This window comes from Enterococcus sp. AAFC-DPL-5146 (assembly GCF_058216635.1).
Map to the genome: position 1 here is coordinate 1 of NZ_CM177103.1, position 115,343 is coordinate 115,343.

A 115,343-nucleotide genomic window follows, 5' to 3' on the forward strand; every position below is an offset into this window, starting at 1 on the left:
ATGCCCGATATGGAAAGTTTCTGGAAAAATCTAGAAGATACTTACCAATCTGTTTTGTCCGCACCAAGTTTTGATGCTTGGATAAAAACGACTCAACCATTAAAGTTGGAAAATAATCAATTATGGTTAGAAGTTCCTTCTGCTGTCCATAAAGACTATTGGGAAAAGAATTTAGCCGCAAAAATCGTCGAAACTGGCTTTAAATTAACTGGCGCTGAAGTGATGCCTCATTTTGTTATTACTGGTGAAAAAGAAGTGCCAACGGTTCAAGAAGAAAAAAAAGCACCTGTGACACAAGAAAAAATTGCAGAACATGGTAAAAAGGCCTTATTGAATCCAAAATATTCTTTTGACACCTTTGTCATCGGAAAAGGAAACCAAATGGCTCATGCTGCAGCTTTAGTTGTAGCTGAAGATCCTGGTTCAATTTATAATCCATTATTCTTTTATGGTGGAGTAGGCTTAGGAAAAACCCATTTAATGCATGCGATCGGTCATCAAATGTTACAAAATCGACCAGATGCCAAAGTAAAATACGTCAGCAGTGAGACATTTACAAATGAATTTATCAATTCGATTCAAACAAAAAATTCAGAACAATTTAGAAAAGAGTACAGAAATGTCGATCTTCTTTTGGTGGATGATATTCAATTTCTAGCAGAAAAAGAAGCAACATTGGAAGAATTTTTCCATACCTTTAATGATTTGTATAATGAAAACAAACAAATCGTACTGACTAGTGACCGACCGCCAAATGATATTCCGAAATTACCAGAACGTTTAGTTTCTCGTTTTGCTTGGGGTCTGTCTGTTGATATCACGCCTCCAGATTTAGAGACTCGAATTGCTATTTTGCGGAAAAAAGCAGATGCTGAACGTTTGGAAATTCCTGATGATACATTAAGTTATATTGCAGGACAAATTGATTCCAATATTCGTGAATTAGAAGGTGCTTTAGTACGTGTTCAAGCTTATGCTACAATCAATGGTGAAGATATCACAACAAGTCTAGCAGCAGACGCTTTGAAATCCTTAAAATCTGTCGGAGCTCAAAATCATTTATCGATTTTACAAATCCAAGAAGAAGTGGCAAAGTATTATCATATCCAATTAAAAGATTTAAAAGGCAAGAAGCGTGTGAAATCAATCGTCGTTCCTAGACAGATCTCTATGTATCTTTCCAGAGAAATGACGGATAATTCATTACCAAAAATTGGGGCTGAATTTGGCGGAAAAGATCATACAACAGTTATTCATGCTCATGAAAAAATCCAGCAATTAATGGAAAAAGATCCTGCAATTCAAAAAGAAGTTGGAGAAATCAAAAACTTGCTTAATTCTTAGCCTGTGGATAAAAAAGAGAAAAAGCAAAAAGTTTTCCACAAGTTATACACAGGTGGAAAACTTATCTTTTATTCCGTTTCTAGACTTTTCCACAGAATTAACAAGACCTACTACTTTTATTATTTATTTATATATAAATACAAACCTGTCTTAGCAAAATTTTATTCATTTAAAATCAATTACAAAGGAGTTCAATCATTATGAAAGTAACTGTAAAAAGAAATACATTCTTACAAGAATTACAAACCGTTCAAAGAGCCATTTCTTCTAAAACAACTATTCCAATTTTAACTGGTGTAAAAATTGTCTTAACAGACGAAGGCTTATCATTAACAGGTAGTAATGCAGATATTTCTATTGAAAGTTTTCTAAGTCAAGAAGATGAAAAAGCTCAAATGACAATCGAATCAACAGGTAGTATCGTTTTACAAGCTCGCTTCTTTGGAGAAATCATTCGTAAATTGCCTGAAGACATGTTTACATTAGAAGTATTAGATAACAATCAAGTAGCAATCACTTCAGGAAAAGCAGATTTTACAGTAAATGGACTGGATGCAGAAAATTATCCACACCTTCCTGTTATTGACGCTAAAAACCAAATTCAATTACCAGTACACCTGTTGACAAAAATTATCAATGAAACAGGTTTTGCAGTTTCTCTTCATGAAAGCCGTCCGATTTTAACAGGGGTTCATTTTATTTTAGAAAATCAAAAATTATTAGCTGTTGCGACGGATTCACATCGTTTAAGTCAACGAATCATTCCGATTGAACAAGCAGCTGAAGATTTTAACATTGTTATTCCAGGAAAAAGTTTGACTGAACTTTCTCGTTCATTTACAAATGAAGAAGAAATGGTTGAAATCAGCATTATGGAAAACCAAGTATTGTTTAAAACACAAAATATGTATTTCTATTCTCGTTTGTTAGAAGGAAACTATCCTGATACAAACCGTTTGATTCCAACAAGTTTTAATACAGAAATCGATTTTTATGTACCAGAATTATTATCAGCGATTGATCGTGCTTCATTATTGTCACATGAAGGTCGCAATAATATCGTTCGTTTAGCCATTGCTTCTGATTCTGTAGTTCTTTATGGAAATTCACCAGAAATTGGTAAAGTGGAAGAACCGTTGAATTATGAAAAAGTAACTGGTGATCCACTAGAAATTTCTTTTAATCCAGATTACATGAAAGATGCATTACGAGCATTTGGTGATATGAGTATCACAGTTAAATTTATTTCTGCGATTCGTCCATTTACGTTAGAACCGACAGAAACAGATTTGGACTTTATTCAGTTGATTACACCTGTTCGTACGAATTAAAAAAAATACCTATCTCATTATTGAGGTAGGTATTTTTTTGGTTTTCTTATTTAGCAGAAAAATATATATTTATTGGAAAATAACTCATTCAATTACCCAGAATAATTATTTTGGTTACACAGTTAACTAGCAAAATAATCTTTGTAAGTTATTTGTTCTTACCAAAATACTATTATTACGGCTTTTATAAAGGTTTAAGGTGAATGGATGGATTCAAATTGATTTTTAATCTATGAGAACTAATTTTCATTTATAAAATAGGTTGAACTTGTAAATTTCTTCTTAAAATGCATTTTAAGCCTTTTTTTATCGTTAGAATATTTTTTGTCGATTGTATTCAAAATTGCTTAGAAACAAAATTAGACGGATAAATTTGTTTTCTGGTGTAAAAAAGGGTATAATATTAGAGTAAAAGTGAAAATAAAAAAGAGGGATGCATTTTGAAAAAGACAATTGTTTTAGAGACCGAATTTATGACACTAGGTCAAGTCTTAAAAGAAGTCAATGTTATTGGCAGCGGCGGTCAAGCCAAATGGTATTTAGCTGAAAATAGTGTTTTCGTTGATGGGGAATTAGAGAATCGCCGCGGAAGAAAATTATATGCCGGCATGATGATCGAGATACCTGAAGAAGGTACTTTTTTTATGGTGAAAAAAGGCGAGCAAATCGATGAGACTGAATAAAATCGAGGTGCAGCATTATCGTAATTATGATGGGCTGACCTTAGATTTTCCCAAAACATTGAATATTTTTCTAGGAGAAAACGCACAAGGGAAGACGAATCTTCTGGAAAGCATTTATGTTTTAGCAATGACCCGCAGTCACAGAACAAGTAATGAAAAAGAGCTTGTTCATTGGGATTGCGATTCAGCAAGAATCAGCGGTGTTGTTGAAAAAAAGACAGGGACGGTACCGTTAGAAATCATTATTTCTAACAAAGGCCGCAAAACAAAGGTCAATCATATTGAACAAAAGCGTTTGAGTTCATACATTGGTCAATTAAATGTCATTTTGTTTGCACCGGAGGATTTATCCCTAGTCAAAGGTTCACCACAACTGAGACGCAAATTTATTGATATGGAGCTAGGTCAAGTTAATCCGATTTATTTATATGATTTGGTTCAATACCAGTCTGTTTTAAAACAACGCAATCAATATTTAAAGCAACTGGCAGAAAAAAAACAGTCCGATCTTGTCTATTTAGACATTTTGACTGAACAATTGGCTGAATTTGGTGGTAAAGTGTTATTTGCGCGATTAGAATTTATAAAAAAATTGGAACACTGGGCCAACTTACTTCACAAGAAAATCAGTCACGAAAAAGAAGAATTAGCAATTGAATATTTTTCAAGTATCCCATTAGACAAAGAAAATTTTTCACTAGAAGAGATCCAAAAACAGTTGCTGCAGAGTCTTCTTGACAACCGTAAACGTGAGTTGTTTAAAGCGAATACCTTTTTAGGTCCTCATCGTGATGACCTGATTTTTAATGTAAACGGACAAAACGTTCAAACATATGGTTCCCAAGGACAACAAAGAACCACTGCACTAAGTGTAAAGCTTGCAGAAATTGATTTAATGTATTCAGAAACAGGAGAATATCCTGTGTTGTTATTGGATGATGTCATGAGTGAGTTAGATAATGAACGACAATTGCACCTGCTAGAAACGATTGAAGGAAAGGTTCAGACTTTTTTAACAACCACAAGTTTGGATCATTTAAACAATAAATTAACTGTTGAACCAGATATATTTTATGTTCATCAGGGAGAGATAGAGAGGGAAGCATCTATATGACAGAAGAAGAAAAAAATATGAAAGAACGTGCACAAGAATATGATGCCAGTCAGATTCAGGTATTGGAAGGTCTTGAAGCCGTTCGTAAACGTCCGGGTATGTACATAGGCTCCACTAGTTCGGAAGGTTTGCACCACTTAGTTTGGGAGATCGTGGATAATTCTATCGATGAGGCTTTGGCCGGTTTTGCATCAAGTATCCAAGTAGTTATTGAAGAAGACAATAGTATCACAGTTGTCGATGATGGACGTGGAATTCCAGTTGGTATTCAAGCTAAAACGGGACGTCCAGCCGTTGAAACAGTCTTTACCGTTCTCCATGCCGGAGGAAAATTCGGCGGCGGCGGATATAAAGTTTCTGGTGGACTTCATGGAGTAGGTTCCTCTGTTGTTAATGCGCTATCGACGACACTAGATGTAAAAGTCTATAAAGAAGGTAAGATTTACTACCAAGAGTTCCATCAAGGTGCTGTAAAAGATGATTTAAAAATTATCGGTGATACAGATCGTCATGGAACGACTGTCCACTTTGTTCCAGACCCAGAAATCTTTACTGAAACAACTATCTTTAACTTTGATAAATTAGCAACACGTGTTAGAGAGCTAGCATTCTTGAATAAAGGTCTAAAAATCTCTATTGAAGATAAACGTGAAGAAAAACCTGTCTTGAAAGAATATCATTACGAAGGCGGGATCAAGAGTTATGTAGAACATTTGAATGCGAATAAAGATGTGTTATTCCCTGAGCCAGTTTTCATTGAGGGGGAACAACAAGACATTATTGTGGAAGTCTCTATGCAATATACAGATGGCTACCATACAAATCTATTAAGTTTCGCCAATAACATCCATACGTATGAAGGCGGAACCCATGAATCAGGTTTCAAAACAGCATTAACACGTGTAATCAATGATTATGCCCGCAAACAAAAGATCATGAAAGAAAATGATGAAAATCTAACAGGGGAAGATGTTCGTGAAGGATTAACAGCTGTTATTTCTATCAAACATCCAGAACCTCAATTTGAAGGACAAACGAAAACAAAATTAGGAAATTCAGAAGTTCGGACAGTTACTGACCGCTTATTCTCTGAGTATTTCAATAAATTCTTGATGGAAAACCCAACTGTGGGTAAACAAATCGTAGAAAAAGGTTTATTAGCTTCTAAAGCCCGTATGGCTGCTAAAAGAGCACGTGAAGTGACTCGTCGTAAAGGCGCACTTGAAATCAGTAATTTACCAGGTAAATTGGCCGATTGTTCAAGTAAAGATCCTGAAAAATGCGAAATTTTTATCGTCGAAGGAGATTCTGCCGGTGGTTCAGCAAAACAAGGACGTAGCCGTGAATTCCAAGCGATTTTACCAATTCGTGGGAAAATCTTAAATGTTGAAAAAGCCAGTATGGATAAAATTTTAGCTAATGAAGAAATTCGTTCGCTATTTACAGCTATGGGAACAGGATTTGGTGCTGATTTTGATGTAGCAAAAGCCCGTTACCACAAATTAGTAATCATGACCGATGCCGATGTCGATGGTGCTCATATTCGTACGCTGTTATTGACACTCTTCTATCGTTTCATGCGTCCAGTCGTTGAAGCTGGTTATGTGTATATCGCTCAACCACCTTTATATGGGGTTAAACAAGGGAAAAATATCACTTACGTTCAACCAGGGAAAAATGCGGAAGAAGAATTAGCTCAAATTTTGGCATCCTTACCAGCAAGTCCAAAACCAAGTGTTCAGCGTTATAAAGGACTTGGAGAAATGGATGATCATCAATTATGGGAAACAACGATGGATCCGGAAAGACGAATGATGTCACGTGTTAGTGTGGATGACGCAATCGAAGCCGATCAAATTTTTGAAATGTTGATGGGGGATCGTGTAGAACCACGCCGAGCATTTATTGAAGAAAATGCCCATTATGTGAAAAATCTAGATATTTAATTAAGAAGGAGATATATTCATGAGTGAAGAAATGAAAGAGAACATTCAAGACGTCAATCTGACCAGTGAAATGAAAGAATCCTTCATTGATTATGCGATGAGTGTTATTGTGGCTCGCGCACTGCCAGATGTCCGTGATGGGTTAAAACCTGTTCACCGCCGTATTTTATATGGGATGAATGAGTTAGGCGTAACACCAGATAAACCTCATAAGAAATCGGCTCGTGTTGTCGGAGACGTAATGGGTAAGTATCACCCCCATGGTGACTCATCTATTTATGAAGCAATGGTACGTATGGCTCAACCATTTAGCTACCGCAGTATGTTAGTCGATGGTCACGGAAACTTTGGTTCTGTCGATGGAGATGGCGCAGCCGCAATGCGTTATACCGAAGCGAGAATGAGTAAAATTGCTTTGGAGATGCTGCGTGATATTAATAAAGATACAGTTGATTTCCATGGAAACTATGATGACTCTGAACAAGAGCCAGATGTATTGCCAGCACGTTTCCCTAACCTTTTAGTCAATGGAACAACAGGGATTGCCGTAGGGATGGCTACAAATATCCCTCCTCACAACTTAACTGAGGTAATCGAAGCTGTTGGTTTACTGATGGAAAATCCAGAAGTTACAACCAATGAATTGATGGAAGTTTTACCTGGACCAGACTTTCCTACTGGTGGTTTAGTTATGGGTAAATCTGGTATCCGTCGTGCTTATGAAACTGGCCGTGGTTCAATCACTGTCCGTGCTAAAGTAGATATTACCGAAATGCCGAATGGTAAAGAACGAATTTTAGTTTCTGAATTACCATACATGGTTAACAAAGCGAAATTAATCGAACGAATTTCAGAATTACACCGTGAAAAACGAATCGAAGGAATCACCGATTTACGTGATGAATCTTCTCGTGAAGGAATGCGGATCGTGATTGATGTTCGTCGTGATGTTAGTGCGTCAGTTATTTTAAATAATTTATATAAAATGACAGCACTACAAACTTCTTTTGGTTTCAATATGTTAGCAATCGAAAAAGGCGTGCCGAAAATTTTAAGCCTGAAACAAATTCTTGAAAACTACGTAGAGCATCAAAAAGTAGTTATCACACGTCGTACAAAATTTGATAAGAAAAAAGCAGAAGCGCGTGCCCACATCTTAGAAGGTTTACGAATTGCTTTAGATCATATCGATGAAATCATCTCAATTATCCGAAATTCAAGAGCAGATGATGAAGCAAAAGCTTCTTTAATCGAACGTTTTGAATTTTCTGATCGTCAAGCTCAAGCAATCTTAGACATGCGTTTACGTAGTTTAACAGGTTTGCAGCGAGATAAAGTCGAAAATGAATACCAAGAATTATTGAAATTCATTGCTGACTTGAATGATATTTTAGCTCGTCCAGAACGTGTGGTTGAAATCATTAAAACTGAATTAGGTGATATCCGTGATAAATATGGCGATGCCCGACGCACGGAATTATTAGTCGGTGAAGTACTAAGTCTAGAAGATGAAGACTTGATCGAAGAAGCTGAAGTGGTTATCACACTTACAAATAATGGCTATATCAAACGTGTAGCCAATAGCGAATTTAGAGCGCAACGCCGTGGTGGACGTGGTGTTCAAGGAATGGGTGTTCATGATGATGACTTCGTGAAAAACCTTGTCTCTTGTTCAACCCATGATACCTTATTATTCTTTACGAATAACGGAAAAGTATATCGTGCTAAAGGCTATGAAATCCCAGAATACGGTAGAACAGCTAAAGGAATTCCAGTAATTAATATGTTAGGTATTGATTCAAGTGAAAAAATCCAAGCTATCATCGCCGTTGAAGGGCAAGCGGAAGATGGGCACTACCTATTCTTTACAACACGCAAAGGTACAGTGAAACGTACAGCTGTTAAAGCCTTCTCTAATATCAGAAGTAACGGTTTGATTGCAATCGGTCTGAAAGAAGAGGACGAATTAGTCAATGTTATCTTAACGAATGGCGAACAAAACATGATCATCGGAACACACAACGGCTATTCTGTAACATTTGCTGAAACAGCTGTCCGTGATATGGGACGTACAGCATCTGGTGTGCGCGGTATTCGTCTAAGAGAAGATGATTACGTCGTAGGAGCCTCTTTATTGGACGCTGACACGGAAGTTCTAGTCTTGACGGAAAATGGTTACGGCAAGCGGACAAAAGCCTCTGAGTACCCTGTGAAGGGCCGTGGCGGTAAAGGAATCAAAACAGCCAACATCACAGCGAAAAATGGTCCATTAGCTGGACTTACAACCGTTCGTGGTGATGAAGATATTTTAGTAATCACTAATAAAGGTGTCATCATTCGTTTCAACGTAGATTCAGTTTCTCAAACAGGACGTGCTACATTAGGTGTCCGTTTGATGAGAATGGAAGAAGATGCAAAAGTGGTGACGATGGCAGTTGTTGAGCCGGAACCAGAAGAAATAGTTGAAGAAGTTGAAGGTGTAGAAACAACAGTTATTGAAACTGAAACACCGGATGCCGATACAACGACAGAAGAATAAAAGAAGAAAGCCTCTCTCAATTACTATTGAGAGAGGCTTTCTTTACTGAACTTTATAATCAATATGAACTAGCATAGTTACAATAAATAAATATGAAAAAAACTTAATTATCATTTTATTTGTTTTGAAAAAAAGTATGTTTATAATAGATAGTAATAAGAAGTGAGAGGTAACGATATGATAAAAGAAAAATTATTACTATCTAAAAGTTTTTCAAAACAATTAAATATAGGAACAGCATTATCAAATTTCATCGAAAATATCCTTGATATATTTGGGGAAAAAACGACTGTTTCTGAACGTAAACCGATTACCTTTTCAGAGTACTTTTATGTTGAGTTAATTACGTTTTCTAATGGATTTCAAGTTAGAACAAGTCTAGAACGAGATCCAGAAACATTTGAGATAAAAGCAACGGCTTATTCAGAACCAAATCATGGCTATTTATCAAATTTAACGTTAGAAGAATTAAGTATCATGCGCTTACTTGTCAAAAATGAAAGAGAGTTAATCGTTAATCAGAAGTATTCGACAGTGGATCATAAGGAATTAGAACTTATTTCTTCATTGTTGATGAAGTTAAAAATCATAACAGGAGAAATTATATAAAGAGTTGAATGGGCGTAAAAGAGTTCAGATTTTACTTTTGCCTCTATCATCTATTCGGATTCCACGTGATTGAGATATACTCAATCACATGGAATCTTTATTTTTCTATTTTTCGACTTAACAATGTGCAACGTCCAACACATGTCAACTCACCAATATCATTAAATACTTTGCCTTCCCAAACTTGAATCATTTGTCCCACACGATCAGCTGTGGCAATCACGGTCACGGTACCTTTAGCAACACTTTTTAGGTGATTAATTTGAAGGTCGATACCAGCTGCATAAGAATATGCATCAAGCTGTTCATTGGCGCCAAGGCTACAAGCAGTTTCGATTAAAATACCGTTCATTCCTCCATGTAAAATGCCATAAGGTTGCTTATGGAAATCTTGTATTTTCATTGTTAAAATGACTTTTTCTTTAGAGAGTTCGGTTGTTTCTATTTTTAAATAATCTAATAAATGCATTAAAATCAATCCTTTCATTGTTGAGGATGATTAAATTATAGCATAGATAAAGGATTTGTTTATCTTAACGAAGTTTCAATTTTAGTAGTATAATAGTGTTATTAAAAACGAAAGTAGAGGATGTTTGAATGGGTTGTCTAGGAAATATTATTTGGTTTATTTTTGGCGGATTCGCTGGTGGATTGGCTTGGTGCTTGGCAGGAGTTCTTTGGTGTATTACGATTGTCGGAATTCCGATTGGTTTGCAGTGTTTTAAGCTTGCAGGGTTGAGTTTTTGGCCGTTTGGTAAAAAAGTTATTTATAGTACAAGTAGTATGTCATTTTTAGTGAATATTCTTTGGGTGGTTTTCAGTGGATTTTGGTTAGCAGTCGGTCATTGTGTAAGTGGGATTCTTTTATGCGTGACAGTTATTGGTATTCCATTTGGGATGCAATCATTTAAATTAGCTAAGCTAGCATTGATGCCTTTTGGTGCCCAAGTGGTTCCTACGAATAGTGTTTATATGGAATGAGAAAAAAGGAGTTGCGCTGAATTGTCGGTCCAACTTCTTTTTACATTTATATATATTTCTCTGCACCAATACTCTAACTTGTAATTTCTTCTAAAACGAAAGATTAAATTAGTAATGATTTGTTTAATCTTTCACTGCTCTTTAAACCGTCTATCATTCTAAAACTCGTATATTTGTGTATAATAGAAGCATTGAAAACTAATTTTCTGTTAAGGCTAACGAACCTGTTCCGCTTTTAAAATGTTATCTAGCTGTACAAATCAATCCTTAAGAAAATAGATAAATTGTCAGTGAAACAAAGAGCGTTTTAATGTCAATTTCCTAATTTTCTACAGGATTAACTGGTTTGTTCCGCTTTAAAATTATAAGGAGGTTTCCTCATGAGAAACTGGACAACGATCAAAGAATATGAAGAAATTTTATTTGAACAAGAAGGTAAAGTCGCGAAAATCACCATTAATCGTCCTCAAGTACACAATGCCTTTACACCAAAAACGGTTATGGAAATGATCGATGCATTTAATATTAGCCGCGATAGACAAGATATTGGCGTAATCATTTTAACAGGTGCAGGAGACAAAGCATTTTGTTCTGGCGGAGATCAAAAAGTCCGTGGACATGGCGGCTACGTTGGTGAAGATAGTGTTCCTCGTTTGAATGTATTAGACTTACAACGTTTGATTCGTGTGATTCCAAAACCAGTTATTGCAATGGTTAAAGGATATTCAATCGGAGGCGGAAATGTCCTTCAACTTGTTTGTGATTTAACAATCGCAGCAGATAACGCTAAATTTGGTCAAACGGGACCAAATGTCGGTAGTTTTGATGGTGGTTACGGTTCTGGATACTTAGCTCGTGTGATCGGTCATAAAAAAGCCAAAGAAGTTTGGTTCTTATGTAAACAGTATTCAGCTGAAGAAGCATTAGATATGGGTTGGATTAATACGGTTGTACCTCTGGATGAAGTAGAAGATGTAACGATGGAATGGGCAGAAGAAATGTTGAAGAAAAGTCCACTTGCGTTGCGCATGATTAAAGCTTCTCTAAATGCTGATACAGATGGACTTGCCGGAATCCAGCAATTAGCAGGTGACGCAACACTACTTTATTACACAATGGATGAAGCCAAAGAAGGCCGAGATTCATTTAAAGAAAAACGTGATCCTGATTTCGACCAATTCCCTAAATTCCCATAAAAGGATGAAGAACATGAGTAGTTGGCTACAAAAACAAGTAAACGAAAGACCAAACCATCCTGCTTTTTATTGGCAAGATGAAACATGGTCGTTTGCTGAGGTTGCTGAAGAAGTAAAATATTGGGTAACAGAATTTTCTTCAAAAATCCCAAATAAAGAAAAACGAATCGGTTTATTTAGCCGTAATTCAAAAGAAATGTATTTTTCGATTCTAGCTTTGTGGGAATTAGGGAAAGAACTGGTTTTATTAAACACACATTTAAGCTTGCAGGAACTCCACTACCAATTGACCGATGCTTCGGTGAACCAGGTGGTGGTTTCTACTGAAAGTTTGCCGTTTTTTTCAGAGTTGAAACAAGTAACGACCATTGAAATGTCACGTTCAAATCATAGAGATGTTGAAGTTGAAACTGATACTGCATACCAACTTGATGCTACAGCTTCGATTATGTATACATCAGGCACAACAGGCAATCCTAAAGGCGTGGTGCAGTGTTTTAGTAATCATCTAGCAAGTGCTTTGGCAACACAAGAAAATATGAATATCACAACGGATGATTGTTGGCTTTGCCCGGTACCATTATTTCATATTAGTGGTCTATCGATTGTGATTCGTCAATTGGTGTTAGGTTGTAGTCTGCGTTTATATAGTAAATTCGATGCAAAAACGGTAACGGATGATTTGTCTAAAGGTCGTGGAACAGTGATATCTGTTGTAGCAGTTATGTTGCAGGAGTTGCTGGAATTGTATCCTGAGAATGGCTATAGCTCAAAATTTAAAGCAATGTTACTTGGCGGCGGACCAATTTCTTCTAAAGCTTTGGAACAATGTGAAAGTTTTGGAATTCCTGTGATACAATCATATGGAATGACGGAAACCTGTTCTCAAGTCGTTGCTCTGAGCTTTGAAGATGCTGCAACCAAAATTGGCTCTGCTGGTAAACCATTAAAAGGTATGAGGGTTAAAATTGTTGATGATACAGGACGTTTACTTGAACCAAACGAAGTTGGAGAAGTTTTGCTAAAAGGGAATAACGTTGTTCAACAATATTTAAATGGTGAACAATGGCTAACAGTAAAATGGACCGCAGATGGTTGGTTTAAAACGGGGGATATGGGTTATTTGGATAAGGATGGCTATCTGTATTTGGTCAGTCGTTTAAGTGAGTTGATTATTTCAGGTGGTGAAAATATTTATCCCACAGAAATTGAGCATATAATCCAAGAGTTTCCTGGGATAAAAGAAGTTGCGGTGGTTGGCGAACCTGATGAAAAATGGGGCGCTGTTCCTGTTGCTTATATCGTTGGTGAACAGACAATTACAGTGGAAAAAATAAATAGATTTGCACAAACCTATTTAGCAAAATATAAGTTACCTAAACGGATTTATCTGTGCCACTCTTTGCCGAAAACGGCCAGTGGAAAATTAGCAAAACATCGTTTAACAACAATAGAAAGGGAGGCTTTTTTAAACAAATGAGCATTCCTAAAGAATTAGAACAAGCTTACGAAAAAGGCTATCGTCAATTTAGTTGGGTCAAAGAATTAAATGAATATACAGATTCTTTGCGTACTTATTTTGAGAAGGGGCAAAAAACATTTAAAGGTGAACGTTTTTATTGGCAAACACCTGACAAAGACCTTACTTTAGTGGGCTTTGGTAAAGAAAAAGAATTAACGTATAATCAGGCATCTTTTGAACAAGTAGATGCATTTATTTTAGATGAAAAAGAAAAGATTTATCAAAATCATTCTATTACAGGAACAGGTGCTATTTTATTTGGTGCATTTGCCTTTGATACAAAATCGCCCAAACGCAATGATTGGGGTTTTATGGAACAAGGGTTGTTTTATCTTCCTACTTTTTTGATTACTCAAATTGAGGAAAAACAATATCTTACCATTAATTTTAGCGTACAAACACAAGAATTATTACAGAAAAAATGGACAGATCTTACGTCACAATTTGCTGATTTGATGGCTAGTCAAGTTGTAGCAAGTAAAGAGGCTGCTCAAATAGAAGCCAAGGAAGTTGCGGTATCTGAATGGATGACTGTTGTTGATGAAACCGTTGAAAAACTAAGAGAAGCGGGACCTTTAGAGAAGGTTGTTTTAGCTAGACAGATGGAAGTGAAAAGTAACGTTCCATTTCAAGCAGATATCATCTTAGAAAATCTCCAGCAGCAACAAACGAATACGTATTTTTTTGTTTTAGAATCAGATGAACAGCTCTTTATTGGTGCTACGCCTGAACGCTTATTAAAAGCTTCTACAAGGACTTTTTCAACAGCTAGCATTGCCGGTTCTGTTTCACGTGGAACAACAGAAGTGGAAGACATGGAGCTAGGAAATTACCTATTGCATGATATCAAAAATCGCCAAGAACATAAAATTGTTGTTGACCGAATCATCAAAGAATTAGAACAGATGACAGGTACTAAAATTCAGGTGCAACAGCCGCAATTGTTAAAAAATCGCGATATTCAGCATTTATATTTGCCTATTGAAGGGCAGCGACAAAAAGACTATCGTTTCTTAAAAGGAATCAAGCAATTACATCCAACACCAGCATTAGGTGGGGAACCGAAGGACTTAGCTTTGAAATGGCTCAAGGAACATGAACCGTTGGACCGAGGTTTATATGGAGCGCCAATTGGTTGGGTTGCTATCAAAGAAGATGTGGGAGAATTTGCAGTTGGGATTCGTTCCGCAGTATTTTCTGGAAACGTTGGCTACCTATATGCGGGTTGTGGAATTGTTAAAGATTCTCAATCAGAACAAGAAAGAATTGAGACAAAAATTAAGTTTCAACCGATGTTAAGAGGAATAGGCGGGGATGATCGTGACAAATCAAAGTGAGATGACATACTATTTACAAGCTTTTGTTGAAGGGATGGTCAGCAGTGGCGTAGAGCAGGCTGTGATCAGCCCAGGTTCTCGTTCTACCCCTTTAGCGTTGTTATTACATCGTCAAGAAAAGATTGAGACTTTTATTGAAGTGGATGAACGCTCAGCTGCATTTTTTGCTTTAGGTTTAAGTAAAGCTAGCAGAAAGCCAGTTGCTTTATTATGTACATCGGGAACAGCTGCAGCGAACTATTACCCAGCAATTTGTGAAGCGAATGCCAGTCACATTCCATTGATGGTTTTAACGACTGATCGCCCCCATGAACTGCGGCAAGTTGGTGCACCACAAGCGATGGATCAATTTCACTTATTCCAAAGTCATGTGAAATCATTTATAGAAATGGCACTTCCAGAAGGAACAAAAAACATGTTGGATTATGCCTATTGGCAAGGAATGCGGGCAACAGATACAGCCTGTCAAACACCAAAAGGTCCAGTTCATTTGAATTTTCCCTTGAGAGAACCACTATTACCTGATTTGAGTCACTCGTTGGTTGCTGAAAAAACGACTGAAATACTTGCAGGTAAAAAACAACTGTCAGAAGAGCAACTAATGGAATGTGTGAAGGCATGGCAGGGGAAAAAAGGCGTCTTGATTGTTGGTGGAAGCCATTCACCAGAAGAAGCTGAAGTATTTATTGCTTTGGCAGAAGCGTTAAACTGGCCGATTCTTAGTGACCCATTAGCAAATATCACTTCATGCAGCAAAAACAGCTCTTTAATTATGAGTTATGCTGATCTATTTATCCAAGAAGTTACGATGATTCAGATTCCAGAAGTAGTCGTTCGATTTGGGATGCTTCCTATTTCCAAAAATACAATGTTATGGCTGAAATCACTGAATGAGACGACAATAACCTATTTCATTGATGAAACAGGTGAATGGCAGGATCAATTAAAACAAACCCAAGTCGCTATCCAGGCCGAAGAACAAATCTTTGCTAAAGCTATTATAACTAAAGTTGAAACAAAAACGTCGGATTTATGGTGCAGTCAATGGATCAACTGGCAAAGAACAACTGAAGAACAATTAATGGAACTAAGTGAGATGAATACACTAAACGAAACATCCGCAAGTATACTTGTCCATAAAAAAATGGCAACTGATGGTCAGTTGTTTGTTTCAAACAGTAATGCAATTCGCTTTTTAGACCGATTTTCAACGGCTGAAAATAATCACTATCAGTTATTCGGTAATCGCGGTATCAATGGGATTGACGGTATTGTTTCAACAGCTTTAGGAGTATGTGCAACAAATCCAGACCGTCAGAATGTCTTATTGATCGGGGACTTAGCCATGTATCATGATATGAACGGTTTATTACTAGCCAAACGATACAATTTACCATTAACGATTGTTTTATTGAACAACAATGGTGGGGGAATTTTTTCTTTCCTTTCACAACGTCAGTTAACAACAGAGGATTTTGAACCGATTTTCGGAACGCCGATTGATTTAGATTTTTCTTTAGTTGCCCAATTATATGATGCAAAATATGTGAAGGCTGAAAGTTTAGAACATTTAAATCAATTGCTGGAAGCGACGAAAAAACAGTCAGAATTCCAAATAATTGAAGTAGTCGGTGATCGTCAAGAGAACGTATTGTTGTATGAAAAAGTGATTGAAGGCTTAAAAGAAAAGCTAGGGAAAAATTAATGAATACGAACATAAATGGTGTGAATTATTATTATGAGTGGTTTTCAACCTATAAAGAAGATCGACCAACGTTAGTTTGCTTTCATGGGTTTACTGGGACGAGCCAGACATTTAGCCCCGTCTTTCAAAAAGAACAAGATATAAATATATTAACTATAGATTTAATTGGTCATGGTCAAACAGATTGTTATGTTCATCCTTATCGTTATCAGATGGATTGTTTGTGTCAGGATATTGCGTTGTTGACAGAAAAGTTGGGACTATTTCAGTTTGCTTTATTAGGCTATTCAATGGGTGCTAGAGTGGCTTTAGGATTCACCTGCCTATTTCCTCAGAAAGTATTACAACTAATCTTAGAGAGCGGTTCTCCAGGCTTAGAAAGCATGATAGATCGAATGACTCGCAAACGTTCTGATGAGCATTTAGCCAGTTTTATTATGAGCAATCCAATTGAAGCGTTTGTTGATAAGTGGGAGAAGTTATCTCTTTTTGATAGTCAAAAAAGACTACCGCTTCAAACGCAGAAAATGCTTAGACAAGGACGATTATCACAACGGTCTTTTGGTCTTGCTTGTAGTTTGTGGTATATGGGGACGGGAGTTCAGCCTAATTTTTGGCCAGCATTAAGTAATATAGATGTTCCTATTTTGTTGATTGTGGGAGAATTTGATCCTAAGTTTCAACAAATTGCGCAAAAAATGAAAGAAAAACATCCAGTTATAACGATTGAAACCGTGAATGATGTAGGTCACTGTATTCATTTGGAAAAACCACAGATATTTGAGAAAATTGTTTTGGCATTTTTATCTAGTTTTTCAGGCTAGCTTCCAAAGCTTGTTACCTAAATTTAAGGAGGAGATCCCGTTGAGAATTCACCGAATTGATCGTTATCGTGTCAGACTGCCTTTGCGTATTCCTTTTGAAACTAGTTATGGTCGTCTAACAGAAAAAGCATTCGATATTTTATTGGTCACAGATGAATTGGGTAACCAAGGGATGGGGGAGTTAGTTCCTTTTGAACAGCCAGATTACATAGAAGAAACAATAGATACTGCTCGAATTATTATCGAAAAACACCTGATCCCTTTGTTGAAAGATGCAGAGATTCACCACCCTAAAGATGTATCGATTCTCTTTGATGAAGTGAAAGGTAATCAAATGGCAAAATCCAGCCTTGAAACAGCAATATGGGATTTATATGCCAAACGAAATGGAACGAGCCTGAAAACGTATTTTAGTGATACTAGAACACAAATTCCCGTTGGAGTAAGTGTTGGGATTCAAACTGATTTAGCTGTATTGATGGATCAAATTACTGAATATGTAGGACAAGGGTATCAACGGGTCAAATTAAAAATCCGTCCGGGTTATGATTTAAAACCAATCGAAGCGATTCGGAAAAAATTTCCTGAATTAACGTTGATGGTAGATGCCAACTCAGCCTATACCATTAAAGACATACCTTATTTAAAGCAATTAGATGAGTATGATTTAGCTATGATTGAACAACCCTTTGCAGCAAATGATTTTTTAGACCACGCACTTTTACAAAGAGAACTAAAAACGGCTATTTGTTTGGATGAAAATATTCGGACGTTGAAAGATTGTGAATTAGCTTATTCATTAGGGAGCTGCCGAAGTATCAATTTGAAAATTCCTAGAGTAGGTGGAATCACGGAAGCTATGAAAATAGTCGATTTCTGCAAAGAAAAAGAGTTACTTGTTTGGTTAGGGGGAATGTTTGAATCTGGTATTGGCCGGGCATTGAATCTACAGTTCGCTTCTCAAAAAATCTTTACTTTCCCAGGTGATATTTCAGCTTCTGATCGTTATTATTATGAAGATATTATAATGGAACCTTTTGAAATCCATAATGGCGAAATAAATGTACCTGATGGATTGGGAATTGGTGTTTCTTTATCTAGAGAAATAGTAGCAAAATATGGGATTTATGAAACAATATTTAGTAAATAAAAAGCATCTCAGACGAATTTTCCACTTCGTCTGAGATGCTTTTTATTTTTCTTTCAATGCTTTTTCGATCTGTAGTCGTTGTACTTTCATCGTAGCTGTACGAGGAATTTCTTCCCAATCCATAATGATAGGTTTATTTAAATGAGGCAAATCAGCAACTTGCTCCCACCAAGCATCCCAATCCATTCCTAGTTTTGGATCAACTGCTAAAATTGGCTGAGGAGAATTATCTTTAGCTCTGACAACAATGACTTCTTGAAGAAAGTCTAGAGAATCCAACAAATGATCCTCGATTGCTAAACTGCTATCAATTTTTTCAATCAAATCTACTTGACGATCCTTCAGGAATAAATGACCATTTTCATCCATGAAGCCGTAATCACCACTATCCCACCATGGACCAAAAACAGTCGCTTGGAATCGATCATCTTCTTTATAGTATGTTAGCGCGCGTCCTTTAGATAAAAATTGAATATGTCCATCTGTCATAGCTGGCAAGACATTACCCTCTTTATCTGCAATACGAGCCTCAGTTAAACCTTGTAATCCAATACCCATATCACGGGCATCAGATGTTTTCAATGACTCTAAGGTATGTGCTTTTAAGATCATTGGGCCACATTCACTTTGTCCATAGACTTGGAGAAAAATTGGTTCATTTTTCTCTGAAGCTTTTAAGAAACTTGCCATCGTTGCATTGTTGATTGCATCAAATGTAGAGTGGTAATAACGAACACTGGCAAAAACTTCAGGTTGTTGTTTTGCTAAGGTTGTCCACTGAACAAAGTTGTTTGGGTGTGTTTCAAGAGCAATCGGTTGATGTGTTGAGAGCATTTTTGAAACGGAATCACTGTTTGAAATTGACAAAGGCATCATTGGAAAACCCATTGCCATTAAAGAAGAGACACCAATATTAAAACGAGAGTGAACAGGTGAAATATGAAAACCAACAAGTTTTGTTTCAGCAATTTTTGTAAAAATCGTTTTTTGCCATTTTGTTCGCCAACCCATCGAATGAGCAGAGTGGCAAATCAATTTAGGAATCCCAGTTGTTCCAGAGGTATGTGTCATATAAGCAATAGCATCTTTAGATAATTCCTCTTGGGGAACTTTTTTAGTGGGAGCCTGTAAAAGTTTTATTATTGAAATTTGTTTTTCTGGTGAACTATTTTTTACTTTAGCAATTTTATCTTCTGTTTCTTCATCAAACAAGATAAATGGATTTTCCAAACGATCAACAAAAACTTCAATCGTTTCTGCTGGAAAATGATAAGAAATCATTGCGGGAACAGCACCTAAGTAAGAAGCTGCAACGGCTAATAAATACGTATCGAATTTTGAGCTTTTAAAAATAATGATTTTATCTTCAGCCTTTACACCTAAACTAGCTAGTTTATAGGCACGATTTAAAATAGCTTCGTGGCTTAGTTTGTAGGTGTACTTTGTTCCAAGCTCAGGAAAAGCTGGTAAGATTTCATCGTGAATAATGGTAGTTTCAGGGAAATTAAGTGAGGCTTCAAGATAATTCGTATACAAGTTAAGTGGTTGGTATTCTAATAATTGATTCAATAGGTATGCATCCTTTCAAACTACGTTAGTGTAATAAATCTTTGTGTAATAACGAACAAGGATAGTATACCATGAAAAATAAATAACCTAAATTAATAACAAAAAAATGAAAAAAGTAGATTTAAACGTATATTAAAGTAAGGCATAAGAGAGAATGATTGCTTAATAAAAAAAAAGATCAAAAATTGTTAAGAATGCTTGATTTTATCAGCTTTTAGCTGTATAATGAAAAATTGTGAGTAGTCTATATATTTTAGATAACTCTCCTTGCTCTTAGCAATCTAAGAGCCTAAAGTCCATAGGGAGGTGAAATCAATGAGTCAAGCTACGAATTATGAAATTATGTACATTATTCGTCCGAACATTGATGAAGAAGCAAAAACTGCTTTAGTAGAACGTTTCGACACAATTTTGAAAGATAACGGAGCAGAAGTTATCGAATCAAAAGATTGGGAAAAACGCCGCTTAGCATATGAAATGAACGGATTCCGTGAAGGCATCTATCATATCGTTAAAGTATCTTCTCCATCAACTGCAGGAGCAATCAATGAATTTGATCGTCTTGCTAAAATCAATGACGATATTATCCGTCACATGATTATCAAGGAAGAAGCATAAGAAAATGTTTCACGTGAAACATTGGATTGACGAAAGGAGATGTTTAAATGATTAACAACGTTGTATTAGTTGGAAGACTAACAAAAGATCCAGATTTACGATATACATCTAGTGGTTCAGCGGTTGCGACATTTACTTTAGCGGTAAACCGTAACTTTACGAATGCAAATGGAAATCGTGAAGCAGATTTTATTAATTGTGTGATTTGGCGTAAACCTGCTGAAACAATGGCAAACTATGCACGTAAAGGTACATTGTTAGGTGTCGTTGGACGTATTCAAACGAGATCGTATGAAAATCAACAAGGTCAACGTGTGTATGTTACAGAAGTTGTATGTGAGAATTTCCAATTGTTAGAGTCTCGTTCTGCTTCAGAACAAAGACAAACACAAGAAGGATCAGGATCATCATATAACGCTGGTGCTAATAGTGGCGGTGGAAGTTTCCAACCGAAAACACCACAAAATAATGATTTTTCTGGACAAAACAATTTTAATCAATCATCCTCTCAGTCTAACAATAACGGTATGCCTGATTTTGATAGAGATTCTGATCCATTTGGTGGAACAGGAGCAACTATTGACATTTCAGATGATGATTTACCATTCTAAACGAATTTGATAGGAGGGAATAAGAATGGCACAACAAAGAAGAGGCGGACGTAAACGTCGTAAAGTCGATTATATTGCAGCAAACCATATTGAATATATTGACTATAAAGATATCGAATTACTAAAAAAATTCATTTCTGAACGTGGAAAGATTTTACCACGTCGTGTAACTGGTACTGGTGCTAAGAATCAACGCAAATTAACAATTGCAATCAAACGTGCACGTATCATGGGCTTATTACCATTTGTTGGTGAAGAGCAATAATATAGCAATTACTAAGGATCAAAGGTATATGCCTTTGATCCTTTTTTTTTATGGTCAAAGATAATATTACTTGGAATAAAGAACGTAGAGTACGTGTCTTGTTTTATAATTTCTGGAAGGGTCTGTTAATTGTTAATACATACTCTTTTTAGAATGTTTCACGTGAAACATATACGATTCGCAGAAAACTCATTTTTATGCTAAAATAAGCTTATCTGTAGCACAACGGAGGAGTCTTTATAATGGGAAAAAATGGAATGAAACGGATTTTGAGTTCTGTATTCGTTCTCTTTTTATTAGAAGCAGTACTATTTTTCTTTATATCTAATAAATATATTTCGATAGCTGGACTAGTTATACTCAATCTTATATTAATAAATCGAATAGTATACCTAATTAAAAGCATTGAGATATCTAATACAGAAAAAATTAGAGAAGCCAGTACAATTGCAGAGAAATCATTGGATTATGCTTTCAATGAAGTATCTGTTGGGATCATAAATTATGATTCTAATACAAAAGAAGCAAAATGGTTGAATCCCTTTGCAGAAAATATTTTTAGAAAAGATGGTCAATCGCTGATTAGTCCAGAATTAATTGAGACATACGTATTATTAGCAGAAAAAGGTAAAGATATTTTTAAAATTGAGGATCATGTTTATCGTTTCAATATTGACACAAATCAAAGTACGATTACCTTTAGAGATATTACGAAAGAAAGTAATTTATATCAAGAAAAACTAGAAATGCAGACAGCTATAGGCATTGTTTCAGTAGATAATTATGATGATATTACAGATAGTATGGACGAAAAAGAAATTTCTTATTTGAATAGTTTTATCACTACAATGGTTTCTGATTGGATGGATGAATATCAAGTTTTTTATAAAAGGCTGAATGCGGAACGTTACTTTTTTATTGCGCAGCTAGAAGATATCAAAAAAATGATGGATTCGAAATTTCAGATTTTAGATAAAATTCGAAAAGAATCTAGTACAAGGGAGATTGCGATTACACTAAGTATGGGTATTTCTTATGGCGGAGAAACATTAAGCCAAGCAGGGAACACAGCCCAAACTAATTTAGATATGGCATTAGTCAGAGGTGGCGATCAAGTTGTTGTTAAAGAAGCGAAAGATAATGCCAAACCTGTTTTTTATGGAGGTAGAACTGCTTCTGTCGCAAAAAGAACACGTGTTCGCTCTCGTGCGATGAGTACAGCAATCCAAGGAATCTTGTCGGAATCTTCAGATGTGTATATCATGGGACATCGTTTTCCAGATATGGATGCTATAGGTTCAGCATTTGGTATGGCCAGATTAGCAAAATTTCATGATAAAGAAGCATGGGTCGTTTTAGAGAAACATGAGAGTATACCAGATGTTGAACGTGTCATGACGGAACTGCAAAAGTATCCAGATTTAGCTAAACAAATTATTACCCCAAAAGAAGCAATGAAAAGAAAAACGGATAGTAGTTTACTAATCATGGTAGATTACCATAAGCCATCACTTTCAATTTCACAAGAGTTATATGAACAGTTTGATAAAGTTGTAATTATTGACCATCATCGTCGTGGAGATGAGTTTCCAGTAAAACCATTACTTTCATATATTGAATCTTCGGCCTCGTCTGCTTCAGAGCTAGTGACAGAATTAATTGAATATCAAAGCAGTACACAAAATCGATTGGATAAACTGGAAGCAAGCTTATTACTTGCAGGGATTGTTGTCGATACAAAAAGCTTTAGTGTTCGAACTACAGCACGCACATTTGATGTTGCTAGTTATTTAAGAACTTGTGGTGCTGATTCATCTTTAGTACAATACTTATTAAGCTCAGATTTAACTAGTTATTTAGAAATGAACAGTTTGATTGCAAAAAGTGAGTATGTGACACCAGATACAGTCCTTATTGCAGGTAGTGAAGACAAAGAATATGATAGTGTGACTGCGGCTAAAACAGCGGATACTTTGTTATCGATGGTGGGAATCAATGCAGCATTTGTGATAACTAAACGGACTGATAAGCAAATTGGTATTAGCGCACGAAGTAACGGATCTATTAACGTCCAACTGATTATGGAAAATTTGGGCGGAGGTGGTCATTTTACGAATGCTGCGGTACAATTAGCTAATGTAACAGTAGCAGAAGTAAAAGAGCAGCTATTGAAAGTGATTTATCAAAATATAGATGTGATGTATGATTTAGATTCGCAGACTAACCTTACGGAAAAAAGATAAAATTTTTTTGTGATAAGAACTGTCTTAATCATGTCTGTCAGATCTGGATGAGTTGATAATTATTCTACGAGGAGGAGTAAAACATATGAGAGTCATTTTTCTAGAAGATGTTAAAGGTAAAGGAAAAAAAGGTGAAGTGAAAGAAGTGCCAACAGGTTACGCACAAAATTTCCTAATAAAAAATGGGTACGCCCAAGAAGCAAATAAAGGTAGTATCAGTGCTCTTGCAGGACAAAAGAAGGCGCAAGATAAACACGATGCTGAAGTTTTAGCTGAAGCAAAAAAAATGCAAGATTTCTTGGAAAAAGAAGAGACTGTTGTAGAGCTTAAAGCGAAGGCTGGAGAGGATGGACGTCTTTTTGGGTCTATTCCTTCAAAACAAATCGCAGAGGCCTTAAACAAGCAATATAAGGTGAAATTAGACAAACGTAAGCTGGAACTATCACAACCGATTCGTTCACTAGGTTTTACAAAAGTCCCAGTAAAATTACACCATGAAGTAACAGCAATAATTAAAGTTCATGTTGTAGAAGAATAACTAGCAAAAACAGAGGATTTCCTCTGTTTTTTTCATATTTTGACATATAAATGATATAGCATTGTCAGTGTACATTTCTGTCGTTTCTTGTTAAAATAGAAAGACTGAACGGCGTAATTTGAGCTATAGGAGAGAAAAAAATGAATGAAGTATGGCAAGATCGAGTACCGCCCCAAAGTATGGAAGCAGAGCAGGCCGTTTTAGGGTCGGTTTTTTTAGATGCTGAAGTTATCATTGATGCTTTAGAATACATAGAACCAAAAGATTTTTATCGCCGTAATCATCAATTGATTTTTCAAACTATGCTTACTTTGAATGATCGAAATGAAGCAATTGATGTTATCACGATCAAAGATCGTTTGGAGCAAGAGAATTTATTAGAAGATGTGGGTGGTTTAAGCTACCTGTCAGATTTAGCATTAGCTGTACCAACAGCGGCTAATATTGTTTACTATGCTAAAATCGTTGAGCAAAAATCATTACTTCGCAACTTGATCCAAACGGCTACAGAGATTGTTACCAAGGGATTTGAACAAGGTGAAGATGTTGAAACAATCCTAGATGATGCAGAACGCAGTATTTTAGAAGTATCAGAAAAAAGAAATCGAAGTGGCTTTTTATCAATTGCAGATGTTTTGAACACGTCAATCGCAAACATCGATCAATTGTATCAAAATGATGAAGAAATTACAGGCTTGCCTACTGGTTATCCAGCCTTAGATAAAATGACTGCTGGACTACAAGCGGAAGAATTGATTATTCTTGCCGCCCGTCCTGCCGTTGGTAAAACAGCTTTTGCTCTAAATATTGCTCAGAATATTGGAACCAAAACAGATCGTTCTGTTGCTATTTTCAGTTTGGAAATGGGGGCAGAGTCACTTGTTAATCGGATGCTTTGTGCAGAAGGTTCAATTGAAGCGGGACATTTACGTACTGGACAGTTATCAGAAGATGAGTGGCAAAATCTAATTATCGCAATGGGAAGTTTATCTAGAGCGCAAATTTATATTGATGATACGCCTGGTATTAAAATTACAGAAATACGGGCAAAATGCCGTAAACTAGCGCAAGAAAGAGGAAATCTTGGATTGATTTTAATTGATTATCTACAATTGATTGAAGGAACTGGCCGAGAAAGTCGTCAACAAGAAGTATCTGAAATTTCCCGTCAATTAAAAAAATTAGCGAAGGAATTAAAAGTTCCTGTTATTGCTTTATCACAATTATCTCGTGGTGTAGAACAACGTCAAGATAAACGTCCAGTATTAAGTGATATTCGTGAGTCTGGATCTATCGAGCAAGATGCGGATATCGTTGCTTTCCTTTATCGTGATGACTATTACGACCGTGGTGAAGGCGGCGAAGATGGGGATCATGAGCCACCAGAAATAGATAATGTTATTGAAGTAATTATTGAGAAAAACAGAAGTGGTGCCCGAGGGACGGTAGAGTTGTTATTTATTAAAGAGTTTAATAAGTTCGCTTCCTTATCTCAAAGGCCGGATGATTTTTAAAGACTAAAAACTAAAAAGAGTTTTAAACCAATATTCAAACTGGTTTAAAGCTCTTTTTTTAATTACCATAATTCTGCTATTATTAAAAATCCTGGAATCCAAGCGGTAACAATTCCTTCAAAAATTGCTAAATATAAAACAAATTTTCTAATAGGAAGAGATAAAACATTTTCCAAAAATCCGCTAAACCAAAGAATCCCCCAAAGAATCCAAATGATAGCGAAGCGCCAATCACCACTAGCATAAGCAAGATAAGCACAAGGAATGGCATTGACAGCCACAAATAATCCAAAAATACCATATGCTCGCCAGTCTAAGTCAAAAAGAAAGAGGACACCCATTAAAAGATTCGTACAAGCAAATAAAAATCCTGTACCGGCAGAAAAATACTCTCCCCGTAATAAAAAAGCAGTGTTAACTATAAACGTAATACTTCCTGTAAATAAATTTATAAATGCTGCCGATTTGCCATCTACTCCAGCTAATCCGCAATAGCCATTACTAATCAATGTAATGCCAACAAATAATAATACAACACCCAACAAAATAAAAACCCTCCTATTTAAAATGAATTGCGTATTACATTTTACGCTAATTTTCCAAAAAAGTAATCAAAAATTTGTTGTTTTCAGATAAAAAAATTTCACTAAGGATAAGACAACTGATTTTCATTCATTGAATATCCCTTCAATATTCGCCTTTTTATTTAATGTTTTTTTATATTTTAATAAATGTTCGTGTTTTAACCTGTTTTTATTTTTTGGAAATGGTAATATTCGATTTTTTTGTTGAAAGCGTTCTGTTTTATTGGTACAATGAATCAGGACAAAATAATTTAGAACGAGGTGTTCGAATGTCATCAGTTGTAGTAGTCGGAACGCAGTGGGGCGATGAAGGAAAAGGAAAGATCACAGACTTTTTAAGTGAGAATGCTGAAGTCATTGCACGCTATCAAGGCGGAGATAATGCAGGTCATACCATTAAATTTGATGGTGTTACTTATAAACTACACTTGATTCCTTCTGGTATCTTTTATAAAGACAAGATCAGTGTGATTGGAAATGGCGTTGTAGTCAATCCTAAATCTTTAGTAAAAGAGCTAGCTTATTTAAAAGAAAATAATGTAACAACAGATAATTTACGTATTTCTGACCGAGCACATGTGATTTTACCGTACCACATCCAATTGGATCAATTACAAGAAGATGCTAAAGGTGAGAATAAAATCGGTACAACAATCAAAGGGATTGGTCCAGCATACATGGATAAAGCCGCTCGTGTGGGGATTCGTGTTGCTGATTTATTAGACAAAGAAATCTTTGAAGAACGATTGAAAATCAATCTAGAAGAAAAAAATCGTCAATTTGTCAAAATGTTCGACAGCGAACCAATTGCGTTTGAAGATATTTTCGAAGAATATTACGAATATGGGCAACAAATCAAAAAATATGTAACAGACACTTCTGTTATTTTAAATGATGCATTAGATGCTGGTAAACGCGTGTTATTCGAAGGTGCACAAGGTGTTATGTTGGATATCGACCAAGGAACATACCCATTCGTTACGTCATCAAATCCTGTTGCAGGAGGCGTTACGATTGGTAGTGGTGTCGGTCCTTCTAAGATTAATAAAGTTGTAGGTGTTTGTAAAGCATATACATCACGTGTGGGTGATGGTCCATTCCCAACAGAATTGTTCGATGAAACAGGAGAAACGATTCGTAGAGTAGGGAAAGAATATGGAACAACAACAGGTCGTCCTCGCCGTGTGGGTTGGTTTGATACAGTTGTGATGCGTCATTCAAAACGTGTATCAGGAATCACAAACTTATCATTGAACTCAATCGATGTTTTAAGTGGTTTAGACACTGTCAAAATCTGTACAGCGTATGAATTAGATGGTGAATTGATTTATCATTATCCAGCCAGCTTGAAAGAGTTAAGCCGTTGCAAACCTGTTTATGAAGAATTGCCAGGCTGGTCAGAAGACATCACTGGATGTAAAACATTAGCTGATCTTCCAGCTAATGCAAGAAACTATGTACACCGTATCTCAGAATTAGTAGGCGTGCGTATTTCAACATTCTCAGTTGGACCTGACCGTAATCAAACGAATGTGTTAGAGAGCGTTTGGGCACAAATTTAAAACTAAAATCAGACGAGGGACAAAGAAAATGTTGTCTCTCGTTTTTTTGATTCATTTTTTTCTAATAAGGTTCATTTTTTGATGACTTACTTATCTAATAATGTATGAGTATCTATCAATTATATGTTAAAATGGAAAAACAGTTAGGGAGGATTTAAAATGACATTTAAATTAATGACAGATTCATGTTGTGATTTACCATATACATATTTAGAAGCAAACGATGTTGATTTTATCAGTATGACAATACAGTTGAATGGTAAAGAATTGATCGATGATTTAGGTAAAACCTTTGATTATGACTGGTTTTTACAAGAAATAAAAACTGGTGGTATGCCGACGACTTCTCAAGTAAATGTGGGAAGATACATTGAATTTTTTAAACCATTTGTAGAAAAGAAAGTTCCTATACTATATTTGGCTTTTTCTTCAGGCTTAAGTGGCTCTTATCAGAGTGCAATGCAGGCTGTAGACATGCTGAAAGAGGAGTACCAGGATACAGAAATTTATGTTATTGATACAAAAGCTGCTAGTTTAGGTGAAGGATTGCTCGTTAGTGAGGTTATCCAATTAAAAGAAGACGGGCATTCTTTAGAAGATGTTTTATTATGGTTATCTGAAAATAAAATGACTGTTCAATCCTGGGTTACTGTGGATGATTTAAACCATTTAGAACGTGGCGGTAGAATCTCTAAAGCAGCTGCTGCAATTGGCGGATTAATGAATGTTAAACCGATTATTGTAGTGGATGAACAAGGTAAGCTACAAAATATTGGAAAAGTGCGTGGGCGTGGGAAAGCATTGAAAAGACTAGCTGATGAAACTGTTCAGGGAATGATCGAACCATTAAAACAAACGGTGTTTATCGCATATGCTGGGGATGTAGAAAGTGCTGAGAAAGTAAAATCATTAATCGAAGAAAAAATTCAAGTCAAAGAAATCCGCCTACATCCACTAGGACCAACGATTACGAGTCATACAGGAAATGGCTGTATTGCGGTATTTTCAAGAGGAAAGAAAAGATAGATAATTTAGTTTGATTAAATGAAAAAGTTCAATTTATAAAAAAATACAAATATAAGACATATATATGCAAGTGTTAATCTAAAGATTTTTTGAAAGGTAAACTTTTGAAATTCTCTTGATTACGCTTGTTTTTTTGTGCATATTAGAAAAAAGTAAAAGTCTTTTGATAAGATATTGGCAGCAAATAAAAAAAATATGATTTTCAGTAAGATGACTTTGTGATCCTTAAAAAAATTATTTATAGATCAGTAATAAGAAAGAATGTAAATACAAATACTCATTGATTATGAAGAGATTCATCGTTTAAATATGGTCAATCTGGTTGATGGATAACTGTAGGGTTTGGTTTGCAAACAAAAATAAGACTTAAGTCTGATTACAAATATATTACAAATGAATTACAATCTCTTTACAAAGTGTGTTTTGTAAAATCAAAAATGTAAAAGATACTTCTTATAAAATCTGGCACTTAAAAACAATAAAATAACAAAAAATACAAATGGTTTGTCGGAGAAATTATTATATTTTGTCAGATTAAAAAGAGAACAACAAAAGATAGATTGGGGGATAAGCAGGTGTTTAATTATATAAAAGAATATGCTGATTTTTGTATTAAGATAAATGACTTTATTTCAAAAGTTATGATTGATAACGAGATTAGTTGTGAGGAATACAATTACTCTCCTATTTGGGAGTTAGTGAAATCTCAAGGAGTGGCAATTAGAGGATTCAGTTTTAACGAAGGTGCAAATGAACGTATTTCTGGAATGCTCCTTCGAGATCATCTGGAGACGACAATTACTTTCAATCAACAGTTAGATGAAAAAAATAAAAATTTTGTTATCAGTCATGAAATCATTCACTATTTATTCCATGATAATGCAAAAAATGCTGTATTTATAGATACACAAAAAAGTTTACAAATGTTCTATCCTAAGCTGTTAATGGAGTTTCAAGCAAATATAGGTGCATCAATTATTTTAATTCCGGATAAGACTTTAGTCCATTTTTTAAAAAAAGGTTGGAGTATAGTTCAATTATCCGATTTTTTTGGAATATCTGAGGACGCATTAACTGTTCGCTTGATTCAAATGATGCAGGTGGATCTGGGAATCCCTTTTAAAGCTGCTAAAGGCTTTGCTAAGGATATACGTTATGAAGTTAATAACAAAGACCGATTTATTGTTACCACGCTTGCTGAGGAGTTAGAATATCGATTAAAGCAGAAACAAAACGATTTATTTTGAGCTGTTTTTGAAGTAAAAGGCAGTAAATGAAATCACTTATTCATTGGGGTTTTGTATGTTTATATGGCAAAAAAGCCTACAAAATAGACTCAAAATCTATTTTATAGGCTTTAGAATAGTATTAAAAATTAATACTCACCAGAAAACAATTCATCTAATTGTTTTTGAATATCTTTATTTTCCAAGAAATCATCATATGTTGTATCCGCACGATCAACCACACCTTTATCAGAAACTGCGATGATACGATTAGCTAATGTTTGAATAAATTGGTGGTCATGAGAAGCAAATAAAATAGCTCCTGTAAATGCCATTAATCCATCATTCAAAGCTGTGATAGATTCTAAATCCAAGTGATTTGTTGGGTCATCTAAAACAAGAACATTTGATTTAGACAGCATCAATTTAGATAACATGACACGAACTTTTTCGCCCCCTGAAAGTACATTAACTGATTTAAGAACATCTTCTCCAGAGAACAACATTCTTCCTAAGAAACCACGTAAGAACGTATTATCATCTTCCTCTTTGCTGGCAAATTGACGTAACCAATCTAAAATCGTTAAATTAGTATCGAAGTCTTTGCTGTTATCTTTTGGTAAATAAGCTTGAGTTGTCGTAACACCCCAACGGACGCTACCTGTATCAGGTGTAATTTCACCCATGATTACTTTGAATAAAGTTGTTGTAACGATATCGTTATCGGCAATGAAGGCCACTTTATCCACGTTGTTTAAAGAGAAAGAAATATTATCTAATATTTTCTTGCCGTCAATTGTGACAGAAACATTTTCCACATGCAGTAAATCATTTCCAATTTCTCTATCTGGAGTGAAACCAACAAATGGATAACGACGTGAAGATGGTTGAATATCATCTAATGTAATTTTATCCAACATTTTTTTACGAGAAGTTGCTTGTTTTGATTTCGATGCATTCGCACTGAAACGAGCAATAAAATCTTGTAATTCTTTGATTTGTTCTTCTTTTTTCGCATTTGCGTTAGATTGTAATTTTGCTGCTAATTGGCTTGATTCTAACCAAAAGTCGTAGTTACCAACGTATAATTTGATTTTACCAAAGTCAAGATCCGCCATGTGTGTACATACTTTGTTTAAAAAGTGACGGTCATGGGAAACAACGATAACGGTATTTTCAAAGTTAATCAAGAACTCTTCCAGCCAGTTGATTGAACGAGTATCCAAACCATTGGTAGGCTCATCTAAAAGTAAAACATCTGGTTTACCAAATAAAGACTGAGCAAGTAACACTTTGACTTTTTGACCAGCCGTTAGTTCACTCATTTTTTGGTCATGCAGATTTTCAGGAATATTCAATCCTTGCAGTAAAACAGCAGCTTCCGGTTCAGCTTCCCAACCGTTAAGCTCAGCGAATTCACCTTCAAGTTCAGCAGCTTTGATACCATCTTCATCAGTAAAATCTTCTTTCATGTAGACAGCATCTTTTTCTTTCATTACTTCATACAAACGTTTATGACCCATAATAACAGTTTCTAGAACTGTGTTTTCTTCAAAGTCAAAATGATTTTGCTTCAAAATAGCTAAACGCTCATCGGGACCTAATGCAACATTCCCAGTTGTTGGTTGAATGTCACCAGATAAAATCTTTAAGAATGTTGATTTACCAGCACCATTCGCGCCAATCAAGCCATAACAGTTACCAGGTGTGAATTTAATATTTACATCATCAAAAAGTTTGCGGTCTGAAAATAGCAAACTTACATCATTTACAGTAATCAATAGTTTTCCTCACTTCATATATAATAGTTAAACCTCTCTGCATTATAGCGAGGAAACCTTACTTTTTCAAGGAATTTCAGTCTTTTTCAGAAATACCTTATGGTTTTTATTAAAATACGAGATTTTAAAAAAGAGTGTTCCATGTGAAACATTCTAATAAAGTAGTTATCAGTGTACTTTTAAAACAATACACTGTATGATACACATAAAATTAGTGTATCTTTTTAAGGGGAAATGATGATGAAACGCATTGAGCGAATCTATCTTTATGTAAAAGAACAAACTGAAAATTTAACACCAAGTGATGTTTCTTTGGGAGGCGGAGTTACTACTGGTGAGGTCTCAGAAGCTTTAGATATTCAAAGAACGAATGCCAGCAAGGATTTGAATCAACTTGTTAGAGAAGGAGTTTTGGAGAAGACAGAAGGACGCCCAGTTAAATATGTAGATAAAGTAATTTTTAAATACCAACCATTATCCAAGCCAGTAAAAAGTTATCGCGAACACAGCCTTGTTGAAAATCGAGTAACAGATATGGATCATTTACATAAACAAGCAAAGAAATTTGCAGGAGAGGATATTTTCAAAGGGATGATTGGTTCCACAGGAAGTATGAGAACGCCTGTTGAGCAAGCGAAAGCAGCGATATTGTATCCACCTAAAGGGCTGAACTGTTTGATTACAGGGCCAACTGGTTCGGGTAAAACCTATTTTGCTCACGCAATGTTTCAATTTGCGCTGTTAAATCATGTGATTGACTCAGATAAAAAGTTGATTGTATTTAACTGCGCTGATTATGCTCATAATCCTGAATTATTGATGTCTCATCTTTTTGGTTATGCAGAAGGTGCTTTTACAGGTGCTACGAAAGCTAAAGAAGGGATCATTCATGAAGCAGATGGTAGTATTTTATTTCTGGATGAAGTGCATCGCTTACCACCAGAAGGTCAGGAAATGGTATTTTATTTTATGGATCATGGTACTTACTCAAGGTTGGGTGAAAGTGTTAAAAATCGCCGAGCAGATGTACGAATCATTTGTGCAACGACAGAAAACCCAACTTCGTCTTTATTGAACACCTTTGTTAGAAGAATCCCAATCATTATTCAGCTGCCTAATTTTATTGATCGTCCTGCAAAAGAAAAAATCGATTTACTTAGAGTAATGATCTCTATGGAAGCATCACGTATTCAGCGGAAAATTTCATTGTCGGAAGATGTTGTGAAAGCGTTGATTGGCAGTGTTTCCTATGGCAATGTGGGGCAATTGAAATCAAATGTCCAATTAGTGACAGCTAGAGGATTTTTAAATCATATTGATCAAGATGAGCTGACCATCACTATTGATGAGCTAACGGACAGTATTAAAGAAGGTATGATGCAACTGGCAAGTAATCGGGAGACATTGGCAGAGCTATCCAAATATTTAGAACCTCAGATGCTTGTGACACCAAATGAACCTCTTGTAACGATCCAGTCAGATTCGTATGAGCTACCATATAATTTATATGAAATTATTGGAGATAAAGCAGCGTTATTAAAAGAAGATGGGTTAGAACAAGAAGTGATCAATAATTTTATTACAACAGACATTAATGTTCACTTAAAATCTTTTTATAAAGACCATGGATTTACTTTTGATACTGAAAATAAATTAGCTGAAATAGTAGATCAGCGGATTATTGATGTCACGAAAGAAATCTATAATTTTGCCAAGCAAAAGCTAAATTACAATTTTCAATCTAATTTTATTTATGCAATGAGTTTGCACATTAGTTCTTTTTTGAAACGAATCCAAAATGGTGAAGAACGGCAGCACCAATTGAATGAAAACATCAGAAATATGGTGTTGGATTACCCTAAGGAATTTGAAACAGCGCAAGAAATCAAACGGATTATTGAAGTGAATTATCAAATGAAAATTCCAGAGTTTGAAACCTATTATTTGGCTGTCCTATTGATTTCCTTGCGGGAGAATAAAGACGCTGGACGAATCGGAATCGTTGTAGCCGCACACGGAAAAAGCACCGCCACAAGCATGGTGCAAGTGGTGTCACAACTTCTAAATGTCGATAACTTAAGAGCGGTCGATATGCCTTTGGAGATGCAACCTAAAGAAGCATTGAGGCAAATTATCAATGTAGTGAAAGAAGTCAATGAAGACAGTGGTGTTATTCTTTTAGTTGATATGGGTTCTTTAGCAACTTTCTCAGATGAAATAACACGTCAAACAGGTATCGAAGTTCGAACGGTTGATATGGTTACAACACCTATCGTTTTAGAAACAGCTAGAAAAACAACTTTGATTGATACGCAATTGGATACGCTATACGATTCTTTGAAAAATTTTCAAGGTTATGCTGACATTCATCAAGAACGAGAGATCGATCCTTTAGAACCTTGGAAAAAGAGAGTAATCATTGCTATTTGTGCATCAGGAGAAGGAACAGCCAAACGAATGAAAGAAATGATTGAAGCATCTGTTCCCCCTCAATTAGGACTAGAACTAGAAGTTTTACCATTGTCTATTATTGATATGAAAGAGCAGTTGACAAGTATTCAAGAAGAATACCGAGTGATTGCCGTTACTGGTATTACTGATCCAAAAATTTCGGCACCATTTATTCCCATGGAAACCTTTTTCTCAGGTGAAGCGGAAGTCGTTATCGGTCAGTTGTTGACGGAAAGTGACATGTCTATGAAAACCCAAGAGATTGATGAACAGGCTGCTAAAAAACTTTGTATTGATTATATGGAGCAAAGCTTTACTTTTATTAATCCTAAAAAAATAATCGATCCACTTTGGGAATTTACAGATATCATTAGAACAGACTTGGCTTTACAAATAGACTATTCTTTTTATGTTAATTTGGTAATGCATTTAGCAGGAGCATTGGAAAGAATAGTGCAAGGTGGTTCACTAACGGTTACAGAAGGAGAGTTAACACAACTTGCAGCTGAACCTAATTATGAAGTAGTGATGAAAGCAAATCAATATTTAAAACAAACGTTTAAATTAGAGTTGCCAATAGAAGAAGTCTATTATATTATTCTATTGATTAAAAACACGCAATTGAATCAAGAACAAAATACAGAAGATACACTAGAAGGGATACACAAAGAAGATACACTGTTTTAGTGTATCTTCTTTGTGTATTTTATTAAATAAACCCTTAATTTTTCCTTTTTCTTTACAATACACTAATTCTGGCACGGAACTTGCTTTAAATAAACTGGTAGGTAAAATTCTCACGTTGTTTAGTTCATCTATGCTTTAACGATCTGGCTGACTAGAGTAGTCGTTATTTTGGCAATATACGACTGAACATAGTATTTTATTACTAACTGGAGCGTTTTCTATCAGCTAATCGTAGGAATATAAAGGAGAACATTTCATGATGGATATTCGTCTGGTGCGCATCGACGATCGCTTGATACATGGACAAGTTGCGACGGTTTGGACTAAAAGTACCAATGTAAACCGAATTTTAGTTGTTAGCGATGCTGTTGCACATGACACATTAAGAAAAGCATTACTCGTACAAGCATCCCCGCCTGGTGTAAAAGTAAATGTTATCACGGTTGATAAAATGATCGAGATATTTCAAGATGAACGTTTTGCCAGCTTAAAAGTGATGTTGTTGTTCACTTGTCCAGAAGATGTAAAACGTGTGGTTGGAGGTAATGTTCTTTTTAACTCTGTTAATATTGGCGGTATGAGTTTTACAGGTGGAAAACGAATGATTACAAATGCTGTTGCTGTGAATGAGCAGGATATCGCAGCGTTTAAGTATTTAAGCGATCAAGGAATTAAATTGGAAATTCGTAAAGTGGTTGCTGATAACGAAGTGGACTTGATGGAATTACTGAAAAAAGATCAGTTAGTATAACGTTCTCTTTTTCAGGTTCTATATAAATGAAGTTTTAGAATCGATCTCAATGGTTGAAGCTATTGCCCATAACATTGAAAGAGGTGATCAAACAAGCAAAAGTTGCTATGAGCAATCATAATAGTAGGTTATCAAACATTATTCTGTTGACAGTAGAAAATGAAAACGAAGCTGTGTAACGCATTTTTTCTTTTTATATATTTCATGTGGATGTTTTCATATCGAAGAATCAACAGATGATGGTAGTGATAAGGTAGTTGAAAAAAATATAGGAGGTATCAAATTATGGTAGGAATTATTCTTGCTAGCCATGGGGAATTTGCTCAAGGCATTTTACAGTCCGGTTCCATGATTTTTGGTGAACAGGAAAAAGTACAAGCAGTTGTATTGATGCCTAGCGAAGGCCCAGATGATTTAAAAGCAAAATTAAAAGCAGCAATCGCGACATTTGATGAAGAAGACGAAGTACTATTTTTAGTTGATTTATGGGGAGGCACACCATTTAACCAAGCAAACAGTCTTTTTGAAGAACATAAAGACAAGTGGGCAATTGTTAGTGGCTTAAACTTACCAATGTTGATTGAAGCTTATGCGTCACGCTTCTCAATGAATTCAGCACAAGAGATTGCAGCACATGTTCTTGAAACAGCTAAAGAAGGTGTGAGAATCAAACCAGAGGAATTAGAACCAGCAGAAGCACCTAAAGCTGCTGTTGAAGATGCGCAACCTAAAGGGTCATTACCTGAAGGGACTGTTGTGGGTGATGGCAAAATCAAGTTCGTTTTAGCTCGTGTCGATTCTCGTTTATTACACGGTCAAGTAGCTACTGCATGGACGAAATCGGTTTTACCGAACCGTATTATCGTTGTTTCAGATGCGGTATCAAAAGATGATCTTCGTAAAAAATTGATCGAACAAGCAGCTCCTCCAGGTGTTAAGGCTAACGTTATTCCAATCAATAAAATGATTGAAATTTCAAAAGATCCACGTTTTGGAAATACAAAGGCGTTATTATTATTTGAAAATCCAGAAGATGTGGTAAAAGTAGTCGAAGGCGGCGTAGATATCAAAGAAGTAAACGTTGGCTCAATGGCTCATTCAGTTGGTAAAGTCGTTGTAAGTAAGGTATTGTCTATGGGATCAGAAGACGTTGACGCTTTTGAAAAATTAGAAGAGTTAGGCGTTAAATTTGATGTCCGCAAAGTACCAAATGATTCTAATGCTAATATGGATGAAATTCTTAAAAAAGCGAAGCATGAGTTAGCACAAGCACACTCAAAATAATCCAAAAATTCAAATGAAAATAGGAGGCTTATCATGTCTATTATAACAATTATTTTAGTAATCTTAGTTGCCTTTCTAGCAGGTATGGAAGGAATTCTAGATGAATTTCAATTTCATCAACCGTTAGTGGCATGTACCTTAATTGGTTTAGTAACAGGTAACTTGGAAGCAGGTATTGTTCTTGGCGGAACTTTACAAATGATCGCGCTTGGTTGGGCGAATATCGGAGCCGCAGTAGCACCGGATGCAGCATTAGCATCTGTTGCATCAGCAATTATTTTAGTATTAGGTGGACAAGGCGTTAAAGGTGTTCCATCAGCAATCGCGATTGCTGTACCACTTGCAGTAGCAGGTCTTTTCTTAACAATGATCGTTCGTACACTTGCTGTACCGATCGTTCATATGATGGATGCGGCAGCAGAAAAAGGCGATATCAGAAAAATCGAAATGTTACACATTTTAGCAGTATGTATGCAAGGAATCCGTATTGCGATTCCAGCAGCAGCACTTTTATTTATTCCAGCAGAAACTGTTCAATCAGCATTGGAATCAATGCCAGCATGGTTAACTGAAGGTATGGCTATCGGTGGTGGTATGGTCGTGGCTGTAGGGTACGCATTAGTAATCAACATGATGGCAACAAAAGAAGTATGGCCGTTCTTTATCATTGGTTTTGTCGTAGCGGCAATTTCTCAATTAACATTGATTGCACTAGGTGCATTAGGTGTTGCTTTAGCATTGATCTACTTGAACCTTTCTAAAATGGGTGGTTCTTCAAATGGTAGCGGTGGCGGAAGTAATACTGGTGACCCACTTGGCGACATCTTAAATGATTATTAATCCTGAAGGAGGAGAGAAGAGACATGGCAGAAAAAATTGAATTAACTAAAAAAGATCGTTTAGCCGTTGCATGGCGCTCTACATTCATTCAGGGTTCTTGGAACTATGAACGTATGCAAAATGGTGGTTGGGCTTTCTCAATGATCCCAGCAATTAAAAAATTATATAAAACAAAAGAAGATCAATCAGCAGCATTAAAACGTCACTTAGAGTTCTTTAACACTCACCCATACATTGCTTCACCAATCCTTGGTGTGACATTAGCACTGGAAGAAGAACGTGCTAATGGCGCTCCGGTTGATGACGTAGCGATTCAAGGGGTCAAAGTTGGTATGATGGGACCTTTGGCGGGTGTTGGTGACCCAGTATTCTGGTTTACGATTCGTCCGATGTTAGGAGCCTTAGGTGCGTCACTTGCGATTGGCGGAAACATTCTTGGTCCAATCATTTTCTTCTTAGCATGGAATATTATTCGTTGGTCATTTATGTGGTATACACAAGAATTTGGCTACAAAGCAGGTTCTAAAATTACAGAAGATCTTTCAGGCGGATTATTGCAAGATGTAACAAAAGGTGCGTCGATTCTAGGTATGTTTGTACTGGCAGCCTTGGTACAACGGTGGGTATCAATTAAATTTATACCAATCGTTTCCACGGTTAAATTGGATAAAGGTGCCTATGTTGAATGGGACAAACTTCCGATAAATGGTGAAGGGCTGCAAAAAGCATTTGAAGAAGTCGGCTCAGGCAAGGCTCTTTCAGCAATGAAAGTAACGACGTTGCAAAATAACTTGGATCAATTGATTCCTGGTTTAGCAGCATTACTTCTTACATTCTTATGTATGTGGTTGCTTAAGAAAAAAGTTTCTCCAATCGTTATCATTCTTGGCTTATTCGTAGTCGGTGTACTTGGTCACGTGATCGGATTACTATAATTTGTCTATGCGTTTTATGCTTGGGATAAAGCCATTCGGTTTTGTCCCAAGTTTCATTTACATAGCTTAATCATTAAAAAGAACGTATAATAAATAAGATAACTCACTGAGGAAATGGAGCAGATAGAATGGTTGAATCACTGAATACAAAAGTAGATTTCATAACGGATGCCACCGCTTTTACGGGACTTACGGATTATGGAAAAATTATGATCGGCGACAAAGGTTTTGAATTTTATAATTCTCGTGATAGCCGAAAATTTGTTCAGATTCCATGGGAAGAAGTGGATTATGTGATTGCTTCTGTTATGTTTAAAGGGAAGTGGATTCCGCGATATGCTATTCAAACGAAAAAAAATGGCACATTTACATTCTCCTCTAAGCAGCCTAAAAAAGTGCTTAGAGAAATGCAGGAATATGTGGCACCGGATCATATGGTGCAATCATTAGGCTTTTTTGATGTAATTAAACGAGCATTTTTATCAATAGGTAGAAAAAAATAAAAAAATGAGTGGAGCAAAACATATAAAGTTTTGCTTCGCTCATTTTTAAGTTAGTAGCTATTTTTCTTCTACTTGCAAATATAGTTTTGATACCTATCTACATTCAAAATTATAACGATTTTAGTATGTAAAAACTTATTTTTGTAAATTTATGAGAGATAAATAACAATCGTTATTTATTGAGTGTTTTGCTTTGACCCTATTGCTTTTTAGGAGTACCATAAAATTATAAAAACAAATAAAAAAGGAAGAAGTGGGCAGTATGAATGAAACAAGAAAAACTGGTATAGATTGGGGATCTTTAGTTCTGGGTATTCTCTTTGTTTTAACATCGTTACTATCTTTTCAAGATCCAGCAGGGAATTTGATTGCAATTGTGATGGTGTTCGCCATATTCGCAATTTTGAAAGGCATCTTTGAAATTTTCGCTCGTAATAGAATGAAGGAATTAACTGGATACAAAGCGTATGGACCAATCGTTTTAGGTGTTATCGATATTATTATTGGGGTGTACTTCTTATTTAACTTAAATATCGGGGTTGCAGCGTTACCATTTGTTTTTGCAATTTGGTTTATCTTAGACTCTGTTTTTGGACTATTTGCTTTAGATTTAGCGAAATCAGTTAGTACCGGTTACTTCTGGTTTACATTAGTCGTAGATGTTTTGGGGATCATTTTAGGAATCATGTTATTGATGAACCCTTTATCTTCAGCACTAACATTAAGTTTTCTAGTTGGATTTTATTTTATGCTTTTTGGTATCACGCATATCGTTTACGCATTTAGATAAGATAACGGGAGGAATAAGTTATGACAAACTATGCAGAAAAAGAAGTAAAATTAGTAGAAAAAATTGGTAAAGAAATGGATAAGTTGGACGTGACTCTTTTAAAAATGGAAGAAACTGACAGCAAAATAAAACACTTCTATGAACAAGAAAAAGCACTGCATGAAGTAAAATCAATTATCCGTAAAGAAAATAAGATCGAAAAAGAAGAACAAAAAGCACATGATAAAGCAGTTAAAAATACTGGAAACTGGCTTGATAATCAAGAATCATTGGTTGGTCAAATCAACAATGAAATCGATAAATTAGATACAACTTTGAGTAAAATCGATAACGATGAAAATAAAGTGAAAAACTACTTGGAACAAAAGAAAGCCATTCATGAAATCAAAAAAATTATTAAAAAAACTGATGAGTTAGGTTAAGTTAAAAGTAGAGGGTGGTCTTTTAAAGACCACCCTCTACTTTTTTATCTGCTTTTCATTTCAAAAATGAGTTATAATGAGAAAAACACGAAGGGATGACACTATGAATTATCATCGTTTTAAGTTGCCTAAAGCGTATTGTCCGAAATGTTCAAGAAAAGTAGAATTGCTTTTTTCAGAAGAGTCTTTGGAAGCACCACAATTTTATATTTGTTTTAAGTGTAAAACTGTTGGGCAATTTGGTGTGGGTGAATTATCGTCAAATGATTATTCCGCGTTCTCAGTTGAAAGAAGAAAAGAAATTCAAGAAGCCGTTGAAGAAATTCCCGATAAATATATCTATAAAGCAAAAGGCAGCCAATTACGTTTAGAAGAAAAAAGCGATACATATACAAGACGTTGGTTAAGTCTCTATGAATATGAAAAAGCGTTTGGAGAAGAAGTAGGATTTGAAACGATTGATTTTAGAGAAGATAAACGACTATGTAAATGGTGCAATCAACTATTGGAAGGTCGGCGCACCTCTTTTTGCTCAGATCGCTGCAGTCGAAACTATGGTAAAGCGACTTTTTTCAAGAGAGGCATTTCAACGTTACCTTATAGAATTGCTAGTAGGGACAGATTTTATTGCAGAGTAACAGGAGCTGATTTAGCAATTACCAATCGTTTTGGCGTTCGAATTCCTGCAAGTAATCATCAAATAGAAATCCATCACTTAGTCTTTGTATCAGAAGGTGGAAGCGATCATGAAGCAAATCTTTTAACCGTATCTAAGCAAGTACACAAAGATTATCATATGGGCGCAGCATATGCTGTTGAAGCAATTGATAGAATCAAAAAGGAACAACTATTACTCCACCAGGATAAGATGCATACAGCAGAAACAGAGTAGCTGGAAATAGATAAAAAAACGTTTCAGCGCTCAACAAACGAACTGAAACGTTTTTTTCTATTGTTTAGTAATATCTACGACGATTTGAAGGTCCTGAAATCATGCGGACTAACCACACAGCAATCGCTACTGGAATCATGATTTTAATCGCAAACCATAATAGGCTGCCCACAATTCCAAGTACAATACTTAAAATAATACTCCCTACAAAAAATAACCCGATGACCATTAAAATAGTCATTAACATTGATCGTTGTCTCATTTTAAAAACCTCCATTTTTTCTCTTGTTCTCTATGAATAAAGTATAGCAAGAATCTTTATTCAAGGAATCCACCTTAAGGCTGATTTTCTCTCCACCTTTGGGCGGGTCAAATTCATTGCATTTGCTTCAAAAGAACGTAAAATAAAAAAGAGGAGATGAAAAGATATGTCAAAATCAAGAATTGAAGCTTTTACAGATGCAGTTATTGCTATTGTGATGACCATTTTAGTTTTAGAACTGCATCAACCGACAACAGATACACTAGCCGGTTTGGCAGGAGTTGAACGGAAATTATTCATTTATATTGTAAGTTTTGTGATGTTGGCTATTTATTGGAACAATCATCATCACATGTTTCAATTGGTTCATAAAATCGATGGGCGAGTCTTGTGGGCGAATAACTTCTTTATTTTTACTTTAACCTTATTCCCGTTTGCTACTGCTTGGGTAGGTGACTTCATTGACAGTTTAGTACCTCAGTTGACGTATGGTCTCATCACCCTTCTAGCCAATGTTGCTTATCTGATTCTAACAAAAGAATTGATACGGGCAAATGGAAAAGAATCAACGTTGAGTGAGTTATTTCAAAGATACAATAAATCCTATGCAACGATTGTTCTAAATATTTTAGGTTTAGTTCTTGGAGGATTGGTTCACCCTTATTTTGTGTTAATTGTAAATATTGGCATTTTAATTATGTGGATCATACCTGATCGACGAATTGAAAAAAAATATAATGAGTGAGATAAGACAATTGTTATGTTTTATCTCACTTTTTATTTATAAAAATGACAAATATGTTAAAAAATATGATAACATAAACTTTTTAATTTAAATATTCTCAATTTTTTTGTACATTTAAGTATTTTGTGAAAACAACTCTTGTTGTTTTTAGGGTAAAATTAAAAATGATTGTATAAAAAAGAACGTAATAAACATAGTATTATAAAAAGAATGTAAAGTGAGCGCAGAGTTGCTAGCCTTGATAGTCAGAGGATAACTTTTAATTCAACCTTTACGATGATATATAGTTTTTTGAGAACAAAGTGAGGTACAAGTAAAAAAGGGGCCGTTATTACATATGGAAAAGTTGAATCATACAAAAGCTACCACAGAAAATAAAAAAGTATTTTTAAGAAAAGAGATTGAGGCTAGTCGTTTAGGCGAAGAGCTCTATTCAGATGAAGTGTTGAGTCAATACTCTGTTTACCTATTAAGAAAATTTGAAGTGTCATCAGATTATGATCAGCCGGAGCAATTTGAAGCACTATTAGAAGACCTTCCAGAGCAATTTAATCATGAATTTGAAGATTGTGTGGCAAAAAATCTTTATGTACGTGTGACACAAAAAGCAGTTTATATCACAATACTTATTGCTTTGGCACATCCATTGAGCAAATTACAAATAAGTGATTTGCGTACATGGATCAGCAGTTTGGAAGTTCCAGAATTACCATTGGAGCACCTATCTAGTTTTTCAGAAGAAATACCGCTTGAAATGGTTAAAGGACTGCAAGAAACGAATAGTGAAGTCTTACTGTTAACAGAAATGATGAACCAGTTTAGTGAGAACTTGAATGATATTTATAAAGAAGTTCAAACGGTTAAAGACAAGAGAACACCACCTGTTGTTAAAGTCGTGCAAAGTAAAGTAGCGGCTAAAGAAGCACTAGAATCTGAAAATGCAAAACAGTTAAAAGCAGTCAACGAAAAAATTGAACAATTAGCGAAAGAATTTTCAACGTTTAAATCCCATGTGGATGATAAACTATCAAATGTACCAAAACCTAAGAAACCACCGAAATTTAAAATTGTTTTCGGTTCAGGAGAAGAAGCAGGCCCAACGGTGGAAGATCGTCTAAACGAAGCGTTAGAGAAAATTGATGTGCTATCTCAAAAAATAAAACATTCTGATCAACAAGTAAGCGAGTTAAATAAATCAATTGAACAAAATAAACAGAAGAAAAGACCAAAACTAAACTTCTCTACAGCCAAAACGGTAAACAATGAACAAAATAAGTTAGCGGATAAATTAGCAACAACTAGTGAAGAAGTTAACTCTATTGCACAACAATTACAGCAAATTAACGATAAATTGAGCACTGTAGAAACAAATGTTTTAGAAGCAAAACCAGATTCTAAAGCAGTGGCAAAAATAGAACAAGATTACGAGCAGCTGCAAGAAACAGCATCAGAAACAGTTAAATTGAACCAAGTAATCAATCAGTTGGCTACAAAACTTCAAACAGTTGAGTCCAAACTGACAACGGTTCAAGTAGCAAAGAAAAATATACCTGTAGTCAAACTAACTAAAAGCGATTCAGTAAAAAAGCTAGCTGAACAGCACCAAAAAGATCAGGATCAGTTAAAATCAAATGCAACCGAAATCAAGAAATTGACACAGACCGTTGGTAAAGTAGATGTTCAATTAATCAAAGCACATCAAAAAATTGCTGAGCTAGAACAAAAGATGCGTCAAGCCGCACCTGTGGCTAGGAAAGAACCAGCAGCAGTTCAGCAACCAGTATCTGTGACAACAAGGTCAAACAATGCAATGGTGGGACCGCCTGCACTGCCAACAGCTGCTGCAGCCCCAAAAACAAATCTAGAGGCACAGCCAACAAATAGAAGCTTTCCGTCAAAAGAAACGTTCTTACAAGCCAACAGACCTGTAAAATCAGTAACAGAAGTTGAAGGAGAAAGACCAACAGTTACTTTGGCGATTGAAGAAATGCTTGATCGAGTGTCAGAAAAACATCCTCAGGAAGAGACTAGAAATGGATGGGCATTAGATGAAGGGTATAATAAAAATAATGGGAATTCCCAAGATTCAGAAGGACCTTCTTTACGTCGATTGAAAAAATTAGAATGGGAGATCCATTCGTTTTTCCAACAAGGAAGAGGTTTGGGACATAAAGGAATGATGCCCAAAGATGATTTTTATGCCAATATCCGAAAAATCGAAGTTCTTCCTTATCTATGGGCATCCGTATATGAGCGAGAAAAGAAAGATATTTTATTAGGCAATGAATTAAGCAGTCAACAATTAATCAACGATTTGCACGACTTTTTAGAAGAGATTAATGTCCTTTCTAAGAAGCGAAAAGTGATGGGGAAATGGATTTATTGTCCAAAAGAAGTTGAGCAAAAAATGGAAGGATATAAGAGATTAAGCGAGTATCTGGAAACTTATCTTGCACGACAAAATGGTGTACAGTAATTGAAAGTATAAAATATGAATGAGGTTAGCTGATTTTTAGCTAATCTTGTTTTTGGGACTTATTCAGAGAACTATATGGGAAAGCAGATGAATGGATACATTATTTGGAATCCGTGGAATAACTATACTGAAATAATTGATTCGTCACCTAAACAGATCAAATATATTGCAAGTCCGACAAGAACATACACTTGGAGAAGAACAATAACTAACTGGTAATAAAAAGAATTAAGTAGACGTTCTACTTAATTCTTTTTACTTTTATTGGAGGAGACTCACCAACGTTTTTCTCCTTAGTTTTTGTTGAAAAATAGAATTCTAAATGGTTGTTATCAATTATGTAGAATGAATAAATTAGATTTTGATCACTAGATTCCAAGATAAGCTCTTCGTTACTTTGTTCTTTAGTAGTCAAGTTAGTGTCATTATTTAAGTCAAATTTTTTGAAAGTTAGTATAAATGAATTCTCATTTTTCGATTCAATAATAATCTTTTTCCCAGAGTGGTCTTCTTTTTCCCAAGTTCCGAGAAATGTAGAATTATTATTTTTGGTTTCTTTTTTCAGATTAGTACTGCAACTAACTAAAGTAATTAATAAAGTTAAACCAATTAAGGAATAAACTATATATTTCATTTTTTTCTCCACTCTTTTATATTTATATACATTTAGACAAGTAAAGCATACAGTAAATGATATCAGACAATAAAATAATTTCAAGTACTTTATACAAGATAACAATCATATTTTGGGAGCATATATTTTAATTTTTAGTTATTGTATATCTAAAAAGTCCTTCCGTATAACGTTATCAAAATACTTTTTATTTAAAATAATTTCACTATAAAATAAAAAACATGATAAACTATTATTGTTATCTTTTTTATAATTTTTAGGATACTGGAAACAAGAGAAAAACAATAAAATAAATTAAAGGAGTTTATTATGGAGATTAAAGTAAGGGATCTAGTTATGCGCTATGGTCGTGCTGAAGTCTTGAACATTCGTTCATTAGACTTTGAAAAAGGGACTTCTTATGGTTTAGTTGGTCACAATGGGGCTGGTAAAACAACGTTGTTTAAGTGTATGACGAACATCATCACCAATTATCAAGGAGACATTTTGATTAATGATATTTCTGTAAAACAACATAATGAAGTATTGTTGAATGTCGGTATCGTTTTAGATGGTATGTCTGTTTACTCGAATCGTACAGGTTGGTTCAATATTCAGTATTTTTCTGGGTTGCGTGGTAATTTTGATGAAGAGAAAGCAAAGGATTTAGCAAGAGACTTGGATCTATTTGCAGTATTGGATCAAAAAGTAAAAAGCTATTCTTATGGGATGCAGAAAAAATTGATTTTGCTAATTGCATTAATGCATACGCCAGAAGTCTTGATTTTAGATGAACCATTTCGCGGTTTAGATATTGATACGGTTAAATGGTTTAAAAATTATTTAAAACAGTTGACCGAGCAAGGATTAACATTGGTGATTTCCAGTCATGTGCAAAATGATTTAGAAGCATTGTGTGATATCGTGTATGTGATCGATCGTGGTCGTATTTCTGAAACAATCGATATCAATGCTGAAAAAGAAAAACAAATTCGTCGTATCGACACTACAAATAATATCCGTCTGAAAGAAATCTTGGATCAGTTGAACTATTACTACCGAGTAGATGATGACGGTGTGAAATTGGACATCTCTGATGAACGTTGGGTACTTGTAAAGCAATGTTTGACAGAGGAAACAATTGAAATTTCAGAGTTATCTAAAGTGAAAATTTTAGATGAGAAATTGAATTAGGAGGGGCGATAATGACTGGAAAATTGATTTTTAAAATGGAGTTATTTAAATTTTTACGGGATAAAAGTTTTTTAATTACGGCTGGAATTATTGGAGTTTTGAATATTATTTTGACTTTATTTGCATTGGGTGTGGCATCAAGTTTCTCAGAGTCCTATTATGAATCTGGGGTATCTGCAACAATTATGGGGACAATGGTTTTTGTTGGAATAATCGTCTTTTTTGGTAATATTATTTTTGCGTATGTCTATCCTTTTCATATGATTTCTATGGATTATAAGAATAATGTTATGGCTATGATGGTCGCTTCTGGTGTGAATAGAAGAAAATTATTTTTTGCAAAAATTGGTGCAATCTTTATTTGTACGATTGCATTAATGTTGATGATTGCACTGATTCCTGTAATCCTATTCTTAATAAAATTAACACAGATAAATGCGTGGGACAGTTTTGTGGAAGGGTTTAATTCAATTTTTTATTATACGGATATGAGTTTTGGAAAAATGATCTTTTCAGGGTTGCTTGGTTATTTAAATATGTTGATGGTTATTGCAACAGCTTGCATCATAACGAAAGGTAGAAATCTTTCTTTTCTTCTTTTTATAGCCTTCAACATCCTTAGCAGTATTGTATTAGGTATATTAAGTACAGTTGCTTTTTCTTTTGACTTTAGTGCAACGGGAAGCTATATTTTTCAACTGTTTCTTACAGTGATTTCCATTGTTGTTTTTGGATATATTTCTTTAAGAACATTGGAGAGACAAAACTTATAAAATTACTTTAAAGATAAAGTTGGGGAATATTCTTCTTCAACTTTATCTTATTTTTATTATAGTACTTTGGTACTATGAGCCAAAGTGGAAAAATATTTCGTTATACGCTAACATATAAAAGAAAACTTGATTACAAGAAGAGTGGTGAGTGAATGAAACATAAAAGCAAGCAACTATTTCATTGGATGAAAACACATAGCTTATTGTTAAAACTGATTTTTTTAGGTTCGGTATTGATATTTGTAGCGAATCAAGTGACGCATATTGTTCAAGGAATGACTTGGCAGGATGTTTTTCATACAATGGAACAACAAAATCGTTTTCGAATCTTGGGAATGGTGTTAGCAGGTTTATTAGGTGTCCTGCCGATGCTTTTATATGATTTAGTCGTTGTGAAAGTTTTGGAAGAGCAAGGAAAGCCGAAAATGAACCGCTGGGAGTGGTTTGTCTGTGCTTGGGTCACAAATACGATCAATAATCTCGCTGGCTTTGGCGGCGTTGTAGGAGCGACATTACGGGCTAATTTTTATGGGAAAGATGCGCCGCGGAAAAAAGTTGTAGCAACGGTTTCTAAAGTAGCGTTATTTATGATTTCGGGTCTTTCTATTTTAGCATTTCTTTCTTTTATTGATGTTTTTTTTATTCGTCCAAATAGTCTATTTAGAGAGTACTGGGTATGGCTGCTTGCAGGAAGTTTGATTGCACCAGCTTTGTTGTTATTTACTCAATTAAAGAAATATACGTTATTTAAAGATTTTTTCCCAAAAGGTATTTTTTTATTGTTTGCAGCGTCATTAGGTCAATGGTTAGGGGCAATGTTTGTTTTTTTAAGTGTGGGTACTTTGATGAAAGTCGATGTGTCGTTGCTTTCTGTTTATCCTATGTTTGTGATTGCAACATTGATCGGGATGCTGACGATGGTACCTGGCGGTATGGGGACATTTGATGTGTTAATGATTCTGGGCTTGTCTCAGTTAAGTGTGAGTCAATCAACAGCAGTTGTCTGGTTGATTTATTACAGACTATTTTATTATGTGTTACCTTTTATGACTGGAATTATGTTATTTATTCATCAAACAGGTGTTAAAATCAATCGCTTTTTAGATGATTTACCACGAATTTTTTCACAAAAAGCGGCTCATTTTGTTTTAGTTGTAGCCCTGTATTTTGCTGGAATTATGATGGTTTTATTATCTACGATCACCAATTTATCGACTGTTAGTCAGTTGTTTAAATTTTTAATGCCGTTTTCTTTTAATTTTTTAGATCAAACATTTAATATGCTGATTGGTTTTTTACTGTTGGGACTAGCTAGAGGAATTTCCATGAAAGTAAAAAAAGCTTATTGGCCAACAATTTGTTTATTGATTTTTGGAATTGTTAATACGATTTTACGAACGGCTTCTTGGCAGCTGATTCTGGTTTATCTAGTGATTCTTTCAGCGGTCTTTTTAGCAAGAAAAGAGTTTTACCGAGAAAAATTTGTTTATTCTTGGGGAGCGCTAACCGTTGACGGTATTTTGTTCAGTTTCTTATTTATTATTTATGCAGTGGCTGGATATTATAGCTCGCATCCAGATAAAAGCGGTCCATTGCCTCATATGTTTTTACTATTTCCTTCAGATGATGTTTGGTTTTCTGGTTTGGTTGGATTAGGCATTTCAATGATCGGTCTAATCACTCTTTATCAATACTTGGCTGATACGGATATTGGGCTGGGTGAATCATTTCAGGAAGCGCGTTTAACAGGGTTAATCAATAAATATGGCGGAACAGAGGGCAGTCATGTATTGTATTTAAAAAATTATGCCTATTATTATTATCAGGAAAATGGAGAAGATGAAGTTTTATTTGGTTACCAGATAAAAGCGAATAAATGTTTTGTTTTAGGGGACCCCATTGGTAACAAGGAACGATGGATGCAAGCGACATTAGCTTTTATGAATGCGGCTGATTTACTTGGTTATCAAGTAGCTTTTTATCGAATCAGTGAAAGTTATACAATGATTTTACATGATTTAGGCTATAATTTTATGAAGGTTGGAGAAGAAGGGATCATTGATTTTTCCCTTGTGGGTTCAACGCCCATTTCTTTAGCAACGAACAGTATGGAATTGCAGCATTTAACTAATTTGGGTTATACATTTACGATGTACCATGAATCTGTTTCTGATGAGTTGTTTCAAGAGTTATCACGTGTATCAGAGGGGTGGTTAGGTAATCAACGAGAACGTAATTTTGTTGGTGGCCAGTTTGATCGAGACTACTTGTCGTTAAGTGATGTCGGTATAGTGCGGAATCAAGGCTATGAAGTGATTGGTTTCATCACAGCGAAGACTATCATTAAAAACGACGAAATCTCCTATGATTTATTGCGTTATTCTGAAAAAGCGCCAGAGTATATGTCAGATTTCTTATTGACACATTTTATTGCTGAGTATCAAAAACGAGGATACCATTCTGTCGATTTAGGTACAGCTCCGTTATCAAATGTCGGTGAAACAAAGTATTCATTTTTAAATGAGCGTTTAATCAATATTTTCTATAAATACGGCGATCAACTATATGGATTTAAGGATACTAGGAAAGAAAAAGAGCATTATGTAACAACGTGGGAACCTAGATATTACGCTTACTCTAAACAGAGCAATGTTTGGTTTGCATTTATTCAGTTAGCATTGTTAATCGAACGGGGCAAGAACAAAGGTATTTCTTTGGTAGAAGAAGTAATGATTGTATCATAGAATAAAAGGTGAGGAGAAACCAGAAAATGGTTAGCTCCTCACCTTTAAAAATGTAAAGTACCTCTAGTAAAAAAATAGGAATAGCGTATAATAATTACAAAAGGATATTGGAGGTTTTTTTGATGGCTATTGAACAGGTGACGGTAAAAACAAAAGCTGAGCTGGCAGTACAGTTGGAAAAGAAGACAGATGAAATTATCGTTGAAGGTGATTTTAGTCAAACTGTTGCAGAAATCAAAAAAGGACAATTGAATGATACTGAAACGATGGGTTTTACTGTCGGAAGTGGTGGTATAGGTATATTAATAGAATATGGAATCGATACATTGATGGATGCTTTTGATCCTACTGCAAAAGAAGATAAAAAAATACGTAAGCAAATTGAACGTTTGTATACAATTAAACGATTGAGTAAAGAATCATTTTTGCTTCATTTAAAACAATTGGAGTATTAAAAATAGAAGAGGACAGGGGGACAGTCACTTTTTCTGTTTCCTGTTTTTTTATATAAAAAAAGGGGAGTCTTTAGTTAAGTAAAATCAGCGCGGAAAAATGCTTTTTTGTTTAACTAAAGTCTAAAGGAAGGATAACACAAAGTGAAAAAAACAAGAAAAATCATCATCGATACAGATCCTGGAATCGATGACGCTGTTGCAATTGCTGCAGCATTATTTGATGAGAGGTTGGATATCAAATTATTCACCACTGTTGCAGGAAATGTCAGTGTAGATAAAGTAACAAAAAATCTACTTAAATTACTGGCTTTTTGGAACAAGAATGTACCTGTAGCAATCGGTTCTGATCGACCATTGCTTCGTGAAGCAATCAATGCAAGTGCTATTCACGGAAGTACAGGGATGGATGGTTATGAATTTCCAGAATCTAGGTATGAATTATTAACAAAAAATCATGCGGTGATTGAGATGTACAAGGTGTTGATGGATTCTAAAGAAAAAACGACGATTGTTGGTATCGGTCCATTGACGAACATTGCACTCTTACTTAGAATATATCCAGAATGTGTGGAAAGAATTGAAGAACTTGTGATTATGGGTGGTTCTTTAGCACGAGGAAATCTAGGTGTATTGTCAGAGTTCAATATTGCTGCTGATCCAGAAGCGGCGAAAATCGTTTTTGAAAGTAGGGTATCTTTAACGATGGTTGGGTTGGATGTTGGAGAGAAAGCGTTAGTTTTACCAAAAGAGCGTGAAGAGATCCAGAAAATGAATAAAACTGGAGATATGATCGATCATTTATTTAAAAAATATCGTGGCGGCAGTTTAGAGACGGGATTGAAGATGTACGATGGATGTGCAATTGCTTACCTGTTGGCACCTGAGATGTTTGAAATGAAAGAATCTTATGTTGCTGTTGAAACGCAAGGTGCGTTGACTGCTGGAGCGACATTGGTTGATTTAGATGGCTATCTAGGGAAACCAGCAAATAGCCGAGTGTGTGTGGATATCGACGGACAGTTATTTAGACAATGGTTTTTAGAAGCTATTGAGAAGTGTAGTTGATTGGTTATTTATATTAGGGGGTGGAGCAAATCTGGTTTTGATTTGTTCCACGCCTATTTTTCTATTTACTCGTTAGTTCTGTCCCATTTCAAAGTAGCGGTGAAATTGTTTTGTTTTATATATTAGGGACTCTTTTTACACGTATTCACAACCACTGAAATCAAACAATAACAGCTTAGCCAAAATAAAAAATGAAGGAGCTAGTTACTAGCTCCTTCAATGTAATCAACGTTTTTTCCGTTTACGAGTCTTCGGTTTAACCAAAGCGAGTTTTGGCTTATTCGTGAATCGTACATAAACCACAAACCCACCAATACAAACAATAAACAAAATCACACCAGGTACAAAGCCTTCCGGCAGATAAACAAACTCAATCGTATGCTCACCTTGTGTTATAGGAATACTGACAAATGCTTTTTTGAATGCTTCGACCGGTACTTTTTTCCCATCCACATAGGCTTTCCATCCTTTATCATAAGGAATTGTTGTTAGAAGGACCTGGTCTTTATCAGCCGTCACTGTTCCAACTGCTTTACGTCCTTTAGCCGTTAAGTCAGCACCTTTATCTTGGATTGCCTGAACAGACTGTTCAAAAGCAGTTGTATCTAAACCAACGACTTTGGGAGCCATAAAGCTGACCGCTGTGGTTCCGTAAAAACTAACAGTAAAGGTTACTGTCGTTGGTTTGTCATAATAGCCGATATTGTAATATTGTCCCGTGATATTGATTTGAGATTTTTGACTAGTACCATTTACTGACATGGTTGCAGTAGAACTTTCCAGTTGACCAAAATCTGTTGGGAACAGGCTAAGATAAGCTTGAGTATTGGCAGGTACGTCAACTGTCCAAGTAATATCTTTTGCCACGTTGTTCTGTAGTTCACGATAGGTCACTGAGTTGGCATTTTGTTCGATTTTTACATTTTTTTTATCAATGATTGTTGGTTGATAGAATGTAAAATAATTTTGTTTTTGATCAGACAGCGCATTGAATAATTCTGTTTGGCTGCTTAGGTTATCATTGGCTGGTTGTTTGACTTTATAGATATCTTTATCTGCTAAAAAGCCTAAAGGTAATGAATTGCTGTTTTCATATAGTGAAAATTTTCCAGCTTTGTCTGTTGGTAAAAAGCCGAATTTCAATGGATCATTTTCAGAAATATTATATTTGATGCCAACAAGAGAATCCATCAACAGAGTGTTATTCGGGTAACGAATATTCAAGCCAGTTCCTCTTGATCGGAATCCTAGATCATTTAAGTAAGAAGATGAATGACGATTTCTGATGGAAGAAAACAAGCTAACACCGCTGTATCCATAATTGATACTATCGTTAGAAGAAACTGGGTTTAAGTTTTCTAGACGATAAAATGTATCATTTTCTTTTTTTGTTTTGTCCACTAGCTTTTTGATGGATGGATAAGGCTCAGAATAAAGGCTACGGGAGGCATAGTTCCAATCCGTTAAAATCCCTTTCAACATTGCATTGGTGTTAATGAAGGCCTCAGCAGAGACCAATAATATCAGCAATGTAATCAGATAGTGCATAGGTATTTTTTTCAATTGATAAAACACAATTCCAGCCAAGTACAAGAATAAAAATACAAGAGTTAAAATAAATGCTGAGATTGGTATATAATCATAGCTTTTTGCGTTTTTTGTTCCTTCAGCTAAAGCAAAAACAGCAATCAGCATGATGGTGGATCCTGTTAATAAACCTAAATCATCTGTCTTGAATTTTTCAAATCCATATCCTGCTAACAGAACAACTAAGAAAGAAAATAAGAAACTATAACGGAACAAAAACATATTTGGTGCATGCATACCATGCCAAAATAGATTTAATGGTGTGATATAAAAACTTGCAATCAAAATGATAAATAGACTGCCGAATAATAGTTTGTTTTTCCGTGGAATTTCTTTTGTAACAAAGTAAAAGACACAGAAAATAAGCGGAAGCAATCCTACATAGATAAATGGAATCGAACCATATTTCGTCGTATCATAGACACCAATCATATTTTTCATGATGATATCCCAAAAAGCTGTCGCTTCTGTTTTAAACCGAGTGACTTCAGACAAGGTTTCTCCATTTGCCCGTAAATCAAGAACCGCGGGTAGTACCAAAATCATTGATGCCCCACCTGCTAAAAGAGAGGTAATCCCATACGGAATAATGCGTTTTTTATATACTTTCCAGTTTGTTAGCATCCGGGCGATAAAATAAAGGAATGAAAAGATTCCGATCATAAAACCCATATAGAAATTGGAGATAAATAATAGTAGGTAACTGACGAACAGCAATGTAGGTTTTCGTTGATCCATCAAACGATGAATACCTAGAATAACTAACGGTAAATAAGTAAAAGCGTCTAACCACATGATGATTTCTGAATGTGCTGTAGCAAATGACATCAGTGCATAAGGCACACTAAGCATCACATGGCCCCATTTTGGCATTTTATAGGTATTTCGAGCAAAGACCCAAAAAGCCAGTCCTGCTGAACCGATTTTCAACAAGGTAATCAAATAAAGCGCATCAGGAATATTTTGATTTTTAAAGAATAGAACAAGGGGTGTAAACAATCCCCCAAGATAATACGAAATTAGTGAAAGATAGTTTAGCCCGAGAGAGGCATTCCAAGTATAGAAAATGCTCTGTTTCCCATGGAGTACATTATTAAAACTAGCATGAAAGTTTGAGAATTGCGAAAAAGAATCGCTGGCCATTACACTACGGCTGCTTCCAGGATAGATTCCAATGCTTAAATAAATAATGACCATCACAAAAAAGGGAATGAAAAAGCTGGCGGTCATATATGGCCAGTTTTCTTTGATAAATGTATGTATTTTTTTCTTCATAATCAACCTCACAACGTAATAAATAGAATATATATAGTTTAGCATATCCATCGGAAAATTGATTGCAAGAAAGAGAAAAAATATAAAATTTAATTCTTCTTTATCAATAGATAAAATATTTTTTTAAAAGTTAGAAATATGTCAAAATAGAAGATAATAAAAAGAAGAACACAGCGAAATGAATCCAAGTATTATCGTAGAACATTTCATTAAAAAAATATTGGAATTTTTCTACAGTTGCTTAGTGCTCTATTTTTGTATCTTTTATGGAAGAACACAAATAATTAGCGTAAACTGAAGATGAAGATATAGTTATACTTTTATAGTTAAGAAAGCGAGGGAATGAGTATGTGTACAGGAATAAGTTTGAAGTCATTAGAAGGGAGTCATTATTTAGGTCGAACACAGGAATACAATATTGATTTTGATTATGTTGGCGTTCAGATTCCTCAAAGATTTGAAGTTACGGAAGGTATTGAAAAATGGCAGACAATCTATTCAGTATTAGGGGTAGGAGTCAAAGAAGATCAACATAAAGCTGGTCAAAGTGTAATTGACGGTGTTAATCAGTTTGGACTTGGAGGCATCACGCAATATTTTGCTGAATTTAATCAATATTCGACTGTGGAAGAAATCAAGCAAGCCGAGAAATTACCGCTGATAGCTGAACAGTTTGTTTTTTGGGTATTAGCTAACTGTAAAGATACAAAAGAAGTGGAAGAAAAAATTTTGGACGTAGCAATTGCGGATATTTCGGTAAATGGAAAAGCACCAGGATTGCCCCAGCACTTCATGTTTACTGATACGGATGGTCGTACAATCGTGGTTGAACCTTCAATGAAATTAGGGTTTGCTGTTTATGAAAATCCCATTGGTGTGATGACCAATAGCCCTAAATTTGATTGGCATATGACTAATTTAGAAAATTATACGGAATTAGCTGATACAAATGCACAAGATGCGGTGTTCCAGAATGCGAATATTCATTCAGCAGGAAAAGGTTCGGGTTTGCATGGTATTCCAGGCGATTATACACCAGCTTCACGTTTTGTTCGAGCTGCTTATTTATTGAAGTTTAGTGATCCTGTGGGGGAAAAAGACATTATAAATAAGGCATTTCATATTTTATCTACATCAGATATTGTCAAAGGTGTAATCAAGTTAGATGAACCCGAGGGTCAAGATCGACAATATACACAATATACATCTATTTATGATTTAAGTACGGGACAGATGTATATTAAGATGTATGACAATTTCACGATTCAAACAATCAGTTTTGATGAAGCTGTAGGGAATGATAATCAGATCAAGATTTATGATTTAGTGAAGACACCACAGTATGAAACGTTGAATGAAATAAAAAATAGTAAATTTTAAGAAAATGAAGGTAGGGGAAATTATGGATATGAAGGAAATAAAAGATGAAAGTCAGTTCTTGGTAGATGAATATAAAGCTAGCCTTGTGAATGGAATTACTGAAACACCTAGTCAATTTATGATGCGTATGAAAGTAGATCCGAAGGTTGAAAGTTATTTACGACCGTTATTAACTGAGGCGGAAAGCTTGTATAAAGCTAGTCAAAAGTGAGTTTTAAAAGCTGGCACAACATACTTGTGTCAGTTTTTTTTATTGTGTTAAATAGAGCTATAAAATACTGAGATCTGCGAGTAAAAATTTCTGTTAAGTGCAGTTTTTTAGTTATGCACAATTGTGGATAACTATGTGGATAACCATGTTTATAACATTCGATAGTGTTTAAATACAAACTTCAATTCTCATCAAGAAAGAGAAGTGAGAAAGCAGTTAGGTTCATATGCTGTTAAGGAGGCTTTTATTCTTATCACTTCAAGTCATTAAAGTAGTTTTCCACAGGTTTAGATCACGAGCTTTTCATTGGAAAGTTTTCTTTTGCTAGAGCAATTTTTTTCTTTTATTTAGTTATAGAATATAGTATGATTATCTTTTAGAAAGGAGAGATAGGTATGGAAGAAACTTCAAAGGTGGTACCTGCAGAGGTAAAAGGTTGGAACTGGGGAGCATTTATGTTTAATGTTATGTGGGGGATCGGTAATAAATCATATTTGCCGTTATTGTGTCTAATTCCCTTATTTAACTTTGTATGGGTATTTGTTTGCGGATTTAAAGGAAATGAATGGGCATGGCAAAAGGGCGAATATAAAGATGTAGAAACATTTAAAGCTGTACAAGCTACATGGAATCGTGCAGGTTTAGTTTGGTTTATTTTAGCCATTGCTCTTTTTCTATTTTATATTTTTATTTTTGCGACAATCATTACTTCTATTTTAAGCACTTATAATAGTTATTAATATCTATTCGCTACTCGTTTATTTTAGATAAAAATGGAGTTTGGAATTATTGTCCATTCTCCTAATAAAAAGCAGGTATACTTTTGATAGTTAGTATCAAAAGTATACCTGCTTTTTTGAAGTACCTTTATTAAAACTTTGCTTATTTCATGTTACTTACGATATTGTCCATCACCATAAACAATATATTTTGTAGAAGTCAGTTCCTCTAATCCCATCGGACCTCTAGCGTGTAATTTTTGCGTACTAATCCCGATTTCTGCACCAAAACCAAAAACAAAACCATCTGTAAATCGTGTGGAAGCATTGGCGTAAACGGCTGCTGCATCAACTTGTTGTAAAAATTGTTGTGTAGCAAAATAATTATCACTGATGATACTTTCAGAATGTTTGGTGTTGTACTGATTGATATGCTGAATTGCTTCATCTAAAGAATCGACAACTTTAACAGCTAGAATATAATCATTAAATTCTGTTGCCCAGTCTTCTTCGGTTGCTGGGATTGATTGTTTAAAAATCGCTAGTGCTCGTTCATCTGCACGTAATTCTACATTGTATTCATTCAGTGCTTTTTCGATGACAGGTAAAAATTCTGCTGCTACATCTTGGTGGATCAATAATGTTTCTGCTGAATTACAGACAGAAGGACGTTGGCATTTTGCGTTAACGATGATATTTGTCGCCATGGATAATTGTGCATCTTTATCGATATATACGTGACAATTACCAGTTCCTGTTTCGATAACTGGTACGGTTGCAGTCGTTAGGACTGTTTTGATCAAGTTGGCACCACCTCGAGGAATCAAAACATCTAGATAGCCGTTTAATTTCATCAACTTTTGAGCGGTTTCTCTAGAAGTATCATCAACGAATTGGATAGCAAAAGGAGAAGCGCCTTTTTGTTCTAATGCTTGTTGTAAAATACTTACTAAAATTTGATTTGAATGAAAAGCTTCTTTTCCACCTCTTAAAATCACGGCGTTTCCTGTTTTAAAGCATAGACTTGCTGCATCTGTCGTTACATTTGGACGAGATTCATAAATAATGCCGATCACACCCAATGGCACACGTTGTTTGCCGATTGTTAGACCGTCTTCATTTTTCCACATTTTATCAACTTCGCCGATTGGGTCAGGTAAAGTCGCTACTTGGCGTATACCATCTGCCATATCTTTGATTCGCTCATCAGTTAATCGTAAACGATCTAGCATTGGTTCCGTGATGCCATTTTCTGCAGCGGTAGCTAAATCTTTTTGATTTTCAGTTAAAATTTTGGCGGTATGTTTTTCTAGTTCATCCGCCATATGTAACAATAGATCATTTTTTGTTTTTGTGTCCATCAAACCTAGTTGGTAGGCTGTTTCTTTGGCCTGTTTGCCTAAATGAATTAAGTCAGTCATTAAACGTTCTCCTTTCAATTGAATAAAGTACCAATCATTTCACCATCTAAAATATCAAAAATAATCTTTGGATTCTGACCATTTGCTAAAATCATGGCACCATTATGTTCCAGAACTCGTTCGGCCGCTTTTAGTTTACTATACATACCACCAGTTCCAAAACGGCTGCCTTTTCCGCCAGCTAATTGTAAAAGTTCATCATTGATCTCGTTGATTTCAGAGAAAAGTGTTGCTTCTTTATTTGTATTTGGATTATCAGAGAAGAAACCGTCGATATCAGATAACATGATTAAAGCATCTGCTTGAATCAGTTGGGAAACGATTGCTGATAATTGGTCATTATCACCAAATTTAGTTAAGTGATCTAATTCGTCAATAGCTACCGTGTCATTTTCATTGACGACAGGAATAATTCCCATTTGCAGTAATTGCTCCATGGTATTCGTCACATTTTTGCGGCTTTCCGGAAATTCAATCACGTCTCTAGTTAATAATAATTGAGCGATTTGCTGACTGTAAGTTAAGAAGCGTTGGTTATAGATATTCATCAGCTCCGCTTGTCCAACTGCTGCAACTGCTTGTTGTTCTGGAATAGTGGGTGGGCGTTTATCTAGGCTTAACTTATTTAAACCAACACCGATCGCACCAGAAGAAACTAAGATGATTTCTTTGCCTTGGTTGCGTAAATCAGTCAAGGTAAATGCCAATTGATCGATGGCGCTTAAGTTGATATTTCCATTTTGATAAATCAATGTACTTGTTCCCACTTTGATGACGATTCTTTTAGCTTCTTTTAATTGCTTTCGCATGGTTCTTGTTGACCTCGTTTCTGTCTAGCAATTTATTTGTACTCTAAATCCAAATAAACGGTGAGAAAAAAGCAGACGGCACATTGCTTCAATCACATCAACTTTTAAGAGCTAAAGTCTTAAGAATTGAAGGCCTTCGGGAAAAAGCTGGAATTCACAAAAATTTGAAGAACAATTTTTATGAATTCCTCTCTTATTTCTCTGAGCTAGGCGCTTTTGTCTCAACCTCTAGAGTTTTATTCCTCTATTCTACAGCTTTCTGCTTAATTTGTCTCTAAATCATGCACGAATAATCCACTTAATAATTTAGGTTCAAACCAAGTTGATTTTGGCGGCATGATTTTACCTGCATCAGCAACGTTTAGAAGATCATCCATCGTTGTAGGATAAACCGAAAAAGCGACTGACCATTGTCCACTATCGACTAATTGTTCCAATTCTTTCATCCCGCGAATGCCGCCGACAAAATCGATGCGTTTATCTGTACGGACATCTTGAATATCAAAAATATCAGCAAACACATGATTTTGAAGCAAAGAAACATCTAATCCATCCACTGGATCAGTAGAAAAAATCGTTTCTTTAGCAGTCAAAGTAAACCACTGCCCGTCTAAATACATCCCAAAGGTTTTTGCTTCAGTTGGTTTACCTGTGGCTGTTTTTTCCACAGTGAAGTTTGTTGCTAAACGTTCAAAGAAATCACTCTCAATCGGTACATTCAAGACGCGATTATAATCTAGAATTTCCAATTCTTCTTTAGGAAAAATCACAGATAAAAAGTAGTTGAACTCTGCTGAATCAGTTGCATTTGTTTGGATTGTTTTTTTCTTTTGCCCAACTTTTACAGCAGATTCTGTCCGGTGATGACCGTCTGCAATATATAAAGCTGGTACATCTTGAGCGAAAGTCGCGACTAGTTGTTCAATGATTTCTGGTTTATCTATGAGCCAAACACGATGTGTAACTTCATGGAAACTAGTGAAATCATAGGCTGGATCGTGTGTGTGTTTCCATTCGTCCATCAATGTTTGGATCTGCTCATTTCTACGATAAGTCAGAAAAATCGGGCTAGTATTGGCATCACAAGCTTCAATATGCCGAATGCGGTCGACTTCTTTTTCTGGGCGGGTAAATTCATGCTTTTTGATTTTACCTTCTGTGTAATCAGTAATTGATGTACAGCTTACAAGACCTGTCTGTGCTCGACCCATCATCGTTAATTCGTAAAGGTATAAGAGTGGTTGAGAGTCTTGGATTAGCCATTGTTTTTGTAAAAATGCTTGTAAATTACTAGCAGCTTTTTCGTAAACTTGATCGTCATAAGGCGAAAGGTTTTCAGGTAAATCGATTTCTGCTTTATCAATATGCAGGTAAGAATAGGGATTATTTTCGCCAAGCTCTCGTGCTTCTTGGGAATTGAGTACATCGTAAGGTAATGTCGCAATTTTTTCACTAAATTCAGCATTTGGTCGAATGCCTTTAAATGGATGGATTGTAACCATTAATAACTCACCGCCTCAGTGTTTTTGATCGTCCGTACACGGATGATATTGTCGGCTGCTTGAATTTTTTGTGCAGCTGCATTGATTTTTGCTTCGTCTGTTTCAGAAATATCAACGATTGTGTAGGCATAATCATCACGGCTGCGGTTAATCATAGTATCAATATTGATATCTAAGTTTGCGATGCCTGTTGAGATTTGTCCTAACATATTGGGAACATTTCTATGGACAATGGTGAAACGGAATGGCGAATTGAAGGCCATTTCCACTGTTGGAAAATTGACAGAACGTTTGATATTACCTGTTTCCAGAAATTTTTTCAGCGTGCGTGCAGCCATTTTTGCACAATTAATTTCAGCTTCCTCTGTTGATGCGCCTAAATGAGGAAGAACTAAGATTTTTTCGTTGTGTAATAGTCGTTCGTCAGCAAAATCAGTGACAAAATTGCTGATTTCACCTTGTGCGATTGCTTCAATGACGGCGGCAGTTTCAACTAATTCACCACGAGCAAAGTTTAATAGGACAGCATTTTTTTTCATTTTAGCTAACTGTTCTTTACCAATCAAATGATGGGTATTTTCAGATAGAGGAACGTGAACGGTGATAAAATCACACGTTTTCAAGACTTCTTCCATACTTTGTGCTCGTTTAACACGACGTGAAATGCTCCAAGCAGTGTCGACAGAAACAAAAGGATCAAACCCAGTGACTTCCATACCTAAACGATAGGCATCATTAGCAACCATGGCACCGATCGCACCTAGGCCGATTACTCCTAATTTTTTTCCTTCTAATTCAGTACCGGCAAATTGTTTTTTCTGTGCTTCAGCTTGTTCTTCTGCGTCTGTTCCTGTTAGTGTCTGAACCCAGTTTGAGCCTTTTAGAATAGGGCGAACAGATAAAAGTAAGCAAGCAATCACAAGTTCTTTTACAGCGTTGGCGTTGGCACCTGGTGTATTAAAAACAACGATTCCATCTTCGGTGCATTGTTTGACAGGAACATTATTTGTTCCGGCTCCTGCACGAGCCACAGCTAAAACAGAAGCAGGAAAATCATAATCATGAAGTTTTTCACTACGTAAGATGATACCGGCAGGTGTTTGTGTTTGATTGATGGTAAAATTTTCTTCATTAAAACGAGCTAAACCAACAGGGGCGATTGCGTTGAATGTTTTAATATCGTACATCTAGTTTATTCCTCCATTTTCAGCTTCAAATTTTTTCATTAAGTTGACTAGAGCGTGAACGCCATCTTTTGGAAAGGCATTGTATAAACTAGCACGCATGCCACCGACAGAGCGATGTCCTTTTAAATTTTCAAATCCTGCTGCTAAAGCTTCTTGATTAAATTTCTTGTCTAGTTCATCGTTTCCAGTAATGAAAGGGATATTGTTGATAGAACGGTCTTTTGGATTGACAGGTGAAGAAAATAGAGCAGATGATTCGATTTCATCATATAAAATCGCTGCTTTTTCTTTATTTTGTTTTTCCATTTGACTGACGCCGCCTTGTTCTTTGATCCATTCAAAGACAAGTTTAGCCATATAAATGCTGTAGGTCGGCGGTGTGTTGTACATGGAGCCGTTTTTCGCATGGATATTGTAATCCAGCATAGAGCTAAGAACGTCTACTTGACCGATTAAATCATCACGAACAATAACAACGGTCAAACCAGCAGGCCCAATATTCTTTTGGGCACCAGCATAAATCAAACCAAAATCAGCGACATTGTAGTTGATGGATAAGATATTGGAAGACATGTCAGCCACGATTGGTACATCGCCTGTATCTGGTAGCTTATAAATTGTTGTCCCTTCGATCGTATTGTTGGTGGTAATATGCACATAGGCTGCATCTTGTGGGATGTCTTCTTTACGAATATCGGGAATATAAGTAAAATTCTTATCTTCGCTGGAAGCAATGACTTGAACATCGACCGTATCGATTTTTTTCGCTTCACTAATCGCTTTTTTTGCCCATGAGCCAGTGTTAACGTACAAGGCTTTTTTATGTTGTGCTAAATTCAAAGGAATCATAGTAAATTGCATGCTAGCGCCTCCTTGTAAAAAGAGGACTTTATAGTTATCAGGAATATTCATTAATTCTCTGAGTAAGGTTTCGGCATTTTCAATAATCGCTTCAAAAAGGGAGGAACGATGACTCAACTCCATCACGGACATACCGCTGTTCTCGTAATTCACCAATTGGGATTGTGCTTTTTCCAATACACTTTTAGGTAAAACGGCGGGACCAGCTGAAAAATTGTAAACAGTTTTCATACATCTATCTCTCCTTTGATATTGTCTTTCATCTACTAGGATTATTGTATAGTAAATGTGAAAACCATTATAACAGAAAGAGAAGATTAAAAAAAGATTAAAAGTAAGTTTCGTAATTTTTTTCACAGTGGTTTTCATTTTTGAGAATATGAAGGCAAGTATCTTTTTAATTAGGTGAAGAGTATAAGGAATAGTTGCTTCTAAACTAAGAGGAAAATCTCATTTTATTGCTTACTTTAAATAAAAAAAGCCGTCTATTGCATATATTTATGTTATAGACGCTTTTTCAATTGGAGAACAATTCCACTTTTCTCATTAACATGATAGACTACCTACATAACAAACCGTTTTAAAGGAGACCAAAAAATGTCTAAACTAAAAGGATTGGCTCGCAATTGTCTGCAAGTTGCGCCATTTATTTTATCCAATACAATTATTTTTATCCCTTATTTTTTATTTTTGAGTTTAAATGATGGAACAACGATGGAGAGGATATTACCATTTGTTCTTTTTTACACCTTTCGTATGACTGGAATTTTTCTATTAAAAAGTTTTAAGCTCGCATTAACGAGTTTTAATATTTTGATTATTTCTATTTTGATTGGTGGGATAGGCTGTCTTGTTGGAATGATGGGGCAAATTTATTTTCCTGCGTACTTATTTTCAGCCGTTTTATTGGGAATAAGTGCTTCTTGGTTGCCTGCTGCTAATACGACAGTTAATTATCATGAAAAACAGCAAGGATATTCCCCTCTAACAGGTAGAAAATATCTATTTATTTTTCTTATATTAGGTGGGGTGATCTTTTCGCTGACAATGACGAAAGAATGGAGAATTCCTTTTGTTTTAGGTGAGTATGTTCTGTTATATGTAGCGGCTTATCACACGGTTACCCACTATCCAGATTATGAGATTGATTTTAATGAAGTGAATCAGCAGGTTGTTTCTGTGAAAGAATTCTTTTTATTCTTGAGTTTCTTTGTGTTGCTACTGTTTATTCGTTCAGCTCGATTGTTGTTTAATCCGCAGCTGTTAGATATCGGCATTGTAGGATTTTCTGCGTTGTTTCTGATAGTTGCTTGGTATTTAACTAGACAAAGAAAAACATGGAAGCTGCCTTTGTGGTTGAATCTGATGCCATTTGCTGTGGGCATGTGTATGAATTTTCTACTGCTTTTTGGTACATTCTATGTTTCACTGCGTTTAGGAACAGATCGATTGACGGTGAACTTGTATCTTCCTTATCTTTTAGGAATTGTTGGTTCGGCTTTGTTTATTAAAAGTTTGTATCGTCTATTTCCAGAAGTTGATCCTAGAATTGTTCAGATTAGTGCGTTTATTGTATCGTTACTCTTTTTGCTGTTTCGACCACTTTTTCCAATAGGGATTTTTTTACTAAGCTTATGTATCAGTGCCACAGGTAATTTTTTGAATCAAAGGTATTATCAAGAGGAACTATTGCCGCAAGATCAGCGAATTATCACTAAATACAGTACACAAACCAAAGGCAGCGTGACCCATCAGCTATTATTAATGAGTGTGTTATGGTTACTTGCAAAACAAGCGGATTTACCAGTAAAAACGGTTTTGCAAATAACTGCTCATCGAACAGTTAATTCAGCAGCAATCCAGTTGGTTGAGCATGTTCATATAATCAGTGTCGTTGGCTTAATTTTATTCTTTTCTTTCATTTTATATGAAGTGATAAAGATCAATAAAAACCAAGTATATAAACAAAATGACCTAAAATGATGTGAAAATACTAAAAAAGTACAAGAGAATATTAAAGATGGTATAAAACTAAACTGGGAACCAATGGAATATGTTAAAATAAAAATAGTTTACAAGTAGAGGAGATTTTTGATGAAACAACGAGGATTTGAAGTCATAACTAATTATTCAGACCAAGGAATCACGATTCCACAACGTGCCACAAAAGGAGCTGCAGGATACGATTTTGAAGCAGCAGAAACAGTAGTTGTTCCAAGCATTTGGCAATTACAAGCACAAGGAATTGCGCCAAAGCCAGTTTTAGTAAAAACAGGGATTAAAGCGTACATGTCTGAAAATGAGTATTTAGAATTAGTGAGCCGTTCATCCAATCCATTGAAACGCTTCTTAATGCTAGCCAATGGCGTGGGTGTGATCGATAGTGATTATTATAATAATGAAGGCAATGAAGGACATATCATGTTTCAGTTTTTAAATTTCGGTTATGAAGATATGGTGATCGAAAAAGGGGAACGGATTGGACAAGGAATTTTTAAACCGTTTCTTTTAGCGGATGTCGACAATGTTGAAAACGAGCGCACAGGCGGTTTTGGTTCTTCAGGTAAAAACTAAGTCAAATGTGCTATAAACCAGCTTTTTAAAAGGCTGGTCTTAGTCTAAGATACCTATAGTATGGTAAAATAAAGAATACATCAAAACAAGGGGATAGCATATGGCAAAAAAAGCTAAAGTTCAATTTGAATGTCAAACTTGCGGGTATATTTCCCCAAAATATCTGGGTCGCTGTCCGAATTGTGGACAATGGAACACCATGACCGAAGAAGTGATTCAAGATACATCTGATCGTCGTGCTAGAGTTAGTTTGACTGGTAAAAAGACACAGCCGCAGCGTTTAGCTGAAGTGGTTCCTAAAAAAGAACCTAGAGTGAAGACTAAGTTGGTGGAGTTGAATCGTGTGTTAGGCGGTGGGGTGGTTCCTGGTTCACTCGTTTTAATTGGTGGAGATCCTGGGATTGGTAAATCAACGCTGCTTTTACAAGTATCACAACAACTTGCAGAAATCGGCGGCAAAGTACTTTATGTTTCTGGAGAAGAAAGTGCGGAACAAATCAAAATGCGGGCAGAGCGATTAAGTTCGATTGATACTGAATTTTATTTGTACGCTGAAACAGATATGAATGAAATTTCCCGAGCAATTGAAAAATTGGAGCCGGATTATGTGATTATCGATTCTATCCAAACGATGACTCAACCAGATGTAACTAGTGTTGCTGGAAGTGTCAGTCAAGTACGGGAAACAACTGCTGAATTATTGAAGATTGCTAAAACAAATGGCATTGCGATTTTTATTGTTGGGCATGTGACAAAAGAAGGATCAATTGCTGGGCCTAGAATGTTAGAGCATATGGTGGATACTGTGTTGTATTTTGAAGGAGATAAACATCATACTTTTAGAATATTAAGAGCGGTAAAAAATCGTTTTGGTTCAACCAATGAGATCGGGATTTTTGAAATGAGAGAGCATGGGCTAGAAGAAGTGGCAAATCCTTCTCAAGTATTTTTAGAAGAACGACTAGCTGACGCTACAGGTTCAGCGATTGTTGTGGCAATGGAAGGCACAAGACCGATTTTAGTTGAAGTCCAAGCTTTAGTAACGCCAACAATGTTTGGAAATGCGAAGCGAACAACAACCGGATTGGATTTTAATCGTGTTTCCTTGATTATGGCGGTTTTAGAAAAGCGTGCCGGATTACTACTGCAAAATCAAGATGCTTATTTGAAAGCTGCTGGTGGTGTAAAAATCAATGAACCAGCAATCGATTTGGCAGTGGCAGTCAGTATCGCTTCCAGTTATAAGGAAAATGGCACAAAGCCAACAGAATGTTTTATTGGTGAAATTGGTTTGACAGGTGAAATTCGCCGTGTGAATAGTATTGAACAACGAGTACGTGAAGCGCAAAAACTAGGTTTTACTAAAATTTATGTACCAAAAAACAATTTAGGTGGTTGGACAGCGCCAGAAGGAATTGAAATTATTGGTGTTGCTACAATTGGAGAGACGTTAAGAAAAGTTTTCAAATGATGAAGGGTAGAGATCAATACAAGGCTTAGGATTGATCTCAACCTTTATTCTTTAAATCAAGTATGAGTCTATAGGAGGATGAATCTATGCAAAAACGTGTCATCACACTGCTGATGATCGTCGTTGGTATAAGTCTAGGTATCTCACTGTTACCGATGGCTTGGGATATGGCGAAGCAAGCAGATAATACATGGCTGAACAATAACTTTACTAACAGTTTGATTGGTGCACTTATTTTCTTTATTTTATCTTTAGGGTTAGCAAAGTATATTGTTTCAGGTGTAAAAAAAATAGAAGCAACATTAAATGAGATGAGCTTGACCTACCTTTTATTTGGGAGTGTAGGCGCGATTATTGGCCTGATCATCGGTGTTATCATCTCTATTCCAATGTATAACTTAAATATTCCTTTTGTGAATAGCGTATTACCAATTTTAGTCATGATTATTTTTGGTTATCTTGGCTTTCGCATGGGAACGACTCGGATCGATGAGTGGCGTAAAATTTTCACACCAAGACAAAAGAAATCTCTAGCTGAAAACGATGGAGAAGTTTTAGAACGTCGAGTGGAAGATCATTTTCATAAATATAAAATTTTAGATACAAGTGTGATTATCGATGGTAGAATCTACGATATTGCTAAATCTGGATTTTTAGAAGGCGTTATTTTGATTCCTAATTTTGTATTGTATGAGTTGCAGTATATTGCTGATTCAGGCGATAGTTTAAAACGTGTACGTGGACGTCGCGGATTGGATATTTTAAATGCATTACAAAAAGAAGATGGTATTTCTGTTGAAATGTATGATGGTGATTTTGAAGATATTTCTGAAGTAGATAGCAAATTAATCAAATTAGCTAAACTATTAGACGGAGTTGTTGTAACGAATGATTATAATTTAAACAAAGTCTCTGAATTCCAAAATGTTCCTGTATTGAATATCAATGCTTTGGCAAATGCCGTGAAACCAGTTGTAATTCCTGGTGAAACCATGAATGTAATGGTTGTGAAAGCTGGGACTGAACGACAACAAGGTGTGGCTTATCTGGATGACGGCACGATGGTTGTAGTTGAAGATGGTCAGCATTATATGAATGAACATATTCAAGTGGTCGTTACTAGTGCCTTGCAGACCGCAGCGGGACGGATGATTTTTGCTAAACCTGCGCACTCTGGACGCGGGATTGATGATAGTAAAGAAGATCATAAAGCCAATGAGAAAAGCTGACAATAGAAATAAAGCACTAGATTATGAAGTTATCTTGTTAGCTGCTGGGCAAGGGAAAAGGATGGGAGCTAGCCGTAATAAAATTTTACTGCATCTGATTGGTAAACCAGTCATTTCCTATTCGTTAAATACATTTTTGAATGATCCTGCTTGCCAGCACATCATCTTGGTCACACAAGAAGATGAACAAGATTTACTAACTACGATGGTCCAGAAAGAAACCAAAAAGAAACAGTGTCCTGTAACGATTGTTTCTGGTGGGTCCGAGCGGCAATATAGTGTATATAACGGATTGAAGGCTTTATTGAATCCGGAAAATATTGTGATGGTACATGATGGAGCAAGGCCGTTTGTCACTTTAGCACAATTGAAATTATTGCATCGTAAAGTACAAGAAACCAGAGCAGCTATTTTAGGTGTTCCAGTCAAAGACACTATCAAACGTGTAGTTGACGGAATCGTTCAAGAAACGGTTCCACGTGAAACATTGTGGCAAATCCAAACGCCTCAAGTTTTTTATGGGGAAGATTTGTTAGCCGTTCATGCATTGGCGCAGCAAGAAGATTATTTAGGAACAGACGATGCTTCCCTCATTGAAAAATTCAGCAATTTACCTGTTTCCATGGTGTTAGGAAGTTATGAAAATATCAAACTAACGACACCAGAAGATATGCTGATTGGCGAAGCAATCGTGAAACGAAAAAGAAGTTAGGTGAAGAAATATGATACGAATTGGACAAGGATTTGATGTTCATCAATTAGTACAAGGGCGAAAACTGATTATCGGCGGTGTGGAACTTCCCTTTGAAAAAGGCTTGTTGGGACATTCTGATGCAGATGTATTGCTTCATGCAATCACTGACGCAATTTTAGGAGCTGCTGGACTAGGAGATATCGGTCATTTGTTTCCAGATACAGATCCAGCATTTAAAGATGCGGATTCAATCAAATTATTACAAGCTGCAAATCAAAAAGTTTTAGCTGACGGCTTTACTATTGGCAATATTGATTGTACAATTCTAGCAGAGCAACCAAAAATGAAACCCTATTTAGAACAAATGAAAGAAAACATCGCTAAAGCGTGCCAAATTGAGATGAACCAAATTAATTTGAAAGCAACGACGATGGAAAAAATGGGCTTCATTGGTCAAGAAGAAGGTATGGGAGCGATTGCGGTCGCTTTACTTGATAAATAGAAAGAGGAATGCACAATGACAAAAGTACGTGTACGTTATGCACCAAGTCCAACTGGACACTTGCATATTGGAAATGCAAGAACAGCCTTATTCAATTACTTATTTGCTCGCCACAACGATGGTGAATTTATTATTCGTATTGAAGATACGGACCAAAAAAGAAATATTGAAGATGGTGAAAAGAGCCAGCTAGAAAACTTAGCATGGTTAGGTATGGACTGGGATGAATCTCCTGAAAAACCAGGAGAATATGGACCTTACCGTCAATCAGAACGCGGCGAAATTTACCAACCATTGATCGATCAATTATTGGTAAGCAACCGTGCTTATAAATGTTATTGTACAGAAGAAGAATTAGAAGCGGAAAGAGAGGCGCAACGTGCCCGTGGTGAAATGCCTCATTATTCTGGAAAATGTGCAGAATTGACGCCTTCTGAACAAGCGGAAAAAGAAGCACAAGGACTTGAGCCCGTGATTCGTTTCCGTGTGCCAAGAAATACGTCTTATACATTTGAAGATATTGTTAAAGGTGAAATTGTTTTTGAATCAGACAATATTGGCGGCGACTTTGTTATTCAAAAACGTGACGGCATGCCGACCTATAATTTTGCGGTAGCAGTAGATGACCACATGATGAAAATCACTCACGTATTACGAGGCGATGATCATATTGCTAATACACCAAAACAATTAATGATTTATGAAGCATTTGGTTGGAAAGCACCAGAATTCGGACATATGACGTTAATCATCAACTCTGAAACAGGTAAAAAATTAAGTAAACGTGATGAATCAATTTTACAATTTATTGAACAATACCGTGAGCTTGGTTATTTACCAGAAGCGATGTTCAATTTCACTGCGTTATTAGGCTGGTCACCAGTGGGAGAAGAAGAAATCTTCTCACAAGAAGAACTAATCAAGATTTTTGATCCAGAACGTTTAAGTAAGTCACCAGCAGCGTTTGATGGCAAAAAACTAGAGTGGGTCAACAACCAATACATGAAACAATTAGACCTAGATGTCTTAACAGATATGTGTCTGCCATATTTAGTAGCAGAAGGTAAAGTTGAAGCTCAACCTAGTGGAGAAAAATTGGAATGGCTGAAAAAAGTTGTCAGCTTATACCAACCTCAAATGAGTTATGCCGCAGAAATCGTTGATGTATCTGAATTGTTCTTCAATGAACATCCTGTCCTAGATGATGCAGCGAAAGAAGTATTAGCTGGCGAAACGGTCCCAACTGTATTAGCTGCCTTTAAAGCGCAATTAGAAGCAATGGATGTTGTTGATGTGCCAAGTATTAAAGCAGGGATCAAAGCAGTGCAACAAGAAACTGGTGTTAAAGGGAAGAACCTATTTATGCCGATTCGTGTGGCTGTTTCAGGACAAATGCATGGACCTGAATTAGGCGATACCATCGAACTTTTAGGAAAAGAAAAAGCGTTAGATCATTTAAATAACGTTTTATAATAAAAATATGTAGAGAAGAAGAAGTAAAAAAGTATTTGTCTAAAGAGAGACTGTGGGTGGTGAAAACAGTTGTCAGAACTTTTTGAAATGCATCTTTGAATAGTTTCGGCGATAGGTAGCTGAAAACGGCCAACAACCGTTATCTGTTTTGAGGCAGGGAGACCTGTAAAAAAAAGTGGAACCACGCAGAAGCGTCTTTTAAACGAAGTTATTTCGTTTAAGAGACGCTTATTTTTTTATTGAATGAAAGGAGAGGTAATATGGGTTGGTTAACAAAAGCAGTTAGAGCAGTCAAAAAAAATGATCCAGCCGCACGTTCAACATTGGAAGCAGTCCTTACATATCCAGGCTTACATGCGTTGTTTTGGCATCGTTTTTCACATTTTCTTTATCGACATCACTTGTTTTTACTAGCAAAAATACATGCGCAATTCTGGCGTTTTTTAACAGGAATCGAAATTCATCCTGGTGCAAAGATCGCAACTGGAGTTTTTATCGATCATGGAATGGGCGTTGTGATTGGTCAAACTGCTGAGATTGAGGAAGATGTAGTTTTATTTCATGGCGTTACTTTAGGCGGAACAGGTAAAGATGAGGGGAAACGCCATCCGACTGTAAAAAAAGGGGCAATGATTCATGCCCATGCACAAATCTTAGGGCCAGTTACGATTGGTGAACGAGCAAAAATCGGTGCTTCGGCGGTAGTATTAACAGATATTCCAGATGATGCGACGGCAGTGGGGATACCAGCGAAAGTTGTAAGGATCAAAGGAGAAAAAATGGAGGGAAATTATGATTCAAATTTATAATACATTAACAAGAGAAAAAGAAACTTTTCAACCAATAGAAGAAGGAAAAGTCCGGATGTATGTCTGTGGACCAACGGTTTATAATTATATCCACATAGGTAATTCACGAAGTACAGTTGCCTTTGACACAATTAGACGTTATTTGGAGTATCGTGGTTATGAAGTGAATTTTGTATCAAATTTTACAGATGTTGATGACAAAATCATTCGTGTAGCCAAAGAATTAGGTATCACAGCACCAGAAGTAGCTGAACGATTCATCCATGCGTTTGAAGAAGATACGAATGCTTTAAATGTGTTACCTGCTACACAACATCCACGTGTAATGGACCATATGCCGGATATTTTAACGTTTATTCAAACCTTGATCGACAAAGGTTACGCGTATGAATCCCAAGGTGATGTGTATTACCGAACACGTAAATTTGAAGGCTACGGGAAACTTAGCCACCAGTCTATTGACGAATTAGAGATTGGAGCTAGTCAACGAACAGGTCTAGAAAAAGAACTAAAAGAAGATCCGTTAGATTTTGCGCTATGGAAAGGGGCAAAAGTAGACGAAATTTCTTGGGATTCACCGTGGGGAGCGGGTCGTCCAGGCTGGCATATTGAGTGTTCTGTTATGGCAACGAAACACTTAGGTGATACAATTGATATCCACGGGGGCGGTCAAGATTTAGAATTTCCTCATCATGAGAATGAAATTGCCCAAAGTGAAGCAAAAACAGGAAAAACATTTGCTAATTACTGGATGCACAACGGTTTTGTAACAATTGGTGAAGACGATGAAAAAATGAGCAAATCTTTGGGGAACTTTGTGACGGTTCATGAATTGATTCAGCAAGTAGACCCTCAACTTCTACGCTTTTTCATGGCAACAACTCAATATCGTCGTCCAATCCGTTACAGTGAAACGCTGTTAAAAGAAGCTGGCGTCAATTTGCAAAAATTAAAGAATGCTTTTGAGAACCTATCATTTAGAAAAAATGATGCAACCGCAACATTAGAAGAAGACGATGCTAAATTACAAGAGTTGCAAGAATTAGAAATACGTTTCACTACTGAAATGGATGATGATTTCAACGCAGCTAATGGAACCACTGTTGTTTACGAATTGGCTAAATGGATGAATCAATACAGTGAGCAGGAAGTGGTTTCGGCAAGTATTACGGAAAAAGCATTAGAAAAATTTACGCAATGGTTGAGCATTTTTGGTATTTTCTTCTTATCAGAAGAATTACTGGATGATGATATTGACCAATTGATTGAAGAACGCAATCAAGCCCGTGCTAACCGTGATTTTGCCCGTAGTGATGAAATTCGTGATTTATTGAAAGATAAAGGAATAACCTTGGAAGACACAGCGCAAGGAACAAGATGGAGAAGAAGTGAATGAGAGATTATACACAATTAAATGGTTTAGCGTTAGCTTATGTAGGAGATGCGATTTATGAAATCTATATTCGTGACTACCTAGTTGAACAAGGGCAAACTAAACCGAATATTTTACACCGCATGGCGACACACTACGTTTCAGCTAAAGCACAAGCCTTTTTGATTCAAGAAATGCTGGAAGAAAAGTTGTTGACAGAAGACGAAGAACTAATGTATAAACGGGGCCGTAATGCCAAAAGTCACACATCAGCAAAAAATGCTGATATCACAACGTATCGCATTGCAACAGGCTTTGAATCGTTGATGGGTTATCTGCATTTAACAAAACAAAATGAACGCTTAGAAGAATTGATTGATTGGTGTATAAAAAAAGTAGGTGAAAAAGATGAAAAATGATAAGAAGCGTCCTTTTAAAGGCAATAAACCTAAGAAAAATCAACCATTTAAAAAAGAACCTATAAGAAAAGAACGGGAAGTCTCTCAAGAAGCAATCGAAGACAACTTTGTTTTTGGAAATCATGCCACTGTTGAAGCGATTCAACAAGGTCGTGGGAATAAACTATTTCTCCAAGAAGATAGTAAAAGTGAAAAGGTAGAACAGCTGAAATTACTGGCAAAAGAAAATGCAGTGCCAGTGAAATGGGTACCAAAACAAAAGTTAGACACAATGACTGACCATGGTGTGCATCAGGGGATCGTATTGGCGATTACAGCTTACGAATATCTAACATTGGATGAATTGTTGGATCGTACGAAAGAGAAGACAGAGACCCCATTTTTCTTGATTTTGGATAGTATCGAAGATCCTCATAACTTTGGGTCGATATTGCGAACAGCTGATGCAACAGGTGTGGACGGTATTATTATTCCGAAACATCGTGCGGTAGGAATCACACCAGTGGTTACAAAAGCATCGACTGGAGCAGTAGAATATATTCCAGTTGCACGTGTAACGAATTTAACTCAAACGATTGCTACATTGAAAGAAAATAGTTTTTGGATTTTCGGAACGGATATGAAAGGTACTGATTATCGTCAATGGAATACACAAGGATCAATTGCTTTGATTATCGGTAATGAAGGTCGAGGTATGAGTCAGGGACTGCACAAAGAAGTGGATGAATTATTGACAATTCCTATGACAGGCCATGTTCAAAGTTTAAATGCGGGTGTTGCTGCTGGTTTATTGATGTATGAGGCATATAGAGGACGGAATCCACTCTAAATCTGAATAAACGGCGAGAAAAAGTAGACTAGAATTCCTTCAATTCTTAAGAGTTGAAGGTCTTGGGTCTCGGGAATGAAAACTATTGTCTCGACCGCCTATAATAAAGAAGGTGACAAAGCAAAATGAAAAAACAATTACTAATCGTTGATGGGTATAATATGATTGGCTCTTGGCCGGAACTAGTTCAGTTAAAAAATAAAAATAAACTTGAAGATGCCAGAGAAGTTTTGCTGCAGCGTTTATCCAATTATGCAAAATATGAGGACTTAGAAGTGATTGTTGTTTTTGATGCACAGCTAGTTCCGGGAATTCAGCAGACCTATAAAAAATATCTTTTGACTGTTATATTTACTAAAGAAGAGGAAACGGCTGATAGTTATATTGAGCGGATTGCTGGTGAAAAAAATGACCGTTTAACTCAAGTGACTGTAGCAACCAGTGATTTGGCGGAACAATGGCTTGTTTTTTCAAAAGGTGCACTACGGGCATCAGCGAATGAACTATATAAAAGTGTTAAAAAATCAGAACGCACGATTGCTGTTCATGCAACAGATATTCATTTTCAGGATTTCCGACGAAATTCTCCTTGGAATTCAGAACAATTGTCGAAATTGTCCAACAAATTGGACGAATTATCCAAAAATGATGATTAAACACCCGTTCGCTTCTGTTTTTTTTTAAAGGAATGTTACGCTTTTTTCAAGCATTTTGCGTAGTAGTGAAATGTTTGAAAGGAGAAGGTTGGGATGAATAAGTATGAAGACATTTTAAAGGGAGATATGTTGGCATTTGATTGTTTATATCGAAAATATTATCCAGTAGTCTATAAGTTTCAGAAAAAGTATTATTTGAAAGATTTTGATCGTGAAGACTGGCTGCAGGAAGGACGAATCATTTTCCATCGGTCACTGGAAAGATATGAGGAAGCTCATAATGTTTCTATTGGAAAATTTTTTAAGTCGAATTTTGAGAATCACATTCGTAGTTTAGTTAGAAAACAATGTGCAGTCAAACGCACGATTGATGTTCAATCGGTTTCTTTAGATCAAAAAGTAGAGATTCAGGGAGAATCCTTTTTTGATTATGTTGGGACGGAAGAGACAGATGTGTTAGAACAAATGATTATTAGAGAGAAGTTGGAACAATTACCCATCGTATTATCTCCATTTGAACGAGTAACATTTCAAGAATACATGAATGGCAAAGAATTGGAAGAAATAGCGAAAGATACAGATAATCGTGAAATCATTGTTAGAAGTGCTTATGATCGAGCAAAAAAGAAGTTAAAAGCGATTATTTATGATTAAATGAGAATTTTAGCGATTTTCACATCAAATAATTATCCAGTATAGATTATAATTAGTTGCAATTCATTTTCTGCTATGGTAAACTTGTTAATTTTGTTGTTACATGATATAATGGAAGTTGAGGTGAATGCAATGCCAACAACTTTAGCGTCAATTAAAAAAGATCTAGAATGTCGTATCGGCAGCCAAATCACATTAGTTGCTCAGACCGGCAGAAAGCGCCAAACTGAACGTAAAGGTATTTTGACAGAAACGTACCCATCTGTCTTCGTTGTAGATTTAGATCCAGATGAAAACTCATTTGAACGAGTTTCTTATAGTTATTCAGATGTGTTAACACGCACAGTAGAGATTGAATTTGTCAGTGAAGCAGTTTAAAGAAATTAGTTTTTTTTAAAGTAGAGTCAAAGCGTTTTTGCTTTGGCTCTATTTTTTTTGAGATATATTAATAAAAAGAATGTGCTGGAATGAAAAGTAAATAGCACCTACTAAAAAGCGAATGGAAAAGGCAGTAAACCTACTATAAACAAACCCATAATGAAAAATATATCAATTTTTCCACAATTATATACTTCTCTAACAACATATGTTAGAATTTAAAAGATTATGAAGTTGGTCAGGTAATGGGATTAGATAGGTGAAAAAGAATGGAAATCATAGAAAAAGCGCCCGCAAAAATTAACTTGGGATTGGATGCTCTCTATAAAAGAAACGATGGTTACCACGAATTAGAGATGATTATGGCTAGTGTAGATTTAGCCGATCGGCTGACTTTTAAGTTGTTGCCTAAAAATGAAATAGTGGTGGAAACAGATAGCTCCTTCTTACCAGTAGATAGAAGAAATCATGTGTATCAGGCTGCAGAATTACTGAAAAACACATTTCATATTACACAAGGAGTCAAAATTTATATAGAAAAAAGAATACCTGTTGCAGCTGGCTTAGCTGGTGGCAGTAGCGATTGTGCTGCTGCATTAAGAGGGTTGAATCGATTATGGAACCTAGGCTTGTCTTTAGAAGAACTTGCAGAACTAGGCAGCAAGATTGGTTCAGATGTACCTTACTGTATTCATGGCGGAACAGCGTTTGTCACAGGACGTGGGGAAAAAATAGAGTTTTTACCGCCAATGCCACAATGCTGGGTTGTTTTAGTGAAACCAAAAATGAGTGTTTCTACGGGTTCGATATTTGGCAGTTTATCATTTAATAGTATCCATCACCCGGATATTCTTGGGTTGAAACAAGCGATTGAAACGGATGATTATCAGTTAATGACTGAAAAAATCGGAAATACATTAGAAGATGTGACGATTAAACGGCATCCAGTGATCCAGCAGATTAAAGATCGCATGTTAAAATATGGAGCAGATGCAGCGTTAATGAGCGGTAGCGGTCCAACCGTATTTGCTTTATGTGAGAAACAAACGCGAGCCCAACGTATTTACAATGGTTTGAAAGGTTTTTGTGACGAAGTCTATATTGTGCGAACATTAAAATAAGTAAGAAATGAAGAGGGGCTTATTTCAGTCAACTCTTCATTTTTTTAGTACAAAATAGGGAAGAATAAAATACTTTTTTCATTTTTTCTGTTTTCTCTTGACGTTCTCTTTTCCTTCTGGTAAATTAGTTCTTGCTAGCAAATCGTAAATGTTACGATTTGTATAAGATAAATCGAAATGAGGAAATTAAGATGAAAAAACATAGCTGGAAATATATGGTAGGATTACTTTTAACAGCCACAATTTTTATGTTGGCGGCCTGCGGAGAAACAAAAGAACAAGAAAAATCTGGGAAAAGTGATACAATAAAAGTCGTAACAACTTTTTATCCAATGTACGATTTTGCTAAAAATGTGGTTGGTGATGCTGGTGATGTTCAATTACTAATCCCTGCCGGAACAGAACCTCATGACTACGAGCCAAGTGCAAAAGATATCGCGAAAATAACAGATGCAGATGCCTTTGTTTACAACAGTCATGAATTAGAAACATGGGTTAACGATATCTTGGAAAATGTGGATAAGAAGAAAACGGCTGTTGTAGAAGCAGCAGGTTCAATTGATTTGATGGCCGGAGAAGAACATGACCATGATCACGAAGAAGAAGCAGACCACGATGGACACGATCATGACCATGAGTTAGATCCGCATGTTTGGTTGGATCCAGTTTTAGCACAAAAAGAAGTCGAAGCCATTCGCGATGCTTTAGTGAAAAAATACCCAGAGAAAAAAGAAACATTTGAAAAAAATGCAGCAGCGTATATTGAAAAATTAAAAGCATTAGATACAGAATATAAAGATGCTCTTTTAAATGCGAAAAACAAAACATTCGTAACTCAACATGCTGCATTTGGCTATTTAGCAAAACAATACGGCTTGACGCAAGAATCAATTGCTGGAATTTCTCCAGATCAAGAACCATCACCAAGTCGTTTAGCAGAGTTAAAAACATATATCAAAGAGCATAATGTATCAGTGATTTATTTTGAATCATCTGCTTCATCAAAAGTTGCTGAAACATTAGCACGTGAAACAGGTGTTGAATTAGCGGTACTAAACCCACTAGAAAGTATTACGAAAAAAGATCAAGATCAAGGTGAAGATTATATTTCTGTGATGAAAGCCAATCTTGAGGCTTTGAAAAAAAGTATTAAGTAAAAAAATAAAGGCGGGATAAAAAGTGTTTAGGCTTTTATCCCGGCTTTCAGTTGTGTATAAGTTTATTATAAAAGGAGAATGGTCATGCATTACTTAGAAGTCAAAGACCTCACATTTTATTATGATGATGAGCCAGTCTTAGAAGATGTGTCATATTATGTTGATCCAGGCGAATTTGTGATCTTGACTGGTGAAAATGGCGCCGCAAAGTCTACGTTGATCAAAAGTACCTTGGGGTTATTAAAACCGACAAAAGGGGCAATCACGATTGCAAAAGAAAATACAGCAGGAGAAAAGCTTAGTATTGGTTATATTCCTCAGCAAGTGGCTTCGTTCAATGCCGGATTTCCAAGTACGGTGATCGAGCTAGTTCGTTCAGGTCGTTTTCCCCGCAATCGTTGGTTTAAACCATTAACCAAAAGAGACCATCAGCATGTAGAAAAGGCATTGAAAGCTGTGGGAATGTGGGAGATGCGTCATAAACGAATCGGAGAGCTTTCCGGCGGACAAAAACAGCGGATTAGTTTAGCTCGTATTTTTGCGACAGACCCAGATTTATTCATTTTAGACGAACCAACAACAGGAATGGATGAAACCTCTAGAAATGAATTCTATCGTCTATTAAGACATAATGCTCACGATCATGGCAAGGCAATTTTGATGATCACACACGATCATGAAGATATCAAATCTTATGCGGATCGACAAATTCGTTTAGTTCGGAAGGAAGACTCACAATGGAGATGTTTTCATATGAGTTCAGATTCAGTCTGAAGTAAGACGGAGATACTATAAAATCAATGTTTCTATCAATCTTATTTTTTGGAAATAAACATAAAGAAGACCTACTTTTCTCAGTAGGTCTTCTTTTTGAATTGAAATTAGTCTGTTTTTGGCTTGCAAAGTGTAGTTAAGTTATATTTAGCATTATATAAAAATTTCCTTCGAACATTCACCCAACTAAGCCATCTCTACTAAATCCGAAGTACTCACTTCAAGAATAAACTCAATTAAAAAATACTCTTTATCAACATAAAAAGAAAATGAAGTTCCCCGATACTGAGCCAAAATCTTCGAGATACTATTAAGCCCTGCATTTTTCAACGCTCTTTTATTATTCAACGCGTAGTCAGCAGATTCACTAAGCGACATATGCTGTTCTCCTATATTTGTTAAATTAAAATAAATATGAGCATTCTCTTTTTTTACAGTCAAAACGATTTCATCTTCCAGTTTAAGGTCTTTTTTAGTTAGTACATAATCAAAGCTTGCAGAGAGACAACGAATAAAATCAATTAAACGAATAGAAATATCTATTTCCTGGATGGTTTGAGGAATAACAATTGTAAGCTTAATATTTTTTGTTCTACACCTGTCGACAAAATGAATTAATAATCCTTGCACTGAAGGAATTAATAAATAGCTCAGCTGCTCATATTGATCATCTTCCAACAAATCCTTTGAGTAATTGGTAATTGAAGCAATATATGCCAATGCCTCTTCTGTTTTACCTTTCTCAACATAACTCATTAAACTTACCAAAATATTACGATAATCATGTCTAAATTCATCAGCCAGCGCAATTTGTTCCATTTCATTATTATATCGTTGAAATAAAAGGGTCTTGTTTATTTGCTGCAAATAATAGCGACTATATAAATAAGCTGTAAGGAAAAAAACCGTACTAAGTGTGAGTAGAATAAAGGTTAAGTATAAAAAAGTAATTAGAGTAGAAGTAACAACGGATAGATGTCTCAGGATGCTTAAAATAATCAAAATAATAGTGAGAATGATTACTGATACTTTGTAATTTTTTTGAATTTGAGAAATGGAGTCAAAAATTTTATATTTGAATTCCAATTTTAGAATCAACAGAATCAAAAGGAGCAGCAATAGCTGCTGTGCGACTAAAGACAAAGGAGCAAACTGTCGATAAAGAATAGCTGGAACTTTTCCTGTTTCAGCTAAAAAAAACAAGAGATCATGTGTAAACAACCAAGCAAGAATAACTAGGGAACTTTCTAAATAAAGAAAAAGCCCCATTGACAGCCAATTATTTGAGTAACGGATAATAAATATAGGATGTAGAATTGAAAAAATAAATAAAACAACCAAAATATAAGGATCTTTAATGAATAAACTCAACAAAAACTGAAAAACTAATAATGAAGAAAGAACAGTTGTTTGAAATGGAGAAGTAAATTTTTTGTTTCCTAAAAACCAAATGGTCTGGAGATAATTTAGTGCAAGCATTCCAGTAAAAACGGATATGTTCATGAATAATCTCCTTTTACGTATGATTAACGTGTTTTTTAAGAATAGTAAATTTAGCAATAAAATGATTGTTTTTCTTAGAAATATTATAACTACTTTGCTTATAATTATCCAAAATACTCAAAAAAATATGCAGTCCTTTGCCTTGATGCCCTTTTTTAGTAGAAAAATTATTTTGTAAAAGAGAATTAAAAGGAATAGATTCCATTTCTTCAAAAGTATTTATAACTTCCACGGTTAGTGTTTGGGTGTTTCCGGTGATGTTAATAGCAACCTCAGGCTGAGTAGACATTTCTGTTGCTTCATAAGCATTGTCCAACAGTATCGAGAAGCAGCGAATAAAATCAACGACATTCATATCAATATCGACTAGCTTTTCCGTGATTTGTAAATCTATCTGGACACCTGACGCTAAACAACGATTTAAAAAACTAGTTAAAAGTCCTTGGATTGGTAAATTTTCTATAACTGATATTTTCTTATATAAATTCGGTGTAAGTAATGAATCAGAATAGTCAATAATACTATGGAGCAATTCGAGGGTTTTTTCTGTATCTCCAGCCTCTAAATAACCAGTTAAACTGAGTAAAAGAGCTTTATATTCTTTGCGAAACTCATGGGAAAGAGTAATTTTCTTTTTTTCTCGGTTGTGTGTTTCCGATAAAAGAGCAATATATTGTTTTTCATTGTTGTATTTGACTAAAATCAAGATCGTAAATCCGATAAATAAAGTATAGCCGATCACAATGAATGAGCTATATAGAAGGGAAGAAAGGTCACCATTCAAAACGCTAATCTGTTTAAGGTTGATAGATAAAAATAGAAAAAATAAAAAGATAGTTGATAGGAATTTATAATTTTTAGGTAATAAAGCAATTGAACGTGTGAATGAAAATCGTTCATTTAAATAATTAGTCAATATAATAAATAAAAAAAGTAGAAATTGTTGCAAAAAAATAAATAGAACTAAAAAATTCATATATGTACTAGTAGAAATTTGTTGATTAATATACAAAATATCCCATGTATCCAAAGTTGGTATCCAAGACAAGAGGATTAAAGAGTTTTCAAAACTAATCAATAATGAAGGGATAAACCAATTTTTTAACCGTTTCATAGAAAAAGTAAACTGAAAGAAATAGAAGGGGAGTTTAAGTATGGTTACGTACTCATAACTAATAAAAAAAGCCAATGTAAATTGTAAGAGAACAAAGCTCGTTAAAATCAGACTTTCATGCAAGTTTAGTAATTTTTTATAGGTCATGAACCAAATGATTTGTAGAAAGTTTAAAGCAATTAGAGAAGTAAGTAGTGATGTATTCAATAAAGGACTCCTATAAAATTTTTTTTATTTTATCAATAATTTTTATGCCTACTAGCAATTCCTGACCATCAGAAAAAGTAATCATACCATGTCGTCTATCTACAAATGTAATGGCGGACAAGTTAATAATGTATGATTTCAAAGATGTTAACAGATAAGGCTGATGTAGTAATGTTTTTATTTTGCCAATTCGTCCATCAATTAAAATATCTTCAGACAAAGTCTTGATTAAGATTCTTCCCCTCATTCCTTTTAACGATTCAATATAAAGAATATCTTTGCAATTAAGATAAACATTTTCTGTTCCATTGGTCAACATGACAACATCTTCATCTTGTCGCCAATAACTTCTTAAATTATTCTCTACTTTAGTCAGTAATGTTTGAATTGACTCGGTCAAGTTGGATGATTCTGAGAAGTCTTTAACAAGATAACCTAAAGGAAAGATATTACTGTTGATGATCGAAATAGCTTGATCCTCAAGGCTAGTTAGAAAAATAATCATACACTTGGTATTTTTTTTTCGAACTTCCATCGCTAAATCTATTCCCGAAAAAGTAGTTTTCAAATCGATATCAAAAATAAAAATATCTGTATCGTTTATCGGAAGTATTTGAAGATCCTCCATAAAAAATAAATGATTGTCAATAGGAGAGACTTCAAAATGAACAAAACGAGAATGATAGCTTTGTAAAGATTGGATAATTCCTTTTCTATATTCATTGTCATCTTCTATTATATAGACTTTTGCAGTGAGAGTCATCGATCTCCTCCGTTGTTTAAGATAATTGAAAGTAAAGAGTTAATTAAATAATTTCAATATATTTTAGATTATATTTACAAAAAAAGAAAGTATTTGCTAACTAATATCAAAAAAATGCTCGAAAGTGACGATGAAGCGCTTACAAGGAATTTTTTAAAAAAGTTGGAGATTGTAGTATTTAAAGAGTATTAGAATAGCTTCTTTTAGATACATAAAAAATTACGATCAATAATTTAAGTAAAAGAGCTGTTTCCATACACAATAGATTTTTGAATAGGGAAAAAAATATAAGGAGGTGTTTTTTATGAAAAGGGAGCGATTGCTTCTTATATTTCTAGTGTTGGCCTATTTTATATTTTACCCTAAACCTGTCGACGCTGTCGAACAAAACGCTGGAAATAAAGCAAGCAGTCAAGTAAGTATTAGATTTTTAAAAGACAATACACCAATAAAAAACGGTAAATTTCCTGATACGATGGGGAAATTTCTAGGGGACTTAGGTATTGGAGATGGAAAGAGATTACCGCAAACAGGAGAAATCCTGACGATTTTAGGTATTGCATTTGGATACCTGCTCATCGTAGCCGCAGGCGGCATTATTATTCACAGATATATATTAGGAGGAAGAACAATGAAATTATGGAAATCAATGTTAGTAACAACGGTTGTATTAGGTGGACTTGTAAGTCCGACATTGGCATTAGCTGATAACACAGTCGGAGATACAGAAGAAAATAAGGATGCAAAATCTTATGGAACAGTTGAATTAAAAGCTGGTGATGAAGAAGAAGGTACGCCAACCAATCCAGGAGGAGAAGAAGGCGGAGGAACTGGTAATACAGGACGTTTAGCACTTGTGTTTGTTTCACCATTAGATTTTGGCATATTCCAATTGACAGGGCAACAAGAAACTATCAAAGCAAAAAATACAGCGCCAAATATCGAAGTAAGAGATATTCGCGGAACAGCTAAAGGTTGGACTGTCAGCGTCTCAATGTCTGACTTTGTACAACAAGAAGACAACAAAGTTACATTAAAAGGTGCAGAGTTGTACTTACCGATGGGAGAAGCAACATCACCAGATAAATTAACTGATGGAAAACCGACACCTGTCGAAGTGAAATCTGTAAAGAAAGATCCTCAACCAGTATTTGTTGCTAATGATAAAGAAGGTGCAGGAATCTGGCTGAATGAATTTGGTAAAGACAAGATTGAACTGAAAATTCCTCAAGATGCTTTAGTAGGAAACTATAAAGCGGAATTAAATTGGACAATTGCAACGACACCAACTGGAACAGAAGAAGAAACTAAAGGAGCAGAATAAAAATGAAAAAGACAATTATTTTAAGTAGCACAGTTATTTTAGGGGCATTATTAGTGGCAGGGGCAAATGCGGCACATGCAGATGAAAAAAATCCACTAGTAGCAGATTCACAGGCAACGTTTGAATTTACACCAGCTGATCCTACAGGAAAAAATCCACCAGTAGATGAAACCAAACCAGTTGAGCCAACAACAACCATGGAAGGTCCGCTAATTATTGATGCTGTTTCTAAATTTGAATTTAAATCAGCAGAGATCAAAGGTGGAGAAACAAAAACAAACGTAAAGGTTCCAGAGAACAAAACAATTGGTATTCAAGTAACCGATAAACTAGGAACTGCAAAGGGTTGGGAAGTTCATGCGCAAATTACTGATTTTACAGAAGAGAAAAAAGAAACTCAAATCTTAAGAGGTGCATACATTACTGTACCAGCAGGAACATTCTACACAAGAGCTGATGGGGACACAGACAATCCACCAGTAGCAGCAAATGCAGCAGGAACAGTTATCGGTAAAGATGCTGCATCAAAAATTTTATTTGCAACTGAGGGTAAAGGGAACGGCTCTTGGGTCAATAATTGGGCAGATGAAGTAGAATTAACAATCCCAGGTGGAAACTTGCTTGGTAAATATAAAGCAGCAATCACATGGACAATCAGCGCTGCACCAGCTGGAAATGATTAAGCTTAAACACGGAAGGAAATTTTTAATGAAGAAAGTTAAGTTATTAGTAACGATGAGTATGGCAAGTCTATTACTAATAAATGCCTCAACAGCATTTGCAGATACGCCCACAAGTAAATCGTCAATAGCAGAAGTTGAAGTCACTAAACCTGAAAACGGTAGTGGTGGAACAGAACCAGAAGAACCGATTGGTGAACCAGGAAAACCTGGTATTGGGTCTGGCGATTTTACGATTAATGGACTCTCAGATTTCAACTTTGGAAAAATTGAAATGGGTAAATTAGGAAAAGCAATTGTTGCAAAAGATCGAAAATTAGGATTAGAAGTAATTGATGAACGTGGACTCGGTTCTGGTTGGAATGTTCAAGTAGTTATGGCTGAATTTAAGTCAACAGAAGAAGGCAATAAAAATACAATTGCTAAAGGTTGGAAGTTAGTCATTCCAGCAGGAACAGTTACCAGTAAGTTTGGAGATTTGGCTAATCCACCTAAATCTCAGGAAGTTATTATTGATAAAATGGCGGCTTCAGTTGTATTTTCAGCGGACAAAGATACTGGTTTGGGAACATACACAAATGTTTTTATGGATGACAAAACAACAGATGAAGAGAAATCAGTTCGTCTTTCCATTCCAACTTATGCAAAAATAGGCAAATATAAAGCAGATTTAATTTGGGTTCTAACAAATGCACCAAAAAACTAAGGATAAAAGAGGGAGAACAAAATGAAAAAACACACACTATTATTAACTTCATTAGCATTAGGATTGTTAACGGTAAGTACTCTTCAATTAGAAGTAAAAGCTGACGAAAAAGCTGGGGAACCAGCAGGAGCTGATTCTCAAGTTAAAATTAAGATGCTACAAGGAGATGAAACAATTACTCATCCTCCTGTTGGTGAAACAGACCCAGAAGATGAGAATAATCCTGGAACAGGGAACAAAGGAGTATTGACCATTGATCGCGTGCCGAATATTAATTTTGGTGAAATTAACATCAGCGGTTCTGATCAAGCTGAGTATGCCGTCAACACTAATCCATACGCACAAGTTACTGATGTAAGAGGGTCTTCAGAAGGTTGGACATTATCTGTAAAGGCAGATAATTTTAAGAGTGCTGATGGTCAGTTTGAACTAAAAGGTGCTGCATTGTCACTAAACGATGGAGAATCTGTTACAGCTAGTGCAGGTGATACTGTCACAAAACCAGTAGCACAAAGCGTAACTCTAGGTAGTTCATTTAAACCGATCATGAGTGCAACTAAAGGTACTGGTGAAGGAACTTGGATGCTTTCATGGAAGAATTCAGCAGTAACAGACGAAAATAAAACAAATCCTAAGATCAAACTCGCTATTCTAGGAGGGACAGCAAAAGCTAATACTGAATATTCAACAACTGTCTACTGGAATCTTGAAGCAGCTCCTAAAGGGAACTAAAAGGTTAAAGGGATAATTAATCTAAGCAACTTATAGCTTAGATGTATCAAAGAGCATTAGCTAATCACCTTAGATGTATTGACCGAGAAGTACAAAATCTATCATTAGATAAAGTACTTCTTAGTCAGATACTAAGGTTAGCAACTATGAGAATCATTTATTCTAATAGAAGTAAGTCTAAATATTTCAACTATACTTACACATAATGCCTCAATTTATACTACATAGGAGGAAACCAAATGCAACACATGAAAAAAAGTTTTTACAGTTTACTTAGCTTAATCATCTTGCTAACCCTATTCACACCACAAGCTATGGCCGCTGACATGGACTATTCAGTCAGTGCGAAAATACCAGAAAATCAAATTGATAAATCACAATCTTATTTTGATTTAAAAGTAAAACCAGGTGACAAGCAAGAACTCGTTTTAAATGTTACCAACTCAGGAGACAAAGAAATTAATATAAACGTTGTACCGAATGTTGCAACGACGAACCAAAATGGTGTGATCGATTTCAGTGAAAAAGATCGTGAAATCGATTCAACCTTAAAGTATCCTATAACAAAAATCCTTTCAAAAGCACAAAAAGTAACAGTCGCCCCTTTTGAGAAAAAAGAAGTAATCTTTAACTTAGAAATGCCAAAAGAAGAAATTCCAGGAAGAATTGTCGGCGGATTTTATATTAACAAAGAAGAAAAAGAAGACAAAAGCAAACAATCAAATGGTGTACAGATCACTAATAAATATGCGATGGTCGTTGGTTTACAATTAAGAGAAAATGACGAAAAAATTGCACCAGAAATGACATTAAACGATATCAAGCCAAGCTTGATCAATTACCGGACATCAGTTACAGCGAATCTTCAAAATACAAAACCAACATTTCTTAACGGATTGAAAGTTGTAGCTAAAGTAAGTAAAAAAGGCTCAACAGAAATCCTGCACGAAACAACAAAAGAAGCAATGGATATGGCACCAAACTCAAACTTTGATTTCCCAATCAACTGGGACAATCAAGAACTAGTTGCTGGAAAGTACACAATGAATTTAGTAGCCAGCAATAAAGATGACGAATGGACATTCAAAAAAGACTTTGAAATTACTGCAAAAGAAAGTAAAAAATTAAATGACGAAGCGGTTGAATTAGTAAAAGCACCAAATTACTGGATGATCGGTGGAATAATTGCGGCAATTGTGGTGTCTTTAGTCATCATTATTCTATTAATTATCAAAGCAATCAGTAATAAAAAACGTAAAGCCGCGATGAAGAGAAAGCAACAAGCTAAAAAACAAGCACAACAAAGAAAACGTAAAGTAAAGCAAGAAAAAGAGAAGAAATAATAACGACGGGGAAAGAGTGAAGTGACAATCAAAATCATAAAGTCGTTCTTTTTTCTCCGTTATTTTTCCTATGAAACATTTTTTATTCGTATTTCAGACAATCAAAGAGGAACTAAAATAAATGAAGTATTTTTGTTCCAATTGCAACAATTCCAAAATGGTAAAACATTTAGAAATTGCTGCAATTGGAACAACAAAAAAAAGACCAATTAAAAGAGAAAGATGGAGGAATAGTAAGTGAAAAACAGCATTAAAATACATATAGTCTCATTTTACTTCCTACTTCTCACAAGCTTATTTTTAATAAATAGTTTATCTGTATCCGCGAATTCCCCATCTGATTACTTTACAGAAGTAGCCCCAGATGGAGAGGTAACGTCTGGAACTATTTTTTATCCAGATAAGCGGACGATTCGACCGGAATATCAAGGGACATGGGAGTCCTTATTGTCAGATATCACCGATAGCACTGGAAAACCATACTTTACGAGTTATGGGAAGAAACAAAAATATAAAAAAGGGGAATTCTTCTACTATAACAATGTCGGCACTCATTTAAATCGTGGGTTGTCTTTAAAAATTGATTATTTGGTAGGGCCAGTCTCATCCGATCTCGTACTATCTTATGTGGTACAGCTAAATTTGGATGGATCGATCAATCAATCTACAATGAATAGAGATGTAGAATCTGGTGAAGGAATGATTTCATATCAGCTTGTGTATACTGATACAAAAGAAGTTGTTAAGGATGTCTATCTTGAATTTCCTCAAATAATCTACAATCATCAAGCAACAAGTCAAGTTGCGCCGAATCATTCCTACGATACGTTTGGCTTAGATGGATTGAAAAAAGTTTACCTGCAAAAAACAGATAAAAATGGAATGGATTCAAAACTAACCAACATGACAGGGAATATCACAGGTAGAAATCTTATCAAAGCTGTCCTAAGCCCAGCTTTTAGCGCGTTAATTCCACAAAATTTTGTTGTGGTGTCTGATAACAATTTACCGATGACGATAGGAATCTATTCAGCGTTTGCCTACAATACGAGCTTTAATATTTTTTCAAGTTCAGTTCCTGTTCCAGGGGTGCCGACTTATAATGCTCCGATGATAGAAGGAAAGAGCAATTCTCAAGACTTTCGTGGGAGTTACACGATCAATCAGCCATTATCCAGTACCTACGATCAATACTATCCAGATTATGTAACTATCGTAGTCGAAGATAAAGAGAAGATTTTCTCAACAATTGAGCCAGCAGCAATCCAATTATTTGATCGAGAAAAGAGAGACCTTACACAACGGGCGATTATTAGAAACCTATCCGCAAATAAAGTTAGCATGTCGTTGCCATCTAGTCTATTAAGAGAATTGAAGAGTAATAATGTCAGTATTCAATTAGATACAGATAAATTAGCACTAGAAAAAGTACTAAGTTTATACGATGCTTCAAGTGGTCTGATTAAACTGCCTCTAACTGCTTATACTATTAGAGAAAACAATGGAGAAAAAATAGAAACGGAAGAAAGTTTAGGTGAAATGTCGATTGAAGCTCGTTTAGCGGCGGATGCTGTACCACAAACGGTCCCCATTGGCAGTTCGACCAAAGACTTAGATTTAAACGAACTAGTCAAAAATATAACAAGCAATCTTCCAGAAGATAAGGTCTCAATTACTGGTTTCACCGAAGAAAAAAAATTCGATACAGTAAAAAAAGATTCGGTGGCTGTTCAAATCCAAAGCCAACGATTACCAGAACTAATAAAAACAATCACTATTCCTATAAATGTGACGGATGATTTGGTCATGCCATCATTTTTTGAGAATCAATCTTGGCTTATTGATAATATAAATGAACAATTAACACCGAAGCAAGTTGGTAAAAATCTATATATGTCTGATTTAAACAAACTTACTAATATTACGATAACGAGCGCTGATGATGGAATAAAAGGCCAATTTATTCCTAAAAATATTTATCATATTCGAAATCTTGAAACATTGTCTCTCGTGAATACACAATTGTCTGGCAATCTTCCTAAAGAGTTAGGACAACTAAGTAAAGTTCGAGCATTGATACTTAATGGGAACACTTTTACAGGTGGAATTCCAGAAAGTTTTGCCGAGATAGAGACTCTTGAAACACTGAATCTTAAATCAAATAAATTAACAGGGAAAATCCCAACAAGCCTAACCTCTTTAGAAAATCTAACTAAACTAAACGTGTCAGAAAATGATTTTATCGGCGAATTACCTTATTTTAATGATGCGTTTGCAGAAATAAACGTAGCTAAAAATCAACTAACGATCAATTCAGAGAAGATACCAAGTTTTTTAACAGGTCCAAATGCTTATTACGAGGACACGTTTATCCAAGGGTTACAGCTAGCCGCAAAAAATGCGATTAGTATTAAAGGTAAGGACATAAGCATGATTAAACCATTTGATGAAGCAGATCAAGGTTATTTTAATTTGCATGCGCTTGGAGAGAAAGAAATCCCTTTAGTTGATGGGCATATCTACACGATTTTAGATGAAGCAACCAATGAGATACTTTACGAGGGATATTGGGATAAAGAGCAGGCAATCCCTTATGCAAAAGGTATGGGTTACACCGTTATTTTAGATAATGCAGCGTTGAATCCGAACAATCAATGTATGGTAAAAACTAAGATTCCTGAACTAAAATTAGAAACCATTCCTTCTGCCTTAGCCTTTGACATTGCGCTAGGCAATGACTTGAAAAAACCAGTAGAGATGATTGGGGCTCTTGCTGTGTTTGATAACCGTGATGAAGGAAATTGGAAATTAGGGATTACACCTAGTCTATTGGAGTCTGAAACAAAAACACTCAAAGGTGAATACAGCTACATTAATTCAAGTGGAGCAGAAACAAGTATCATCACCAACCAAAAAGCCTTCATCGAAAAAGGTGTTAGCGATGCTGAAAATGAACGAATCCCAGTATCAGATAAATGGAATGGAAAACGAGGATTGCAATATACAATGAATGGTTCAAATTATTTAGGGAATTACAAAGGTAGCGTTACATGGACCTTGGAAGATGTGCCTACTTCAAATTAGAATAGACATTTTTTGAGTTTTCTAGCCAAGTTAAACTGTGGATTATCAAAATTATAGACTAGTTGTCAATATTGTAGAACGAATAAAAACATGTCGTTCAATGCTTGGTATCCATTGAATCAGTAAAAAAATGAAAAAACCTAAAAGGAATATCCCTGATGGGAAATAGGAGGAAAAATATATGAAAAACAGAACAAAGGTTGTTTTTAAACTACTTTTTTGTCTTCTCTTTAGTAGTTTCTTTGTATTAAAAGCAATGACAGTACAGGCGGAAGAGGACATGAAGGTCGAAGATTGCTTTGCTGTAGTAGCTCCAGACGGTAGTATATCAACTGGCTCCATCTTCAATCCAGATAAACCAACAATCAAGGCAGTTTATCAAGGGGATTTCCCTTTAGCTGATATCAAAAAGAATGATGGGGCACTCTATTTTGGGAAATATTCAACACCTATAAAATATGGAGCTGGTACCTATTTTTATTACAATAATATGGGTAAGTATAATAATCGTTCCCTTTCTTTAGAAATTAGTCATATTACGGGGGGAAGTGGTATGAATGCGGATTTCTTCAAGAATCAAGTATTCGTTGGTGGGGGACTCAGCCAAACTTTCATCTCTGGTGACAAGGCTGCTGGATATGGTACAACTTCTTACCAGCTTGTTTATACAGATACAAAAACACCTGTTGAGAATATTTATGTTGAACTTTCTAATCTAATTATTAATGAGAACTATAGAAATCCGAATGGTACATTTGGTTTTGATAGTATTGGAGTAGAAGGAATAAAAAAAGTTTATCTACAAACTTATGACAATAGTAGTCTTGTATTCAACGGGGCTTATATTGATACAGGTAACAGTAGTGATTTCAATTCTAGAACGACACTTAGAACGACCCACCAAAAAACGGGCAAAGGTGTATCTCAAAATTTATATACGTATGTATTTGACAATAAGAACCCTCTAGTAATTGGAACATATAGCCCATCGAATAATTATATATCACATATGTTGCTATATGATCCAAGTATAAAGTCAATTGGAGAGCCAATTTATACTAGTCCAACTGTCGAAGGAAAGAAAACAGAATCGTTTACTGCGAGTTATACAGTTAGACAAAACCTGATTAATACGTATTCAAAAAATTTCCCAAGTTCTCTGTCGGTAATTTTAGAGGACAAAGAAAAGGTATTTACAAGCTTAGATTCGACTAGAGTTCAATTGTTTAACAATAAGGACACGGAAATCACCAGTCAGGTGAACATAGAGTCTATTGGTTCAAATAAATTAAAGATTACTCTGCCTAAAACACTATTAGAAGAATTAGGAACCAATACAATTAGAATGGAGGTTTCTGTTGATAAAATTAATATAAGTAAAGCCATATCACTATTCAATTCGACTACTGGGACGGTTAAACTACCGCTCACTACTTATAATATTACACAAAGACAGACAGACATTCAATCAGAATCAAGTGAAGCATCTGCTGAGGTAACACCTGCTATTTCTGCTACACCAGTTGACACAAAAACAATACTTGGTAGTTCAACAAAAGATTTAAAGATAAATAAGCTACTAAAAGACACAGTGAGTAATATTCCAGGTGATAAAGTAAAAGTTGTTGGTTTGGTAGCAGAAAAAGTATTTGATAGAGCCAGAAGGGAATATATAGATGTAAAAATACAAAGTGAGTTGATACCTCAATTAACCAAAATAATCAGTGTTCCTGTTACTGTGGTGGACGAAATAGTCAAGGCTAGTTTTTTTGAAAATCAGGCTTGGATCGTTGATGAAATAGAATATCAATTGAGACCTAAGACAATGAATAGAGATCTCTATCTATCAGATTTAATTAAAATTACTGAAATCGCTCTTTTCCCAAAAGAAGATGAGTACAAGGGGCAGTTAGTCCCGAAAAATATACGTTATTTAAGGAATTTAGAATCTCTCAGAGTGTTAGATGGAAAAATGGTTGGGGTTCTTCCAAAAGAATTAGGAGAATTAACAAAGCTAAAACAACTACGAATTAATGGAAATACCTTTACTGGTGAAATTCCAGAAAGTTTAGGAAACCTTAGCGAATTAGAAATTTTGATCATTTCACATAATGAATTAACAGGAACAGTACCAGAAGTGCTGACTAAACTTCCTAAATTGTCGATACTTTTTTTAAATAATAATAAACTTGTAGGGCAATTGCCAAAATTCAAGGACAATATGACTTCATTTTATATTCATAACAATCAAATAACGCATAACTCAAATAAAGTGCCTAGTTTTATCCAGAGTACAGAAAATAATCAAACGACAACAACCTTTTTAGAGGACCTTTCATTGAATGGGAACAAAGAAATTAATCTCAAAGGATCCAATTTAACGGTACGACCATTTGATTCAACATCCTCTACTTATTTCAATCTACATGCAGTAGCTAATGGAACTACGGAGTCGTTATATGATGACCATATTTATACGATTAAAAATCAAGATGGCATTGTTTATGAAGGAAAGGCGAATAAAAATGTGTCATTTCCTCATAAAAAAGGTTCGGTCTATACGGCAATCTTGGATCAGGCTGATCAAAATCCAAATAATGTATTGACGATTAAAACAATAAATGATGATTTAATCACCTCAGCCTTCTTTGAAAATCAATCATGGATTATTAATAACCTGAATGACCAATTGAAACCCAAAAAAATAGATGTCGATGTTTATCCAGAAGATTTAGATAAAATCAAACAAGTTAATACAGATTCTAAACGACCATTCAATGGACAGCATATTCCAAAAAATATCAACGCTCTAAAAAATCTTGAATTATTGCATTTAAGAAATACTAAAATGAGCGGTTCATTGCCAGTAGAACTCGGCGATTTAACAAAAATGAAAGACTTACGAATTTTTGATAATAGCTTTACAGGTGGCATTCCAGACAGTCTGACAAAATTAAAGAATATAGAATATTTATACTTGGATGGAAACGGCTTAACTGGAACAATTCCTACTGGGCTAGAGACTTTGCCAAAATTGCATAGTCTATATCTAGATGACAATAAATTAGTTGGACAAGTCCCAGCTTTTGGAGAGAACTTCAAAATTCTCCAATTAGGGAATACTCAATTAACCTATAATGCTGAAAAAGTACCAAGCTTTATGGAAAGTGCAACGAATTTAGGCATAGGGAACACTTTCATCAGTAGCCTATCGCTAAAAGGAAATGAAAAAATTGAAATCAAAGCAGGCGAACCAACGATTAGACCCTTTGATTCCGAATCTACTAGTTATTTCAATCTCCATGCACTAAAAGGATCAAATGCGGAGCAGTTATATGATGACCACATTTATACCATCAAAACGCAAAATGGCGTTGTTTATGAAGGAAAAGCAGGTAAGAATGTCTCTTTCCAACATAAAAAAGGTGCAATCTATACAGTAATATTGGATAAAGCAGATAAAAATCCAAAAAATGTATTTAAGGTAACTCCCGTTGAGATAGCAGTCATTACGTCTGCCTTCTTTGAAAATCAATCATGGATCATTGATAACATCAATGATCAATTGAAACCCCAAAAAATAGATGTCGATGTGTATCCAGAAGATTTAGAGAAAATCACACAAATCCATACAGATGCTAAACGACCTTTCAAAGGGCAGCATATTCCAAAAAATATCAAAGCACTTAAAAATCTTGAAGTATTATATTTAAGCAATGCTGAAATAAGCGGTTCATTGCCAGTAGAACTCGGCGAATTAACGAAAATGAAAGATTTACGAGTTTTTGATAATAGCTTGACAGGTGAAATTCCAGAGAGTTTAGGAAATCTTAAAGAACTAAGATACTTGTTGGTTTCAAATAATCTTTTAACAGGAACAGTACCAGAAGTGCTGACTACGTTGCCTAATATGCATTCAATTTACTTGAATGGTAATAAATTTGTAGGACAACTGCCAAAATTCCGTGATAATATGCTTACATTTTATAGTCATAACAACCAAATAACGTATAACTCAAATGAAGTGCCTAGTTTTATACAGAGTGCACAGCATAATATGATTACATCAACATTTATAGCTGGTCTTTCATTGAATGGAAATGAGAAAATTAATATCAAAGAAGGCGAGTCAACGATTCGACCATTTGATTCTGCGTCTTCTAGTTATTTCAACCTCCATGCCCTAAAAGGAGCAAATGTGGAGCAGTTATATGATGACCATATTTATACTATCAAAACGCAAAATGGTGTTGTTTATGAAGGAAAAGCAGATAAGAATGTCTCTTTCCAACATGAAAAAGGAGCAGTTTATACAGTAATATTGGATAAAGCAGATAAAAATCCAAAAAATGTATTTAAGGTAACTCCCGTTGAGATAGCAATTATTACGTCTGCTTTCTTTGAAAATCAATCATGGATTATCAATAACATCAATGACCAATTAAAACCAAAGAAAATCGATGTGGATGTGTATCCAGAAGATTTAGAGAAAATCAAACAAGTCAATACAGATGCTAAACGACCATTTAATGGACAGCATATTCCAAAAAATATTAACGCCCTAAAAAACCTAGAACTACTTTATTTAAGAAATACGCTAATGACTGGGTCATTACCAAAAGAACTTGGTAGTTTAACAAAAATGAAAGACTTACGAATTTTCAATAATACCTTTACAGGTGGTATTCCAGAAAGCTTTACGAATTTAAAAGAGGTAGAGAATTTAATTTTAGATGAAAATGGTTTAACGGGAACAATTCCTAGTGGATTAGGAGCATTACCTAAACTCAATAGCCTCTATCTAGATAAAAATAAATTAGTTGGACAAATCCCAGACTTTGGTGAGAATTTCAAAACTATCCAAGTGGGTAATACGCAATTAACCTACAATGCTGAAAAAGTACCAAGCTTTATGGAAAGTGCAACGAATTTAGGAATAGCTGAAACCTTTATTAGTACACTGTCTCTAAAAGGAAATGGACAAATACAAGTTCAAGCAGGGTATACAATCAGCCCGTTTGATAAGTCAGCGAATAGCTATTTTGATCTACACGCTTATTCAGCAACAAAAGGGAAACAGTCATTATATGATGACCATATTTACACCATTAAAAACAAGGATGAGATTGTTTATGAAGGGAAAGCAAATGAAAATGTCTCTTTCACTCATAAAAGTGGTGCAAATTACACCGTGATACTGGATAAAGCGGAGCAAAATCCAAAGAATGTATTTACGATTAAATCTGTAGAATCTGATTTGGTAACCTCAAACTTCTTTGAAAATCAGTCATGGATCATTAATAATATCAATGACCAATTGAAACCAAAGAAAATCGATGTGGATGTTTATATGTCTGATTTGGAAAAAATCAAACAAGTTAATACAGATGCTAAACGACCATTCAATGGACAGCATATTCCAAAAAATATTAACGCTCTAAAAAACCTAGAATTACTTTATTTAAGAAATACGTTAATGACTGGCTCATTACCAAAAGAACTTGGTAGTTTAACAAAAATGAAAGATTTACGAATTTTCAATAATACCTTTACAGGTGGTATTCCAGAAAGCTTTACGAATTTAAAAGAGGTAGAGAATTTAATTTTAGATGAAAATGGGTTAACTGGAACAATTCCTAGTGGATTAGGAGCATTACCTAAACTCAATAGCCTCTATCTAGAGAAAAATAAATTAGTTGGACAAATCCCAGACTTTGGTGAGAATTTCAAAACTATCCAAGTGGGTAATACGCAATTAACCTATAATGCTGAAAAAGTACCAAGCTTCATGGAAAGTGCAACGAATTTAGGGATAGGGAACACTTTTATCAGTGGTCTATCGCTTCAAGGAAATAAAGCAATCGATATCAAAGCAGGAGAACTAACCATTCGACCATTTGATTCTGCGTCATCTAGTTATTTCAATCTCCATGCCCAAAAAGGAGCAAATGTGGAGCAGTTATATGATGACCACATTTATACCATCAAAACGCAAGAGGGTGTTGTTTATGAAGGTGCGGCTGATAAGAATGTTTCTTTCCAACATAAAAAAGGCGCAGACTATACGGTTATTTTGGATAAAGCAGATAAAAATCCAAAAAATGTATTTAAAGTAACACCTGTTGAATTAGAGGTTATTACCTCTGAATTCTTTGAAAATCAATCATGGATTATTGATGAAGTAAACAAGCAACTGAATCCCAAACAAATTGATCAAGATGTTTATTTATCGGATCTTGCTGAAATTACTACAATCGATACAGGTATGTCTAGTAAAGGTACCAAAGGTCAGTTCATTCCCAAAAATATTGATGCTCTAACGAATCTAATAGATCTTATATTAATGGAGGCAAAAATGGTTGGTAGCCTTCCAACGGAATTAGGGAATTTAACAAAACTGAAAAATTTAAAACTCATGGGGAATACCTTCACTGGAGGGATTCCAGAAAGTTTTGGTAATCTTAGTGAGTTAAGGCAGTTATATCTAGTAAATAGTAACTTAACAGGAACAATCCCAGAAGAGCTAGCGGCGCTACCAAATCTTGAGTGGATGGCTTTAATTGCTAATAAGTTTGTTGGTCAGGTACCAACATTTAGAGAAAACATGAAAGCATTATACATTAATAATACGCAATTAACGTATAATTCTGCCCAAGTACCAAACTTTATAACAAGTGCGGAAAATTTCGATTATAAAACTACCTTTATTGAAGGACTCACATTAAAAGGGAAGGACTCACTTACGGTTAAGGCACATGATCCAGTTATTCGACCGTTTGATTCAGTATCCCCTACCTATTTCGATTTACATGCGACTCAAACAGAAGGAAAGTCGCAAACGCTCTATGATGAGCATATTTATACCATCAAAAATCAAGAAGGAATGGTGCTTTATGAAGGAAAAGCAGATGAAAATGTAGAAATTCCTCATAAAAAAGAAACAACCTATACCGTGGTATTAGACAAAGCCGATCAAAATCCAAATAATATAGTTAAGATTAGGTCGGTAGATATAGAGCCAGTCAAATCTGAATTCTTTGAAAATCAATCATGGATTATTGGTAACATCAACGATCAGTTACAACCGAAGAAAATTGATCATGATGTTTATCTGTCAGATTTAGAAGAAATCACTGTAATTAATACAGGTTCAAATAGCACGGTTACCGAAGGTCAGTTTATTCCAAAAAATATTAGTGCTCTAAAAAACCTAAAAATACTTTTGTTATCGAATGCAAAAATGAGTGGGAAGTTACCGAAAGAATTAGGTGATTTAACAAACATGCAAGATTTACGAATTTTTGGAAATAACTTTACAGGGGGAATTCCTGAAAGCTTAGAAAATCTTAGTGAGATGGAAACATTATTGCTTTCAAATAACGGGCTAACAGGAACAATTCCAGAAGGATTAGCTAAATTATCTAAGCTGCATACACTTTTCCTAAATGGGAATCAGCTTGTAGGACAATTACCAAAATTACGTGAAAAGATGAAAATACTTTCTATTAATAATAATCAAATAACCGATAATTCAAACGAAATACCAAGCTATATCCACAGTGCGACAACTGCAATTTTCACATCAACATTTATAAGTACTCTTTCGTTGCAAGGAAATGAAACAATCGAAATCAAAGAAGGCGAACCAACGATTAGACCCTTTGATTCCGAGGTATCTAGTTATTTCAATCTCCATGCACTGAATGGAGAAAATGTGGAGCAGTTATATGATGACCATATTTATACCATCAAAACGCAAGAAGGTGTTGTTTATGAAGGAAAGGCTGACAAGAATGTTTCTTTCCAACATAAAAAAGGCGCTATCTATACAGTAATTTTGGATCAGGCAGATAAAAATCCAAAAAATGTATTTAAAGTAACACCTGTTGAATTAGAGATTATTACCTCTGAATTCTTTGAAAATCAATCGTGGATTATTAATGAAATAAACAAGCAACTGAAACCCAAACAAATTGATCAAGATGTTTATTTATCTGATTTAGCTGCTATTACGTTAATCAATCCAGGTTTTCCTAGTAAAGTTACTGAAGGTCAACGTGTTCCCAAAAATATTGATGCTCTAAAGAATCTAACAGATCTTTTGTTAATGGACGCAAAAATGGTTGGCAGCCTTCCAAAGGAATTAGGGAATTTAACAAAATTGAAAGATTTAAGAATTTATGGGAATACCTTTACTGGAGAGATTCCAGAAAGTTTAGGCAATCTTAGTAATCTGGAAACACTGTATATAATAAATAATGGCTTAACAGGAACAATCCCAGAAGGGCTAGCGGCACTACCAAAGCTTAGTTGGTTGAGTGTAGCTCATAATAAACTTGTTGGTCAGGTACCAACATTCAGAGACAACATGAAAGGATTTACCATTAATTATAATCAGTTAACGTATAACTCAGCTCAAGTACCAAGCTTTTTAACAAGTGCGGATCTATCCGATTATCAAGAGACCTTCGTTGAGGGACTTACATTAAGAGGAAGTGAAGTAATTAATATTAAGGCGGATGAATCAGTGATCCGACCATTCGATGCAAAGTCTAGCAGCTATTTCTTGTTACATGTGTATTCAGCAACAGGAAAACCACAGTTGCTTCATAATGACCATATTTATACCATCAAAAATCCTGAAGGTACCATTCTTTATGAAGGGAAAGCAGATAAAAATGTAGAAATTCCTCATAAAAAAGGAACAACATACACTGTGGTCTTAGACAAAGCGGATCAAAATCCAAATAACGTAATTACAGTGAACAGTAAGATCCCAGAATTGAAACTAAATAGTATCCCAGACAAACTATCATTTTCGATCTCATCAAAAAGTGAGGAGAGAAATCCTGTTAAACCAATAGGAGGGCACGCTTCTGTCTTTGATAATCGTGGTAAAGGGAATTGGCAGCTAAGTATTCTGCCAAGTGAATTGGTTTCAGGAAAAAGAAAACTTTTGGGAGAGTATCATTATGTTAATGATAAAGGTACTGGAAATAGTATTGTGACGGGGCAAAAAGTCCTTATTGAAAGTGGCGCCAGTGATGAAGCAAATGAAGTCACGCCGATATCTGAAAAATGGACGGATGAACAAGGTCTTCATTATACTGTTAACCAATCGAATTATCTTGGGAATTACAAAGGCAGTGTAACATGGATCTTGGAAGATGTACCCAAGCAATAGTAAATTGAAATAAAGCGAAAATGTTTATATTTTATCATTCAAATTTATAGGAAAGCGAGGCTAAAACGTTAGTTTTTGCCTCGTGTATCCTATAAAAAACATAATAACTGCAAAAGACTACATAGAAAATAAATTATTTGGAGGAAACAATGATGTACACAATTAAGTTTTTAACTGATGATGATTCAAAAGAAAATAAACACGTTGACTATTTAAAGGAAAAAGGTTGGGATGTTTCACCAATTCAAATAGATAAACTGCTAGAGACCGAAGAAAAAATGACGGCCATTGTTATAAAAGAAAATACGATACCTATAACATGTTGTTGGTTGATGGAATTGAGACAACGCTTTGACCTACCCATTTATTTGTGCTCAACTGGTGGTGGCTCTGATGCAAATATTGTTTACTTACAACTGGGTGTAAAAACTTGTTTTTCAGAAACAACGAATGCAGAAGAACTTTTTCATACACTAACAAACGTGTTGTCACATCATTCGCATGAACGAATGACAAGCAAAGAAAAAGAAACACAAGTAACAATTTTAGAATTAAATCCAGTTAACCTAAGTGCAATAATTGATGGAGAACGAGAAATTACTTTGACTAGAAAAGAATATCAAGCATTAGAGATATTATATAACAATCCAAGCATGGCAATTTCATACAAGGAATTTAAAGAACGTTTGTGGGATCCAGAACATAGTTTAAATAATGAAAACTATCGTATTGCTAATGTTATTTTTCATTTAAGAAATAAAATCGAAAAGAATACAGCAAGACCAAGATTTATCAAAACAGTTCGTTCAAGAGGCTATATGCTTGATATATAAGCAAAGTCAAGAATGTTTGAGAAAGAAGAGTAGTTTATCTGATTACTTCTATCTTACTCTCTCTTTTTCAGCAATAAACAACTTCAGATTAAACATCGTGATATTAGATAGGGAAACTTAGGTGAAATCAGCCGACATCTAATCCAAAGCAGTAGCGAAGGAGAAAGTAAGTGAAACAAAAAATAATTATTGGCATCATTTTACTAATTGGACTATTTTCAACAAGCCAAGTAGTGGTTGCTGAAGTGAAAGAAAAGGAAATTAGAAGTATTGAAGAACCTGTCTGGTTATTTAAATCAGGAATCTCTAAAGGAAAAAATCATGATCGTCAGGATTTAGGCTTTATATTAGCTAAAAACACTATTTTAAAGGTTCGGCAAACAAATCCAGAAATAAAAAATAAATTAACCGTTCGTCTCTTATCTAATGATTCAAAGGAAGAAAAATCCGTAAGCGTAGGTTCTGAATGGACTGAGCTTTCCAGTGAGGCTGTAACAGTTCCTTTTGTGGATACACCATTTGGTAATGTGAATGCAACCATTGAATTTCAAGTTGAAAATAATCAAGTTCAAAAATTATTACCGATTTATGAGAAAAAAGGAAACGAAAATCAATTTTTTAATACCTGGGATCAAATGGATAGTGAGTTTGCGTTAATTAAGTCAAAAAAGTTTCAATTTTTTTTACCCCAAATAGACAAAGAGTTACTGAGAAAATCAAAAGATTTTGACTCTATTGATGAGTTGATTGATCACTATGAAAATATATTTGATACATATGATAAATATATTGGCTTAGATAATTCATCGTATGAAAATCAACAATCAAAAAATCGTTACTTTTTGAAAGCTGATACGCATGGCGCTGGTAGTGCTTATTATGGCCCAATTTGGACAGCTAATTCTAAAAATGATACAACACTATGGCTGAACAAAATCAGTTGGGGTGCACTCCATGAAATCGCACATGGCTATCAAGCAGATTTCAGAAATAGAGGGATATCTACAGGAGAAGTGTCAAATAATTTATTAGCGGCTCAATATCAGTATGATCAGTATGGAAAAGAAGCAGATCGGTTTAGCTGGCTATTTAACAGCGGTAAAAGAGAAGCAGTAGATAATAATTTATATCAGAGAACGATTGTTAATGGGGAAGGTTACGCTACACTTGATTTAAGGAGTCAATTAGTTCTATTGACAATGTTAAAACAGAAAGCTGGAACAAATACATATGCGAAACTATATCAAGGATATAGAAAGTTAGCGCTACAACCAAATTTCAAAAAAGAGACTATTTTATTCTCTGACTTGATGAATAAGTATTACAGCGAAACAACTGGGTTAGATTTTACGCCTGCACTAAATAAGTGGAAAATCCAAACTAGTAATTTTCAAGATGAGATCAATCGTCATCAAAACTACGAAGCAGTCGCATCCTTGGTTAATATTGTCCCTTCAAGTCAATTGGCTAACGCGCGTAAACTTGTAGATCCGACCATTCTCATGAATTCAAACTTTGAACTGGTTAATAATAAAGATATTGCTCCTTTAGGATTAAAAGGGGACGTTACGATTCATTTAGCAATCGATGATATCAATGTTTTAAAGGGAGAAACACTGAAACTTAAAGAAGGCAGTCGTGTAATTCAAGAAGTTGAGATTGATCAAGAAAATATTCATTTTTATAATGTTCCCAACGGTGTGTATACAGTCGCATTTTCTAATGAATCGAATGAATATAAATATAGTGGACACTACGTTCATATCAAAGAAAAAACTAATGAAGCAACGATTGAAGTAGAGAAACTGAATTCAAGTAAATTAATGAATCAAACAATCAAATTTTTAGGTCTTAGTAACTATACATTTGCAAATTTTGAAACAGATATAAATAAAGAAAAAGCTACTTTCTCCGTTATTTCAAGCACTCCTCATGCCTATTTTGCCAATGAATTATATGCATCAATAAAGGTTTATGATGAAAATAGTCAGGTTATTTATTCCAAAGAAATTGAGGGAATGAATGGTCAAGTGGTCAAGGATGTGATTCCCTTGAAAAAAGGATATAGAGTGGTATTATTTCATGCAGAGACTCAAAAACGGTTAACAAACGAGGAAGGGATCGTTGATTCTACTTCAAAAACGAATTCATTTAAGATGACCGAGTTAGGACTGCAAAATGAGACGCTTAAAAATGATCTGGAAGCTACGTTAATTAATAAAATTACTGAACAAGCATCACAAATCAGCAGTTCAGAAATACCGAAAGATACGATTGGATTAAATGGCATCAAACAGCTTTTTATGGCAATTAATGCCTTAAGCGAACCGAATCGATCCACTTATTTAGAAAAGTACAACGATTTATTTGAGCGATCATTGGAATCACCAAATAGCAAAGCAATAGTTGAAGTGACAACACCCAATTTAAATGAGGTTCAATTTCCAGAAGAACCAATCGGTCCACCAATTGGCTCAGGTAATTTTACGATAAATGCTGTATCTGATTTTAAATTTGATAAAATTCAAATCGGTCAAACGGCAAAGGCTCAAGTAGAAGTAAATAGAAAGCTCGGTTTAGAAGTAATCGATAAGCGGGGGACAGGTGGCGGTTGGAATGTTCAAGTGGCTATGACCGATTTTGTTGCAATTGCTAAAGAGCAGGAAGCAACATTGAAAGGCTGGCGCTTAACGATCCCTAAAGGAACCATTACTAGCAAACTAGGTGATTTATCAGCTCCTCCTGAAACTAAAGAAGTCATTATAAATGCGGCAGACACTTCTCAACTTATATTTTCCGCAGAAAAAAATCATGGTTTGGGAACCTATTCTTCCATTTTTATGGATGAACAGACATCTCTTGAACAAGCAGTTCGTTTATCGGTGCCTATGTATGGAAAAATTGGGCAATATAAGTCTGAATTAACGTGGTCGTTAATTGATGCTCCTTTAAATTAAGTTGTATAAAGGCTGAAATTTTTAAGTGAGTAGTGATTTACTTTACATCAAATGAAGATGTAGAGTTTTTAAAAAGACTAGACGATACTATCTAGGATAATTCTCTTGACTAGTCATTTTTATTCTGCTAAAGTATACCTTGCTTATTAATCGTAATTCTTACGATTTGTGACGGTAAATCGAAATGGCTATAGTTTGATAACTATAGTCTCACGATTGTTCCGCGAAGAAAATAGGCTTCTACAGCCTTATATAGCAAGGAGGAAAAAGAATTTGGAGATGCTTTCATATGAGTTCATGAGAAAAGCCTTTTTGGCAGCAACCTTTATCTCGGTGATTGCACCGATGCTGGGGGTATTTCTTGTAATCAGAAGACAATCTTTGATGGCAGATACTCTTTCTCACGTATCGTTGGCCGGGGTTGCATTAGGATTTTTCTTAAATTGGAATCCTGATATCATGACACTTGTTGTTGTGATCATTGCAGCAATTATTTTAGAATATCTGCGGATGATTTATAGTACGTATTCGGAAATCTCGATTGCGATTTTAATGTCGGGAGGATTGGCGTTAGCGTTAGTTTTAATGAATCTAAGTGGTGGTAATTCAGCTGCCAGTATCCAGTCTTATCTATTTGGGTCAATCGTCACTATTACGTGGCAGCAAGTCATTATTTTAGCTGTTCTTTTTGTGGTATTAGTTATTTTGTTCTGTTTATTCAAACGACCAATGTATGTATTGACCTTTGATGAGGATACAGCTCATGTCGATGGGTTGCCGATTCATTGGATGTCGATGTTATTCAACGTAATTACAGGTGTAGCCATTGCAGTGATGATTCCAATTGCTGGGGCACTATTGATTTCAGCAATCATGGTCTTACCTGCTGCAATCGGGATGCGCATTGGAAAAGGCTTTAATGCAGTGATTATCATTAGCGTGATTATGGGCTTGATTGGGATGTTAACAGGTTTAACAGGATCTTATTATTTAGAAACGCCCCCAAGTGCCAGCATTACGCTGATTTTTATCGGATTGTTTATTCTGGTAAGTATCATTCGCAAATTAGTTGTTACCATGCAGCGGAATAAAAAAATGAGTCAGAGCTAAAAACGTTTATTTTAGAGGAAGATATGTAGAAAAACGAAGATTTTTATGCATATCTTCTTTTTTGTTTTATAAATTGCGAACTATTTTCCTTTTTTTTCAAAAAATGCTCGAATTTTTCCGCCAAACACCTTATAATAAGAAGGATAGATTAAAAGTAAGTGCCACTTATTTTTTGTTCATCAATAAATAATGGCTAATGAACCTATAAAAAAGAAGGTGTATCAATTATTTTGATGAGGTTTCCTTGTTAGAGATAGTGATAATAAGCCTTAAAGGAAAGAGGAGAAGAAGTGACGGATTCAAAAATTCGGAGAAGCGAACGTTTGATTGATATGACACAATACTTGTTGGATCATCCACATACATTAGTTTCTTTAACCCATTTTGCACAGCGCTATAAATCTGCCAAATCATCAATAAGTGAGGATTTAGCAATCATTAAAAAAACGTTTAAACAGCGAGGTACAGGAATTCTTGAAACAATTCCAGGGGCTGCTGGCGGAGTTCGATTTATTCCAGAAATTCCCTATGAGGAATCAAAAGAATTAGTATTGGCTTTATGTGAACGTTTATCAGAGCAGGATCGTCTGTTGCCAGGAGGATATGTGTATCTTTCTGATTTGTTGGGACAGCCGGAGTTATTGCGTCAAGTGGGTCGAATCATTGCTTCTAAATATTTAGGGGAACAAATCGATGCAGTCATGACTGTTGCGACAAAAGGTGTACCAATCGCTCAAGCTGTTTCTTATTACCTTAATGTACCGTTTGTCATCGTTCGACGTGATTCAAAAATCACTGAAGGTTCTACCGTTAGTGTAAATTACGTTTCCGGCTCATCAGAACGGATTGAAAAAATGGAATTATCAAAACGTAGCTTAAAACGTGGTTCTAGAGTTTTAGTTGTTGATGACTTCATGAAAGGCGGAGGTACCGTTAATGGAATGAAGAGTTTGATTGAAGAGTTTGAGGCGGAGCTTGTTGGAATCACTGTATTTGCTGAGTCTAAATTCAAAGGACAACGTGCGATTGAAGATTATACATCATTGCTTTATGTAGAAGATGTGGATACACGGACAAAAACGATTAATGTAGTTCCTGGGAATTATTTTAGCGAATAAAAGTTGAAGTAGAGGTTGGGACAGAAGCTGATTTTCGAAGTATTTGCTTTTGATTCCACCGTTTATCTGAATTCCAAGAGACTGGGATATGACTCGTAGAGTTATGTTCCAGTCTCTATTTTTATTCCTCATAGCCAGAAAACAACCTTTTTTATTTAACGAATTTTCTAATTAGGTGTATAGTTAAGTTATAAGCAATTTTATCCAGTTTTCTCACACATAATAAGCTAAAAATTTGGATAATCAAATGAAAGAAGGCCAACACAATGGAAAATCAAGAAAAAGTACAAATTTTAAAAGACATCGTTGCAATTAAGTCAGTCAACGGTAATGAAAAAGAAGTCGCTGACTATTTAAGCAAATTATTCAAAAAACATGGTATTGATTCAACCTTTTTAGAATTTGAAGAAGATCGTGACAGCTTAATCGTTGAGATTGGTAATAAAAATAGTGAGAAAGTTTTAGCTTTTTCTGGACATATGGATGTCGTATCAGCAGGGAATATAGCTGACTGGACCTCTGATCCGTTTAAACCTGAGATTCGTGATGGCAAAATGTACGGCCGTGGCACTTGTGATATGAAAAGTGGCTTAGCTGCAATGGCAATTGCGATGATTGAACTAAAAGAAGAAAATGCGGCATTCGATGGTCGTTTGCGTTTATTAGCCACAGTTGGTGAAGAAGTCGGCGAACTTGGTGCGGAACAATTAACAAAAGAGGGTTACGTAGATGATGTTACAGCAATGGTCATTGGTGAACCTTCTGGATATGCGGGTATTGTCTATGCTCATAAAGGATCAATAAACTTTAAAGTAAATTCTCAAGGAAAAAATTCTCATAGCTCAATGCCTCAACTAGGTGTGAATGCAATCGATCATTTGAATGATTTCTATACGAGAGCGAATGACATGTTCCGCAGTGAAATCCATACAGATGAAGTGCTAGGTGACTTTATTTATAATGTAACGATGATTTCCGGTGGTGAACAGATCAATAGTATTCCTAGTGAAGCTAGTCTTCAGGGGAATATTAGAACGATCCCTGGATATGACAACGATATAGTTATCAAAAAAATGAAGGAATTGATTGATGAATTGAATCAAAAAGAGACCTATCATTTAACATTAACTATCGAAGCAAATAAAATTTCAGTTAAAAGTGAAAAAGACTCAGATATTGCTAAAATTGCCCAACAAGTAGCAAAAAAACAAGTGGGTAAAGACATTCCTATGGTTGGTATTTCTGGAACCACAGATGCAGCTGAATTTACCAAAGGCAAGCAAGTATTTCCAGTCATTATTTTTGGTCCAGGGAATGAAACACCTCATCAAGTAGATGAATATGTGGATGTTGATAACTATTTGGAAATGGTGGATATTTATAAAGAAATGGCAACGACGTATTTATCTTAAGTGAGGTATGAAAATTAAAAAGAGATTGGGACAGAAGCATTTAACTCCGAGAAATAAGTTGCTTTTGCTCCCACTGTTTATTCGGATTTCTTGAGGCTAGGATATAACTCGCAGAGTTATGTCCTAGCCTTTAATGAGTTGATACAACTGGAGCAAAGGAATGGTTTAGAATGGTACTTTTTCAGCGTGCTTTGAGAGGTGAAGTTTCTACTGTTAAAAATATATTTTTTTATTCAATTATATATTATAGTTGAATTATTATTACTAAAGGAGTTTATAATGAAAGGCAGTCAGTAGCTGCTTTAAAACAAAGATTTGTACATAGTATGATACGCAATAATGCGCATTTTATTCAATGGAAAGATTCTTTTGATAGAGTAAATCATTTTATTTTCAAAAGGAGAGAAAATTCGATAAAAACATTAAGTCCGCTCAAGTTTTTCTTGCCAATAGCAACATTGAGGAAGTCAAAAAAATAAAAACCTAGAGGTGATTTCCTCTAGGTAATGTTCTATTTCGTAAACTGCACATTCTGAACAAACGCCTCTAACTCTTCTTTACGCTCGATATTATGGTTGCATTTTTCACTATCATAGCAAATATAATTCCCACGCTTCGTATACATACCATCGCCAGATTCTTTCACCTTAGACAGAAACATCGCAACTTCTGACGTTTCATGACAAATCGGGCAGATGCCTTTTTGAGTCGTAGGGGAAATGGTTCCTGAAACACCGACGAGCTGTCCGTCAATTGAAGCGATAATAAATTTTTGCTGCTTCCCACTATCATTCCAGCTGTAAAAAGTATAATCTCTCAAATCCATTGTTTCCCACTCTGGGATTTTCAATTTCTTCGTCTTCTTAAAGAGCTTTGTCAGTTGTTGTTTTGAAGGTGGATCAAATGGGATAACAGATTCTTTTAAGCCTTCTAAGTACTGCTCTAGCCGTGGTTTAGAAGTCGCTGCTTCTAAGAATCCTTCCAATAATGGTTGTAACGCATCTTTATCTGTACCGAATTGCTCATTGATTTTCTCAAGAACGATCGCCTGCAGTGTTTTGACTGTATTTTTGTCATTTACAGATAAATGAGCTTGTAGCAAAATATGGGCTTGTTTTCTAATAAAATTAAATTGATAGGGTTGTATTTGTTTATTCATAATGGATTTCCTCTCTATCTTTCAAGTGATAAAGTACTTTGCGTAAAGGCAATCCTTCAACAACCAAAGCACTTTATTATTTCAAACCTGAATGGGCTTTTGATCGAGATACGTGTATTTGTTTAAGTATCATATTATCACCCCGCTAACATAATTTTCCTTTATTATAACGCAAACACACAAAATTATAAATTGGTATAGCAAAAAAGCAATTGGTTCAGTTGAAAAACCGTAAAGAGTAAGCTAAACTAAAACATGGCGCTATTTTAAATTGAAAATAAACGATTAAAAATAAAACAAATCTTAGGAGTGAAGCAATTGGAAAACAGATATGTCATCATCCTGGCTGCTGGTAAGGGAACACGCATGAAATCAAAACTTTATAAAGTGTTGCACCCTGTCGCTGGAAAACCAATGGTAGAACACATCATGGATCAAGTAGAAAAAACAAATCCAAGTGAAGTTGTAACGATTGTAGGTCATGGTGCTGAGGCAATCAAAAGTCATCTAGGTGAGCGTAGCCAATATGCTTTACAAGCAGAACAATTAGGAACAGGGCATGCAGTGTTACAAGCAGAAGCACATTTAGCAGGCAAAAAAGGCACAACCCTTGTTATTACAGGGGACACGCCGCTATTAACTGCTGAAACATTAGCGAATCTGTTCGACTATCATCAAGGGAAAAACGCCAGTGCGACGATTTTGACCGCTCACGCAGAAGATCCAACTGGATATGGCCGAATCATTCGTGACCATGTAGGGATCGTTGAAAAAATCGTGGAGCAAAAAGATGCTTCTGAACAAGAAGCTCGTGTGCAGGAAATCAATACTGGAACGTTTTGTTTTGATAATGAAGCCTTGTTTAATGCCTTATCTAAAATCAATACCGACAATGCACAAGGAGAATACTATTTAACAGATATCATTGAGATCCTTAAAAAAGAAGGCAAGACCGTTGCGGCATACCAAATGGCTGACTTTGAAGAAGCGATGGGGATCAATGATCGTGTGGCTTTAGCTGAGGCGAATAAAATCATGCATCGCCGTTTGAATACAATGCATATGAGAAATGGTGTATCATTCGTTGATTCCGATTCAACATACATTGATGAAGGAGTCGTAATCGGTTCAGATACTGTGATTGAAGCTGGTGTCCGTTTAAAAGGGAAAACAATGATTGGTGAAGATTGTTTCATCGGCGCCCATTCTGAAATTGTGGATAGTGTGATTGAAGATAACGTAAAAATTACACAATCTGTCGTTGAAGAAAGTATTATTCGTAAAAATGCGGATGTAGGCCCATTTGCACATATTCGTCCGAAAGCTGAAATCGGTGAGCGTGTTCATGTCGGAAACTTTGTAGAAATCAAAAATGCAACCGTAGCAGAAGATACCAAAGTGGGTCATTTGACGTATGTTGGTGATGCAGACTTGGGTAAAGATATTAACGTTGGCTGCGGTGTGGTTTTCGTTAACTATGATGGAAAAGACAAATATCGCACAACGGTTGGAGATCATGCGTTCATCGGATCATCAACAAATTTGATTGCACCTGTGGACATTGCCGCAAATTCAGTTATCGCAGCAGGTTCTACGATCACAGAAGATGTAGCAGAATTTGACTTGGCGATTGCTCGGGCAAGACAAGTGAATAAAGAAGGTTATGGGAAGAACATGCCTTATATGAATAATGAAAAATAAAGAATAAAAAAGAAGATGAATGCTGAGATTGGGCATTCATCTTTTTTTTAATTTTGTGTTTGTTCATCTTTTTTGTAAAATATCATCCAAAGGGAACAATATGATTTAGCCTATTTTTCGTTTTCGATTATATTCATAAAAACTGTAACCAGAAAGTCCAATCACAAGTAATCCTAAACTTACATACGAGGTAATTTTTTCCCCTGTTTTCGGATAGGTGGTTGTTTTTCCAGTAGCAGATTTACCAGGTGTAGATGTTTTTATTTCTCCTGCTGGTTCCTTAGTCGGATCTTTTGGATCTGGAGTAGGCACTGATTCTGGTTTGAATTTGTTCTTAAAGTCAGCTTCTGAAATAGAGACAATTCGTTCTCCTGGAAAGGCTTCTTTGTATTGTGACAAATCGACATTTGTAGCAGCATTGTATAAACGTAGGGCAGCTCCTTGTTTTAAATGATTAATCAAGACTGTGTCTAAAGAAGGTCCTTCTTCACGTTCGCCGCCCAGCATATCATAACCGTCCCCACCAGCTGCTAAAAAGTCATTAGTTGCCATGTGATAAGTTGTTTTTTCATCGATTGGTTCAAAGTTCCCCGTTTTGCGATTTTTGACTTCAACATGCAATACACGCTCACCAACGAGGGTTTTATCGGTTCCATTGCCTTCATCTGCTGGCAGTAATGAACCTTTTTTCGTTGAGTCATAGTGAACTCGGATCGAACTTGATACATGTAAGAAACCGCCGTTGGCACCAAGTTTTGGCTGGTTGTATTCATCTAAGATGGTATTGCCAGCTTCGTCTTTTTGAGTCATGGAACGTAGTGATAATTCAAACATCTCTTTGACTTTAGCGCCAGTTACTTTTATTTGAGAGATGCTATTGCCAAATGGTAATACAGCGATGACATCACCTAAAGTGACTTGTCCTGGTTCGATATTTGTACGGATACCGCCGCCATTTGTTACGGCAAAATCAGTTGGGTTTTTGAATCCCTCTTGCCCATATGCTAACATAGCATCGCCAATCAAGTTCCCCAAATTAGTTTCCCGTGTTCGTACATTGTCGCGCTCACCGTTGAACTGATAAGGATTGTTTTCAATAACAACTTCTGAACCCCACGCTTCAAAATTTGCTTTTGCCGCGTCAACTAAGGTTTTAACTGCTGGATCTTCTGCTAAGCTAGCTAGTTCATTGGCAGGAGTCAGTGAGGCTGTTTTTTTACTGAAATCAGTTAAATCCACATCTACTAAACCAACATTATTCAAGTAATTGCCAGTTTGTGTATACATGACATTGCCGAATTGTTTTCCGCCATTTACAGCCGTATGTGAATGACCATCCAAAACAGTAATGTTTAGATCGGAAAATTCTTTACTCAAAGTCTCTGCTAACGTATCTCCACGCCATTCGTGAGGCGTTGTTTCGTCAATGCCTAGGTGCCCGGTAACGACATAAGCATCGATTGTTTGATTCGGATTTTTTTGAATCTCTGCTATTGCTTTTTTTGTTTCACTTATTGGATCAGCGAAAGTTACACCAACTATGTTGTTAGGATGCGTTTTTGTAGCGGTTTCTGGTGTTGTTACGCCGATAATAGCATAGGTTTTTCCGTTTTTCTCAACGATTGTATAAGGATCAAATACAAGTTTTCCATCTTTGAATGTATTGTTGGAAAGAATTGGGAAATTTAATGCTTCTTTATACTTCATCGCTGTATCAAAACCAAAGTCAAACTCATGGTTTCCGACAGCCATCGCATCATAGCCGACAGCATTCATTACATTGACCATGTCCATCCCTTTAGAAAAATTGGAGATAGGCAGTCCTTGGAAAGCATCACCTGCATCAATCAAAAGTTCAGGCTCGACTAAATCCTTGTATGTTTTCAAACGTGCCATACCTAAAACATCTTTGCCGTTCCCTTCCATTCGTCCGTGAACGTCGTTAGTATGCATAATTGTCATCTTTTTAGGCGAAAAACCTGCGTTGATGACATCTTGTTTGGTGATAGGTTTAACATTAGGTGTACGGCCATCGGGGGCAAGTTCTGTTTGAAGCGTACCGTCATTAACTAATTGAACAGCTAACTCACGCCAGTTTTTATTAAAATGATAGCCGATTACTTCCCAGTTATTTTCGATTTCTTTTTCAGGATCAATGATTTGTTTCTCTCTGATATAATCTGCAATTAGTCCTCGAATAGTTTCAGGATCAGTTGATTTTATCGGTTCTCCTGAAATAAGACCTTGTGCTAATAAACCTTCATAGCGGTAATTATTCATTGCGATTGTATAGTTTGCCGCAAGATCAACTGGTTGTCCATCAATCGTTGGGTTGATGATACGCTCACCATGAGGTTTAGAAATATCAATCTTATAAGAAATACCGGAAATTATATCGTAATTAAAAACACGGATATTTTGATTAAAACTGATCGTTAAATCGTCAGGTCCAGGAGTATTGTAATAATCTGCCTGATTTTCCATGTATGTTAGGAGATTTTCTCCCGTTATATTGACACTGACCAATGTGTTAGGGTACTTATAGATATCAAAAACGTTTGAATAAGAGAGGGCTCCTGCATTTAATTTGCTGTCTGCTTTAAAAAGGGCAGAGGCTGCTAGTTGAGCACCCGTTGCTTTTCTTTGAACATTATTGATAAGAGAAATCATAGCCGTTGGGCGTAATTGAGCTTCTGGAATTCCTTTAACTTCCTCAGGAGGCAAGAAGTTGCCTGTAGCTGTTCCGAATTTTTCTGAGATGAAATTTCTAGTTGTATCATGATATTCTTGTGTTTCCGACTTTAATGCGTCATCTGCTGGAACAGTTTTGGTATTGATGATTGCAGCATTGCTACTTTTAACCAGCCATTTTTCATTCGATTTTTCGATATCAAGATCGATTCGTACCATTTCAACGCCGGTATCTCTAGGACCAGCGACAGGGACTAAACCATTCGGACCTTCCAGCTGTTCTGCAAAAGATCGATGATCGTGACCTAAAATATAGGCATCAATGCCGGCGACTTTGCTGATTACTTCATCGGCACTTGAAGCTGCACTAGAACTTTTTCGACCAGCATGCATCGAAGCAATGATGATATCTGTGTCATCTTTTAATTCAGCAACCGCTTTTTCAGCTTCCTCTCTCAGAGGTTCAAAATAAAGACTATCTACTTTTGCACCATCCCATAATGGTACTTGAGGTGTTGTTAGCCCGATGATCCCCACCGTTAAGTCTTTTTTACCGTCTCCATCTAAATCGATGTCTTTTTTCATTGTTCCGCCAACAAAGCGATTATTTGTTTCTTTCACATACGTGTTAGCAGATAAGATTGGAAATTGAGCTTCACTGTGGAGTTTTTTGATTAAATCCAATCCAAAATTAAATTCATGGTTCCCTAAGACCATGGCATCATATTTCATGTAGTTCATTGCTTTGATCATCGGATTAGGCTGATTGATTAGTGGTGTTTTATTATATAGATCATCAGTTAAAATAGTTCCTTGGTTGATATCACCATTATCAATCAGAATCGTACCATTTGGATTTTCTAAACGGACATTTTCTACAACAGAGCTCACTTGTGAAAGCCCGACTGGTGTTTGTTTATCATCTTCATAAGACCAATCCCACAATTGACCGTGGACATCAGAGGTCCCTAAAATAGTTAATTTTTGCGGTGTTGCAGCTGTTTCCACTTTTGGTTGAGAAACGGTATCTTGCGTACTTTCTATTGTACTTGAAGCCGTAGAACCTTCTGAAACGGTTATATCTGTTGATTGTGTTTCACTGCTTAGTGTATCCCCAATAGCTAATGCAGTTGTTGCAGTAGTGCCTGCTAATAATGTAGAAATCATTAATACCTGTAAACCAAGTTGTACTTTTCTCAAAACTGACTTTTTCACAAAATTCCTCCTTAATAATAAATAATGATCAACAGTTTTTGAAACTCTTGTACTTTTCAACATCAGTTCATTTCATTCACTGTGTTTCAAAGTAAAAGCCTAGTGGGTTCATCCGACCTTAACGGGATAAACAGGAAAATATAAAGGTGCTCTTTTTACCACACTTAAATTTTATCCTTTTTATGAGAGGCTAGCCCACGAAGCTAGATAAAAAAAATAATCCGCTTTCATTTTTTTGTACCACCTAAATAGTAATATATATCTTCTCTCTTGTCATTAGAAAATGTTATGATTTTTAAAAAGAAAATAACAAACACGACATATTTTTATTGCTTTCGTTTTTTTTCCACGAGCAGTTGCTTATTTTTATTAGAAAATCGTATTAATTTAAAGGAATGCCTCAAAATCACTTGATTTATTTCGGAAAAGTGACTACTATTTATAAGGAAACTATTGTTCAGTAAAAGAAAGTGGAGGTCCCCATGTCAAAACATTATTTTGATCCAAGATTGAAAATCTTTTCTCTTAACTCGAATCGTCCGTTAGCAGAAAAAATCGCAGAAGCTGTTGGTGTAGAATTAGGAAAATCTTCTGTCAATCAATTTAGCGATGGCGAAATTCAAGTAAATATCGAAGAAAGTATTCGTGGTTCTCACGTTTACATCATCCAATCAACAAGTAGCCCTGTAAATGATAATTTAATGGAGTTATTGATTATGATTGATGCCTTAAAACGTGCGAGTGCTAAGACAATCAACGTTGTGATGCCTTATTATGGTTATGCACGTCAAGATCGTAAAGCTCGTGCTCGTGAGCCAATCACAGCTAAACTTGTAGCAAACATGCTTGAAAAAGCTGGAGCAACTAGAATGTTGACACTAGATTTACATGCAGTCCAAATTCAAGGATTTTTCGATATTCCTGTGGATCATTTGATGGGCGCACCATTGATTGCGGATTATTTCTTACAACGTGATATTAAAGGTGACGATGTTGTCGTTGTTTCTCCGGACCATGGAGGAGTAACTCGTGCTCGTAAACTAGCAGAGTATTTGAAATCACCGATTGCAATCATCGACAAACGCCGTCCAAAAGCGAATGTTGCTGAAGTTATGAACATTATTGGACATGTAGAAGGCAAGACATGCGTACTTATCGATGATATGATCGATACAGCAGGAACTATCTCACTAGCAGCCAATGCATTGAAAGAAGCTGGAGCAAAAGAAGTCTATGCATCATGTACACATCCAGTATTGTCAGGACCGGCATTACAACGTATCGAAGATTCTGCCATTGAACGTTTAGTTGTAACGGATTCTATCTATCTTTCTGATGATAGAAAAATCGATAAGATTGATGAAGTTAGTGTTGGGGAATTAATTGGAGATGCCATTAAACGTATCCATGAAAATAAACCAGTGAGTCCGTTGTTTGAAACAAAACACCGTTAATACCAATAAATAAACAGTCGACAGACATTATTTTTCTGTATGTAGAAATGCAGAAGAATGATGTTTGTCTTTTTTTTGCGAAAAAGATATCAAAATTAGTTTTATAACTGGAAAAATTGATTTTAAAAAATTTATTATTGTTTTTTATATCAATAATAAAAAGGTGGATAACTAGATAGAAGAACAAGAAATCGTTTTATTTGATTTATTTATAAAAAGTAAAAGTTATAATCCGTTTTTAAGTAGAATCAAAAGCTCAATTTTAGGCAGTTAGCGGAAAAAAATAACT

General features: G+C 35.5%; 90 protein-coding genes and 1 other annotated feature. Of the genes, 73 read left to right on the forward strand and 17 right to left on the reverse strand.

The annotated features are described in order from the left end of the window. The 7 genes from dnaA to AC4BB2_RS00035 all read left to right on the forward strand — a co-directional run bounded on the left by dnaA (position 1) and on the right by AC4BB2_RS00035 (position 9,566). Positions 1-1,344 carry a chromosomal replication initiator protein DnaA gene (gene dnaA / locus AC4BB2_RS00005; protein WP_490473425.1) on the forward strand — a complete coding sequence of 448 codons (1,344 nt, stop codon included), beginning with the start codon at positions 1-3 and terminating at the stop codon, positions 1,342-1,344. A gap of 200 nt (positions 1,345-1,544) precedes the next feature. Then, positions 1,545-2,675: a DNA polymerase III subunit beta gene (gene dnaN, locus AC4BB2_RS00010; protein ID WP_490473426.1), complete on the forward strand. Its 1,131-nt coding sequence runs from the start codon at positions 1,545-1,547 to the stop codon at positions 2,673-2,675. Between the two features lie 440 nt (positions 2,676-3,115). Beyond that, on the forward strand, positions 3,116-3,358 hold the full coding sequence (gene yaaA / locus AC4BB2_RS00015) for a S4 domain-containing protein YaaA (protein ID WP_490473427.1): 243 nt from the start codon (positions 3,116-3,118) through the stop codon (positions 3,356-3,358). After that, on the forward strand, positions 3,345-4,472 hold the full coding sequence (gene recF / locus AC4BB2_RS00020) for a DNA replication/repair protein RecF (protein ID WP_490473428.1): 1,128 nt from the start codon (positions 3,345-3,347) through the stop codon (positions 4,470-4,472). Before yaaA ends, recF begins: the two co-directional genes overlap by 14 nt. Beyond that, positions 4,469-6,418 (forward strand): DNA topoisomerase (ATP-hydrolyzing) subunit B, encoded by a 1,950-nt coding sequence (gyrB, locus tag AC4BB2_RS00025; RefSeq protein ID WP_490473429.1) that lies wholly within the window; start codon positions 4,469-4,471, stop codon positions 6,416-6,418. Before recF ends, gyrB begins: the two co-directional genes overlap by 4 nt. A 19-nt stretch (positions 6,419-6,437) precedes the next feature. Continuing rightward, positions 6,438-8,957 (forward strand): DNA gyrase subunit A, encoded by a 2,520-nt coding sequence (gyrA, locus tag AC4BB2_RS00030; protein ID WP_490473430.1) that lies wholly within the window; start codon positions 6,438-6,440, stop codon positions 8,955-8,957. 177 nt (positions 8,958-9,134) lie between these two features. Further along, positions 9,135-9,566, forward strand: a complete 432-nt coding sequence (locus tag AC4BB2_RS00035) for a hypothetical protein (protein ID WP_490473431.1) — start codon at positions 9,135-9,137, stop codon at positions 9,564-9,566. Between the two features lie 97 nt (positions 9,567-9,663). Here AC4BB2_RS00035 and AC4BB2_RS00040 read toward each other — a convergent pair whose 3' ends face one another. Further along, positions 9,664-10,035, reverse strand: coding sequence for a PaaI family thioesterase (locus AC4BB2_RS00040; RefSeq protein ID WP_490473432.1), 372 nt, complete (start codon positions 10,033-10,035; stop codon positions 9,664-9,666). A 128-nt stretch (positions 10,036-10,163) separates the two neighbouring features. Here AC4BB2_RS00040 and AC4BB2_RS00045 point away from each other — a divergent pair, with 128 nt between their 5' ends. The 7 genes from AC4BB2_RS00045 to menC all read left to right on the forward strand — a co-directional run bounded on the left by AC4BB2_RS00045 (position 10,164) and on the right by menC (position 18,281). Beyond that, the gene (locus tag AC4BB2_RS00045; protein ID WP_490473433.1) at positions 10,164-10,547 is read left to right on the forward strand and encodes a YccF domain-containing protein; all 384 of its coding nucleotides are present in this window, start codon (positions 10,164-10,166) and stop codon (positions 10,545-10,547) included. A 380-nt stretch (positions 10,548-10,927) separates the two neighbouring features. After that, positions 10,928-11,743: a 1,4-dihydroxy-2-naphthoyl-CoA synthase gene (gene menB / locus AC4BB2_RS00050; RefSeq protein WP_490473434.1), complete on the forward strand. Its 816-nt coding sequence runs from the start codon at positions 10,928-10,930 to the stop codon at positions 11,741-11,743. Between the two features lie 13 nt (positions 11,744-11,756). Next, positions 11,757-13,223, forward strand: coding sequence for an o-succinylbenzoate--CoA ligase (locus AC4BB2_RS00055; protein ID WP_490473435.1), 1,467 nt, complete (start codon positions 11,757-11,759; stop codon positions 13,221-13,223). Then, on the forward strand, positions 13,220-14,602 hold the full coding sequence (locus AC4BB2_RS00060) for an isochorismate synthase (protein WP_490473436.1): 1,383 nt from the start codon (positions 13,220-13,222) through the stop codon (positions 14,600-14,602). Before AC4BB2_RS00055 ends, AC4BB2_RS00060 begins: the two co-directional genes overlap by 4 nt. Beyond that, on the forward strand, positions 14,586-16,307 hold the full coding sequence (gene menD / locus AC4BB2_RS00065) for a 2-succinyl-5-enolpyruvyl-6-hydroxy-3-cyclohexene-1-carboxylic-acid synthase (RefSeq protein WP_490473437.1): 1,722 nt from the start codon (positions 14,586-14,588) through the stop codon (positions 16,305-16,307). The genes AC4BB2_RS00060 and menD overlap by 17 nt, the downstream gene beginning before the upstream one ends. Next, positions 16,307-17,131, forward strand: coding sequence for a 2-succinyl-6-hydroxy-2,4-cyclohexadiene-1-carboxylate synthase (gene menH, locus AC4BB2_RS00070; RefSeq protein ID WP_490473438.1), 825 nt, complete (start codon positions 16,307-16,309; stop codon positions 17,129-17,131). The genes menD and menH overlap by 1 nt, the downstream gene beginning before the upstream one ends. 40 nt (positions 17,132-17,171) lie before the next feature. Continuing rightward, a complete protein-coding gene (menC, locus tag AC4BB2_RS00075; protein ID WP_490473439.1) occupies positions 17,172-18,281 on the forward strand; it encodes an o-succinylbenzoate synthase in 1,110 nt (369 codons plus the stop codon). Between the two features lie 42 nt (positions 18,282-18,323). Here menC and AC4BB2_RS00080 read toward each other — a convergent pair whose 3' ends face one another. Further along, positions 18,324-19,850 carry an AMP-binding protein gene (locus AC4BB2_RS00080; RefSeq protein ID WP_490473440.1) on the reverse strand — a complete coding sequence of 509 codons (1,527 nt, stop codon included), beginning with the start codon at positions 19,848-19,850 and terminating at the stop codon, positions 18,324-18,326. 315 nt (positions 19,851-20,165) lie between these two features. Here AC4BB2_RS00080 and rpsF point away from each other — a divergent pair, with 315 nt between their 5' ends. From rpsF to dnaB, 6 genes are all read left to right on the forward strand, one after another. Beyond that, positions 20,166-20,468, forward strand: coding sequence for a 30S ribosomal protein S6 (gene rpsF, locus AC4BB2_RS00085; protein WP_069663270.1), 303 nt, complete (start codon positions 20,166-20,168; stop codon positions 20,466-20,468). A 47-nt stretch (positions 20,469-20,515) separates the two neighbouring features. Then, entirely contained in the window at positions 20,516-21,079 is a 564-nt protein-coding gene (gene ssb / locus AC4BB2_RS00090; RefSeq protein ID WP_490473441.1) for a single-stranded DNA-binding protein, read from the forward strand. Between the two features lie 25 nt (positions 21,080-21,104). Further along, the gene (gene rpsR, locus AC4BB2_RS00095) at positions 21,105-21,344 is read left to right on the forward strand and encodes a 30S ribosomal protein S18 (protein WP_010762117.1); all 240 of its coding nucleotides are present in this window, start codon (positions 21,105-21,107) and stop codon (positions 21,342-21,344) included. Positions 21,345-21,586: 242 nt separating this feature from the next. Continuing rightward, positions 21,587-23,587 (forward strand): DHH family phosphoesterase, encoded by a 2,001-nt coding sequence (locus AC4BB2_RS00100; RefSeq protein ID WP_490473442.1) that lies wholly within the window; start codon positions 21,587-21,589, stop codon positions 23,585-23,587. A gap of 85 nt (positions 23,588-23,672) precedes the next feature. Continuing rightward, complete coding sequence (gene rplI / locus AC4BB2_RS00105) at positions 23,673-24,125, forward strand: 50S ribosomal protein L9 (protein ID WP_490473443.1); 453 nt, start codon at positions 23,673-23,675, stop codon at positions 24,123-24,125. Positions 24,126-24,265: 140 nt separating this feature from the next. Next, positions 24,266-25,639, forward strand: coding sequence for a replicative DNA helicase (dnaB, locus tag AC4BB2_RS00110; protein ID WP_490473444.1), 1,374 nt, complete (start codon positions 24,266-24,268; stop codon positions 25,637-25,639). A 62-nt stretch (positions 25,640-25,701) separates the two neighbouring features. On the opposite strand, the gene AC4BB2_RS00115 is transcribed toward dnaB, so the two are convergent. Continuing rightward, positions 25,702-26,184 carry an AmiS/UreI family transporter gene (locus tag AC4BB2_RS00115; protein ID WP_490473445.1) on the reverse strand — a complete coding sequence of 161 codons (483 nt, stop codon included), beginning with the start codon at positions 26,182-26,184 and terminating at the stop codon, positions 25,702-25,704. 308 nt (positions 26,185-26,492) lie between these two features. Between AC4BB2_RS00115 and AC4BB2_RS00120 the strand changes: the two genes are divergently transcribed. From AC4BB2_RS00120 to AC4BB2_RS00130, 3 genes are all read left to right on the forward strand, one after another. Further along, positions 26,493-27,785, forward strand: a complete 1,293-nt coding sequence (locus AC4BB2_RS00120) for an adenylosuccinate synthase (RefSeq protein ID WP_207694392.1) — start codon at positions 26,493-26,495, stop codon at positions 27,783-27,785. A 159-nt stretch (positions 27,786-27,944) separates the two neighbouring features. After that, positions 27,945-28,811: a DegV family protein gene (locus AC4BB2_RS00125; RefSeq protein WP_490473446.1), complete on the forward strand. Its 867-nt coding sequence runs from the start codon at positions 27,945-27,947 to the stop codon at positions 28,809-28,811. A 575-nt stretch (positions 28,812-29,386) separates the two neighbouring features. Next, the gene (locus tag AC4BB2_RS00130; RefSeq protein WP_490473447.1) at positions 29,387-30,058 is read left to right on the forward strand and encodes an ImmA/IrrE family metallo-endopeptidase; all 672 of its coding nucleotides are present in this window, start codon (positions 29,387-29,389) and stop codon (positions 30,056-30,058) included. 128 nt (positions 30,059-30,186) lie between these two features. Here AC4BB2_RS00130 and AC4BB2_RS00135 read toward each other — a convergent pair whose 3' ends face one another. Further along, a complete protein-coding gene (locus tag AC4BB2_RS00135) occupies positions 30,187-31,818 on the reverse strand; it encodes an ABC-F family ATP-binding cassette domain-containing protein (RefSeq protein WP_490473448.1) in 1,632 nt (543 codons plus the stop codon). 240 nt (positions 31,819-32,058) lie between these two features. Between AC4BB2_RS00135 and AC4BB2_RS00140 the strand changes: the two genes are divergently transcribed. The 9 genes from AC4BB2_RS00140 (at position 32,059) to AC4BB2_RS00180 (ending at position 41,373) form a co-directional block, all read left to right on the forward strand. Further along, positions 32,059-34,956, forward strand: a complete 2,898-nt coding sequence (locus AC4BB2_RS00140; protein WP_490473449.1) for a sigma-54-dependent transcriptional regulator — start codon at positions 32,059-32,061, stop codon at positions 34,954-34,956. A gap of 256 nt (positions 34,957-35,212) precedes the next feature. Further along, a complete protein-coding gene (locus AC4BB2_RS00145; RefSeq protein WP_490473450.1) occupies positions 35,213-35,707 on the forward strand; it encodes a mannose/fructose/sorbose PTS transporter subunit IIB in 495 nt (164 codons plus the stop codon). Between the two features lie 285 nt (positions 35,708-35,992). Next, positions 35,993-36,991 carry a mannose/fructose/sorbose PTS transporter subunit IIA gene (locus tag AC4BB2_RS00150; RefSeq protein ID WP_490473451.1) on the forward strand — a complete coding sequence of 333 codons (999 nt, stop codon included), beginning with the start codon at positions 35,993-35,995 and terminating at the stop codon, positions 36,989-36,991. Between the two features lie 33 nt (positions 36,992-37,024). Continuing rightward, complete coding sequence (locus AC4BB2_RS00155; RefSeq protein WP_010762081.1) at positions 37,025-37,831, forward strand: PTS mannose/fructose/sorbose transporter subunit IIC; 807 nt, start codon at positions 37,025-37,027, stop codon at positions 37,829-37,831. A 23-nt stretch (positions 37,832-37,854) separates the two neighbouring features. After that, complete coding sequence (locus AC4BB2_RS00160) at positions 37,855-38,766, forward strand: PTS system mannose/fructose/sorbose family transporter subunit IID (protein WP_069635187.1); 912 nt, start codon at positions 37,855-37,857, stop codon at positions 38,764-38,766. Between the two features lie 128 nt (positions 38,767-38,894). Further along, positions 38,895-39,269 carry a DUF956 family protein gene (locus AC4BB2_RS00165; protein ID WP_490473452.1) on the forward strand — a complete coding sequence of 125 codons (375 nt, stop codon included), beginning with the start codon at positions 38,895-38,897 and terminating at the stop codon, positions 39,267-39,269. Between the two features lie 262 nt (positions 39,270-39,531). Then, positions 39,532-40,059, forward strand: coding sequence for an HdeD family acid-resistance protein (locus tag AC4BB2_RS00170; RefSeq protein ID WP_490473453.1), 528 nt, complete (start codon positions 39,532-39,534; stop codon positions 40,057-40,059). A 20-nt stretch (positions 40,060-40,079) separates the two neighbouring features. Next, positions 40,080-40,481 carry a hypothetical protein gene (locus AC4BB2_RS00175; protein WP_490473454.1) on the forward strand — a complete coding sequence of 134 codons (402 nt, stop codon included), beginning with the start codon at positions 40,080-40,082 and terminating at the stop codon, positions 40,479-40,481. Between the two features lie 103 nt (positions 40,482-40,584). Further along, complete coding sequence (locus tag AC4BB2_RS00180; RefSeq protein ID WP_490473455.1) at positions 40,585-41,373, forward strand: HNH endonuclease; 789 nt, start codon at positions 40,585-40,587, stop codon at positions 41,371-41,373. Between the two features lie 64 nt (positions 41,374-41,437). Here the strand turns inward: AC4BB2_RS00180 and AC4BB2_RS00185 are convergent, their stop codons facing one another. After that, positions 41,438-41,635, reverse strand: a complete 198-nt coding sequence (locus AC4BB2_RS00185) for a hypothetical protein (RefSeq protein WP_490473456.1) — start codon at positions 41,633-41,635, stop codon at positions 41,438-41,440. A 166-nt stretch (positions 41,636-41,801) separates the two neighbouring features. On the opposite strand from AC4BB2_RS00185, the gene AC4BB2_RS00190 reads away from it, so the two are divergent. Both AC4BB2_RS00190 and AC4BB2_RS00195 read left to right on the forward strand, forming a co-directional pair. Continuing rightward, positions 41,802-42,380 (forward strand): TMEM175 family protein, encoded by a 579-nt coding sequence (locus tag AC4BB2_RS00190; protein WP_490473457.1) that lies wholly within the window; start codon positions 41,802-41,804, stop codon positions 42,378-42,380. A gap of 337 nt (positions 42,381-42,717) precedes the next feature. Continuing rightward, positions 42,718-44,856 carry a coiled-coil domain-containing protein gene (locus AC4BB2_RS00195; RefSeq protein WP_490473458.1) on the forward strand — a complete coding sequence of 713 codons (2,139 nt, stop codon included), beginning with the start codon at positions 42,718-42,720 and terminating at the stop codon, positions 44,854-44,856. 241 nt (positions 44,857-45,097) lie between these two features. On the opposite strand, the gene AC4BB2_RS00200 is transcribed toward AC4BB2_RS00195, so the two are convergent. After that, positions 45,098-45,490, reverse strand: a complete 393-nt coding sequence (locus tag AC4BB2_RS00200; protein WP_490473459.1) for a hypothetical protein — start codon at positions 45,488-45,490, stop codon at positions 45,098-45,100. A 309-nt stretch (positions 45,491-45,799) separates the two neighbouring features. Between AC4BB2_RS00200 and AC4BB2_RS00205 the strand changes: the two genes are divergently transcribed. The 5 genes from AC4BB2_RS00205 (at position 45,800) to rihC (ending at position 51,700) form a co-directional block, all read left to right on the forward strand. Next, positions 45,800-46,663, forward strand: coding sequence for an ABC transporter ATP-binding protein (locus AC4BB2_RS00205; RefSeq protein ID WP_490473460.1), 864 nt, complete (start codon positions 45,800-45,802; stop codon positions 46,661-46,663). 11 nt (positions 46,664-46,674) lie between these two features. Next, positions 46,675-47,436, forward strand: coding sequence for a hypothetical protein (locus AC4BB2_RS00210; RefSeq protein WP_490473461.1), 762 nt, complete (start codon positions 46,675-46,677; stop codon positions 47,434-47,436). A gap of 152 nt (positions 47,437-47,588) precedes the next feature. Continuing rightward, entirely contained in the window at positions 47,589-50,180 is a 2,592-nt protein-coding gene (mprF, locus tag AC4BB2_RS00215) for a bifunctional lysylphosphatidylglycerol flippase/synthetase MprF (protein WP_490473462.1), read from the forward strand. Positions 50,181-50,302: 122 nt separating this feature from the next. Further along, positions 50,303-50,635, forward strand: a complete 333-nt coding sequence (locus tag AC4BB2_RS00220) for a hypothetical protein (RefSeq protein WP_490473463.1) — start codon at positions 50,303-50,305, stop codon at positions 50,633-50,635. A gap of 141 nt (positions 50,636-50,776) precedes the next feature. Continuing rightward, positions 50,777-51,700 (forward strand): ribonucleoside hydrolase RihC, encoded by a 924-nt coding sequence (gene rihC, locus AC4BB2_RS00225; RefSeq protein WP_490473464.1) that lies wholly within the window; start codon positions 50,777-50,779, stop codon positions 51,698-51,700. 225 nt (positions 51,701-51,925) lie between these two features. Here the strand turns inward: rihC and AC4BB2_RS00230 are convergent, their stop codons facing one another. Further along, a complete protein-coding gene (locus tag AC4BB2_RS00230) occupies positions 51,926-54,562 on the reverse strand; it encodes a YfhO family protein (protein WP_490473465.1) in 2,637 nt (878 codons plus the stop codon). A gap of 348 nt (positions 54,563-54,910) precedes the next feature. On the opposite strand from AC4BB2_RS00230, the gene AC4BB2_RS00235 reads away from it, so the two are divergent. The 3 genes from AC4BB2_RS00235 (at position 54,911) to AC4BB2_RS00245 (ending at position 56,893) form a co-directional block, all read left to right on the forward strand. After that, positions 54,911-55,942, forward strand: a complete 1,032-nt coding sequence (locus AC4BB2_RS00235) for a choloylglycine hydrolase family protein (RefSeq protein ID WP_490473466.1) — start codon at positions 54,911-54,913, stop codon at positions 55,940-55,942. A gap of 28 nt (positions 55,943-55,970) precedes the next feature. Then, complete coding sequence (locus tag AC4BB2_RS00240; protein ID WP_490473467.1) at positions 55,971-56,153, forward strand: hypothetical protein; 183 nt, start codon at positions 55,971-55,973, stop codon at positions 56,151-56,153. A gap of 395 nt (positions 56,154-56,548) precedes the next feature. Further along, positions 56,549-56,893 carry a ribonuclease G gene (locus AC4BB2_RS00245; protein ID WP_490473468.1) on the forward strand — a complete coding sequence of 115 codons (345 nt, stop codon included), beginning with the start codon at positions 56,549-56,551 and terminating at the stop codon, positions 56,891-56,893. Between the two features lie 152 nt (positions 56,894-57,045). Here AC4BB2_RS00245 and AC4BB2_RS00250 read toward each other — a convergent pair whose 3' ends face one another. The 5 genes from AC4BB2_RS00250 to serC form a co-directional block, all read right to left on the reverse strand. After that, positions 57,046-58,293: a glutamate-5-semialdehyde dehydrogenase gene (locus tag AC4BB2_RS00250; protein WP_490473469.1), complete on the reverse strand. Its 1,248-nt coding sequence runs from the start codon at positions 58,291-58,293 to the stop codon at positions 57,046-57,048. A 14-nt stretch (positions 58,294-58,307) separates the two neighbouring features. Continuing rightward, positions 58,308-59,102 carry a glutamate 5-kinase gene (proB, locus tag AC4BB2_RS00255; protein WP_490473470.1) on the reverse strand — a complete coding sequence of 265 codons (795 nt, stop codon included), beginning with the start codon at positions 59,100-59,102 and terminating at the stop codon, positions 58,308-58,310. 263 nt (positions 59,103-59,365) lie between these two features. Further along, positions 59,366-60,604 carry a DUF1015 domain-containing protein gene (locus tag AC4BB2_RS00260; RefSeq protein WP_490473471.1) on the reverse strand — a complete coding sequence of 413 codons (1,239 nt, stop codon included), beginning with the start codon at positions 60,602-60,604 and terminating at the stop codon, positions 59,366-59,368. Next, positions 60,604-61,791 (reverse strand): phosphoglycerate dehydrogenase, encoded by a 1,188-nt coding sequence (locus AC4BB2_RS00265; RefSeq protein ID WP_490473472.1) that lies wholly within the window; start codon positions 61,789-61,791, stop codon positions 60,604-60,606. The genes AC4BB2_RS00260 and AC4BB2_RS00265 overlap by 1 nt, the downstream gene beginning before the upstream one ends. Next, positions 61,792-62,883 carry a 3-phosphoserine/phosphohydroxythreonine transaminase gene (gene serC / locus AC4BB2_RS00270; RefSeq protein ID WP_490473473.1) on the reverse strand — a complete coding sequence of 364 codons (1,092 nt, stop codon included), beginning with the start codon at positions 62,881-62,883 and terminating at the stop codon, positions 61,792-61,794. Between the two features lie 366 nt (positions 62,884-63,249). Between serC and AC4BB2_RS00275 the strand changes: the two genes are divergently transcribed. The 17 genes from AC4BB2_RS00275 to AC4BB2_RS00355 all read left to right on the forward strand — a co-directional run bounded on the left by AC4BB2_RS00275 (position 63,250) and on the right by AC4BB2_RS00355 (position 78,764). Next, complete coding sequence (locus AC4BB2_RS00275; RefSeq protein WP_490473474.1) at positions 63,250-64,635, forward strand: hypothetical protein; 1,386 nt, start codon at positions 63,250-63,252, stop codon at positions 64,633-64,635. Positions 64,636-64,746: 111 nt separating this feature from the next. Then, positions 64,747-65,226, forward strand: coding sequence for a dCTP deaminase/dUTPase family protein (locus AC4BB2_RS00280; RefSeq protein WP_490473475.1), 480 nt, complete (start codon positions 64,747-64,749; stop codon positions 65,224-65,226). Between the two features lie 100 nt (positions 65,227-65,326). Then, positions 65,327-66,697, forward strand: a complete 1,371-nt coding sequence (radA, locus tag AC4BB2_RS00285; RefSeq protein ID WP_490473476.1) for a DNA repair protein RadA — start codon at positions 65,327-65,329, stop codon at positions 66,695-66,697. Positions 66,698-66,783: 86 nt separating this feature from the next. Continuing rightward, on the forward strand, positions 66,784-67,926 hold the full coding sequence (locus AC4BB2_RS00290) for a PIN/TRAM domain-containing protein (RefSeq protein ID WP_490473477.1): 1,143 nt from the start codon (positions 66,784-66,786) through the stop codon (positions 67,924-67,926). Continuing rightward, positions 67,886-68,638: a 2-C-methyl-D-erythritol 4-phosphate cytidylyltransferase gene (gene ispD, locus AC4BB2_RS00295; protein ID WP_490473478.1), complete on the forward strand. Its 753-nt coding sequence runs from the start codon at positions 67,886-67,888 to the stop codon at positions 68,636-68,638. Before AC4BB2_RS00290 ends, ispD begins: the two co-directional genes overlap by 41 nt. 10 nt (positions 68,639-68,648) lie before the next feature. Then, the gene (gene ispF / locus AC4BB2_RS00300; RefSeq protein ID WP_490473479.1) at positions 68,649-69,122 is read left to right on the forward strand and encodes a 2-C-methyl-D-erythritol 2,4-cyclodiphosphate synthase; all 474 of its coding nucleotides are present in this window, start codon (positions 68,649-68,651) and stop codon (positions 69,120-69,122) included. 15 nt (positions 69,123-69,137) lie between these two features. Beyond that, positions 69,138-70,595, forward strand: coding sequence for a glutamate--tRNA ligase (gltX, locus tag AC4BB2_RS00305; protein WP_490473480.1), 1,458 nt, complete (start codon positions 69,138-69,140; stop codon positions 70,593-70,595). A gap of 1 nt (position 70,596) precedes the next feature. After that, positions 70,597-70,797 (forward strand) — a binding site (T-box leader). Between the two features lie 58 nt (positions 70,798-70,855). After that, positions 70,856-71,404 (forward strand): serine O-acetyltransferase EpsC, encoded by a 549-nt coding sequence (epsC, locus tag AC4BB2_RS00310; protein WP_490473481.1) that lies wholly within the window; start codon positions 70,856-70,858, stop codon positions 71,402-71,404. Next, positions 71,388-72,800 (forward strand): cysteine--tRNA ligase, encoded by a 1,413-nt coding sequence (gene cysS / locus AC4BB2_RS00315; RefSeq protein ID WP_490473482.1) that lies wholly within the window; start codon positions 71,388-71,390, stop codon positions 72,798-72,800. Before epsC ends, cysS begins: the two co-directional genes overlap by 17 nt. Beyond that, positions 72,797-73,195 (forward strand): Mini-ribonuclease 3, encoded by a 399-nt coding sequence (locus AC4BB2_RS00320; protein WP_490473483.1) that lies wholly within the window; start codon positions 72,797-72,799, stop codon positions 73,193-73,195. The genes cysS and AC4BB2_RS00320 overlap by 4 nt, the downstream gene beginning before the upstream one ends. Beyond that, entirely contained in the window at positions 73,185-74,024 is an 840-nt protein-coding gene (rlmB, locus tag AC4BB2_RS00325; RefSeq protein WP_490473484.1) for a 23S rRNA (guanosine(2251)-2'-O)-methyltransferase RlmB, read from the forward strand. The genes AC4BB2_RS00320 and rlmB overlap by 11 nt, the downstream gene beginning before the upstream one ends. Positions 74,025-74,149: 125 nt before the next feature. Next, positions 74,150-74,680 carry an NYN domain-containing protein gene (locus AC4BB2_RS00330; RefSeq protein WP_490473485.1) on the forward strand — a complete coding sequence of 177 codons (531 nt, stop codon included), beginning with the start codon at positions 74,150-74,152 and terminating at the stop codon, positions 74,678-74,680. Between the two features lie 93 nt (positions 74,681-74,773). Continuing rightward, complete coding sequence (locus tag AC4BB2_RS00335) at positions 74,774-75,334, forward strand: sigma-70 family RNA polymerase sigma factor (protein WP_490473486.1); 561 nt, start codon at positions 74,774-74,776, stop codon at positions 75,332-75,334. Positions 75,335-75,466: 132 nt separating this feature from the next. Further along, positions 75,467-75,712, forward strand: a complete 246-nt coding sequence (locus tag AC4BB2_RS00340) for a Veg family protein (protein ID WP_069635129.1) — start codon at positions 75,467-75,469, stop codon at positions 75,710-75,712. A 269-nt stretch (positions 75,713-75,981) separates the two neighbouring features. Beyond that, positions 75,982-76,833, forward strand: a complete 852-nt coding sequence (ispE, locus tag AC4BB2_RS00345) for a 4-(cytidine 5'-diphospho)-2-C-methyl-D-erythritol kinase (protein WP_490473487.1) — start codon at positions 75,982-75,984, stop codon at positions 76,831-76,833. A 191-nt stretch (positions 76,834-77,024) separates the two neighbouring features. After that, entirely contained in the window at positions 77,025-77,990 is a 966-nt protein-coding gene (locus AC4BB2_RS00350) for a metal ABC transporter substrate-binding protein (RefSeq protein WP_490473488.1), read from the forward strand. Positions 77,991-78,074: 84 nt separating this feature from the next. Continuing rightward, positions 78,075-78,764 (forward strand): metal ABC transporter ATP-binding protein, encoded by a 690-nt coding sequence (locus AC4BB2_RS00355; RefSeq protein WP_490473489.1) that lies wholly within the window; start codon positions 78,075-78,077, stop codon positions 78,762-78,764. Positions 78,765-78,950: 186 nt separating this feature from the next. Here AC4BB2_RS00355 and AC4BB2_RS00360 read toward each other — a convergent pair whose 3' ends face one another. From AC4BB2_RS00360 to AC4BB2_RS00370, 3 genes are all read right to left on the reverse strand, one after another. Next, on the reverse strand, positions 78,951-80,267 hold the full coding sequence (locus tag AC4BB2_RS00360; protein ID WP_490473490.1) for a hypothetical protein: 1,317 nt from the start codon (positions 80,265-80,267) through the stop codon (positions 78,951-78,953). A 13-nt stretch (positions 80,268-80,280) separates the two neighbouring features. Then, on the reverse strand, positions 80,281-80,973 hold the full coding sequence (locus AC4BB2_RS00365) for a GHKL domain-containing protein (RefSeq protein WP_490473491.1): 693 nt from the start codon (positions 80,971-80,973) through the stop codon (positions 80,281-80,283). 625 nt (positions 80,974-81,598) lie between these two features. Then, positions 81,599-82,351, reverse strand: coding sequence for a LytR/AlgR family response regulator transcription factor (locus AC4BB2_RS00370; protein ID WP_490473492.1), 753 nt, complete (start codon positions 82,349-82,351; stop codon positions 81,599-81,601). Positions 82,352-82,655: 304 nt separating this feature from the next. Here AC4BB2_RS00370 and AC4BB2_RS00375 point away from each other — a divergent pair, with 304 nt between their 5' ends. The 12 genes from AC4BB2_RS00375 (at position 82,656) to AC4BB2_RS00430 (ending at position 106,834) form a co-directional block, all read left to right on the forward strand. Next, a complete protein-coding gene (locus tag AC4BB2_RS00375) occupies positions 82,656-83,675 on the forward strand; it encodes a WxL domain-containing protein (protein ID WP_490473493.1) in 1,020 nt (339 codons plus the stop codon). Between the two features lie 2 nt (positions 83,676-83,677). Beyond that, positions 83,678-84,358 (forward strand): WxL domain-containing protein, encoded by a 681-nt coding sequence (locus AC4BB2_RS00380; RefSeq protein ID WP_490473494.1) that lies wholly within the window; start codon positions 83,678-83,680, stop codon positions 84,356-84,358. Between the two features lie 25 nt (positions 84,359-84,383). Next, a complete protein-coding gene (locus AC4BB2_RS00385; protein WP_490473495.1) occupies positions 84,384-85,061 on the forward strand; it encodes a WxL domain-containing protein in 678 nt (225 codons plus the stop codon). Between the two features lie 21 nt (positions 85,062-85,082). Then, positions 85,083-85,793, forward strand: a complete 711-nt coding sequence (locus AC4BB2_RS00390; RefSeq protein ID WP_490473496.1) for a WxL domain-containing protein — start codon at positions 85,083-85,085, stop codon at positions 85,791-85,793. A 239-nt stretch (positions 85,794-86,032) separates the two neighbouring features. Beyond that, the gene (locus AC4BB2_RS00395) at positions 86,033-87,136 is read left to right on the forward strand and encodes a WxLIP family cell surface protein (RefSeq protein WP_490473497.1); all 1,104 of its coding nucleotides are present in this window, start codon (positions 86,033-86,035) and stop codon (positions 87,134-87,136) included. A gap of 237 nt (positions 87,137-87,373) precedes the next feature. Next, complete coding sequence (locus AC4BB2_RS00400) at positions 87,374-90,220, forward strand: hypothetical protein (protein WP_490473498.1); 2,847 nt, start codon at positions 87,374-87,376, stop codon at positions 90,218-90,220. Positions 90,221-90,401: 181 nt separating this feature from the next. Continuing rightward, complete coding sequence (locus AC4BB2_RS00405; protein ID WP_490473499.1) at positions 90,402-99,404, forward strand: hypothetical protein; 9,003 nt, start codon at positions 90,402-90,404, stop codon at positions 99,402-99,404. A gap of 152 nt (positions 99,405-99,556) precedes the next feature. Beyond that, a complete protein-coding gene (locus AC4BB2_RS00410) occupies positions 99,557-100,237 on the forward strand; it encodes a winged helix-turn-helix domain-containing protein (RefSeq protein ID WP_490473500.1) in 681 nt (226 codons plus the stop codon). Between the two features lie 170 nt (positions 100,238-100,407). Next, positions 100,408-103,194, forward strand: coding sequence for a putative mucin/carbohydrate-binding domain-containing protein (locus tag AC4BB2_RS00415; protein WP_490473501.1), 2,787 nt, complete (start codon positions 100,408-100,410; stop codon positions 103,192-103,194). Between the two features lie 273 nt (positions 103,195-103,467). Then, positions 103,468-104,304 carry a metal ABC transporter permease gene (locus AC4BB2_RS00420; RefSeq protein ID WP_490473502.1) on the forward strand — a complete coding sequence of 279 codons (837 nt, stop codon included), beginning with the start codon at positions 103,468-103,470 and terminating at the stop codon, positions 104,302-104,304. A 290-nt stretch (positions 104,305-104,594) separates the two neighbouring features. Continuing rightward, positions 104,595-105,422, forward strand: a complete 828-nt coding sequence (gene purR / locus AC4BB2_RS00425; RefSeq protein WP_490473503.1) for a pur operon repressor — start codon at positions 104,595-104,597, stop codon at positions 105,420-105,422. Positions 105,423-105,688: 266 nt separating this feature from the next. Continuing rightward, positions 105,689-106,834, forward strand: a complete 1,146-nt coding sequence (locus tag AC4BB2_RS00430) for an ArgE/DapE family deacylase (protein ID WP_490473504.1) — start codon at positions 105,689-105,691, stop codon at positions 106,832-106,834. A 511-nt stretch (positions 106,835-107,345) separates the two neighbouring features. On the opposite strand, the gene AC4BB2_RS00435 is transcribed toward AC4BB2_RS00430, so the two are convergent. Further along, positions 107,346-107,993: a FusB/FusC family EF-G-binding protein gene (locus tag AC4BB2_RS00435; RefSeq protein WP_490473505.1), complete on the reverse strand. Its 648-nt coding sequence runs from the start codon at positions 107,991-107,993 to the stop codon at positions 107,346-107,348. Positions 107,994-108,311: 318 nt separating this feature from the next. Between AC4BB2_RS00435 and glmU the strand changes: the two genes are divergently transcribed. Next, entirely contained in the window at positions 108,312-109,694 is a 1,383-nt protein-coding gene (glmU, locus tag AC4BB2_RS00440; protein ID WP_490473506.1) for a bifunctional UDP-N-acetylglucosamine diphosphorylase/glucosamine-1-phosphate N-acetyltransferase GlmU, read from the forward strand. Between the two features lie 105 nt (positions 109,695-109,799). Here glmU and AC4BB2_RS00445 read toward each other — a convergent pair whose 3' ends face one another. After that, the gene (locus AC4BB2_RS00445) at positions 109,800-113,600 is read right to left on the reverse strand and encodes a 5'-nucleotidase C-terminal domain-containing protein (protein ID WP_490473507.1); all 3,801 of its coding nucleotides are present in this window, start codon (positions 113,598-113,600) and stop codon (positions 109,800-109,802) included. A 482-nt stretch (positions 113,601-114,082) separates the two neighbouring features. On the opposite strand from AC4BB2_RS00445, the gene AC4BB2_RS00450 reads away from it, so the two are divergent. Further along, entirely contained in the window at positions 114,083-115,054 is a 972-nt protein-coding gene (locus AC4BB2_RS00450) for a ribose-phosphate diphosphokinase (RefSeq protein ID WP_490473508.1), read from the forward strand. The last annotated feature ends 289 nt before the right edge of the window (positions 115,055-115,343 follow it).

Bases quoted from the DNA above. Each gene is read 5' to 3' on its own strand.
- AC4BB2_RS00240 (WP_490473467.1), top strand. From the start codon at position 55,971: ATGAAGGAAATAAAAGATGAAAGTCAGTTCTTGGTAGATGAATATAAA.
- AC4BB2_RS00360 (WP_490473490.1), bottom strand. From the start codon at position 80,267: ATGAACATATCCGTTTTTACTGGAATGCTTGCACTAAATTATCTCCAG.
- AC4BB2_RS00430 (WP_490473504.1), top strand. From the start codon at position 105,689: ATGGAAAATCAAGAAAAAGTACAAATTTTAAAAGACATCGTTGCAATT.
- rplI (WP_490473443.1), top strand. From the start codon at position 23,673: ATGAGAGTCATTTTTCTAGAAGATGTTAAAGGTAAAGGAAAAAAAGGT.
- AC4BB2_RS00170 (WP_490473453.1), top strand. From the start codon at position 39,532: ATGAATGAAACAAGAAAAACTGGTATAGATTGGGGATCTTTAGTTCTG.
- gyrB (WP_490473429.1), top strand. From the start codon at position 4,469: ATGACAGAAGAAGAAAAAAATATGAAAGAACGTGCACAAGAATATGAT.
- AC4BB2_RS00210 (WP_490473461.1), top strand. From the start codon at position 46,675: ATGACTGGAAAATTGATTTTTAAAATGGAGTTATTTAAATTTTTACGG.
- ssb (WP_490473441.1), top strand. From the start codon at position 20,516: ATGATTAACAACGTTGTATTAGTTGGAAGACTAACAAAAGATCCAGAT.
- serC (WP_490473473.1), bottom strand. From the start codon at position 62,883: ATGAAAACTGTTTACAATTTTTCAGCTGGTCCCGCCGTTTTACCTAAA.
- AC4BB2_RS00040 (WP_490473432.1), bottom strand. From the start codon at position 10,035: ATGCATTTATTAGATTATTTAAAAATAGAAACAACCGAACTCTCTAAA.
- AC4BB2_RS00435 (WP_490473505.1), bottom strand. From the start codon at position 107,993: ATGAATAAACAAATACAACCCTATCAATTTAATTTTATTAGAAAACAA.
- mprF (WP_490473462.1), top strand. From the start codon at position 47,589: ATGAAACATAAAAGCAAGCAACTATTTCATTGGATGAAAACACATAGC.
- AC4BB2_RS00385 (WP_490473495.1), top strand. From the start codon at position 84,384: ATGAAGAAAGTTAAGTTATTAGTAACGATGAGTATGGCAAGTCTATTA.
- AC4BB2_RS00035 (WP_490473431.1), top strand. From the start codon at position 9,135: ATGATAAAAGAAAAATTATTACTATCTAAAAGTTTTTCAAAACAATTA.
- AC4BB2_RS00450 (WP_490473508.1), top strand. From the start codon at position 114,083: ATGTCAAAACATTATTTTGATCCAAGATTGAAAATCTTTTCTCTTAAC.
- proB (WP_490473470.1), bottom strand. From the start codon at position 59,102: ATGCGAAAGCAATTAAAAGAAGCTAAAAGAATCGTCATCAAAGTGGGA.
- AC4BB2_RS00410 (WP_490473500.1), top strand. From the start codon at position 99,557: ATGTACACAATTAAGTTTTTAACTGATGATGATTCAAAAGAAAATAAA.
- ispD (WP_490473478.1), top strand. From the start codon at position 67,886: ATGATAGTAAAGAAGATCATAAAGCCAATGAGAAAAGCTGACAATAGA.
- AC4BB2_RS00380 (WP_490473494.1), top strand. From the start codon at position 83,678: ATGAAAAAGACAATTATTTTAAGTAGCACAGTTATTTTAGGGGCATTA.
- rlmB (WP_490473484.1), top strand. From the start codon at position 73,185: ATGAAAAATGATAAGAAGCGTCCTTTTAAAGGCAATAAACCTAAGAAA.
- AC4BB2_RS00120 (WP_207694392.1), top strand. From the start codon at position 26,493: ATGTCATCAGTTGTAGTAGTCGGAACGCAGTGGGGCGATGAAGGAAAA.
- AC4BB2_RS00200 (WP_490473459.1), bottom strand. From the start codon at position 45,490: ATGAAATATATAGTTTATTCCTTAATTGGTTTAACTTTATTAATTACT.
- ispF (WP_490473479.1), top strand. From the start codon at position 68,649: ATGATACGAATTGGACAAGGATTTGATGTTCATCAATTAGTACAAGGG.
- dnaA (WP_490473425.1), top strand. From the start codon at position 1: ATGCCCGATATGGAAAGTTTCTGGAAAAATCTAGAAGATACTTACCAA.
- AC4BB2_RS00055 (WP_490473435.1), top strand. From the start codon at position 11,757: ATGAGTAGTTGGCTACAAAAACAAGTAAACGAAAGACCAAACCATCCT.
- AC4BB2_RS00265 (WP_490473472.1), bottom strand. From the start codon at position 61,791: ATGTACGATATTAAAACATTCAACGCAATCGCCCCTGTTGGTTTAGCT.
- menH (WP_490473438.1), top strand. From the start codon at position 16,307: ATGAATACGAACATAAATGGTGTGAATTATTATTATGAGTGGTTTTCA.
- AC4BB2_RS00350 (WP_490473488.1), top strand. From the start codon at position 77,025: ATGAAAAAACATAGCTGGAAATATATGGTAGGATTACTTTTAACAGCC.
- AC4BB2_RS00060 (WP_490473436.1), top strand. From the start codon at position 13,220: ATGAGCATTCCTAAAGAATTAGAACAAGCTTACGAAAAAGGCTATCGT.
- AC4BB2_RS00280 (WP_490473475.1), top strand. From the start codon at position 64,747: ATGAAACAACGAGGATTTGAAGTCATAACTAATTATTCAGACCAAGGA.
- AC4BB2_RS00275 (WP_490473474.1), top strand. From the start codon at position 63,250: ATGTCTAAACTAAAAGGATTGGCTCGCAATTGTCTGCAAGTTGCGCCA.
- AC4BB2_RS00140 (WP_490473449.1), top strand. From the start codon at position 32,059: ATGAAACGCATTGAGCGAATCTATCTTTATGTAAAAGAACAAACTGAA.
- AC4BB2_RS00340 (WP_069635129.1), top strand. From the start codon at position 75,467: ATGCCAACAACTTTAGCGTCAATTAAAAAAGATCTAGAATGTCGTATC.
- AC4BB2_RS00405 (WP_490473499.1), top strand. From the start codon at position 90,402: ATGAAAAACAGAACAAAGGTTGTTTTTAAACTACTTTTTTGTCTTCTC.
- epsC (WP_490473481.1), top strand. From the start codon at position 70,856: ATGGGTTGGTTAACAAAAGCAGTTAGAGCAGTCAAAAAAAATGATCCA.
- AC4BB2_RS00185 (WP_490473456.1), bottom strand. From the start codon at position 41,635: ATGAGACAACGATCAATGTTAATGACTATTTTAATGGTCATCGGGTTA.
- cysS (WP_490473482.1), top strand. From the start codon at position 71,388: ATGATTCAAATTTATAATACATTAACAAGAGAAAAAGAAACTTTTCAA.
- rpsR (WP_010762117.1), top strand. From the start codon at position 21,105: ATGGCACAACAAAGAAGAGGCGGACGTAAACGTCGTAAAGTCGATTAT.
- AC4BB2_RS00190 (WP_490473457.1), top strand. From the start codon at position 41,802: ATGTCAAAATCAAGAATTGAAGCTTTTACAGATGCAGTTATTGCTATT.
- AC4BB2_RS00390 (WP_490473496.1), top strand. From the start codon at position 85,083: ATGAAAAAACACACACTATTATTAACTTCATTAGCATTAGGATTGTTA.
- AC4BB2_RS00195 (WP_490473458.1), top strand. From the start codon at position 42,718: ATGGAAAAGTTGAATCATACAAAAGCTACCACAGAAAATAAAAAAGTA.
- AC4BB2_RS00045 (WP_490473433.1), top strand. From the start codon at position 10,164: ATGGGTTGTCTAGGAAATATTATTTGGTTTATTTTTGGCGGATTCGCT.
- AC4BB2_RS00245 (WP_490473468.1), top strand. From the start codon at position 56,549: ATGGAAGAAACTTCAAAGGTGGTACCTGCAGAGGTAAAAGGTTGGAAC.
- AC4BB2_RS00355 (WP_490473489.1), top strand. From the start codon at position 78,075: ATGCATTACTTAGAAGTCAAAGACCTCACATTTTATTATGATGATGAG.
- AC4BB2_RS00335 (WP_490473486.1), top strand. From the start codon at position 74,774: ATGAATAAGTATGAAGACATTTTAAAGGGAGATATGTTGGCATTTGAT.
- AC4BB2_RS00165 (WP_490473452.1), top strand. From the start codon at position 38,895: ATGGTTGAATCACTGAATACAAAAGTAGATTTCATAACGGATGCCACC.
- gltX (WP_490473480.1), top strand. From the start codon at position 69,138: ATGACAAAAGTACGTGTACGTTATGCACCAAGTCCAACTGGACACTTG.
- rpsF (WP_069663270.1), top strand. From the start codon at position 20,166: ATGAGTCAAGCTACGAATTATGAAATTATGTACATTATTCGTCCGAAC.
- AC4BB2_RS00395 (WP_490473497.1), top strand. From the start codon at position 86,033: ATGCAACACATGAAAAAAAGTTTTTACAGTTTACTTAGCTTAATCATC.
- AC4BB2_RS00220 (WP_490473463.1), top strand. From the start codon at position 50,303: ATGGCTATTGAACAGGTGACGGTAAAAACAAAAGCTGAGCTGGCAGTA.
- radA (WP_490473476.1), top strand. From the start codon at position 65,327: ATGGCAAAAAAAGCTAAAGTTCAATTTGAATGTCAAACTTGCGGGTAT.
- AC4BB2_RS00205 (WP_490473460.1), top strand. From the start codon at position 45,800: ATGGAGATTAAAGTAAGGGATCTAGTTATGCGCTATGGTCGTGCTGAA.
- AC4BB2_RS00180 (WP_490473455.1), top strand. From the start codon at position 40,585: ATGAATTATCATCGTTTTAAGTTGCCTAAAGCGTATTGTCCGAAATGT.
- AC4BB2_RS00320 (WP_490473483.1), top strand. From the start codon at position 72,797: ATGAGAGATTATACACAATTAAATGGTTTAGCGTTAGCTTATGTAGGA.
- AC4BB2_RS00150 (WP_490473451.1), top strand. From the start codon at position 35,993: ATGGTAGGAATTATTCTTGCTAGCCATGGGGAATTTGCTCAAGGCATT.
- AC4BB2_RS00175 (WP_490473454.1), top strand. From the start codon at position 40,080: ATGACAAACTATGCAGAAAAAGAAGTAAAATTAGTAGAAAAAATTGGT.
- AC4BB2_RS00100 (WP_490473442.1), top strand. From the start codon at position 21,587: ATGGGAAAAAATGGAATGAAACGGATTTTGAGTTCTGTATTCGTTCTC.
- AC4BB2_RS00250 (WP_490473469.1), bottom strand. From the start codon at position 58,293: ATGACTGACTTAATTCATTTAGGCAAACAGGCCAAAGAAACAGCCTAC.
- AC4BB2_RS00155 (WP_010762081.1), top strand. From the start codon at position 37,025: ATGTCTATTATAACAATTATTTTAGTAATCTTAGTTGCCTTTCTAGCA.
- AC4BB2_RS00290 (WP_490473477.1), top strand. From the start codon at position 66,784: ATGCAAAAACGTGTCATCACACTGCTGATGATCGTCGTTGGTATAAGT.
- AC4BB2_RS00125 (WP_490473446.1), top strand. From the start codon at position 27,945: ATGACATTTAAATTAATGACAGATTCATGTTGTGATTTACCATATACA.
- gyrA (WP_490473430.1), top strand. From the start codon at position 6,438: ATGAGTGAAGAAATGAAAGAGAACATTCAAGACGTCAATCTGACCAGT.
- AC4BB2_RS00370 (WP_490473492.1), bottom strand. From the start codon at position 82,351: ATGACTCTCACTGCAAAAGTCTATATAATAGAAGATGACAATGAATAT.
- AC4BB2_RS00145 (WP_490473450.1), top strand. From the start codon at position 35,213: ATGATGGATATTCGTCTGGTGCGCATCGACGATCGCTTGATACATGGA.
- dnaN (WP_490473426.1), top strand. From the start codon at position 1,545: ATGAAAGTAACTGTAAAAAGAAATACATTCTTACAAGAATTACAAACC.
- recF (WP_490473428.1), top strand. From the start codon at position 3,345: ATGAGACTGAATAAAATCGAGGTGCAGCATTATCGTAATTATGATGGG.
- AC4BB2_RS00235 (WP_490473466.1), top strand. From the start codon at position 54,911: ATGTGTACAGGAATAAGTTTGAAGTCATTAGAAGGGAGTCATTATTTA.
- menB (WP_490473434.1), top strand. From the start codon at position 10,928: ATGAGAAACTGGACAACGATCAAAGAATATGAAGAAATTTTATTTGAA.
- AC4BB2_RS00160 (WP_069635187.1), top strand. From the start codon at position 37,855: ATGGCAGAAAAAATTGAATTAACTAAAAAAGATCGTTTAGCCGTTGCA.
- AC4BB2_RS00330 (WP_490473485.1), top strand. From the start codon at position 74,150: ATGAAAAAACAATTACTAATCGTTGATGGGTATAATATGATTGGCTCT.
- AC4BB2_RS00375 (WP_490473493.1), top strand. From the start codon at position 82,656: ATGAAAAGGGAGCGATTGCTTCTTATATTTCTAGTGTTGGCCTATTTT.
- AC4BB2_RS00230 (WP_490473465.1), bottom strand. From the start codon at position 54,562: ATGAAGAAAAAAATACATACATTTATCAAAGAAAACTGGCCATATATG.
- dnaB (WP_490473444.1), top strand. From the start codon at position 24,266: ATGAATGAAGTATGGCAAGATCGAGTACCGCCCCAAAGTATGGAAGCA.
- AC4BB2_RS00260 (WP_490473471.1), bottom strand. From the start codon at position 60,604: ATGGTTACAATCCATCCATTTAAAGGCATTCGACCAAATGCTGAATTT.
- ispE (WP_490473487.1), top strand. From the start codon at position 75,982: ATGGAAATCATAGAAAAAGCGCCCGCAAAAATTAACTTGGGATTGGAT.